The sequence below is a fragment of the Fulvivirga sp. AWR4_260 genome (assembly GCF_056158185.1).
The window spans coordinates 692,059-807,401 of sequence record NZ_JBSWSU010000015.1; the positions used below are offsets into that span (position 1 = coordinate 692,059).

The following is a 115,343-nucleotide window of genomic DNA, read 5'->3' on the forward strand; positions in this document are numbered from 1 at the left end:
GGGTAAAACCATGTCGGCTATTATTACGGTAGCTAATACACTTTATTCAGGTAAATGTAAACGTCCATTAATTGTAGTACCTAACCCCACCTATAAGAAATGGATAAGAGAAATTATAGGTTATAAGGATGATACTTCAGGGGAATTTATTCCTGGGGTAATGTCTCATACCGGAGTTACTTTGAATGAGTGGTACAACCTGGGTAAGGGCATTACAGGTAAGGTTAATTTGAAACAAGTTGTAAAAGAAAACTCCATCACAGTAATGACTTACGAGGGATTCAGTAAGATAGGCTTTTCTATGAAAGTAATGAAGTTGCTTTTTGATGAACTCAGTAAAATATTGGCTCAGGAAAATGATGATCGAAAATCACAAAGAGACCTTGAAATGAAGTATCAAAGTTATCGCGAGCTAATAGGGTTAGGCTTAAAAAATACCGTGGCTGATATAGATAGTCTAGGCTTTGATTATATCGTAATTGATGAAGCGCACAATTTCAAAAATGTATTTGATCAGGTGCCGGCCGATGAAGAAGGAGTAAAACGATATAAGATTACAGGAAGCCAAAGTGCCAGAGCCGTGAAGGCTTTTTTTCTCTGTAATTATATCCAAAGAATGTATGGTGGCAATGTGATGTTGTTAACCGCTACTCCTTTTACCAATAGCCCTTTAGAAATTTATTCTATGTTATCATTAGTGGGGTATGAGAGCATGTGTAAGATGGGGATTACATCCGTAGAACGGTTTATGGAGACCTTCGTTTTACAGTCACTTGAATATGTTAATTCCTATGACGATACTATAAAAGAAGCTCCTGTGGTGAAAAGCTTTAACAATAGGCTTGTGTTGCAGAGATTAATCCATAACCACATTGCTTATAAAACAGGAGAGGAAGCTGGAGTAAAACGTCCTTGTAAGGTAAACCTTCCCATGATTTATACTACTAATGAGAATGGAGACACTCAGAAATTACCTTCAGAACAACAAGTGGTGACTTACCTAAAAATGACTCAGCAGCAAATGGATAATCAGGCTGAAATCATTTCTTTGGCTAAAAATGGTAGTGCTATAAATGGAGATGTGATGCGAGCAATGGGTAGATCACTTGACAATGCCTTAAGTCCATTTTTATATAAGTTCAATAGGCCTCCTGAAGACTATAAAGATTATGTGGAAGGTAGCCCTAAAATTCATTATGTGATGGAGTGCGTAAAATCAGTGCGGTCATATCATGTTGAAAGAAATGAAGAGGTTTCAGGGCAAGTGATTTATATGAATAGGGGAAAGGATTACTTTCCACTGATCAAAGAATATCTTGAAGAAGAGATTGGATATGCCACTAGGGTGAAATTTCAATCGAAGGTTTTTGATGAGGTTGAAATTATATCTTCGGGAATATCAGCTGCTAGAAAAGAGGCCTTGAAAGACGCTTTTCTTGAAGGCAAAGTGAAGGTCATAATAGGTACCGCTACTATTAGGGAGGGAATTGATCTACAGAAGAAAGGGACAGTAATTTATAATTTATATCCAGATTGGAATCCCACTGATGTGAAACAGCTTGAAGGTAGGATTTGGAGACAAGGTAATGAGTTTGGTTATGTTCGTTCTGTTATGCCTTTAGTGGAGAATAGTATGGATGTATTTGTTTTTCAGAAGTTAGAGGAAAAGACTTCAAGGGTAAATGATATATGGTATAAAGGGGATAGGGGTAATGTCATAGATTTGGAATCTCTCGATCCAGAAGAAGTAAAGTTTGCCTTATTTACAAATATAGATGCACTTACCAAGCTAGAGATTGATAAGGAGAGGAAGGAGATAAAAAGAAAGCAGGCTATAGCCCTGAATAATGTAGAAGTGATAAAGAGATTTAAAGTCACTTATAGTGGCTATCTTACTACTCAGTCATTGTGCAGGGAGGGGCTGGCTAAAACCTTAGATCATTTTAAGGTTTACTTTTTTGAGTCTTCGAAAGCCTATGAAAATGCCTTGTGGTTTCATTCAAAAACTGAGGCAAAGAGAAAGACATTTATAGGGGGAGTCGAATTGCTCATTAAAGAGGTAGAGCAATTTTTAGAGTCGACATTACAGGAAGATAAGTTACTGCTACAGTTAGGAAGAAAATTAGTTAAGGTGAGTTATGACGTGAAGCAGGGGCTATTTGCACTTGAAAATCACTTGAATCGTTTTAGAGATTATTTGTATGAAGTAAGGAAAGCCGAAAAGAGCTTGCTCCAAGGTAAGGGGCTTACGTTAGATGATAACCTAGATGAAATCATTTCAGCTTTTGATAAAGAATTAACTAAAGCTACTGGAGAACTTCAAAGCACGGAAAGTCAAGAATACTTTGAAAAGAAAAAGCAGGAAGTGAAGTTTAAAAAGGAAAAGATGGCTATCTCGGGGAAAACGGCAAAGGAGCGAGCGAAGGATTTTAGTAGCTTGAACTACTTATTGTCTTATAAAGCTACAGACATGCCAGGGCAGTCGTGTGCATTACCTTTGAAAGAACGAGAACCAATCAAAAAAGCTGACCTTAATTTAATAAAGGTGAAAGCTAAGGCGCTTAAGTTAAAGCTCAGCTTACTTCAATTATAGCTGTTATTGGGTGCTATCGACCTTAATCAGGTAAATGCAATACTATACAGAAGTAACATTACAATAAAAAGTAATGGTTACAATAGATAATTATCATGAGCAGGTAACACCTGCTCTGATCCAAAAACTCCCCTCAGAATTAAAGCAAGCCCATGACAGTTTTGATGAAATGGCGGCTTATTACAAAGCAGATGCTGATATAAAAGAAACAGTGGATGTCTATATCAATGTTCTCAATAAGTTTCTTAGCTCACAAAAAAAGCAACCTTTATCACCGAATCCAAAGCAAGAAAAGTCGAGTGCTAAGAGACCAATTGCAACTTCAAAAACTAAAATTCAAAAGAGTGATGATTTTAAATTCTTCTACAAAGAAAGTAGGGATTACTATTTCATTAAACGGTTTTTAAGAATAATAGGGAAGGTAAAAGCACGGCATCATATAGGCTTATATGTAAAAGCTTTGCAAAGAGCCATTGTAGCTAAAGAAATTACAAAAAAGTCAAAGTATGCCACTCAAATTAAAAAGATCCAAGATAAGCTTTGCCGTCAATACAACGCTATGACACCAGATAGAGATGTCATTCTTTCTATTCCTGAGGCTTGGCATCAACAGCTTTTAGATATTATCTCAAAAGAGAGAGTGTATAAGTCAGTACTGCTCATGAAGCGATTTATTGGTTTAGAAGGGAGTGATGACAAAAAAAGAATAGGCACTTTACTTAAAGCCTTGAATTTGGCACTGGATAAAAAGCATGTTGTGCCAACGGATCCTTATTATAAATACTTGATTAGTATTCGGAAGAATTTAGAAGAAAGGCAAAATGGGAAAACTATTGAAATGGATGCCCTTGAATTGAATGGGATTCAACAAGTGGTAAATGATCACGAAATTAATGCGCTTGAGGGGTGTAACTGTAGAGGTCCAATAAGTAGTGTTGACTTTGCTAAGATGAAGTTTACCACACTTGGATTTCAAGGGAAATGGAAAAAGTTTCTAGGTGATCCTACTCCGGGTTTTACAGCATTAGTATATGGAAAACCTAAAAGTGGAAAGAGTACACTCTCAGCGATGATAGCCGGTTATTTGGCTAGTGAAAAAGGGAAGGTTTTATATGTGAGTAAAGAAGAGGGGAAGAATGGAATACTCCAAGAAAGGTTAATAAGGGTTGGGGCTACGGATCCTAACTTATTTATTGAAGATCATATCCCTTATGATCAATTGAAAAATTATGAATATTTGATTTTGGATTCAGTTCATAAATTAAACCTGGATGAGGATCAGCTGGACAAGCTACCTAAGAAATACCCTAATATAAAAGGATTCATATTTATTATGCACTCCACTAAAGGAGGAGATTTTAGAGGGAGTCAGACCTATGCCCATAATGTAGATGTTTTGATCCATGTACAAGAAGGAGGGATCGCCACACAGACAGGAAGGTTTGCGCAAGGTAATGAAATGAAAATCTTCAATTAGTCATGACGCTTATTGCATTAAAACTTTTGGGTAGATACTACTGGGTGGCATTACTCATAGTTATAGCGTTGTTGTATATGGCTTGGCGAAAGGAAAAAGAGCAGGCGGAAGATTATAAGTCTATGAAAGACCTTACAGAATTGAAGGTGGAAAAGTGGAGAGATGAGGCAGGGAAATATCATGCATTGTCGCAAGCAGCAGAAATACAGGCTAAGAATGCTAAAGAAGTTTTGCCTTCAGTATTGAGGGAAGAGCTAAAATCCACCGTAGGTAATATAAAAAGGAACTTAATAAGTCACGCGGCAGTCACTGCTAATACAAAAGGCTCAATCATAACAGATGTGCAGGATACAATAGTCATTGTTTCAGAAAAGCCGAAGTTAGCCAAATCCTTCTCCTATAAGGATAAGTATATTCAATTATCAGGCTATCAATTAAATGATAGCTTGGTTACAAACTATCAATTGCAACATCACTTTACATTAACATATTCATATAAGCGACCAGGTAAGCCTCCATTTAATTTATTTAGGAAGAAAAGAGCTGTAGCAGAAGTGAAATTTGATAATCCTGATACGCAAACAGACAGTATATATTCAGTGATTTTGAAGAGGTGACAAGAAAGAATTAATTCTGGATTGCTAGTGACTAATAGTTTTTATAATGTGTAATAGATTTTAGCAAAATTTTAGCAAATTTGAATAGTAAAGAATTGAGATAATGTAAAAAAGTGCCTTTAAATAAATAGGCCGCCTAACCTGGAGGCGGCCCTTCAACATTTATAACCGACTATTAATTGAAAAACTCAATCACATAATCCATAATTCAGATGTGCTCCCGGCCAAGGAACAACAGAGGTACTGGCGGAGCGTGGTGCGAACCGCAACTCCGCCTATATCTGATTAAAAGCTTTACTCATTATAAGTAAGTAGTTCGGAAAAGGGTAATAATTCGGAAAGCTAGTCTGTTATATCAGATTTTCAATACCTCGTATTGGGCATGTTAAACTATTAAGCTGTTTGCATGCCGTGTGCTTAAACTTATAAACTCAACAATAATTCAAATACCTAAATACCATTCATTTCACCTGCCTTTATTCAGTAAGTGTTCCTGATTTTGGCAGGTGTTAATTTGAAAAATTGATGACGCAAATAAATATAAAATTATCATGATGGGCGGGGGTACAGCGTACTTACTATAGGCCGTAAAAGTCCATAAGGATTGGTTTTTGTACACTACAGAATGCCACATATGCAAATTTATTGAGGTGTTTTTCGTTTTTAATTTTGCATTTTTGTGTGAAACCTAAATCTTTTTCAGTGGAATATTTAAATACTACAGTAAATCCTGATTCGTACGAATGTACCCTTACGGTAGATTGTGCCATCTTCGGTTTTCAGGACAACGAACTCAAGCTTTTACTAGTGAAAAGGTGCATAGAGCCCTATAAAGGACATTGGCTGCTGCCCGGTGGTATTATGGGGAAGGGGCAAACGCTAGAAGAGGCCGTAGAGAAAGTTTTGTTTAATCTTACAGGTATAGAAAACGTACATCAGCGTCAGGTAAAGGTATACAGTAACATTGAGCGGCATCCCGTAAAACGTGTGGTAACGGTAAGTTTCTACGCGCTCATTAAGCCAGAGAATCACCCCGCGATAGCTCGTGATTATGTAAGTGAGGTAGAGTGGTTTCCGGTATTGTCGTTACCCGATCAGCTAGGGTTTGATCATGACAAAATAGCCTTAGATGCCCTAAAAAAACTCCGAAAAAATTTACAAGACGAGTTGATTTTTGGTGAGCTTTTGCCCAAAAAGTTTACTCTTAAGGAGCTACAAGATCTTTATGAGTCTATTCTCAATGTATCGCTGGATAGAAGGAATTTCCGCAAAAAAATTATGCAAATGGAGCTGCTAGAAAAAACTAATGAAAAGAAAGTAGGAGTGAAAGGCGGCCCCGAACTGTATATGATTAAAGAATAAACAGATTATTTTTTAAGTTATTGATATATTGTACTAGAGGAGAACTGTAATTTTACTACCGTGTATTTATTACACAGATATAATGTATATTGCATCAAATTTTTATTTATGATATCAGAAGATAATAATTTAAAAGATAAAGTAGCTGTTATAACAGGGGGAAGTGGTGTTTTGGGAGGTGCTATGGCTAAGGCTTTAGCAGGTAGAGGCGCTAAGGTAGCAGTTTTAGGTAGAGATAAATCTAAAGCTCAGCAGGTCGTTTCTGAAATTGAGGAGGCAGGTGGTATAGCTATGGCGGTGGCTGCAAACGTTTTAGATAAAAGTAGTCTACTACAAGCCCATGAGCTTATCGCTGAAAAGTTGGGGCTCTGTGATATTTTGATTAATGGAGCCGGAGGTAATCACCCTGATGGCACTACGGATAAAACTCACCTTGATTATAAAGACATTAATGCCGATGCTGAATTAAAGACCTTTTTTGACCTAGATGGTGAAGGCATACAATATGTTTTTAATCTCAATTTTATAGGCACGCTGTTGCCCACTCAGGTTTTTGCGAAGCACATGGTAGGAAAAGAGGGGTGCAGTGTTATAAACATTTCTTCAATGAATGCTTTTAAACCACTGACAAAAATACCTGCGTACAGTGGCGCGAAGGCTGCAGTTAGTAATTTCACTCAATGGTTGGCCGTGCATTTTGCTAAAGTAAACATTAGGGTAAATGCCATAGCGCCAGGTTTCTTTTTAACAGCACAAAATGAAAAACTGCTTACCAATGCTGATGGTAGTTTAACGGATAGAGGTAATACAATTATAAGTCACACACCCATGGGGCGGTTTGGAGATCCTGATGATTTAACGGGTACTTTGCTATGGTTATGTAGCGATAGTTCAAAGTTTGTAACTGGTGTGGTGGTGCCTGTAGATGGTGGCTTTAGTGCATTTAGTGGGATATGATGATGGGGTTAGAACAAACATGGCGATGGTATGGATCTAACGACCCCGTGTCGTTAGCAGATATCAAAATGACTGGAGCTACAGGCATAGTTACGGCTTTGCACCACGTGCCTAATGGAGAGATTTGGACGGTAGAGGAGATCAAGAAGAGGAAAACAATCATCGAAGATGCCGGCTTAGTGTGGTCAGTAGTAGAAAGTATACCTGTACATGAAGACATAAAGAAGCGTACGGGTGATTTTAATAAATATATAGAGAATTATAAGCAGTCGATTATTAACCTCGGGGTCTGCGGAATAGATACTGTCTGTTATAATTTTATGCCTGTTTTGGATTGGACACGTACCGATCTTAATTATCAAATGCCTGATGGTTCTAGAGCCTTGCGTTTTGATGCTGTTGCTTTTGCAGCTTTTGAATTGTTCATCCTAAAAAGAAAAGGTGCTGCTCAATATTATAATAATGAGCAGATTAATAATGCCAGCCTCGCGTATAAATCCATGTCAGAGAAGGATATTGAACTGCTTACTAATAATATAATTGCAGGTTTACCAGGAGCTGAAGAGGGCTATACGTTAGCGCAGTTTCAAGAGGTGCTAGATGGATATGCTTCTATAGATGCCGATGCTTTGAAACAAAATTTGTATCTTTTTTTACATGCTATTGTGCCCACCGCAGAGAGTGCGGGAGTGCGTATGGCTATACACCCAGACGATCCTCCTTTTCCTATTTTAGGCTTGCCCCGAGTGGTAAGCACAGAGAAAGATGCTGCTGATTTATTGGCAGCGGTGGATAGCCCTAACAATGGTTTGTGTTTTTGCACAGGCTCTTATGGGGTGAGAGCAGATAATGATTTAGAAGGAATGGTGCAGCGTTTAGGAGGCCGCATTCATTTCATTCATCTGCGCAGTACTAAAAGAGATGAACTCGGAAATTTCTATGAGGCAGATCATCTGGATGGAGATGTAGACATGTATAAAGTAATGAAAGCGCTGGTAGAAGAACAGATGAAAAGAAAAGCGTCAGGCAGAACAGACTACCGAATGCCCATGCGTCCTGACCATGGCCATCAAATGCTCGATGACCTGCAGAAAGAAACAAATCCGGGCTATTCTGCCATTGGCAGACTGCGCGGATTGGCCGAATTGAGGGGTTTAGAGCTGGCTATAAGAAGGGATAAGTTGAAATAAAAACTATTCTGGCCTGTACGATAGTGCCCCCGTTATTGTACTGATATTGTCAGTTCTCTTGGGCATATTCGTTAAAATGCACCCTCAAAAAAATAACCCTTTATATAAAATTGAACATCAGGTTGCTAAAATATTATGCTTTAAGTATTGTTTGTTTACTGTTGGTTGTTAGGGCTTTAGGGCAAAAGGTGCCTCTTAGGTTCGAACGATTTTCTACCATAGATGGTCTTTCTCAAAGTACAGTAATTACTATGGCCCAAGACAAGCACGGCATTATGTGGTTTGGAACCCGAGATGGGCTTAACAGATATGACGGTCATAAATTTGAAGTTTATAGAAGTGAATTATCTGATTCGGCTACGCTAAGCTGTAATGATATTGTTGACCTTGATATTGATGGGCAGGGAGACTTGTGGATTGCTACCTATTTTGGACTGAATAGGTATGACTCTAAAAAAGAAAGGTTTCATAGGTATATGACTGATGCCAAAGATTCTTTTTCTATTTCTACCAATAATATTTGGTGTGTAAAAGCCATAGGAGAAGATGAAGTATGGGCAGGCACACCACAAGGATTGAACATCTACAACAAAAAGACAGGCCGTTTTGTAGTACTCAGGCATGATGAACAAAATCCATCGAGCTTAAATAGTAATAATATTCACTGTATTTTTAAAGATAGCAAGGGAGATGTTTGGGTGGGTACAGACCGGGGCATTAATAAGTTTGATAAAAAAGTAGATGGCCGCTGGCAGTTTGTTAATTATGATACAAACTTGGGCATATTAAATGTGCAAGTGATTTGCGAAGACTTGCAGCAAAATATCTGGTTTGGAACAAAGTATTCAGGGTTATTTGGTTTTACAGGTAAAAACGGAAATGTTAATCATATCACCGCAGATAGTAATGATGCTTCGTTACATTTATTAAACAACGATGTAAGGGGGCTGGCGTGCGATTTCTCTAACAATCTTTGGGTAGGGACTTATGGAGGGCTTACCAGAATAGATCATTCCAGAACATCATTAGTACATGCTACCCATTCACCGCTATTTGAAAATAGCTTGTCAAGAAATACTGTAAAATCTGTATTTACAGGCCGAAATGGTTCGGTTTGGATAGGGACTTACTACGGAGGTATAAATATGTGGCATGCCAATAATTTCAATTTCAACAAGCTACAGCAGTGGCCCAATGGTGAAGGGTTAAGTTATAATGTGGTGAGTGGTATAAAAGAAAATAATGATAAGTTATATATAGCCACAGAGGGGGGAGGAGTAAGTATCTGGGATAAAAGTACGCACACTTATGATTATATAGACCCGGTAAAGGAGGGGATGGCGAGCGATAATATTAAAAGTATATACATAAGAAATGAGAAAGTGTGGATGGGTACACTTGATCAGGGATTATATGTTTGGGATATCGCTACCAAAAAGTTAGTAGACCATATTTCTATGGAAAATGGGCTGATTAATAATACTATTTATTCTGTAATAGCATATAACGATAGCTTGGCGGTGGTCAGTTCGTTTGGCGGAGGTCTTAACATTTGTCATTTAAATACGGGCAAAGTAGAGCAGCTGTATGCCCTTAGCAAGTCACCAAATACACTTTCAGAAAACCTGATACGATTTATTTATAAAGATGCGGAGGGCAATCTCTGGCTTGGCACCCCGAATGGGTTAAACTATATTTCTGCAGAAGATCTACTGAAGAGAAATTATAAATTTAAACACTACTTTCTGGGAGGAGACGAACCTTTTGCAGCTATCTTAAGCATCTTTCAGGGCGGTGATGGCACCATTTGGGTAGGAACAAAAAATAGAGGCCTTTTTAAAAACTCAGGCAATGGTTTTGAACATGTAGATGTTTTTAAAAATTATAAAAATATAAGCCAGGCGATTCATAGTATTACCGAAGACAAAGATGGTAAAATCTGGTTGAGTTCAAATAATGGCATTGTGAGATACGATATGGCCTCGCAAGACATAAAGATGTACGTAGAGTCTGATGGTTTAGTGTCTAATGAATTTAATGACAATGCTGTTTTAACCAGTGTAGACGGAACGTTGTATTTCGGTGGCCCGGTAGGCATCAGTTATTTTAACCCTAATACCATTAAGCGAAATTCGTATGCTCCACAAGTGGTCATTACGAATTTGAAAATCTTTAATAAAATTATCAGGCCGGGAGATGACCGATCTGTGCTCCATGAAAGTATATCAGATACAGATATGCTTAAGCTCGATTATGATCAATCTAGTTTTGCATTTGAATTTGCCTTGCCTAATTATGTTAATCCAGAGAAAAACACCTTTGCTTATAGGCTGGTGGGCTATGATAACGAATGGGTGTATACTAATAGTAATACGGCCTCTTTTACTATTCAAAATGCAGGCAATTATGTGTTTGAAGTAAAAGGTGCAAATAATGATGGCGAGTGGAGTGGAGGTATTACTTCTGTTCACATAAAAGTGAATCCTGCTCCATGGAAATCAGGCTGGGCGTTTGTTTTATATGCTTTAGCCATTGTTAGTGCCTTGGTATTACTATTAAATATTATACAATCTAAATCAAAGCTAAAGCACGACCTAGAGCTTGAGCATAAATCTAAGCAGCAGCAAGAGCAGATCAATAGAATGAAGCTCGATTTCTTCACTAATATATCTCATGAATTTAGAACCCCATTAACACTTATTGTTGGGCCAATGCAGAAAATTCTTGAGGGCTATCAAGGAAGTAATAAGCTGTACGAACAACTGGTAGTAGTGCAGCAAAATGCCAATAAACTGCTGAAGTTGATTAATCAGCTGATGGATTTTAGAAAACTCGAAACAAAACAGAAGATTTTATCTGCTTCTAAAAGCAATATTGTACCATTTGTAAAGGATATTTTCGATTCTTTTCAGTCACTGGCTGATGATGGTAATTACACCTATACATTAGAAAGCAGCACGGAGATGATAGAGTTATTTTATGATACAGAGCAGTTAGAGAGTGTTTTTTATAACCTTATTTCTAATGCGTTTAAGTATACTCCTGAATCTGGTGAAGTAATAGTTGCTTTAAGTGTAGAAGAAAATGAGTGCGTAGTTACCATAAAGGACAATGGCATAGGTATAGATCATGAAAACCTTGAAAAAGTATTTGACTGGTTTTATCAGGTAGCGCCACAAAATAGTGATGCTAAAAAGGGTACCGGCATAGGTTTGGCTATGGCCAAGGAGATAGTGCAATTGCACAAAGGGGAGTTGGCAGTGAAAAGTCGAAAAGGTGAAACGGAGTTTACCGTAAGGTTGAAATTAGGTGTTGCGCACTTACAGCCCAATGAAATTATAGAAAAACCTCAAGTGCCACTTTCTGAAGATATAGGAGATGCTGCCATAGATGCTAAAGTGGGTAAATCACCTATAGAAGATACATTGAAGGTGAAAGATGTGGCGAAAAAAACGATTTTGGTAGTGGAGGATAGTGATGATGTTTTAGCATTCATCACATCGTTATTAGAGCAAGATTATAATGTTATAGAAGCGCGTAATGGCAAAGAGGGAATAAGACGAGCATTTATCGATCAGCCCGATTTGCTAATTAGCGATGTAATGATGCCAGAGGTGGATGGTATCCAGCTTTGTCATCGGCTTAAAAACGACATCAAAACCAGTCATATTCCAATTATATTATTAACAGCCAAAAACTCTGATGTATACAGGCACGAGGGACTTTCTTCTGGTGCCGATGATTATATCAGTAAACCATTTAATGTAAAGGAGCTGCAGCTTAAGGTGAGGAATATGCTCAACATGGTGGAGGCTCTGAAAAGTAGATTCAATGCTACGGAAATGGTTGTTCCTGAAGATATCACTTTATCATCAGCAGATGAAAAGCTTTTTAATAAGGCAGTGAAGATAGTTCAGGATAATGTTTCTAACGAAATGTTCGACATTGCGAATTTTTGTTCAGAGCTTGGAGTAAGCCGCACCATGCTATTTACGAAAATCAAAGCTTGGACTAACCTTACTCCTAATGAATTTATCATGTCCATGAGGATGAAACGGGCAGCGCAGTTGTTAGAGACCAATAAACTGACTGTTTCTCAAGTGTGCTATCAGGTAGGGTTTAAAAATCCTAAGTATTTCAGCAAGTGTTTTGTGAAGCATTTCGATATTACTCCATCAGCATATGCTAAGAAGTTTAGCTTAGATGCATCATGAGTATCAAAATGGGGGTAAAATAATACCATATTTATTTTGAACTATCCTTATGCCCCCTTTGAACTTTTAATTTGTGACATAGGCCTATTTTGAAAATAAAATACACACGGCCATGAGATTAAGATTATCCTGGAAAGAATTACTACTGGTACTTTTTATTTTAGGTATGTCCTTGATTCTTATCTATCTAAGTTAATTGCTCTTATGAATAAAACTCCTTTTTACGCGCTACTGTTATTACTTGCTTTTTGTATCTGCTGTTCGGTACCACTAAAGAAAAACCCACCAGATAAGTTACTTTCCAGACTTGAATATTTAAAGGCTTATCCTCTCGATTCTACCAGTATACCAAGAAGCGTAGAAGAAGATGGTTCTGTGAGAGGCGTAGGGTCTGGAGATTGGACCAGTGGCTTTTTTAGTGGATCGCTCATGTATGCTTATGAGCTTACTAACGATAGTAGTTTTTTAGAGAGAGGGGCAAAGTGGAGTGCGTTTATTAAAAAAGAGCGTTTCAATGCATCATCGCACGATATAGGTTTTCAAGTGAATTGCAGCTATGGACATCTCAATAAATTAAGGCCAGACCCGGGATATATATCCATTATTGAGCAAAGCGCCACTACGTTAGTTAGTAGGTTCGATGCTACTGTAGGCTGCATCAGGTCATGGGACTTTGGGGGCAACAGGTGGAAGTTTCCTGTGATTATTGATAACATGATGAATCTAGAATTACTATTTGAGGCTTACGAATATACACAAGATTCTACCTTTAAAAACGTGGCTATTTCACATGCTGATAAAACACTGGAAAATCATTATAGGGGAGATTATAGCTGTTTTCATGTTGTTGATTATGATCCTGATAATGGAGATTTAATTAAGAGAATAACATTTCAAGGTTATAAAGATGAGTCAGCTTGGGCGCGAGGGCAGTCTTGGGGCTTATATGGTTTTACTATGGCTTATCGCTACACACAAGATTCCGCGTATTTAAAACAAGCTCATTATATTGCTGATTTTCTAATGAACCATGCTAAAATGCCTGAAGATAAAATCCCTTATTGGGATTATGATGCCCCTATTACATCAAACACCCCTAAAGATGCTTCAGCGGCAGCAATTATGGCTTCTGCCTTGGTAGAGTTATACACATTTACTGATGATGAGCGGTATTTGATATTTGCCAAAAGCATACTTCAGTCTCTGAATTCAGAGGCTTACCTTCTCAAAGAGGAAGATGAAACCCCGTTTATTTTGGCGCACAGCACAGGTAATATGCCCAATAATGATGAAATAGATGTGCCAATTAATTATGCCGATTATTATTTTTTAGAGGCATTAGTAAGGTTAAAACACTTAGAGAGGTAATTGAAGAAGGAAATGAGGTTTTTTATAGTGCTCTGTAGCCTGTTGTGCATAAACTATTTTGTAGCAGGGCAAGAGACTAATAAATATAGAGAGTTACAAAATATTAATGAGGGCTGGACTTATCTCCAAAAACCTTTAGAAGAAGTGTTTAAGGTCGCGCGCGCAAAAGGCTGGGTAGATATTGATTTACCACATACTTGGAATGCAACAGATGTAGTAGATCAGGCGCCTGGCTATAGAAGAAATGCCAGCTGGTATAGAAAGGTACTAAAGCTTTTGCCAAAAGAAGGGAAACGTTATATGCTTTACTTTGAGGGTGCCAATATTACTACTGAAGTGTATGTAAACGGTCGGTTGGCGGGGGCTCATGTTGGTGGCTATGTGGGGTTTGAAATTGAAATTACACCCTATTTGCAGCAAGGCGAAAATGGCATTTTAATAAGGGTAGACAATAGTTATGATCCTCAGGTTATACCCTCTCAAAAGTCTGATTTTTTTATATATGGAGGTATTACAAGAGATGTTTGGCTCAAAGAAGTTAATGAAACTTATATAGACCAAGTGAGAATTTCAACGCCTTCGGTCTCTGAGAAGGCAGGAAAGGCAGAGATAAATGTCAGTTATAACGGAAATATTAAGGCTGATTATCAAATAAAAGCGTCACTAATTTCTCCTGATCAAGAGGAGGTGGCTGTAAAAACAGTGCGAGCACGAAAAGGAAAGGCTCAACTAAGTATTGACGTGGATCACCCGCAACTTTGGGATATTGATCAACCTCATCTTTATACCCTAAAAACTACTCTTGTAGCCAATGGTAAAGTGGTGGATCAAACATCTGATGATATTGGCTTTCGCTGGTTTGAGTTTCAAGATCATGGGCCTTTTTTACTCAATGGTAAAAGGGTGCTGCTTAGAGGTACACATAGGCACGAGGAGCATGCAGGTTACGGAGCTGCCATGTCTAATGCCATGCACAGAAAAGATATAGAAACCATAAAAGAGATGGGTGCCAATTTTGTAAGGTTAGCACATTACTCTCAAGATCCTGAAGTCTATAAGGCTTGCAATGAATTAGGGATTTTGGTGTGGGAAGAGTTACCGTGGTGCAGAGGAGGAGTAGGAGATGAACAATGGAAGATTAACACTAAAAGGTTGCTCAAAGAAATGATTAATCAGCACTATAATGATCCAAGTATAATCATTTGGTCATTGGGAAATGAAATATACTGGCTACCAGACAATGACTCCATAAGTACCACTGAGCATATGAATACATTTTTAACTGAGTTGAGTGATATTGCTCATGCAATGGATCCGGGGCGAAAAACAGCTATCAGGAAGTATTATGAGGGGGCGAGTATTGTTGATGTTTTTAGCCCTTCAATTTGGTCGGGCTGGTATTCGGGTAATTATAAGAACTACAAGCATGTTTTAGATAAGTCCATTCATGATTATCCACATTTTTTACATATGGAATATGGTGGTGCCAGTCATTCGGGAAGACATACAGAAAATCCCATTACTGGCGGTGGTAAGGTGAAGCCTAACGAGTGGGAAGAGCCTATAAATCAGGTTAATGCTGTTAATATTGCAAATAATGGTGATTGGAGTGAAAATTACATCGTCAATTTGTTTGATTGGTATCTGCATATATCAGAAAATCACCCCACGTTAACCGGAAATGCACAATGGGCTTTTAAAGATTTTGCTACTCCACTTCGTCCTGAAAATGATATACCATATGTAAACCAGAAAGGCCTTTTGGATCGTGCCGGAAAGCCTAAAGATGCATATTATGTATTTAAGAGTTATTGGAGCGATAAACCATTTGTATACATAGAATCTCATACTTGGAGAGAGCGATCAGGTCCGGAAGGGAAAAATAAATATGTAAAGGTCTATAGTAATCAGCCTAAAGTAGAGCTATGGCTCAATGGTGAGAGTTTGGGCGAAAAGGAAAGAAGTATAGAGCAGTACCCTGCTTGCGGCTTATATTGGAATGTGCAGTTCAAAGAAGGGCAAAATACTTTAAAGGCCACTGGTAAAGATCATGTTAATGTAATGTCTGCCAGAGATTCTATGTCGCTGACTTACTATTTTTCTCCATCGGGAGATCCTGATAAAATTGCTTTGACATATAAAAAAACAGAAGACGGCAATTATTTAATTACGGCAACGGCTATTGATAAATCAGGCAGAAGAAGTCTTCATTATGAGGAGAAGGTTTATTTTCAATGCTTAGAAGGCGGAGAAATGTTGAAAAACCAAGGCACACCCACTGGCAGTGAAGTTATAGCTATGGCTAATGGAGAAGCTTCTATAGTGGTAATGCCTGATCTGGAGGCTAAGAAAATGGTGATGAGTGTGCTCAATCAGAACTTTAAGGGTACTTATATTGTAATTCCCCTGCTGTAATTTCTCAATATAGTACCATGTGGGTAATGGTGCCGCTTTATATTAACCTTTTGACCATCAGGTTTTTTGGTTTTACCTTCCAGATAGCACCATTAAAACCCCGCAATATTATTATTTTGCATTTGTGAATTTGAATTTCTTAAGATTATAGAATTTAAATTAATAGCCTTATATTGCCTTCATCGAAATCGATTTCGGTACTTTTAAAAGAGTGGCTATTTAAATTTTCTTATAGAAATACATTTATGAAAAGGATTCTGTATTGGTCAATCACCATCGCTTTAGGAGGTTTTTTATTCGGGTTTGACACAGCTGTAATTTCAGGAGCGGAACAGTCGATTCAGAAATTATGGAACCTCAATGCTTTTGAGCACGGACTTACAGTGTCTATTGCGCTGATAGGAACCGTATTTGGAGCCTTATTTGGAGGTTACCCGTCTGATAAAATGGGTAGAAAGCAGACCTTAATATGGATAGCGCTTTTCTATTTGGTATCGGCACTTGGCTCTGCCATTGCTACTAATTGGTACTTGTTCTTGTTCTTTAGGTTTTTAGGAGGTTTAGGGGTAGGAGCCTCTTCAGTGGCAGCCCCTATGTATATTTCGGAAATATCACCTGCTGCACAAAGGGGAAAACTGGTTGCCTTATTTCAATTTAATATCGTGCTGGGTATTCTCATTGCTTATGTATCAAATTATTTTCTTTCAGGTGTAGAGGCACTTGGATGGAGATGGATGCTGGGGGTAGAAGCGCTACCTTCGCTAATTTTCTTTTTTATGCTATTAGGTGTGCCAGAGAGTCCTAGGTGGTTAATTATTAAAAAAGGCGATTTACAAAAAGCTATCCCCATTCTTCAGGTAATAGCACCCGATTCGCTCGAAAAAACTATTGAAGATATAAAGAACTCTGGGCACAACGATGAAAACACAACGCCATCAGCCCTTTTTTCTGCTCAGCATAAAGTACCTGTTACTTTGGCTATATTATTTGCCATGTTCAATCAATTATCTGGTATAAATGCAATTATCTATTATGCACCACGTGTGTTCGAAATGACTGGTTTAGGTACTGAATCATCGTTGCTTTCGTCTATGGGTATAGGAGTAGTTAACTTTCTGTTTACACTCATAGCAGTAAATTTTATTGATGTTTTAGGGCGCAAACAGTTGATGTATATTGGTTCAGTAGGATTAATTATTACCTTGGGATGGATCAGTTACACCTTTTATACCGAAAGTTTTACAGGGTATTTGGTCCCTGTTTTATTATTTGTTTACATTGGTTTTTTTGCTTTTTCACAAGGGGCTGTTATTTGGGTGTTTATTTCTGAGATATTTCCCAATAAAGTGAGGGCGAAAGGGCAAACGCTAGGGAGTTTTACGCACTGGATTATGGCAGCTATTATAGCCTTTACATTTCCTATTATCGCAGAAAAACTTGGTGGGGGGCATACTTTTTTAATTTTTACAGTAATGATGTGTCTTCAGTTGCTTTTTGTTTGGAAACTGATGCCAGAGACTAAAGGCAAGTCATTAGAACAGATTGAAGATCAGGTAGAATTATAAATATTAAGCTTATGGAAAGGCGTAATTACGTGTTATTTGTTTTGTTGTTATTGATGGCTTTTTCATGTGCCGCACCTAAAGAGGACAGCAAAGACAATCAAAAGAAAAAGGAGGTTAAAGTTGTTTCTGATGCATTTTACAAGGAGAAATATAGACCTCAGTTTCATTTTTCACCGCCCGCTCATTGGATGAACGATCCGAATGGAATGGTGTATTATGAAGGGGAGTATCATTTGTTTTATCAGCATTATCCTGAAAATACCGTTTGGGGCCCGATGCACTGGGGGCATGCTGTTTCTGAAGATATGCTACACTGGGAGCACTTGCCAATAGCTCTTTACCCTGATTCATTGGGATATATATTTAGTGGTAGCGCAGTAGTAGACTGGAATAACAGCACAGGTTTTGGTAAAGACGGTGTCCCGCCTTTGGTAGCTATGTATACTTACCATGATGCTGAGGGAGAGAAAAACGGTACAAATAATTTTCAGACACAAGGTATAGCTTATAGTAATGATAAAGGACGTACGTGGACTAAATATGAAGGTAATCCTGTTATTCCAAGTCCGGGTATTAGAGATTTTAGAGATCCAAAGGTGAGGTGGGATGAAAATTTAAATAAATGGATACTTGCTTTGGCGGTAAAGGATCATATCGCTTTTTATGATTCTGATGATATGAAAACATGGAATCACCTGAGTGATTTTGGCCAAGGTATAGGAGCGCATGGTGGTGTATGGGAATGCCCCGATTTATTTCCGATGCGCACGGGCAATAATAGTGTGAAGTGGGTGTTGTTTGTGAGTATTAATCCAGGGGCTTTGCAAGGAGGTTCTGGAACGCAATATTTTGTGGGTGATTTTGACGGGAAAACATTCACCCCTGACAAAGATGGATATGGCTGGATAGACTATGGGCCTGATAATTATGCTGGAGTTACCTGGTCAGATATTCCTGCTGAAGACGGCAGAAGATTGTTTTTGGGCTGGATGAGTAATTGGCAGTATGGGCAAGTAGTGCCAACTGAAAAGTGGCGCAGTGCCATGACTGTACCTCGCACTTTGACTTTAGAGGCTTATAAAACTTCATATTTATTGGCCTCACATCCAGTTGATGAGCTTAATTTACTAAGTGCTGAATGTGTAGAGTTTGACACAACAAACTTGCATTCATCGGTTAATCTAAAAGAGGGGCTTGAAGATGTTACTACCTATAAGTTAGAATTGGAATTGGATGAAGTAACGAGCCACTCTTTCTCATTAAACTTATCTAATGCAGAAGGACAAAAATTAGTATTTGGTTTTGATGGACAAAATGAATATTTTATTGATAGAAGTAAAGCTGGTGAGGCAGCTTTTTCTGAAGAGTTCTCGCGTGAGTATAAAGCTCCTAGGTTCGTAAACTCTAATAAAATGAGTTTAGAAATATATGTAGATGTGTCTTCCATAGAGGTATTTGCAGACGGAGGCGCTACTTGTATTACATCATTGTTTTTTCCAGATAGCCCTTTTATAGGATTAACTTTTGAGTCAGAAGGGGCCATTATTGAAAAGCTGAAACTGTGTGAGTTAAAATCAGTTTGGAATCAAAAATAACTTTATGAAGGTACTTAGTTTTGGTGAGGTTTTATTTGATATCATTGAAAATGAGCCGCATCTGGGAGGTGCTCCTTTAAATTTTGCAGCCCACTTTGTAAAGTGTGGCGGTGATGCTGCTATAATGTCGCGCTTGGGTAAAGACGTGCTTGGAGAACGCGCTGAAGCAGAAATAAAGCAATTGGGTGTAGATATAAAGCATTTGCAGTGGGATGGAGAGCACGCTACAGGTACAGTAGAAGTAACTTTAGAGAATGGTCAGCCTGAATATAATATTATCAATTCGGTGGCCTATGATTTTATCGAGTACCCTAGTGAACAAGTTCTTCCTGAATTTGATGTGTTATATTTTGGCTCTTTGATACAACGCAGCGAGGTATCTACATTGGCGCTTCATAGCTTGGTGGCAACCAACACCTTTAAACATATATTTTTTGATGTAAACCTAAGAAAGGACGGCTACAATAAAGAAATTATAGCTCGCTCTTTATTAATGTGTAATATTCTTAAGCTCAACGATGCTGAAGTTATGGTGCTGGCTGATTTATTATACGACAGGCCAATGAGTATGCAGCATTTTTGTTCGAGATTAACTTCTGAATATGATATTAAACTAGTGTTGATAACTGCAGGAGGAAAAGGAAGCTACTATTACGCTGAAGGAGCATTGGTCTTTGTGAGTGGCAATAAGGTAGAAGTGGCAGACACAATAGGAGCCGGAGATGCGTTTAGTGCGGGGTTTGTGTTTAAGTACTTACTAACTAATGACCCGAAGTCCGCTTCTAAAATGGCCAATAAAGTTGGTGCATATGTAGCTTCTCGCACCGGTGCTATTCCTGAATATGATGATTCTATAAAAGAATTGCTGGTAGAAAGTAAAGCATAAATATTAGAAAAGGCCGAAGCTATGATAGCTTGCGGCCTTTTACTGAACCAACTAAAACAAAAAGCTATTACTTTAATGTCTTACAATAATTTTTTCTTTCAAAAGTGATTCTCCTGTATTGATAATTAAAATGTAAATTCCTGGCTTCCAGTTGCTCACCTCTATTTTGGATGCTTGCCTAGATAAAGTGCCAGTTGCTATATAAGTACCTCTTTGATCAACCACATCATAATCAAACTCACTTTCAAATGCCGCCATAGTCACCTTTACATATGTGTCTGCAGGGTTAGGGTAAATGTTTATTGCTGTTGCAACTTTCCTTTTTACTATAATGACTTTTAGGGTTTCTGAAGTGCCGTCAAAGTCAACTTGCGTTAATCGGTAAAACGTAGTAGCCGATGGATTGAAGTCATTCCAAGTATAGGTGCTTACTTCTTGAATAGTACCGTTACCATTAATTTTGGATGCAAACTCCCAATGCATATTATCCGTACTTTTTTCTATTACAAAATAGTCATTATTTAGCTCCGATGCAGTTTTCCAATCTACCGTATTATAATTTCCATTTTCATAACCTTTAAACTGTATTAAAGTCACAGGTAAAGAGCTGACAGCGCTGCTTATCGTAAAACGGCCATATTTACTTGCGTCCGTAGCTTGTATATTATAATCTGCGGTGTTAAAGGTGCTATTCATGGCTTTATAATCTCCATTGAAGTTGGCATCATTAGCTAAATGAACATTAGGGTCGCTGGTAGAGACGGTGCCGATTTCTGAGGGAGAAAACATATAATTCATGTCAAAGTTGTAGCTGTTGTTTGCATCTCCAGAAGCTTCAATGTCAAAGTAATTGTTAGAAACACTATAATTGTTAGGGTCAGCCGGCCATACACCACTATAAAATGTCAAGGTTAATGCATCGGGGAGGTCTGACCCTGGAGTGAAATATATTTCTACCCGATCTAATCCGTTAACTTCAAAAGTATAAGTAACGCCAGTGCTGAATGGGCCATTGAGGACTACAGCAGCAGGTGTAGATAGGCTCGGGTTAGCGGTAAATTCAAATGCGCCAATATCAGGAGCTCCTTCGGTGGCATCTACAGGTCTGGCAGTGCCTGCTTTGTCATCAGTAATGGCAGATAAGTGTGTGCCTGTTCCACTTACTGTCCAGCTATTAGCGTTGCTGGCATTAGGTTGCAAATTGGTAGCGGAAGTAAAGCCAGGGTCTCCATATACAGATTTGAGATCGCTGGAGGTAGAGGTTTTCCATGCCGGCAAAGAAGCGCTCCCATTGGCAGCTAAGTTTGCTAATGAACCTACAAGGCCTACGTATCTATTGGTATAAGCGCTGTTGCTATTAATATGATAGGCATTGTGGTTTAAATATGCCAACTGTGAAATGTTAGATTCTATAAATACCCCCAGAGAAGAGGCTTTTCCTGCTAAAGAAGTCTTTCCTCCTAAGTCGTTTTTAATAATGTTGTTGGCCATGGAGGCACTGGTAGTGTTAGCTGCTATGGCTATACCTAAAGCTATAGATGTAGTAAAATCCATTGTTTCACCTGACATGTAAATGGAATTGTTGTATAGCATTATGCCACTCTGGTTGTATGCTTGGGTTAACCCCGCTTCACCTCCCAAGCCTAAAAATATAGCTGCCGGGTTGTTAAAGCCTGTATTAGCGGTAGAATTAGCCCCATTGCCAGAAATTTCATAAATCTCGTTATTTGAAATTTCAATGTTGCTATTAAGCAATCCACTGTTCACATTTATACCATGACCACTATAAGATGAAGTAGTGTTACCATTAAAGTTAATGTTGTGAATAGTATTTTTTTCAATCACTAAATTTTTTGAATTCTTATCTATTTTTATTCCGGTATCGGTATGCTGGTCTGTACTATTAAAGTTACCGATGTTATTCTCAGCCACCAGCCCGTTATCTACTCCTAGTAAATGGATGCCATCTTCCCTGATATTAGTATTAATGTCATTTCCAATAATATTGATGTTAGTAGCTAAACTATTGGTGGTATAACCTCCACCAGATCTGTCCACTCCATCAATATGGATGGCTTCTTTCACGGATTGAATGGCATTGTAGTTAATAGTAAGGTTGTCAAACCTCGCTTCTGATCTAAAGTGAGCGTTGGCTGTGCTGGCACCGTATAAGCCAGCAACTATTCCATATCCTTTAGTTTGGCTGTTTGTTGATAAGTTGGTGTGTGTTACGGATATATTACTGACTGTATTGGTTTCATTAGCGCCTGCAATAAACAATGGCATTACAAATGTGTCGGCATTGTTGTTAGAGATTATGGTCAAATCCTTAGTGGTTCCTCCGTTTGTATTAGAGCCATCAATGGTAATATTATTTACCGCTCGTAGTGTTAGTGTCCCTACATTGGCTGTAGTGAAATTGTTGCCAGTAACCGTTGGGGTTACTCCAGTACCGGGCTCTGGTTTTATGGTAAGGTTGTATGTGCCCATTCCTGTGTATGGCGTAGTGCTTCCATCACCAATGATTAAAGGGAAAGTTTCGAAATCAGTATTATAAGTCTCGTCTGAAAGGAAGAATTTCACATCAGCACTTTGCCCATAATTGTTGAGGTAATTAACAGCTGAAGTTAAGGTAGGGAAGTCTTCTCCATTTTTTAACCCAATAGCATATTCGCCATTTAAAGGTCCTTTGGCTGATGGCTCAGATGTTATTAGTACATTATCAATGGCCGCAGGAGGGTTGTCTACGTAACCATCATTGTCATTTACCCAGCTAAACACCAAAGTAGCTCCGTTGGTGGCATTTTGAATAAAGTTTAAATAAGTGGCATTTAGAGTGATGTTAATCCTTGTCCAATTGTCTATATCTGCCAGATAGCCTAATGAAATAGAATTGCCTCCATTTAGTGTAGCCTTTGAGGGTACTATGGTGTTATCGATGTCAGCTAAAATTAATTCCATCTGATCGTATGTGCCACCAGCTCTTTCTCCATCAGCATATCCATCGAATTGAATTCTTATTTCTTTATCAGTGACAACGGCAGGCCAGTTAGGTTTTACCCATGCGGTATGGTCCGAGGTGGTGTTGATATAAGTGTTGTTGCCATCTCCAGAAGATACGCCTAGTCCAAAGTTGCCTGTGGTTAGCGAACTATTGTTATTTAATAAAAACCACTCGTTGTCTGTTACCCCTGTAGTGATAGATTTCATCCATCCAGCTACAGAACCTTCAAAATTCTGGAATAATATTACTTTCTGAGCTTCTGCCTTTAAGGCTAAAAATATACATGCGATTATTAAAGCTAATCTTGCCATCGTAGTTCAGTAATTATCTTTTTATTTCTTCAAATATGTAGCTAAAACCGTTTTTAGGGAAAATATATGGATGAATGGCAGGGACTTTCCGATGAATAAATCCGTATCTGTGAAAAGGATAAAATATTCATTCTTTACTTAAATCTTACATTGCTTTATTCTTAAGATAGTATTTAATATATTGTTACTGATGAAATCGGAACTTACACCTGACTTTGCTGTTTTAATAGAGTCTCTGGATGAGGGCATTGCGCAGTTAGATAATGAGGGCAAGATAGTTTATTGCAATGCTAAGCTCGCTTCTATTGTTGGTATTGAAAAGCATTCTGCTATTGATACTTTTTTCTGGGATTATCTTCCTCCAGAAGAAATAGAGACATTTAAAATAGTTTTTTCTGAATGCACCAAATCGCTGCCTTCATATACCAAAACACTTTGGATCAATACCATACCCTGTAAGGTAAAGCTCAAAGTTCATAGAAATGAAGCGGATGAGCATGGTCAAATACTACTGCTTATCTACCCATTGGAAGAAGATGCCTTTTTCACTCGATCTGTTTTAGACAAGAGCAGGCTTTTTTCTTCTTCTCATACCATGGATGTTTCACTTTCTCAAAATGAAGATGATTTTATTCAGGTGATACTGAATACGATGACAGAGTCTGTGGTGGTGTACAATGCAGCCGGCACTCTGGTATATATGAATGAGGCAGGAAAGGACATGATCAACATGGCTTCAATCAATAATATTAAGGAGAATGTTAGGTTGTATTATAGCGATAAAGAAACATTAATACCGGAGAAAAGACACCCTAAATGGAAGATTTTAGGCGGTAATTTAATAGAAGAGCAAGAAATCTATGTACACAATGCTGTTGCTAATGTAGGGGCATTTATCAGCATTAAAGGGCAGCCCTTATATAATCAAACTGGCAATATTGTAGGGGGTATTATCATTGGTGTAGATATTTCAGAAAGGCGGGCTAGTGACTTTGAAATGCGCAAAAGTTCCGAATTACTGTCTCAGGCGCAAAAAATGGCGAGTATAGGGCATTGGGAGGTAGATTTGTTAGCCAATGAAGTGTTTTGGTCCGAGGAGACCAAGGCCATACATGAGGTGCCTCAAAGCTTTAAGCCTACTTTTGATGCTGCAGTACATTTTTATACAGTAGAGTCTCTTGCTGTTATTTCTAAAACTATAGAAGAGAGCGTAAAAACGGGAGAAAGCTGGGATTTGAAACTTACTATAAAAACCAGTAAGGGGAACCTTAAATATGTGAGAACTATAGGTAGAGTGGTGAAGGTAAATGGAGTAGCTACAAAAATTTATGGTGTATTTCAAGATGTTAGTAAGGACCAGCAAAAGGATGAGCAATTAATAGCATTTGTGGATGCTGCACCTGCGGCAATAGCCATGTTTGATAAAGATATTAGCTACATTGCTGCCAGTGAAACTTGGTATAAAACGTATAATCTTGAAGGCGTAGAGATCATAGGTAAGGGGCATTACGAAATATTTCCTGAAATAACTGGTGGTTGGAAAGAAATTCATCAACGAGCATTAAAAGGTGAGTTGTGTAAAGCTGAGGAAGATAGGTTTGATCGGTTAGATGGTAGTGTGCAATGGCTAAAATGGGAGGTAAGGCCATGGTATGCCATGTCTGGTGAGATAGGCGGTATTATTATGCTCACAGAAGATATAACGCTAGAGAAACAAGCCAAAGAGGAGCTGAGAATGGCTAAAGAGGCTGCAGAGGAGGCGTCTATTGCCAAAGAGGAGTTTTTGTCAACGATGAGCCATGAAATAAGAACGCCTATGAATGCGGTTATAGGTATGACTCACTTACTGTTACAAGAGGAAAAACTGCCGCATCAGGAAGAAAACCTAAGAACATTGCAGTTTTCCGCAGAAAATCTTTTAGTGCTCATCAACGATATTCTTGATTTTAATAAAATTACTGCTGGTAAAATTAATCTAGAAAATACTGCTTTTAATTTAAGAGAGCTTGCATATAACATTCGTAAATCTTTTGAATTTAAATCTCAAGAGAAATATTTAAGGTTGTCATTTATTTTTGATACCGATATACCCGAATATTTAATGGGTGATCCTACCCGTTTAAGCCAAATACTTACTAACTTAATAGGTAACGCAGTGAAATTTACCACTAAAGGTATGGTAAGGCTCACGGTACAGTTGGTGAAAGAAGATATGGAGTCTGTAACCATATATTTCTCTGTTAAAGATACGGGTATAGGTATACCTAAAGAATATCACAAAACAATATTCGAACGGTTTAATCAGGCAGGGAAAGAGACTACAAGAAAATTTGGAGGTACAGGATTAGGGCTTGCAATAACCAAAAAGCTGCTAGAATTATTTGGAAGTGACATATTGTTAAAAAGCGAACCCGGAAAAGGATCTGAATTTAAGTTTGAGATTACTTTCGATAAAGTTAAAAATATGCAGGAGATTAATAATAAGGTTAAATACGAGGAGGGGGATCATGAAACGGCTGGCATACAGGTGCTTTTGGTTGAGGATAATAAGGTGAATCAGATCGTAGCTTGTAAGTTTTTAGATAACTGGAATATTAGTGTAGATATAGCCGAAAATGGGCAAGAGGCTGTAGATAAGGTGCATAACGCTTCGTATGATTTGATATTAATGGATTTGCAAATGCCCGTGATGGATGGATATGAGGCCACCAAGGAAATAAGAAAAAATACTAGTTTTGACAGTTTGCCAATAGTGGCTCTTACTGCTGATGCTACTACTGATATCAAAAATAAGGTTCAGGAGGTAGGAATGACCGATTTTTTAACTAAACCTATAAACCCTCAGGAGCTATACAATAAAATAGTGCAGGTTACCGCACATAGGCAGGTAGACTCAAAAGAGCAAAGCCAAGAACAGCCAGAAGATAATGATGCTGCAACTCAAGATATGCTGGATTATGCTCTAATCAAGCAATTGTCTGATGGAGATAACAGCTTTTTTAAGAATCTAATTATCTCATTTAAAAATGAACTAGTGAAGTTCAACGAAGAGTATGAAGGTTTTATTAATGATAAAGATGCTGATCAGTTAAAGGCCTTAAGGCATAAAATGAAGCCCTCATTTGAACTTTTTTCTACCACTCATTTGGCGGATGCCCTAGATGAAGGTATTGATATTGTGGAAAAGGAAAAATTTGATGAGATAAATACTTCTGTGAAAAAGGTGAAAATGTTAGGGGATAGTGTTATCAATCAATTAGTTGAAAAGGAAAATACGTTGTAATACAGTATATGTCTTTGTAATTTGATATTTATAATTTAACATTAAGCTGTAATCAAATAGCTTGTATCTTGGCTCGTTATCTTCTTATTTGCGTTAGCATATTTTTGTCTTCATGCCATCTTTTTGCTCAGTCTAAAAATGATATTAAGGTTCAGTTAGTAGGACTTTATTCTGCTCAGGATTTTGAGTGGTCTATAGCGGCAAATGGTATGGACACTTCCCCCAATATTCTTTCAGAATTATCTTGGAAGAGCCTACATGCGGCAGGCGCAAAAGTAAATGTGCAAGTGCCTATATATCGTAATTTTTTGATTAGTACAAATGCATCATGGCAGGGGATATATTCTGGCGAGGTTACCGATAGAGATTATGAGGCTGATGACCGTCAAAGTATGGTTTATGATTTAACTGTAGATGCAGGAAGAGGATTTGTGTTGGATTTGAACCCAGCTGTAGGCTATTTATTTCAAAGTAATAAATTTTCTATTATCCCTCAGGTAGGTCTTGCTTATATCCGGCAAGATTTTTACTTGCAAGATAATGAGATAACAAATGGCTTAGAAACGCTAAAAAGTACCTATGAAACCAAGTGGGAAGGCTTGTTTGGTTCTGTTAATGTAGAATATGTGTATTCTGATTGGCAGTTTGAGTTATCATTTAAGTATAGTCAGCTTAACTATCATGCTAATGGTAACTGGAATTTGAGAGATGACTATATGCATCCTGTAAGTTATTCTCATAAAGCTAAAGGTTATGATGCTATGGCAGGTATTGGAGTGCACCGATTGTTAACTGAAAATTGGTCGGTTTTTGCAGCTTTTTCATACCAAAAAAGAAGTACAGGTAAAGGTGCTGACATGTTGTATACAAAGGCTGCCAGTACTCCAGTAACACAACTGAATGATGTCACTAATAAGGTGAAAAATATTGGCCTTGGGGTTTCTTATTCTTTTTAGGCTTATACCTCATACAATTCTATAGGTAAGTTATCTGGGTCGAAAAGAAAAGTGAATTTCTTCTGTGTATCTTCATCAATACGAGCATCCTCTACCTTTAATTTCAACTTACGCAGTAGGGTAATGCTTGCATCTACGTTATCTACTTCGAAGGCTAAATGTCGCAGGCCTGTGGCTTCTGGGCGAGATACTCTGGCAGGAGGAGAAGGGAAAGAGAACAGCTCTATGATGTAGCTCCCATTCAAATGTAGCTCTAATTTATACGAATCTCTTTCTTCTCTGTAAATCTCTTTTCCGGGGGTTAATCCCAATACTGAAGTGTAAAATTCTTTAGACCGCTCATAGTCAGAAGCAATAATGGCTATATGATGTACTTTGTTGATTTTTAACATCTACAATTCTGCTTTAGGTGTATTTCATTTTAAAAATACATGTTTCTGTAAAACATACTCAACACTTTGAGAAATACTGTGGCATGCACTGCTCGGATGTTTTTTGACCCGTTGTGCTATCTCTCTTTAAACTGGTGTTTTCTGTTTTTTTAAGTGCTGGATTACAACTTGCAATTCAGTGAATAAGATCTGGAAAGTCAAATTTAAAATCCAATGACATGTTTCGGTTCGTAAATATTAAAAAATGCTTCAGCAATGAAGTTTAAATTTAAAAACCAATTATATGAAAATGAACGCACTAAAAGTAATGGCAATATTATTCGTAGGTCTTTTTATGGCTTCTTGTAGCGATGATGATGATGACAGTGGAATGGTAACGCCAGAAGAAAAGACCGGTAGCTTTACAGCCGAAGACCAAATGGTAATGTCAGGCAATATGATTACCGTAAGTTCTATTACGGTTAATAAAAAAGGATGGGTAGTAGTACATGCTGCTAATGCCGAAGATGATGGTCCGATGGTGCCAGCTATTATATCTAAACCAGTTCAGGTAGAGGCAGGCACAACCCAAGATGTTGAAATTATGCTTAATGAAGATGCAGGTGTGGAAGATGGAGATAACTTATGGATAATGCTTCATACGGATGATGGAACTATAGGAGAATACGAGTTTGATGGGAGTAATGGATTAGATGCTCCAATAGTAGATGATAACGGAGCTCCTGTAATGTCTCCAATAGAAGTTAGTGTTGCTAGCGGTATGGTTATGGCTTCAAATCAACTGGTGGGTTTTGCTGATGAGATGTATACAGTAACTGCTACAGTAACTATGAACAAGTCGGGATGGTTAGTGGCGCATGCTCAAAATGAAGATATGACAGGCCCGGTGGTTCCAGCAATAATATCAATTCCAGCAATGGTGCAAGCAGGTGAGGAAACTGAGGTTACAATTAGCATTAAAAAAGAAGCTAATCTGCAGGCCGGTGATGTGATTTACTTGATGCTGCACAATGATAGTGGTACGATGGGTACATATGAATTTGATGGAGCAAATGGGTATGATTTACCTATATATTCTGCAGGCGGAAGTATTGAAATGGTATCGATAGAAGTGTATATGCGGGCATAAATTAGAGGTACTAAATAAAAAAAAGGAGGCCATTTGGCCTCCTTTATATTTAAGCGTTTGTCTTTTCATCATCTTCATCATCATCGGTTTCCGTCTCTTCCTCTTCCTCCGATTCTTCATTTTCTAATTCTTCATCTTCGTCTGTTTCCTCTTCTGTCTCGTCACTTTCCTCTTCGTCTACCTCTTCTTCGCTTTCTTCGTATTCTTCCTCATTTACATCATCCTCTTCACCGTCTGTTTCTTCATCTTCTTCCTCAGCATCCTCTTCATTAACATCCTCCTCTTCATTTACGTCTTCCTCATTTTCCTCTTCCTCCTCTGTTAATTCAGATGTATCTTCTACGTCTTCGCTGTCTAAGTCGGCTGCTTCTAAAGTGATTTCCTCATCTTCTTCCTCTTCTGGAGCTTCGTCCTCTTCAGACTCATCTTCATCCATGTCTAAGTACTCACCTTTGCCAAGTTCAGCTTCTACCTCTTCTTCGTTTTCTTCAGTCCCTTTATTAACAGCTCCTATTACTTCACCAGTGTTTTTGTCAATTAAGTCGTTGCCATCTTCCTCATATTCCTCCTCGTCATCGTATTGAAATCCTTCAATTTGGCTAACAGGCTTAAGGTTTGAAGGTATGTCATCAGCGTTGTAAGGGAATACCTCTACAAAATTGGTTAAAGTGATGCTAGGTATTTCATAAGGTACTAGCATGCTATCAAAGTGCTTTTCTATCCTTTCGTAAGCTTCTTTTATATTGTCAGCAGACACCAACAGGTAAGTGTTAATTTTTTTCTCCTTCTCGCTGTCAGCATCAAGGGCACTGTAAGATACTTTGCTTTTAAACCAGGTCTCTGAATCTTCATAATTGACTACCTCGGCAATGTTCGTTTTGCTAATGTTAGTCACAGCAAACTCTCCGGGCAATTCGCGGCCTATTAAATCGTGAACACGTGTTTCAGCGTCAGTATACGAAACAGCATCCATCAGGTACGCATCGGTAACCTGCTTTAATGAGCCTTCATCCGTTTCTCTTCCATACTTTACTTTACAGGAAAACCAGGTTTTCATAATTATTGAATTTTAATTTCATGAAGGCTGCAAAGATAATATCCTTATTAAGGAACCGAACTAAAAATTCAATAATATTATTTAGATCATGCTTTTATATCCACATCATTGATTTCTAGTTTATTAACATTTACTATGATCAAGATTGAAGTTGTTTTTGATATTAAACTATGATGATGTTGCAATAAATTCTGTGTTATTTCATTTATAAGTGAAAGGGTATATTTAAATAAGCATAAAATGATGTCTGTTTTGCGACTTGTATTAATTGTTTTTCTTACAGTATTTTGCTTTTCTTCTTTTGCACAAAGTATAGAGCCACCAGTGGCTAAAAAAGAGGAGCATCTTACTATTATTCATGGAGATACCTTAAAAGATAATTACTATTGGCTTCGGAAAAAGGGAGATTATGAGGTGATTAATTACCTCTCTGCAGAAAACGGTTATGTTCAGCGTATGACCAAAAGTGGAGATTGGATCAGAGAAAAGCTCTTTGAAGAAATGAAAGATCGTCTGCAAGAGGATGATCTCTCAGCTCCAACCAAAAAGGGTGATTACTTCTATTACAGCAGGTTTGAAAAGGGTAAAGATTATACTATCTACTGTAGGAAAAAAGGAAGCATGGATGCAGAGGAGGAGGAAGTGCTGCTGGATATCAATAAGCTGGCCGAAGGAATGGGGTATATCAATGTAACTACCTCTGTCAGTCCAGATCATCAATGGCTTGCTTACCAAGTAGATTATACAGGAGGACATAAGACCAGTGTTTATTTTAAAGATCTTAATACCGGAGAAGTGATTAATGATGAGCTTCATCGGGTAGGCTCTATGGTTTGGTTTAATGATAGCAAAACCATAGTCTATACAAAAAAGGATACCACTAATAGAGACTATGTATTACTCACACACAGGCGGGGAGATGACGTCAAAAATGATAAAGTACTTTTTGAGGAAAAAGATAAAACATTTAGTCTGACTGTAGGTAAAACCACCTCTAAAAAATATATTGTAATCATCTCTTCAGTGACATTATCTTCAGAGGTTAGGTATATGGAAGCTGATAATCCAGGTTCGCAGTTAAAGCTTTTCAGAGAGCGAAGAAATGATCAAAAATATTCTATTGATCATTTTCCGGGCGAAGAATCTTTCTACGTAATAAAAAATTTCCCAAATAAAAATTATGATATTGTCCGTACGCCAGAAAAACAGGTTTCTGAAGAAAATTGGAAGTCCTTCTTCCCTGTTAATGATACTATTCCTTTAACTGGCTTTTCTCTTTCACCAGATTTTATGGTAGTGAATCAGCTGGTTGATGGGCTTCCTTCCATTATGGTGATTAACCGTAAAACACAAGAGAACTATAGGCTGGAGTTTCCGGATCCTTCATATTTTGTTTCAGGAGGAATTGAGCTGGAGTATGGTCCTGATATCTTGATGTACAACTATTCATCGCAAAAGCAGCCCACAATAATGTATAAGTATAACCTGAGTACCAAAGAGAAAACCATTTATAAAGAATGGGAAGTGCCTGGTTATGATGCTGGTAATTATACTACAGCCCGTGTTTTTGCTGCCGCTGCTGATGGAACTGACATCCCAATTTCTTTAATATATAAGAAAGGTTTAAAGTTGAATGGCGAAAATCCAGTTTGGCTAACGGGCTATGGTTCTTATGGTATTTCAAATTTTCCTGCTTTCAGTTTGGCTAAGGTCGGCATGTTGGAGCGAGGTTTTGTTTTAGCCACTGCTCATGTAAGAGGTGGTGGAGAGTATGGCCATGATTGGTATGAAGCAGGTAAATTATACAATAAGAAAAACACATTTACCGATTTTATTGCATGTGCTGAGTTCCTGATTAATGAAGGTTATACTGATACTAGCAAGTTGGTCATTTCTGGCACTAGCGCTGGAGGCTTACTGATGGGGGCAGTGTTGAATATGCGCCCGGAATTATTTCATGCAGCCATTGTAAATGTCCCCTTTGTGGATGTGGTCAATACCATGTTAGATGAAACTATTCCACTTACCACCTTTGAGTATAACGAGTGGGGTAATCCAAATGAAAAAGGATACTTTGATTATATGATGTCATACTCCCCTTATGACAACATCAAGGCTCAGGATTACCCTATGATGCTGGTGCAAGGTGGCTATAATGATCTCAATGTAGCTTATTGGGAGCCTGCTAAATATGTGGCAAAGCTTCGGGCTACAAAAACTGATGACAACAGGCTTTATTTAAAAACTGCCATGAACGCAGGGCATGGACTGACTTCTGGTAGATACAACTGGTTGAAACAGAAGGCATTTGAGCAATCGTTTATGCTTAATGCTGTTGGCGTAGATGCGGGTTATGGGACTATCCGTGGTACGGTTACTGATCCTGAAGGCGAGCCTATGCCCTTTGTAAATGTTTTCATTAAAGGATCTACAACAGGTACTACCACAAATACAAATGGTGAGTATGCCCTGGACTTAAGAAGTGGTGATTATCAGATTGTATTTAGTCATGTGGCCTACACGAATACTATTAAAGATATCACTGTAAAAGGTGATGTAGACCTCGATGTTAAATTGTCGTCAGATGCTATTATGTTAAAAGATATAGTGGTGAATGATAGTTATGAGGATGCTGGTTATGAGATCATAAAAAAAGCAATGGCCAAACGAAAGGACTACCTTAAAGCGGTAGATGGCTTTTCTGCTGATGTATATATGAAGTCTTTTGATAGGCTGGATGAAATTCCTGAAAAGCTCCCGGCCTTCCTACCAAAAGAGGATTTGCCAGATAGTACAGACCTCGGGCTCATGTATCTAAGCGAATCCATCTCAGAATTGTATAAAAAACAACCTGATGAAGTAAAGGAGGTGATGATTTCCTCTAAAGTGGGTGGTTGGAGTCAGGGCTATAGCTGGAATCAGGCAGGGCAGATTGATTTCAACTATTATCAAAACCTTATAGATATTGGTGATTTGGCGGCCAGAGGAATTGTGAGTCCAATTGCGGCCAATGGTCCTATGTTTTATAAGTACAAATATCTGGGTGAAATAGAAAAGCAAGGAAGTAAAGTTAATAAGATAGAGGTAATACCCAGACGGAGAAATGATCCGGTGTTTGCTGGTAATATTTACATAGCTGAAGATACTTGGAATGTGGTAGGTGTGGATATGATACTGACCAATAGACAGATTGAATTTTATGACACACTACATATAGAGCAGGATTATGTCAAAATAGAAGATGACTTGTGGATGCCATTGTTGCTTAAAACTTATTCTAAAATTAAAATCTTCGGTTTTGCAGGCTCTACTAATAATATTATAAGTTATAAAAACTATGAGGTAAATCCGGATTTTCCTAAAAACCTCTTTAATAATGAGATTTTCAAAATAGAAAAAAATGCCAATAAAATGGACTCATCTTACTGGGTAGAACATAGGCCTGTGGTACTCACTGATGAAGAGATCAAATACTATTATAAAAGCGATAGTACAGAAAAGTTGCATCAATCTAAAGAGTATCTAGACTCCTTAGATAGAGAGAGGAACAAGGTGAAGTGGAGTGAGCTTCTTACGGGTGTAACCATACGCAATAGATATAAAAGTACGTTTTATAATTTCTCGGGTTTGTTAGACATGTTGCAGTTCAACACTGTTGAAGGATTGGTGGCTAATTTCAAGTGGAGGAGATATAAAGGAGAATGGTGGACTTTCGATAAGAAAAGTTATAACCTCAGTGGTACGCTCAGATATGGCTTTGCTAATCAAGTTTTTAATGCTACGGGTGCTTTTGATAAAACGCTGAATAAAATGACAATGGAGCGGATTTCCTTCTCCGGAGGTCAAACTGTGGCTCAGATTAATAACTTAGAACCTATTTCTCCTATTGTAAATGCTACATATTCACTTTTGGGTAGAGATAACTACATGAAGCTTTACCAGAAACAGTTTTTTGAAGCTGGCTATCAGAAGGAGGTGACCAACGGTGTTTTGCTAACGGGGCAGTTAGGGTATGAAAACCGAAAGCCTATGGTTAATCACTCAGACTATGCCTTTGTTTCGGAAAAGGAAGATAGAATGTATACTTCTAATAATCCATTGTCTCCATATTCTGATGAGCCACTTTTTTCAGAGCATCAGGCTTTAATATTTAATGCGCAGGCTCGTTTCAGTATTAAACAAAAGTATGCTACCCGACCAGACCGGAAGGTGATATATGGTTCTAAATACCCAACGTTTACATTAAACTATAAAAAAGGTATATCAGCTTTAGGTAGTGATGTAGACTTTGATTTTGCCAATATAGTTATAGGTGATAATCTGGATTTAGGGCTTTTGGGGGTGTCATCTTATGATGTCACTTTTGGAGGGTTCTTCAATAAGTCTACAGTGCCGTTTTTGGATTACAAACACTTTTTAGGTAATGAAACTATATTTTTAAATAAGCAAGAGTATTACGGACGAGATCGTTCGCCATTAAATGCCTTTCATATTCTAGATTATTATAGCAAGAGTACCACTAGCACCTATTGGGAAGGTCACTATGAGCATCACTTCAATGGCTTTTTGTTAAATAAATTACCGTTATTAAGAAAGATGAAGTTCCAAGCCTTGGGGGGTGTTAACCTGTTAAAAGCTGGTGATAGAGAATATACCGAGCTATACTTCGGAGTCGAAAATATCTTTAAAGTGATGCGGGTAGATTTTGCCACCGGTTATGATGATATAGATAAAATGAAAACCGGAGTCAGGGTTTGGATAGGTCTTTCTAATCTATAAAAGGGGAAAAGGGTGTATCTAATTATATATCGATACACCCTTTTATTTATCTCAGATAGAAAGAATAATATCCTTCTCGGCCTTGTCGGTTCACACCTTCAATAATTACGCGGCCTCTAATTTTCTCTAATATATCTACCAGCTTTTCAGGATCTTTTATGGCTACCCTGTTGATGTCTGTTATGATGAAATCTTCAGATATACCTATTCTTTTAATTAACCCATTTTGGATGTTAAATACTTTAACTCCATAATCCAGACCTATGAGATCTCTTTCCACTTTAGGTACAGACTCGAATTTAGCGCCTAACGATTCACTGGTGTAAATTTCACGCTTAAGTATACTTGTAGTGCCTTCTCTGTTGGTTAAAACTATTGGGGCCGACTTAGTCTTTGAGCCTCTTTTGTAGGTAAGCGTAATTTTTTCGCCTGGCGAGTGATAGCTCAGCTCTTCTTCGAACTGGCTTCTGCTATTTACAGGTATAGCATCAATAGCCGTAATAATGTCCCCCTCTTGTAAACCTGTTTTTGCGGCAGCTCCATCTTCTTGTACATAGCTTAGTAAAACCCCATTGAAACCATTATTGGGCTCAAACGGAATATCCATTTTCTTGGCTACAGTGGCGTTAAAGTCAGTGACTTCACCTCCAAAGAAAGCTTTTTGCACTTCTCCATATTCTATTAAATCGCCTACTATTTTTTTAACAATATCTACAGGTACAGCAAAACCATAACCTGCATAAGAGCCCGTCATAGAAAGTATGGCTGTATTAATGCCTACCAGTTGCCCGTTTTTATTCACTAATGCTCCACCACTATTACCTGGGTTAATAGCTGCGTCAGTTTGTATAAATGATTCAATGGGAAATTTACCTTGTAGTATGTTTATTTCTCTACCTTTTGCACTTACAATGCCGGCAGTAACAGTGGAGGTAAGGTTGAAGGGGTTTCCTACAGCGATCACCCACTCACCAACTTTTAGGTTTTTAGAGTTGCCCACGGGTATTGAGGGGAGATTTTTAGCATCTATTTTTAATACTGCTAAGTCTGTAGAAGGGTCGGTGCCAATAAGCTTGGCAGCATAAACATTTTTATTATAAACCACTTCTAGCTCATCAGCATTTTGAACCACGTGGTTGTTGGTTACAATATAACCATCGTTGGTGAAGATCACTCCAGAACCACTACTAATTTGTGTTTGTGTGCCTGGTGATCTATCAAAAAACCAATCGAGATAAGTGCGGCCATAAGCTCTTTCTGTTATGTTTTTTATATATACTACACTTTGGGTGCTAATTTCTGATGCAGACACAAAATCGGTGCTCATGTCAGCTATAGCGCTACTATTAGTCGAATAATTGGTGTGTTGTGGCCTCGAGCTGTTGCTGGCGAAGACTACATTACTATAATCAATAGAAGCCTCTGGCTGTTCAATGAGGCTGGTTTTTAATAAATCAAAGGTATAGGCGCCACCAATACCCGCAGTAAAGCTCAATAAAATAATATATAAGGTCTTTCGCATAATTCTGATTTAGGGTTTAAAATACAAAAATTGTGCAGGTATAAAGAACGTTACAATTCAATTGAAGTTTTATACTTTCTCTGTTAATAAATGTTAAAAATGATAAAATATGCACGCCTAATACACATAGTGGAAGTCTATTAGTTGCTTATATTTGTGAGATGGGAATACGATCGGTTTTAAGTAAGCCTTTTGCAAGTTACGTAGTAAAAGAGCAGAAGAAATGGTCTCAACAGCCAGGTAAATATCAGAAGTTAGTGTTTGAAGAGCTTATTTCTAAAGCTTCAAATACTGTTTTTGGTAAAGATCATGGCTTTAAGGATATTAAAACATACGATGATTTTAAAAAGCAAGTGCCTGTTAGGGATTATGAACAATTATCTCCATATGTAAAACAAATACTTGATGGTGGAGCGGACATATTGTGGCCAGGAAAACCAGAGTATTTTGCTAAAACTTCCGGCACTACATCAGGTACTAAGTACATTCCTATTACTAAAGACTCCATTCCTAATCATATTAATAGTGCTAGAAATGCCATCTTAAGTTATGTAGCAGAAACGGGGAAAGCTAAATTTCTAGACGGTAAACTCATATTTCTTTCAGGGAGTCCTGTTTTAAGTCAAAAGGCTGGCATTAATACAGGTAGATTGTCCGGCATAGTAAATCATCACGTACCGGGCTATTTAAGAACTAACCAAATGCCTTCATACGAAACTAACTGTATCGAAGACTGGGAAGAGAAGCTTGAAAAGATTATAGATGAGACTATAGATAAAGATATGAGTCTTATTTCAGGTATACCGCCTTGGGTACAAATGTATTTTAATCGCATTCAAGAGCGTACGGGTAAGCCTATAAAAGATGTTTTTCCAAATTTCGATATGTTCATTTATGGTGGGGTGAATTTTGAGCCGTATCGTAATAAGTTATTTGAATCAATAGGAAAGTCAGTACCATCCATTGAAACATATCCTGCTTCTGAGGGTTTTATTGCATATCAGGATAGCCAGTATGAAGAAGGCCTATTGTTATTGGCGCATTCAGGAATATTTTTTGAGTTTATACCCGTTGAAGAATTTTTTAATGATAACCCTACTCGCCTTACTATAGATGAAGTGGAACTAGGCGTGAACTACGCTATTATTTTGAGTAGTAACGCAGGGCTCTGGGGGTATAATATTGGAGATACGGTGAAGTTTGTATCTAAAAACCCTCATAGAATTTTGGTTACCGGAAGAATTAAGCATTTTATTTCTGCATTTGGAGAGCATGTAATTGGAGAGGAAGTAGAAAAGGCCATGAAATTTACCTTAGAGAAATATCCTGAAACTGAAATAGTAGAGTTTACAGTGGCTCCGCAGGTTACGCCTAAAGAAGGATTGCCATTGCATGAGTGGTTTGTTGAGTTTTCTAATCAGCCGGCTGATTTGGCAGCCTTTGAAAAAGAGTTAAATTTGCAATTGCAAAAATTAAATACTTATTATGATGATCTTTTGAGTGGAAACATCCTTAAAAACCTGGAAGTAATATCATTAAAAAGAAATTCATTTATAGAATATATGAAATCTCAAGGTAAACTTGGAGGGCAAAATAAAGTGCCTCGTTTATCTAACGATAGGAAAATAGCTGATGCATTAATTGAATATAAGCAATGATACGCTGCTGTGATGTAGGAGTAAATTTGCTTGAAATTAATGCTTGGTATAAAAATCGATTAAATTGTCTACAAAGAAAAATATAGCCATTCTTGGCTCTACAGGTTCTATAGGAACTCAAGCTTTAGAAGTAATTGAGGCTAACCCTGATAAGTTTCAGGCCGAAGTGCTTACAGCGCAAAATAATTGGGAATTGTTAGTGACTCAAGCACAGAAGTTTAAGCCGAATGCGGTGGTCATTGCTAATGATGATTATTATCAGCAAGTTTTTGATGCATTGGATCCTTTAGATGTCAAAGTTTATGCAGGTGAAAATGCACTTGCCTCTGTAGTTGATATGGACAGTATTCACTTGGTTTTAACAGCCCTTGTAGGATACAGTGGAGTAAAACCAACTATTAGAGCTATAGAAGCGGGTAAAAACATTGCACTTGCCAATAAGGAGACATTAGTAGTTGCTGGTGAATTAATTACTAAGATGGCTGCTGAAAAAGGCATAAATATCTATCCTGTAGACTCAGAACATTCGGCCATATTTCAGTGTATGGTGGGGGAGTTTCATAATCCTATTGAGAAAATTATTTTAACAGCTTCTGGCGGGCCATTTAGAGGTAGAGATCGTGCTTACTTAGAAACGGTTACTAAGGCTCAAGCTTTAAAGCACCCCAACTGGGATATGGGAGCTAAGGTCACTATTGACTCTGCTTCTTTAATGAATAAAGGCTTAGAGGTAATTGAAGCCAAGTGGCTTTTTGGGTTGCCTACCGAAAAAATAGAGGTAATTGTACATCCTCAGTCTATTGTGCACTCACTAGTGCAGTTTGAAGATGGTTCTATGAAAGCGCAAATGGGATTGCCAGATATGAAATTGCCAATACAGTTTGCTATGACTTATCCCGATAGAATTAAGTCAAATTTCCCTAGGTTTAACTTTATGGATTATCCGGAGCTCACCTTTGAGCAACCCGACATGCAGACTTTTCGTAATCTAGCATTAGCATTTCAGGCTATAGAAAAGGGAGGTAATATGCCATGTATTATGAATGCTGCAAATGAAATTGCCGTTTCGGAATTTTTAAAAGACAATATTGGTTTTCTACAAATGTCAGACATAGTAGAGAAATGTATGGAGAAAATTTCGTTTATTAGCAGTCCTTGTTTTGAGGATTATGTAAATACAGATAAGGAGACTAGAATAAAAGCTTTAGAATTAATAAAATAAATGGAAGGATTAGTAATGACTGCTCAGATTATTCTGAGCTTATCAATTTTAGTAGGGCTGCATGAAATGGGCCATTTGTTGGCTGCTAAGTTATTTGGAATGAGAGTAGAGCAGTTCTCAATTGGTTTTCCTCCAAAGCTATTCAGTTTTAAATATGGAGAAACCGAATATGCTTTAAGTGCAATTCCCTTGGGTGGATTTGTGAAAATATCAGGAATGATAGATGAGTCTATGGATGTAGAGGCTATGAAAGAAGAGCCTAAGCCATATGAGTTCAGGGCTAAGCCTGCTTGGCAGCGTTTAATTGTAATGCTTGGAGGTATTATAGTAAATGTTATTACTGGAGTAATCATTTTTATATGCCTTACTTATACTTATGGTGAGCTTTACATTTCTAATAACGCTGTTAATGAAAAGGGTGGAGGTATTACTGCTCTTGAGTTAGGAGAGGAATTAGGATTTCAGGATGGCGATAAAATCGTAAAAATCAATGGGCATGAAGTTGATGATTTTTCAGAAGTACTCAATCCTAATGTGTTCATGGGATCTGGCTCTTACTATACGGTGCTGAGAAATGGTGAAGAGGTAAAACTTCCTGTACCTGATAACTTCATTGATAAGATGAATACTAAGGAGTCACAGGCTCAATTTATATTGCCAAACGTACCACCTTTAGTTAATGAGGTGCAAGATGGATCTTTAGCTTCTCGCATAGGACTAGAAAAAGGTGACAAAATATTAGAAGTAGATGGTACTCCGGTAGCTACAAGGGAAGAGGTTCATGACTTAGTAACCTCTTACAAAGGAGATAGCCTGAGGTTCAAAATTTCAAGAGGAGGAGAACCTATAGCGTATAAAGAATACTTTAAGAATGATACCATTATCGGAATTAGCTTTATGAGTCCTTTAGATCTTTACGGAGATCAAGTTGATTATAGCTTAGGCGAATCTATGACTAAAGGAACCAAAAAGGCTTTCGGAATAGTGTTTTTACAGATAAAAGCTTTCGGTAAGATGTTTAGTGGAGACCTTTCGGTACGTAAATCTTTAACAGGGCCAATTGGTATTGCAAAAGCTTACGGTGGCGACTGGCAATGGGAGAGGTTCTGGAGTATGACAGGTTTATTGTCTATGGTATTAGCATTTATGAATTTATTACCAATACCTGCTTTAGATGGTGGTCATGTAATGTTCTTAACTTATGAAATGATTTCAGGAAGAAAACCTTCAGACAAAGTGCTAGAAAATGCCCAAAAGGTGGGGATGGCTTTCTTACTGTTACTTATGGTATTCATATTTGCTAATGATATTTACAAACTGTTTGTATAGTCGGTAAAACCTGCAATAAGAAATATTAAGCTGCCTGATAGGGCAGCTTTTTTTGTTTTAGAATAAATCGGCTATAGAAAATAAAAGGCTGCAACGCTGCAGCCTTTTCAAAACTTGAAATGATGAAATGATAACTATTACTTTTAATTTAGTAATTATTTCGCATCATTTAGTAACTCTAAAGCAATATAATCTCGAATTAATCAGTCAGTAACCTTTGAGTAATATAGACTATCAGCTTTGTGTTACTTATATTGTACAGAAAGTATTACAAGGTTGTCAATGTTTGCTCCTCCTGAGAGTGCTAGATCAAATTTTAGGCTAGTTTCCCAATCAAAAACTTCTTTTTTTTCAGGTAGGCATGAGTATACAAAATCTCTAGAATCTCTTAAAATGCTGCCATCCTCCTTCGGTAATGCGAAAGTAACTCGTAATCTCATAAGGCTTGTTGATTTATGATTGTAAAATAGGTGGCTTTTTTAAAATTTATCTCAGGGTTTTCCCTGTATTATGAAAATACTAAATACTCTTAGGATTTATTTTAGAATTATAAATGTAGTGTAGCAGACAAATGACATCTTTAGTAACTCTTGGGCGTAGTAACAAAATTAATTTTGCTAGTATTGTTTAATCATTAATAATATTCCACATGAAGTTATCAAAATACGTAGCGGTTTACCTTTTCTTGTTGTTAACAGCAATATCTTGCTCCGAGCCTACTATGGTGGAGCATATGGAGAACGCACATATGAAATCTGCATTTTTAGAGAAAAAGGCTGTGCAGTTTGATTTCGATTTAATTTTTGGAGGTAAACAAAGGTTGCTAGGTAAGATAACGCTCCTAACTCATTCAGGGGAAGGTAGAATTGATTATAGTAATGGCAATGTGGTGATTTTTAATGGCAATAAAGTTTACTGTTCTCCTGCTTTAAAGGATAACCTTAAAGGTGTAAGGTTTGATGCTTACACTTGGGCATATTTCTTTCTTTTTCCTTATAAAATGAGTGATGAAGGTACTGTGTGGCAAATGCAAGATGCGGTTGAAATGAGCGGAGAGAAGTTTGATAAAGGTCGATTATCGTTTAAAGGAGAGATAGGTGACGCACCGGATGATTGGTACTTGGTATATTCTAATCCTGAAAACCATCTTTTAGGAGGGTTGACCTATATTGTAACTAGCGGTAAAACACTTGAAGAAGCCGAGAAAGATCCACATGCTATCCGATATTTTGATTATGAGAATGTAGATGGTATACCAATATCAACTAACTGGAAATTTTATAATTGGGATAGCTCAAATAACACATTTGCTGATCAGCTAGGAGAGGCCAAATTGAGTGATATTCAATTTGTAGTGCCTGAAGATAGTTTTTTTGAGCCTACTGATAATTTAATTGATGTTATGAATTAAAAGGAGGTAAACCCCCTCTTAAAAATACCTTACGCTCGGTTCTAACCTTTCTCTGATGCCCATTTAATGGCATTGGAGAAAATTACTTTAAACTCTTCTGTGGTGAATAGTTTTGCATCATGGCCAAAGAGGAAATATACATTTCTAGCTTTTTTTGTTTCGTTGATCCATGCCACAGGGTGAGCACCCATCTTAATGTCAGATGGTGGATCATAGCTCTCTTCATCTACATTAGCCAAAACATGTACATTTGGTCGGGGGCTTTTATTGAAGGTATACCATTCATCATCAGGTAGGTCAAATTCATGTGGGAGCCCCGAAGTAATAGGGTGACCGTTATCTTCAATATGTACAGTGCCTGTAGCTTTTGCCGCTATGTAATTTTTGAATCTAATGCCTCCCATGAATTCTGAAAACCAATTCCACATAGGGTAACCATCAAATTCACCTAGCAAAGTAGCGTGGTGAAAGCCTATCCAGCCGCCTTTGCCGTTTTCGATATAATCTATAAAAGCTGCTTCTGCAATACTGCTCCAGGTGTAAGGCGGATAGTTTAATTGGATGAATAAATTATATTGTTTAAGATAATCAGCTGTAATAGGCGCTGTATTGTTGATTACATTATATTTAAAATCATGAGATTGAGAATAATTGTTTAGCCATTTTAGGGCTTCTGTTACAAAGCCTTCGTGTTGGCCTCCTCTCTCAGTAAGTACCAAAGCTTTGATGTGACCTTGAGAGTAAATTTGCAAGCATGACAGTAACATCAATACTATCGTTAGGGGTACGATAAATTGTTTCATAAAATAAAAATTATAGTTGGGTAATTGATTACTTAGTATGACATGGCGGTAATGGCCTGAAGGAACCATGCCGAATGAGGTATCCATTGTTCACTCCATCTCCATTCATTGCCATTGTCTTGTGTTTTGAAGTCTAAGCCAGAGCCATCTTCATCTTTAGCGGTAATGCCATTAGAAATTCCTCCTTTTTCGGTACCATGACCGTACATTGATTTCATATAAGGGACATTGTTTTTTCCGTAGCCATACATCATGCACATATTATATGGGTTGGCGCCTAGTATCCAATCAATCATTTTATAGGCTTGTTGATTGCTGGCGTTGGGAGATACTAGTTTATTGCCTTCTATAATGGCTGTAGCCAAAGAGCCTAGACGTGCATCTTCACCTTGCCACCACCACCCGCTTTCGTTTTTATGAGGGATAAAAAAGCTATTGTAAGTCTCATTATATGGAGCGATAGTTTGTCTTGGGTAGCCAAATGGGTTGGGCACTTCTGTGTTTATTTTAATTTGATAGTCAATAGCGATTTTTAAAGTGGATAGGGCCTGTGAACGATACGGTTGTTCAGGTTCCATTTCAAGGTATCTGACTAGAGCCAGCAAGGGGAGGCCTGCATCAGAAGCATGCCAGAAAGGCCTGTTGTTGTCGTCTGCTATAAAATAGCCTGTAGGTGTAAGTCTACGGGTTAGGTTTTGTGAGCGTACACGTGCTGCATCACGATAAGTGTTTTTGCCTGTAGCCATCCACAGTTCTGTGGCTGCCAATAATGCACAGTAGTCATCTATAATATTATCTTTTCCATCATCAGCATATTTGGTGCTGTTAGCTTGGGCATGAGCAAATGCTCGTTCTGCCGCCATTAAATACTGCTGATAAGTATATTCTCTTTCTCTTTTTAACCTAGAAACACGCGCTAAAGCAGCTATGGCCATACCTGCACCTTCTCGCCAGGCACATTGGTAGTCCGCAGTAGTTTTGCTGTCGGCTAATAAGCCTACCACTCGCCTTTCATTTGGATCTTGTTTGAAGTAGCTAAATACTGTCATGTAAAAGTAGCCTTCTGCTGATAACGATCGCATGATATAGTCAGCGCCATATAATGCCTCATCAATAAAGTCATCGTATATGTTTAACTCTGACAGTAATTCACTGCGCTTGTCAATAGTGTTGGTCAGCGACCATGTAACCAACGGTATTTGCTGTGGAACCATAAAATTAGTATAGGCTAAGTGCGAGAAGTACTTACTTACATCGCCACTGGCATCGCACCAGCCGCCACGTAGATCTACCGTTTTTTCGCTGTTAAAAAGCTTGATGTGGCTGTCAGCTTCTAGCTCTTCGGGCGAGTCTGCCCTTTGGTTTTTAAAGAAATTTAAAATAGCAGGTAATGTTGTTTTGGCTAATCCGTTGGGTTGAATCGTGATTGGGTACGAAAAAATGGTAGTGTCTTGTGAACTGATTTTTATTTTGAAACGACCTTCTTGCTGAAAATTGGAGAAATCAAGAGTACTGTAGTAGGAGTTTTTACTCCAATCTGGTATTTGCTCACTGGCATTAATGACATTACTATAAATTTTGAGACTGTCATCTTTAACAATGTAAAAGCTGTCTGCGAAGACACTTTCCGAAGTTTCTAGTATGGCAGATTTAGGAGCGCTGGCATTGTTGATTACCTGATTGGTTAATATTCTTGGTAGCTGAGCCTGAGATTTGTTTCCTACTATGAATAACAGGAAGAGAGAGTACGGTAAAAAGGATAATTTTTTTAGCATTATATATAGGGTTTAGGTAGTTGGGTAAAAAAAAGAGGCACCGTACGATGCCTCTTGTATGTTGTGTAATAATAAGATAGTCTTTAATTGGACGCTGTTATTATAAAAGTACCGTTGCAATAGAGTGAGGTAAGCTTTTCATGTCAGCCGCTTTACCATTGCACCATAATTTGTAAGACATTTCAGCGTCAGTAGTATTTAGCACTACTACTACAATTTGCCCGTCTGGGTTAACAAAAGCGGTAGTTTCTAATACATCTCTAGAAGAGGAGCTTACAATTCTTTTAGCACCTGGCTTTAAGAATTTAGAGAAATGACCTATGTAATAGTAGCTATTAGTGTATATAAGCTCGCCTTTAGGTAAATCAGCATGAATAGGAGCGAAACAGAAGTTTCCAACATGGTTAGGTCCACCTTTTTCGTCAAGGAGAATATTCCAGTCAGTCCAGGCTACAGTACCTGCGTTAAAATCATTTACCATAGAATGCGCATAGCGCTCTCCTAATCTCCACTCACCAGTTTTGTTGTAATCAAACTTTTCAACACACCCTTCAGTAAAAATTAAATGTTTGTCAGGAAATGCTTCTTGTACCAGTTCTAAGTTTTGGAATTGCATCTTGCTTCCAGTCCATGTTTCGTACCAGTGAAAGCCTACACCCCAAACATATTTAGCAGCTTCAGGATCATTTAAAGTGGTAGATGCTCTTTGGTAGATTAAATCTCTGTTATGATCCCAGATGATTAATTTCTTATCGCCCAAGCCTTCTTTTTCTAAAGTTGGGCCTAAAAAGTTTTTAACGAAATCACGCTCGTCTTCAGCAGTATAAATACATGACTCCCAAGTTTGAACAGCCATTGGCTCGTTTTGAACAGATAATCCCCAAACAGGAATACCTTCAGCTTCATATGCTTTAATAAACTTAGCGTAGTGGTTGGCCCATGATTGTCTGTATTTATCTAGTAATTTACCACCCTTTAATCTATTGTTAGTGTCTTTCATCCATGCAGGCGGACTCCAAGGGCTTACAAACATGTCTAGTTTACCACCTGCCGCTTCAATGGCCTTTTTTATCAAAGGAATTCTATACTGCTTGTCGTGCTCTATAGTAAATGAATTTAACGAAGAGTCGTTTTCATCAACATAATCATAGCTTGCTGAAGAGAAATCACAGCTGGCAATGTGCGTTCTTGAAAAGGTATAATTAATACCTTTATCTTCATCAAAATAGGCTGTAAGCAGTTCTTGCTGCTTAGCTTCAGGAAGTTTGGCGAAAGTTTCTGCCGCAGCATCAGTAAAAGCTGCTCCTATCCCCACAAATGTTTGAAATGTGTGTTTAGGATCAATAAATATGCTAGGTTGAGTTTCTTTTGGCTGTTTAAATGTAGTGAAGCTAATGTTTTCGCTTTTGGTAAGACGGCTGTCAGTCCCTTCGGCAGTAACATAAACTACACCACTTTCTATATTATATTCTTTTTGCGCCTCTTCTTTTTGTGGGGTTTCTTTAGCCACAGGAGCTTTTTCTTCTTTATGCTGTTCTGTGTTTGTTTGGCAAGCCCATGCTAAGCACGAACATGCTGCTAATCCCAAAATCGCTTTTCTCATTTATTTAAGGTTTGTTTTAATTAATATACATTGATCCAGTCTATAAGTGCCTGGCCTTTTATTATAGCTAATTTAATTTCATTTTCTCCTTTATTGAAAATGTATGTCGATAAAATGTAATTATTTAGGTCTTTATTTTTAATGGTGATACTTTCTGCTTTGCCATTTACTTCTATCAGAATGGTAGCTTCTTCACTCAATGCTTTTGCGTGTAAGCTTAAATTATAAGCTGAGTTTAGGTCGCTGTTTACTTGGTATTTGGTCCATTCTGTGGCGGATAAATTTATGCCTTGGGTGGAGGTTCTTTGAGTGTTGTCGTTTTCAATTACTTCTACCGAAACAGCCTCTAAAGTACGGTAATTGTTAGATTTAAAAGCAGCATTTTTTACATAATAAGAGTTGTTTATTCCATCTTGTGCATAATTTTCAGCTTCAATTTTTAATGGTACACGGCACATCATTGCATTTACTACATCAGGGTAATATATGCAGTTTTCAAGTTTAATATTTTCCTCTAGCTCTTTGAAGATTCTTATAGCCTCTTCTTTGGTTGGCTTGCCTTCTCCTCTGGAGTAAGCTGCTACCTTATCCCAACCGTTTGGGGGTAGTATAGAGTAAGGTGTGTTTTTTGTATCCATTTTTTTCCATGGCCAAAAAGACCAGCCTATATTATTAGCTTCAAAATATTGAGCCGTTCCAAAATATATAGCATTTCCTTTTTCTCCAGTTTCACCTACCCATATAGGTACATTTAACTCTTTTTGTTTTTCTAGGTAGTAATTAACATCCTTAAGGTAATCGGGTTTGTCCCAGCAGTAATAATGAAACTGGTAAAAGATGTTACTGTCCAAAGGCTCATCAAAAAGAGACCAGTTGTTAGCCCAGTTATAGCCCTCAACTGTAATCATATGTTTGGTGTCTATTTTTCTAATAGCTTTGATCAGTTTTTCATATAAAGGCACTAAATCTTCTTTGTATTGGTTCGCAGCTCCTGTGTTTTCTGGTAATGGTTCGTTGAGTAAATCGTAAGCTGCCACGGTAGGTTCGTTTTTATACCTTTCAGCTATTTTTTCCCAAAGCTTTATGGTTAACTTCTGATTTTTAGCTTCAGAAAATAGCTCAGGAATATCTTGAGGGCTATCATCAATGTTTTGGCCTGTTTGACCACCAGGAGCACCATGTAAGTCTATTATTACATAAATGTTATATTTTTTGCACCAGCTAATTAGATTATCTAGCAAAAGAAATCCCTCGTCAATAAATTTATTTTTTTTGCCTTCAGTTACAAATAATCTCGAATTTAATGCTGGCCTTACTGAATTGTACCCCAACTCACTTATTCTGGCAATATCAGCCTCAGTAATATAATTGGCTCTATAAGCTTTCCAGAATTGGTTGGCAGCATCTTCTCCAATCATTTCACTAATCAGATGTTCGATCCTACGAGGGCGATCGCCATTTTTGCCGAATTTCCACATGTAGCCTTCAGGAAGCATCCAGTTTCCAAGGCCTACGCCTTTTAGGAATATTTTGTCTCCTTTTTCATTTACAATGTCGTGTCCCTGTGTGTGTAAAAATAACTGTGCCGATAGTGGCATAAATGATATGTAAAATAATATCAGTAAAGAGATTTTTTTGCTGAGGGTTTTTAGTAGCATAGTTTATTAACTTGAATGTTATTTTAAATTATGAATTGTTTATAAGGATGCAAAATAGATTAACGGTTTAGTCGCTTAGTAGTCAATGTGTACAAGAGCGCTGCTGCGTTAAAATTGGTTGCAAATGGCCTCGAATAGAGACACTATTTTACAACCGGAAGGATAGCAATTTTTTACGATAATTAGGTGCACAATCATACACATTGAAGGGCGTTAATGTGCAAATTATCGATTTCATTTAGATAGTTTCTTAAATTATGACGTTCTTTATCTAATAATCACGTAGTGATTTTACCAATTAATTATTCAATTTAAACCAACATTTATGTTTTACAACTTTAAACCCCTAAAAATGGTGGCATTTATGTGTGCGAGCACAATGGCCATTTTATCATGTACTAGTAATGAGAAAGAAGTGGGACCCGACACTTCTGTTAGTCTTGATGCTGCTAACAATGCTAGCTTAGTAAAGGCTAGGGTGGCAGTAAATGATGTAGTTAGTTTTGTAGGTAGTAACGGTGCTTATGTGTCTTCAGAAAACGGTGAAGATGTAATGCACTGTGATAGAGATGCAGCCCAAGAATGGGAGGAATTTACTATTGTAGATGCTGGTAATGGTTTAGTGGCATTGAGAAGTATGGGTAAATATGTATCATCAGAAAATGGTGAGCAGCCGATAACTTGTAATAGAACTGCTGTTGATGACTGGGAGAGATTTGCATTAGTAGAAAATGCTGATGGTACTGTTTCTTTCAGAGGTAATAATGGTTTTTACCTTAGCTCAGAAAATGGTGAGCAAGCAATGACTTGTACACGTACTTCTATTGGCGGATGGGAGAAGTTTGCAGTAATCAATCACACATCAGACGATGATAGCAATGATGATACTGATGACGACACTGATGATAGTGGAGAGTGGAGAGTAGCTAATTTAACTAATTATACTTCTTACCCAGACCCTGATAGTGATGAGTGTAAATACTATAATGGATGTACTTGGGCTGGATACTTCGCTTTTGTTAATGGCCAGCAGCCTGAGACTTGGGTGGAAACACATAATATTATAGCAGTACACTCTAAAGATGCTGATCAATATGCTCTAAAAACATTGCGCTTAAGACAAGGTAACTTGCAAATTGATGCAGTAGTTTATGATATGTGTGCAGACTCTGACTGTAATGGCTGTTGTACTCAAAATAGCAGCGAAACAGGTTTCTTAATTGATGTAGAGAAATATACTATGCAACGCTTTGGTTCTGGTAGTGGCATTGTAGAATGGAAATGTCTAGACTGTAATTAATAAAAAAAGCCACTCGTGAGAGTGGCTTTTTTCGTTTATTTAATAACTATATTCTGGCGAAGAGAGTCTGATGAGCTTTTTGTTTACAAATTCAAGAATACCCTCTTTTCCTTGATCTCGTCCGTATCCTGAGTTTTTAGTGCCCCCAAAAGGCAGTTCGGGAGATATACCAGTAAGGTGGTTGATGTACACCATACCACTGTTTATTTGTCTGGCTACTTTTACTGCACGTTCTTCGTTGTTTGAAAATATGCTTCCTCCAAGGCCAAATTTTGTGGCGTTGGCGAGTTCTATGGCTTCAGATTCATCTTTTACGCTATATAACATGAATACTGGCCCAAATATTTCTTCATGGTAAGCATCCATTTCAGGCGTTATGCCTGTGATAAGCGTTGGTTCCATAAAGTTTCCTTTACCATCTATTTTTCTTCCTCCAGCTTCAATGTTAGCTCCTTGTTCTGCTGCCTTTTGCACTTGTTTTACCACATCTTTCAGTGCTTGTTCACTACTCAAAGGTGCCAATGATGTGGTGCTGTCTAAAGGATCTCCTACTTTTAATTGATCAAATATTGCTTTGGCCTTCTCTTTGAATTGCTCAAATATTTTTTCGTGTACAATAATCCTTTTAGGTGAGGTACAAACTTGTCCGGCATTCCACATGCGGCCTTTTACAGCTGCCTTAGCCGCTTTTTCAATGTCAGCATCATCAAGAACTATAAACGGATCGCTGCCTCCGAGTTCTAATGTTGATTTTTTAATATATTTACCTGCTGCTGCAGCTATGCTAGATCCGGCAGGCTCACTGCCCGTTAAAGTAACTCCTTTTATTTTATCGTGACTTACCAGTTCGGTTGTAGCTGACCCTGGAATAATTAAATTATTATAAACGTATTCTGGAGCTCCTGCATCTTTAATCAATTTTTCCATTTCAATGGCACATTGTGGTACAATAGAAGCATGTTTTAATACCATGGTGTTTCCGGCCATTAATGTTGGCGCCATCGATCTTACTACCTGGTAGAAGGGGAAATTCCACGGCTGTACACTTAATATCACTCCTAGTGGCTCATAACTGATAAATGCGCTGCCTTTTTCTGTTTCTATTTTTTCATCAGCAAGGAATTCTGCTCCATTTTTGGCGTAGAACTTAAATATTGCACTACAAATTTCAAGTTCAGCCTCGCTTTCGCGTTTAAGTTTTCCCATCTCCTGAGAGGCTAATTTTGCTAGTGCATCCTTTCGTTCAATGATTAACTCAGCAGCTTTATTTAGTATTTCACTCCTCTTCTCAAAAGAGGTGGTTTTCCAAGTTTGAAAAGCTTTGTCAGCTTTGTTTATAATGTCTTCAACCTCCTTGGCTTGCATAATATTGAATTCCTTCAATATTTCTCCTGTAGCAGGGTTAAATGATTTTATCTTGGATTCTTTTATCTCTAATTCCATAGCATTTACTGTTTTAGTGGTTATTGGTTTCTAAGAAACCTGCAACAGTCTGTTGCTACTTAAAAAACAGGTGCTATGGGCTATAGTTCATAATTTTTTCAATAATTGTAAGGGCTACATTTTATTGATAAGTGTTATAAACCAATGGTTTACGTTTGAATAGGTGTAACCTATTATAGATCAGTGAAGTAAGCTGTATGCTTCGTCTAGTGTAGTTACTTCCTGAGTAATATATTTCGCATTAGCGCTGGCCTGATTTTTTCTGAATTGTGCCTGTGCAAATACCGAGTCAACTACTCGTATTGTTTGTGCAGCTCCTTGGCTATAAAGCCATTCTTGAATCTGTTTTACCCTCTCTGCATCGTCAGTTTTCATTACCTTGAACTTTGATATATCATTGATTATGGTAAATCCAGCTTGTAGTTTGGCTGTTTCTTCATGTAGTATGGCCATAGCTTGTGGAATTTCACCTTCTTTTACTACGCCATCTAAAACAATGAGTAAATAGTTCTTTTCTGTATTAGCTTTTATTTGAAACATAAGATAATCTAATTAAAGTGAGAGTACTGTTAATGATGATTTATAATTAAAGGTAATCGGTTAAGCATCATTATTTTACGCTTTTTGTTTCATGAGAGGTAGTGTTGTCTGTTTATTAATATCATTTCTAATAATGACATTAATTTTTAACTTAGTAATGTTCTAATAATGTTTTAAATGAGTTATTTAGTTGTTTCCCAATGGTGCGTAGGGGTGTTGTTCACCTTATTTGGTTTGTTGAAGGTTATGGACCTTCGCGGGTTTAAAAGGCGAATAGAAGATTATGATTTTGGATGGGCTAGTAATGCGGCTTTTTTTATTGCAGCGGTAGAGCTGTTATTAGGTGTGGCGCTGCTGCTAGGAGTGCAACTGCAAACAATGGCTATGATTGCTTTAATACTAACTACAGTATTGACCATTATTTTTGGTTACGGCTATTTTTTTAAAGGTGTTGATGATTGCGGATGTGCTGGTACTTATTTTAAAATTCACCCGGTTATTTCATTTCTTAAAAATCTACTTTTAATTGCTTTGTGCATAGTAATTTATTTGAATAGTTGATAATGAAAAAAAAACCGGTGATAAAAACAAGAGTCATATGCACCGGCTTTTTGTAAAATATTTTATCCCTTATTCTTTAATAAAGGTTTGTGATTTTTTCTGTTGACCTGCTTCTAGTAGTAATATAAATGTTCCTTTTGGTAAGGCATTGATATCAATTTCGGTTTTTACATCCTTAATAGCAATAGTTTTTATGGTTTTTCCATCTATGCTAAGTATTTCGGCTTTGGCATTTTCCGTTAACTGACTTTCATTTATAGTTAATGTAATTTTACCTGTTGAGCTAGGGTTTGGAAACACTACTAATTCGTCTTTCAATTTATTTTCTTGGTGTGCTACCTTAGCATTTGTAGCATTAGAAGAGAATACTACCGTGTAATCTTCAACTTCTCCATAATTGAAAGTGCCACAGCTACTTGGGCTGTTATTATATCTCATCGCTATTCTCATTCTCGTGCTGGCTACTGACACTGAAGATGGAATACTTATAGTGCCACTAACAGCAGAGCTACTTGTTGTTGAATATATTTGTTCATTGCTATCCGTAAAATCTCCATCTTGGTTAAAGTCTATCCATATAGCCCAAGATTCTGAGTATGAAGAACCAGCAAAACCAGGTGTAAGGCTTACTGCGTAAGAAGAGCCAGGGTTCAATGATATTACGGTAGAGGTGTAGTCACCATAACCTCCATCATTGTTAGAGGTATTATTAGTGGCGCCTACACTAATTGAACGTATGTACTCGTAATTAGTGCTATTGCCTGCAGCGTCACAGTATTCTACTGGTTGAGAAGAAAGTGTTCTAAATGTGTATGTAGATGAATAATTAGAATTTTCATCTTGGCAATTAGATCTTACTTGAAAGTCATAGCTTGTGTCTTCGGCTAAGCCTGTTATTGTTCTGCTGTTGGTAGTACTTGTACCGCTTATCCAGTTGCCAGAAGAAGCCACCTTGTATCTGTAGGTATATGATGCTGCTTGAGAGGCATTTGACCATGAAAGGCCAGCCGCTGAAGTAGTGATGTTAGATGCACTTAAATTTGTAGGAGTACCACAAGATGGTGCGTCTCCGTCAGAGCCTTTAGCTACTTCTATTAGAAACTCTAAAGCTAATTTAGTGAATTTAGCTGCGTGCAAAGAATTGGGTACAGGTGCCTTGTCATAAGTGTCACTAGAGCTGTGTATGTATGGGTTGCTATCATTAAAAGTAGCTTCGATAGGGAAGGCCGCATTGTAACCTTCTCCTTCCCAACTTGCATGATCAGAACATCCGTAGTTACACTGAGAGGTACCATAAGTAATGGCATGCGTGCCGCTGGCATTATAATGGTCAACCAGTTCCATTAAAAATGAAGTAAGCTGAGGTGTGGTGTAACTATCATTAACAAAGTAAATGTCATTTGATGATCCTTTGTAGTTGGTCATGTCAAATTGAGTATAAGCTATTACATTTACATTTCTGTCTTTATAATCTTCAGCGATTTCTGCTGAACCAACAAGACCAACTTCCTCAGCTGCATATGCCATGATTTCAATGGTTCTTTGAGGTTTAAAGTCCATTTCCATTAAAACTCTCAATGCTTCAGTAATAGTAGCTATCCCTGAAGCATCATCGTCTGCGCCAGGAGCATTTGAATTTCCTCTAGGGTTGATAGAATCGATATGCCCACCAATGATAACATATTCATCGGGATAGGTAGTACCTTGAATGGTAATGATAGCCGATGGCATGTTAGTGTAATAATGATCTACTAGCCTTACAGAAACATCACTTCTACCTGCGGCATAACTTTGCCATTTGGTGGCAATGTCTTGTACTGATTGTGCTGCAGAGCTATAAGTATGATATCGAGATCCATAATCAACTAAGTCAAGTATGGTGCTTTCAATTTCAAAATTGTCTACTAGGTCCAAGCTTTGATTTACAAAATCATCTTGATCGATAGTGTAAGTTACAGCTGCTTGCGCTATTGCCTGTGCATTTTTAATCTTGCTTTTTCTTAAGATTGAAGCTTCGGCTTTTTTAAGAGTAGGCATGAAAATGTATCCAGGTCCATGTGTTAATACATTGTGATGTAGGTACTCTGCTGCTTCTTTGTGCATATAAACTGCACTTTCACCATCAGCGCTTGAGTAAATTGTTATTTTGTCAGGAAATAACTTTGATAATGTTTTAGCATCCTCTGAAAGAATAGTAGCATAAAATGCTTCAGGAGTGCTTTTTTCTGTTTGTGACCACGAATTGTGGCTAATCATGCATAAGGCCACCGCCCATGCTACGAAGAGTTTCTTCATGATAGTTTAGTTTAGGTTTTTTGGTTAAACTTTAAAACTACTTCTGAAGTGTTCCCAATGCAAGGTAAAATATTTGATTACCTTACATGTATCAATATTCATTTTTCTTTATCTATTGATGGTTTTAAGGTGTTGTTGGTCAGGGTATTAGTTTTTCTGTTTTTATGACTGTGCAAGAGGCTGCATGAGCTTTTGAAACCACTGTGTTGCCGGAAAAATGAATAAAAGTCAGCGAAGAGGTCACTAATGAGTCAGGTTTTAACTTTGCTCAGTTGTAAAATCCTTACATTCAGCCTAAAATGTGGTTAGCTTTTGTATGCAGCTTATCATGGTTATATGATGTCCACTAATTCTACCTCATAAATTAGCGGAGAATACGGGTTTACATTGGCAAAAATAACTTGGTCTCTAAGTAATGCAGGGCGTAAGCTAGGAGGTAATACCTGTAGGCTTTCTTTAAACCCTATGTCACTGGTAAGGATAAGTATAGATTTACCACCTTTTTTCATTTTATATATGCCTCGTTCTAAGCCTTCTACGGCTTGGCCTGTGTTTAGTTGAAAGGTTACAGGTCGGTCTGCCGGAGTTTGTTCAATGACTTCTCCATTAATATATTTTCTTGTGAATTTTATGGCTACAGCATTATTAGCATTTGGGGTGCGGCCTGTGCCTGCTTTTATTTCGCGGTAATAAAGGCCATTATTTAAGTTTTCGTCATCTTCTAGGCCTTCATTCTTTAAGTATGTTTTGATTTGTGCAATCTCAGATTTTCTTATTTCTGCAGGTGTTTTTATGCTATCAAGTTCTATTTCTATCTTAAATATAGTGTTGGCAGGGAAGAGTTCAGATTCATAATTAGCATATGCCAGTGCACTGGGTAGATATAACCTGTATTTCTCGCCTTCTTTCATTAGTTCTAATCCATATTCTATACCTTGTGGTAAAATGCTTTGGTAATTGTGTAAAAGGAGCACGGGGATAGAATCAGATGATTTGGCTAGAGTCTTACCATCTAAAGTAGTCATGTTATAAAAGATAGAAGCTATATCATCGGGCTGGATACTGCGGCCTTTTTCATTAGCTTCTAAAATTTCATAATAAACTCCACTAGGGGTTTTGTAAGCGTTAATGTTATTGGCTGTTAAATAATTTTCTATTTGGTTGGTATCTTCCTGTATTTGCTTGTCAACATCACTGTCTGACATGCAGGAAAATATAAAGCAGGGTATGCTATATATAAAAAGAATAAATGCAGCGCTTCTCATAGCAGATTATGTGTAAAACTTTATTATGAGACCCTAATAATACGAAATAGGTTGCAATCTGTTATGCTGTTGAAAGTGAAGGAATTAATTGGTGTATATAATTTTTAATATAAACTATAATAGTAAACAAACTCTATACCTATAATACTGTTTTATTAATTAATTTTATTGGCCAAAATAGTTTTAAAAAAATCTGATATGCTGAAAATAATATTTGTCTTACTAAGTGTCTGCTTAAGTGTAGGGCAGTCTTTTTCTCAAACTAAATCATTATTATATAAGATAACAGGAAAGGGGATTCAGGCTCCTTCTTATATCTATGGGTCTATTCATATTATTTGTTCAGAAGATTTAATAGTGAGGCCTGAAGTGAAGCAGGCTTTTGATGCATGCAATCATGTGTTGATGGAATTGGATATGGATGATCCTACTTTTATGATGAAAATGCAACAAGCATCTGTAAATACGGATGGCACTAAGCTGACAGATCATTTAAACGAGGATGAGGAAAAACTTATTAATGACTTTTTGATGGCTAATTATGGGATGGGCTTGGGAGCATTTAATGCATTGAAACCGTTTTTGGTTGCTTCTTTAGTAATGGCTAAAATGGTTGATTGTGCTCAGCCTGCTTCTTATGAAATGACTTTTGTAAATATGGCTAAAGAAAAAAAGATAGAAGTTAGCGGTTTGGAATCAGTACAAGAACAAATCAATATTTTTGATGCTATACCTATAAAGGAACAAATTAAGATCACAACGGAAGTGCTTCAGGATACAGCACAAAGCAAGGCATACCTCAGAAAAATGATTTCTACTTATAAATTGAATGATGCAGAGGCTCTTTTTAAAGTGATACAGGAAGACCCGCAATATGAAAATTCCATGGATGTATTACTTGATGATAGAAATGAAAAGTGGATACCTGATATTATAAAGTATATTCACGAACAACCTACATTTATAGTAGTTGGCGGTGCGCATTTAGGTGGAGATAAAAGTGTGTTAGCGCTTTTAAAACGTGCGGGTTATACTTTAGAAGCCGTTAATTAATCTGTTTTAAACGGAGAGAATATGCTTTTAATTTTTTCTTGATAGAAATAAATAGGATCATTAGAATTAGAGAAACTGCTCCATAGCTCATACGGGATAGTGTCATAAACTACAAGGCTATCCTTGCTCTCTTTTACAATTAAGAAGCCCACTTCACCATTGCATGAGTAGTAATATGCCGCATTGGGAACTCGGTAGTCAGAAAGTTTTAAGCGCTCTTTAACTCTAAATGTAGAGCGAGTTATAGTTTCAATGGCTTGTTGCTTATTTGTGAAATGCGCGGTGTCTAATTTCTGGCAGTCGGTGTTTTCAGGTCCTTTAGAGAAATTGTGTTGCACTTCTTGTGCTGAACAGTAGGCTGAAATCGATAATGATAGTGCAATCAAAAGTATTTTCATACTTTATATAATCAATTATGGTAGTAATTGTTTCAGCTGCTTAAAATCCTCATTGCTAAAGGCTACTAAAAATATCTTTTCTAAAGTTGAGGTTTTTGTTAGAAAGCTATTGATGGATTCAATGGCTATTTGAGCTGCTCTTTCAAATGGAAAACCATAAACACCTGTACTGATAGAAGGAAAAGCAATACTTTTGAATTGGTGGTCTTTGGCAATTAATAGGCTGTTTATGTAGCAATTGGCCAATAATTGATCTTCGTTGTAGTCTCCACCTTGCCAAACTGGTCCTACTGTAGAGATTACATGCTTTGCTGGTAAATTAAAACCCGGGCTAAGTTTGGCTTCTCCGGTATTGCAGCCATTAAGCTTTTTGTTAAATTGAAGTAATTCAGGCCCTGCCGCCTTATGTATAGCGCCATCCACTCCACCACCGCCTAGTAATGAATTGTTAGCAGCATTTACAATGGCGTCTACTACAAGAGTAGTTATATCTGCATGAATTACTTCAATAATGGTCTTCATTAGAACCAGCTAGCACCTAAGTTTCTGAATGGCCAAGGAATGCCTGCAAGCATCACTATAAGACCTAGGATGAAGAATGTAACAATGGCCTTAAAACGTTTCTTGTCTTCGGTTAGCCTTTTGGCTTTGCTATAACCTATGGTGATTAAAGCTACTGCTATAATCATCATGCTGATGTGTTCTACAAGATAGAAACGGAGTACAGAGTCTCCCATGGCAGCACCAGAGAACATTACTTTAGGGCTAATAAAGTATAAGATAAGGCCCAAGAGTAATTGTATATGGGTGAAAATTAATGCTACTAAAGCAAGTTTTCTGTCCTTCTCGGTGAAAGGAGTATTTCCACTTGTTTTGCCTATTGCATTGGCAATAGAAACTAATATAAATATTAAAACTAACCACCTAAGGCCGGAATGCGCGTGTACGAGTATATTCATAGCTATAAAATAATAAAACCGGACCAAAGGTAGTCCGGTTTTAAGTGTAAGACAATATTTCTTAAGACTTTCGTCATATACTATTTCATTGATTCTGCCATTTCAATTGCATCATACGCATTGATCACTCCTCCGGAAATAGAAAGCTCTTTAAAGTCAATCAATTCACTGTCAGAACCGGGCTTCAATACTTTTAGGTCATCAAATTTTCTTGAAGACTTCATAATAATTTCTTTTACCTGAACGGCCGTTAAGTTAGGGAAGTAAGACATGATTAAAGCTGCTACACCAGAGGTGTTTGGTGCTGCCATACTTGTACCATTGTATGATTCGTACGTGTTGTTTGGTGTAGTGGAATAAATATCAACACCAGGTGCAAATACATTAACGGTTTTCTTTCCATAGTTAGAAAATGAACCAACAAGCTCTTCATTATCTTCTGCAGAAGAAGCACCTATTTCCATCCAGTCTTGAGCCTGAGTATTGTCAAGATAAATTTTAGTAGGGAAGTTATCAGCGGTGTCTACGTCTTTAGAGCTGTTGCCGGCAGCGTGGATTAATAATACTCCTTTGCTTTCTGCGTACTTTACAGCTTTGTCAACAGCTTCTTTTTGCGGAGAGTATGATTTTCCAAAGCTCATGTTGATGATTTGCGCTCCGTTATCTACAGCATAGATAATGGCATTGGCCACATCTTTATCTCTTTCATCACCATCAGGTACAGCTCTTACTACCATTATTTTTACATTTTCTGCTATACCTTTAATTCCAAGGTTGTTATCTCTGTTGGCAGCTATAATTCCAGCTACGTGCGTGCCATGGCTAGGGTCATGACCTTTAACGTCATTGTTTCCATAACCTTTTTCATAAGAGTCTGAATAATCATCACCTACCACTGTGCGAGGGTTGAAATCAGTATTTAATGCATATTTAACCTGATTTTCAAAGTGCTCAACTGCCCCAGTTAATTCTTCACCAATAGCATCGAAATCTGCATCTTCGCCAGCATTTTGCAAAATCATCCCTACAATGTTTCTGGCTACTAAAAGCGTAGAATCTTGAGTGTCAAGATCTCTTAAATCGTCCATAGACACTTTTTCTACATTAAAATATGCTTTAAGAAGTGTGTTAAATCTTGATATGTTTTGTTGTAATTGGCTGTAGAAAGTATACTGCTCTTCTGCTTTTTCATAAGTGCTTTCAAAGTCTTCTTTTACTTTTAACCATTTTTTATACTCTTCACGGTTTTTCTTCTTCACTTTCTTTTCTTCCTTGTCACCGTATTTAGCTTTTAAATCAGCGTATATTCTGGTTAGCTCATAAGTGTCTTGCTCTACGTTGCCATCTTTTCCGCCAATGAAATTCCATCCGTAACGGTCATCTATGTAGCCGTTCTTGTCATCATCGATGCCATTGCCTTCTATCTCATCAGTATTTACCCATATTTTTCCCTGAAGATCTTCATGGTCAATGTCTACTCCAGAATCAATAACAGCTACGGTAACTGTGGTAGATTTTTTGTTTTTTAAAATTGTGTTGTAAGCTTTTTCAACACTAGATCCTTCAAAGTGATCTGCAGCAGGGTCTAAAATAAACCAATCTTTAGGTGGGTTTTCAGTGCTGTCTTGTACAGCATCCTGAGCGTATGCCGCTCCTGAAAATATACTGCCGGCTAGTATGGTTCCGGCTAAAATTCCTCTAATACCTTGTTTCATAATTTTGTTCTACCTTGGAATTATATTCTTTTAAAAAAGTTTGCCAATATACGCTAATCACACCAGAAATGGCTCATATTTTATACTATTGGTATTTGTAAATCTACCATAGCCAACCAAAAAATCGTTTGTTTTGGTTCCCTTATGAGGCTCTTCTTCCTTTATGATGGCGGATGTGCAAGAAGCGTATCAAAAGTGTAACTATTTATTTCACCATCTGTTTAACAAAGTAGTGGGTGTTGGTTAGCCTTCACCTTATCATCATTAATAAACTAAGCCTCACTCAGATGTTATTGCAAGAAGTAGAATTAGCAGAGAAATATTGGAAAGTAAGAAAAACCACCGAACAGATTTGTAAGCCCTTACATGCTGAAGATTATGTGGTGCAGCCAATAGTGGATGTTAGTCCTCCAAAATGGCATTTGGGGCACACTACTTGGTTTTTTGAGACTTTTATTTTAAAGCAGTTTGCTGATAATTACAAAGTGTTTAATGATGGATATGGCTTTGTTTTTAATAGCTATTATGAAAGTGTAGGGAAGAGGGTAATAAGAACTGATAGAGGTAATTTAACTCGGCCTACAGTGGATGAGGTGATGGCTTATCGCTCATATGTTGATGAAGCAATGGATGACTTTCTTAAAGGTGATTGTCCATCTGCAGTAGATGAGCTGATGATGTTAGGGCTGCAGCACGAGCAGCAGCATCAGGAGTTATTGATGTATGATATTAAATACATACTAGGTAATAATCCGCTGTTTCCTGTTTATATCGATGGTAAAGTAGAAGAGACGAAAAAAAGTAAACCACTTTCTTTTTTAAGTGTGGATGAAGGTGTTTACGATATCGGTCATAATACAGACGGCTTCTGCTTTGATAATGAACTAGGAGCTCATAAGGTCTATTTGCATGGTTATGAAATAGCTGATAGGTTGGTGACCAATGAAGAGTATTTGGAGTTTATGGAAGATGGAGGTTATACCAATTTCAAACATTGGCTTTCAGAAGGCTGGGCTTGGGTTAATGAGCATAAGATTGTTTCTCCTTTTCATTGGCACAAAATAGATGATGAGTGGTGTCAGTATTCATTGCGTGGAGGACTTAAGCCACTAGATTTACATGCACCTGTTGCCCATGTTAGTTTTTTTGAAGCTGATGCTTTTGCTAAGTGGAAAGGGATGCGTTTACCCACGGAGTTTGAATGGGAGACAGCAGCTAAAATTTTTGAAGAACCTAGAAGTCAGGGTAATAGTAATTTTTTAGAGACTGATTGCCTTGAACCTATGGCTGCAGGTGATAATAATCAGTTTCTTGGCGATGTGTGGGAGTGGACCAACAGCGCTTATTTGCCATACCCTTACTACGAAACTGCAGAAGGAGCGGTAGGCGAGTATAATGGCAAGTTTATGGTTAATCAAATGGTGTTGCGAGGAGGATCGTGCGTTTCCCCTGGCAATCATATTAGAAATACTTACAGAAATTTCTTTCACCCCAATTTAAGATGGCTGTTTTCAGGTTTTAGATTGGCTAAAAATATTTAATTCAACTTTTACTCATTCCTCATGAACAAACAATTTGCCCAAGACGTAATTGAAGGGCTTAATGCTACTCCAAAAACACTTTCGTCAAAGTATTTTTATGATGAAAAAGGAGATGCTATTTTTCAGCAAATAATGAATCTCGATGAATATTATTTAACCCGAAGTGAATATTCAATCTTTGATCTGCATAAAGATCAAATGTTGAAGATTTTTAATGCAGGGGTTGAGTCTTTTAACCTTATTGAGTTTGGTGCTGGAGATGGATATAAGACCAAGGTGCTGTTAAAGGAGTTTTTAAAAAAGGAGACAGACTTTAAATATATGCCTATAGACATTTCTGGGCATGTGCTAGATGAACTCGAGGGGGCTCTTAAAAAGGATTTACCAGAGTTAAAGGTAAAACCATTGCAAAATGATTATTTTAAAGCGCTTAGCGAACTAGATAATAGTAAAACAAGAAAGGTAGTACTCTTTTTGGGGTCTAATATTGGTAATTTTTCTGAAGAACAAGCAGTACAGTTTCTAACCGAGCTTAATCAAGTATTACGAAAAGGAGATTTGGTGATGATTGGCTTTGACCTAAAGAAAGATCCTAATGTGATACTGAATGCCTATAATGATAAAAATGGAGTAACCAGAAGTTTTAACCTCAACTTGTTGAACAGAATCAATGAAGAGCTGAATGGTAATTTTGATATCAGCAAATTTCAACATTTTCCTACTTATGATCCTCTAAGCGGCACCACAGCCAGTTATTTAATTAGTAAAGAAAAGCAAAGAGTGGAGATTCTCGATCAGTCAATAGAGTTTGAAGCTTGGGAAGCAATACACATGGAAGTTTCACAGAAATATGACTCTTTAGACATCGAAAGCATGGCATCGCAGGCCGATTTTACGGTGGTGAACAACTTCTATGATAGCAATAAATATTTTGTTAATTCTATATGGAAAAAATAGTAATGCCGTGAGGTTGTATATTTGAATCTTATGATTACATTTGTGCCCCATTTCAAGCACTACCACACTATGCGCACGTGGCGGAATTGGTAGACGCGCCAGGTTGAGGGCCTGGTGGCCATTGCGGCCGTGGAGGTTCGATTCCTCTCGTGCGCACACTTTTTTCTCGAAAAAGTGTTTTTCTGTAGTTAAATTTAAAAATCTAGGAATTTAAATCGTTTGCAGTTTGTTGATGCCGTATATTTGCATGAGAAACGTTATTTTTTTCTTAAATATATAGGAGTATGAAGAAGACTGGGATTATATTTTTTTTTCTGATAACAATGAGTGCGCTAGGATATGCGCAAGAGCATGATTTTGGTCCTGAGGCGAAGAATAAAAAACCTTGGGATGCAAAAAATACAGAATCGGTAATCTATTTTGCATCTGGCGAAAAAGAGGTAGGACCAAGTAGGAAACATTTGGTAGGGGTGAAGCCAGATAAGCTAGAGAAAGTGGTTGTTAAAAATCGCAAAGAAAGGCAATTTGGGCCAGCGGCAAAAAACAATAGAAGATAATACAAAGAGAGGCGTTAATTTCAATTAACGCCTCTCTTTTTTTATTGAGCTCTAAAGTAATGTGTTATAATATTGTCAGAAAGAGGCTTTTCAATATAAGCTATTACATCATCAAACTCAGTAGCCCTATCTCTTTCCTTTTTGCGGATAGATGTAGTAAACATCATGATCTTCGAAGCACCTTTGTAAATGCTACTTTCATACCAGCTAAGAAATTCAAAACCATTCATTAGTGGCATGTTGATGTCTAAAAGCACATATTTAGGCAAATCTTCCGGGTGACTTTTAAAGTAGTTTATAGCCTCCATACCATTAAGAACAGTAATTATTTCTATGTCAGAAATGATTGACTTTATGGCTTGCTCAGCAACGTAATTGCTTATTTCATCATCATCTATAATTAATACATTAGAAGTCGTTCTCATATCTGATAGGTTTAGTTGTATAGATATAATAAAGGACGTGATATTTTTCGTTCCATATTATACATATATCTACGTATTTTTAATTTATTTATAGATTTTACCACTACCTATTTAGGTCAAATATGAGAAAACGCAATTGATTTGCTTAGTTGGGCAAGTAAATGGTGAATATTGATCCTTCACCTTCTTTGCTGCTCACTTCTATTTTCCCTCCATATTTTTCCACTATAGATCTGGTAATGTGTAAGCCTATTCCTTTGCCGTTAACATCGAGATGAAACCTCTGAAACAGCCCAAATAACTTGTTTCCATAGCTATCTAGGTCTATCCCTCTACCATTATCCTGTACTTCTATGCAGGTGAAATCACTTTCTTTGTAGCACCTGATGTTAATAGTTGGGTCTGCGTCATTTTTTCTATACTTAATAGCATTGGTTATTAAGTTTTGCAGTATGTTTTGAAAATGAACAGGCGGGAAGTTAACTACATCACAGTCTGTAGTGTCTAGGTTAATTTTTGTGTTGGTAGTACTTATCTTCTCATCTATTCCCTGCATAACCTCTTCAATGGCTTCGCCTATATTCAGTATTTCACATTTTATGTTTAGGCTTTTCTTTACCGCAATGACTTCATTTAAGGTTACAATAGTTTTTTTCATTCGGAAAACAACATTTTTTAATCTTTCGAAAACCTTATCGCCATCTTCTTTAATATAACTTTCTTTTTCGATAATTCGAATTAATGAATCAAGATTTGTGATTGGTGCTTTTAAATCATGTGAAGCAAGAAAGGCAAATTGTTCTAATTCTATGTTACTTCTTTCTAGCTCCTCAGCTTTTATTTTAAGCTGTTGTTCTATTTTTTTAAGTTCATTAACATCAATAAAAACAAACACAACACCTTTTACCTCCTTTTTAGAGGTAATGTAAGGCAATGCTCGCATTAGGTAAACTTCACCTTTTGTTGTTACTACTTCTTTTTCTATAGGGCTAAAGTCAGAAAGTAATTTTTCCGCTACTGGTATAAGATTAAAATCTTTAAAAGCACTGCTAAAATCACCAACATGACGACCTATGTCGTTATTGTTGATTTTTACAAGGTTAGAGATGGCATTGGTAAACCGTTTGATATTAAGATCATTGTCAAGAAAAAGGGTGGCAATGTGAGTACTTTGTAAGAAGTTTTTGAGGTCATCATTTAGTTCTGTCATTTCAATGAGCTTATTTTCAAACTCATTGTTTACCGTGTAAAGTTCTTCATTAACGCTTTGAAGCTCTTCATTACTGCTTTGAAGCTCTTCATTGGCCGCCATAAGTTCTTCATTAGTGGCTTGAAGCTCTTCGTTTGAAGTTTCTAACTGTTCAATTGTGCACTGAAGATATTCTTTAGTTTCCTTTAAATCTTCTTCTAGTCTTCTAATATGCAAATCTTTTTCTTTGCTGAGGTCAGAGGCAAATTCATCATCTTCCATGGCAGCAGGGAAGACGTTGGTTGAAACCTCTGGCAGGCTAATGATTACATAGTTATTTTTAGTGCTGGGTTCAAGGTATGGCTTTGCTATTATTTTTAAAAAGCTTTTTTCTTGATCAATGAATTCAATTATAGGAGAAACATATTTTTTCTTCTGGTTTTTAACCTTCGAAATAGCATTGCTTACAGCTACATAGAGCTGCTCATCAATCATTTTCAAAATATTAAGCGTTAGTTGCTTTTTGGGTAGTTTGATGAACTTGTCAATTTCTCCAGAAACGTGTACTACATCTAAGTTTTCATTAACCAGTACAGTAGGTGGAACTAAGTCATCTAACAAGGCATCTTTGAAGTTAGAGAGTATCTTAGAATCATTTACTGTTTTAGTAATTGATTTGGGTTGCAATGGCTCAGTAGTAGGCCTGCTGTTTTGTTCAAAAGGACTTAGTCGATGTACATCTACAATACGTGTTGTCATTCTATTTTTGTAGATTTTGTACTTTTTGCTTACCTCTTCAAATGCATTAGTAAGCATACCCGGAGTTTCGCTACTGCCCAAGAATAAATAACTGTTCTCGTTTAGCGAGAAGTGTATGTATGATAGTATTTTCTCTTGTAATTCTGATTCTATGTAGATAAGTAGATTTCTACAGCATGCTAAGTCAATATTGTTAAATGGAGGGTCTTTAGAAATGTCGTGCTTGGCGAATATTACCATTTGGCGTAAGTCCTTTTTTACTTGATAAGCATCGTTTATTTTGTTGAAATACTTGCTTAGCAGTTGTGGAGGAACCTCGTCTTTGATGGTTTCTGGGTAAATGCCCTTGCTAGCTTTGTCAATTGCCCTTTGGTCAATGTCAGTGGCAAATATTTTTATTCCTGCACTTTTACGTTGTTTATGAAACTGTTCTTTCAATAGCATGGCCACAGAATATACCTCTTGCCCTGTGGAGCAGCCAGCTATCCAGACCCTGATATCTTTATCTTTGTGAACATTTTTCACTAATTCATAAAGCACATTTTTGTCTAACTCTTCAAATGCCTGATTGTCTCTGAAAAAACCTGTTACGCCAATTAAAATGTCATTGCCTAATAATTCTATTTCTTCAGGGTAAGCCTTTAAGTGTTTTAGGTAAAGGTCTTTGTTTAAGATGTTTCTAATGCTCATTCTGCGCTCTATCCTTCTTACGACAGTACCTTTTTTGTACATTCTGAAGTCTAGTTTGGTGCGCTGATGAAGTAGCGTTAAAATTTGGTGTAGTTCATCGCCTTTTTCATTGTCATACTGCGAGCCTAAGTCGTATGATTGTAACTCCTGTCTTTTGACATACGGATGTTTTACATAGTTAATGATAGCTTCGGGCATGCGTGCAGGGTGCAGTATGTAGTCAACCAAGCCGGTGGCTATTGCGCTTTTAGGCATGTTATCGAAAGCAGCGCTGCTTGGGTCTTGTGCTATTACCATGCCTCCGTTTTCTTTGATAGACTCTATGCCCAAGGTGCCATCGCTACCTGTTCCGGAAAGAATTACCGCTATAGCTCTTTCTTTCTGATCTTCAGCCAATGACTTTAGAAATATATTTATAGGTAGATTAAGTGCTTTTGGGTTGCCTCTGTCTTCTAAGTGCAGTACACCATCTTTTATTATAATATTTTTATCTGGCGGAATTGTGTATATACAATTGGGTTCCACCTTCATTTTGTCTGTTACCTTAGATATTTTAACAGAAGTGTGTTTAGCCAGTAGCTCTGGCATTAGCGACTTGTAGTCTGATGATAGGTGCTGCACCAGAATAAAACTTAACTCTGGGTTGGCGGGTACTTTATCAAAAAAAGCATTGATAGGCTCTAGGCCTCCAGCAGAAGCACCTATGCATACAATGTTTAATGTTGATGTGTTCTTGTCGGTTTTAGAATCCTTTTTTATCTCTTTAATGGTTTTGCTGGTTGTATTATTTTTTGCCATTATAAGTTGCTTAAGGTTAGATCGATTCCTCGTTGTTGTTGGTTAGTTTGTTTAAGTCATCTAATGTTTTAGATAAAATGTCGTTTACATTTTCAGTATTGCCATTTCTCTCTAAAAAGGTTTGTATTCTTTGAAGAGCCTCTATGTTTTTATTTACTCTTGTATGAATTTTATTGCTTATTCTTTCTATTCTCTTTTTAGACCATTTTCTATGATGTTGAAATGCATTTTCTACAGATTCGGGTAGTTTGTTTAAATTTGATTTAAGAACTAAGCCTGAGGCTCCGTTTAAAATGGTTTCTGCGGCTATTTCTTCCCCTACTGTGCCGGTAACAAATATGAATGGTGTTTCTGGACATGAATCAATAGCTACACTAAGAGCTTCATACCCATTGAACTCTGGTAAGTTATAATCTGATAGAATTAAATGGGGCATAAAATAATGAATGTGATTGCTGAAATCATTTCGGTTATCAGCTATTACATGCTCAACCAAATACCCATGGTTTAAGAGCTCATCTATCATTAATTCAGCATCTTCTAATGAATCTTCCAGAACTAATACTTTCAAATATTTCTTTTCCTTGAAGTTGTGGATGCTCATATGTTTGAGTTTAATGTAGTATTTAAGTCTAGCCAGAAAGATTTTATTTGTTCTATAGCTTCATTAAACATAGAGTATTTAACAGGTTTTACTACATATCCATTGGCACCTAGATCATAAGCTGTATTTACATCTTCTTTTTCGTTAGAAGATGATAAGATTATAATAGGGATTAACTTTAAAATAGGGTGGTCCTTTATGGATTTTAAAACTTGTAAACCATCAATTTTGGGAAGTTTTAGGTCTAGTAAGATCAATTTCGGTAAAGGATCGTTCTGAGATATTTTTTCTTCATCAAAAAAGTAATCGAGAGCTTCCTGTCCGTCAGTTATTAATTTTATATTTCTTGATACGCCATGTTCTTCAAGGCAATCAATAGTTAGCTCTGCATCAGCGGGGTTGTCTTCAATATAAACTAGGTCAGCGGTCAGGGTGTTAGTTAGGTTCATCGTGGTCATGGTTAAAGGAGAAGAGAAAGGTAGCGCCAACTCCAAGGGTAGCGTCAGCCCAGATGTCACCTCCATGTTTTTCAATTATCTTCTTGGTAATGGCTAAGCCTACGCCCGTTCCTTCAAAATCAGCATCATTGTGTAGCCTTTGGAAAACACCAAACAATTTTTTCTTGTGCCTCATGTCAAACCCCACACCATTATCTTTTACAAAATAAGTAATTTGCCGGTTATCTTTAAAATACCCTACCTCTATTTCAATATTATTTTTTTTACTTGAATATTTGATAGCATTGGAGAGTAGGTTGGTAGCTACTTGCCTAATCATGGTTTCGTCTCCATAAGCATTAGGGAGGTCAGCTATTTTGAAATTTATATTTAATGGGGTGTGCCATGTTTCTATCAGGTTATGATATGAATGCGAGAAAATGGCCGTCATATTTATAGGCTTATTAGATACATGTTCGCGGCTTACCCTAGAGAAGGCCAAGATGTCATCTATAAGTCTATCCATTTGGTTTGTGTTTTTGACAATGATGTCAATGATGCGAAGGGTTTCACTATCAACAAATTCCTGGCTTTTTTTCATTAGCTTGTTACTAAAGCCAATAATGGCTCTTAAAGGAGCTCTTAAATCATGACTTACAGAATAGCTAAATGCTTGTAGGTCATTGTTACTCTGCATGAGCTGAATATTGAGCTCTTTTATCTTTATTTCATTCTTTTTGATATAGGTAATGTCTTGTTGTAGACCTATCATATCAGTAGCAACGCCTTGGGCATTGTAAACAAAGTAACTGTTGTAGTATATGTGCTGTTTTTTCTTAGTTTGTGGGTTAATGATCGTGTACTCTGTAGAGAATGAAGACTTATTGTTTAATGAGCTTTTAAACTTTCTCAGAAAACCAAATCGCTCTTTTGAATTTAATTCTTTTAAGAAGTCCTCAGCGCAGTATTCGGTAGTAGTAATGCCAAAAAGCAAAGAGAAATTTTCAGAGACGAGGCATTTTCCTGTAAGAAGGTTAATTTCAAAATAGCCCATTTGCCCTGTTTGTTGAGCTAATTCTAAGTTTTTGAGGTACTCTTTTCTTTGTTTTTCTCTATTTATTCGTTTTGTTATGTCTCTTAAAGATACTGCTAGCTCAGCATCTGACTTTTCGTCTCTAATTGTAGAAACGGAAATTTCTATAGGAAACCTGTCTCCTAGGTGATTAATCCCGTTTAATTCAGAGGTTTTGGTAAGAGACGGGCTGGTATTACTTTTAGCGCTGCCTATATTGATGATGCTGTTGAAGTCAGGGATATACTTACCTATGTTGTGGTGTGTTATTTCTTCATGAGGTTGAGCAAATAGTTTTTTTGCTAGTCGGTTGCTGAAGTTAATATCACCTTCATTATTTATAATAAGCATAGGGTCGGGTGTAGATTCTAGCAGTAGTTTAAAGCGCTTTCCTGCTTTAATAATTATGTTCTCGTGCTCTTTTTTGCTGGTAAGATCTTGAGTGATGTTAACATACCCTGTTAGGTTGCCCGCTGTATCTTTAAGGCTGCTTACTACAGTGTTTCCCCAGAATATAATCCCATTTTTTTTAACCTTCCAACCTTCATATTTTGAGCTGCCCAACTCCTTGGCCTCAAGTAGTATTTTTTCTGGTTTTCCTGCTGCTACATCTGCAGGTGTGAAAAAAGCGGAGAATGATTGGTGTAGTACGTCTTTTTCTGTGTATCCCGTAATCTTCTCAGCGCCTTTGTTCCAAACTAGTACACAGCCTTCTAAATCTAGCTTTATAATGGCATAGTCTTTTATGTCTGTTACTAGCTGGTGGTAGGAGGCTTCGGACTGTTGAATAGCCTTAAGAAGTTTTTCGTTTATCGCTTCTTTTGATTGAATGTGAAAGGCAGTGATAACTATAAGTGCACCCGATAGTAAGCTGATGAAGCCTAGGCTTGAGATGAAGGCAATGGAGGCATCTATTGATTTGTTGTTAATAGTATAGCCAATAAAAAAGCTAATGAGTAATGGGAGTAATACTACCAAGGGCAGTAGTATTCTGGTCATTCTTCCGCTTAAAGACTTACTTCGTATTAAGCCCATAATGCCAAAATTAGGATCTAGAGAGATGATGCCTACAAAAAGAGAGATGCTCATAAAGGCAGTAATAGCAGACATACCTATGCCTGACTTGGGCTGGTAGCTATAAAAATTACTGGCCAAGCCTGCATACCCAAATAGAGCTACCCACGGTATGATCATGCCAATAATGCACAAAGTGTGAGCTATTAACCTATTGTTTTTGAGCTTTAGGGAAGACATGAAAAGGGCTATGGCAGCCAAAGAAACTGTAATTAGCGTTCTGGGAGAGGGTCTTCCTGGGTGCAGGAAGTGCTTGCGGCTACTTAAATTTTCTTTAAATAGTAGTAAGTCAATTTGAGTGATTTTAGGAACTAAGTATTCGGCTATTAGCCATATGCATAGCGTCAGGGTGCCCAATGTTATCAGTCGGGAAGTGGTTAGGTAGCTGCGTTTGCGCTTAATAGTATGAAATTCTGATATGCAAACAGATGCACCTAAAAAGCCTATCATTAATGCTGTGAGTGGTGTGCTGGCAGGTAATGAAGGTCGGAGGTTAGTTAAAAAGGGTATGTCTAGCAGCCAGCCAGTAAATACATTTAAAGCGCAAGCAATAGTAATAAATCCACATAAGAGAGAAATGTTGAGCGGGATCATGTTGTGAGGCTTTTTCAATAAAAATAAGCAGAAAGTTTTTCTGCAATATACTTACGGTGTATTAATTATGATTAAAGTTATTTAATTGATTGGTTTTTAGGATATTGTTGTGTTTTCTCTGTTAGGAGGTGTGGTTCAAAAATTGTTTTGTTTTAAGTAAGGCATATGACGAATGCGCTTATATTTTGCTGAGAAATGATTATATTCATATAAATGATAAAGTGAGCTTTTGGGCGAAGTTTTAAGTGATGAACTAGGAAACGGGTTAAGTGTATATGTCTCTTATATCAGACAAGTTGAGTTTTGAAGTTGATAGGCTACGGTTAATTTCTGATAATACCACTAATATTATAATTTTCTCTGATGTTGAAGGAAGAATTACTTGGGTGAATAAAACCTTTACCAAAGTTACCGGATATACCATGCCTGAATCAGAAGGAAAAAAGCCAGGGGATTTGCTGCAAGGAGAAGAAACTAGTGAAGATACTATACTTTTCATGCGGCAAAAAATTGCTGAGCAGGTCAGGTTTAAGACCGATGTGATTAACTACACCAAACAGGGCGCGAAGTATTGGGTGGAAATAGAAATTATTCCGCTAAAAAATGCTGAAGGCGATTTGGAAGGTTTTATGTCGGTTCAAAGTGATATTTCACCAGTGAAAACCATTATTGGAGAAATGTTAAGTGCCAAGGGGATATTAAAAACGGTTTTGGATACTACTCCGTTGTATGTCTCTGTTAAAGACAAGAAGGGGAGGTTCATTTTTTACAATAAGAGGTATCACCAAGAGTTTGCCCGTGCCGAAGGTTATTTCGATTTGCAAAAGCATGTAAAGCTCGAGAAACATGAAAAACAGATTTTCGAGACGGGAGAAAAGATTTTTTATGAAGATACGCTTACTGTAAATGGAAAAGAGCATCAGTTTTTAATTATCACTTTTCCATTAAAAGATTCTGGAGGAGATATTTATGCCTTAGGGAGGTTAGCCATAGATATTAGTGAAAAGAAAAAGGCGCAGGATATTTTGCGTGGGCAAGAGCAGTTGTATTATTCTACTGTGCAATCTATAAATGATGCCGTAATTACAATAGATAAAAACTTCAAGATCCTCTATCTCAATCCTAGTGCGGAGCAACTGACCGGGTATTCATTGAGCGATGCCGTAGATCATGAGTATTACCATATCATAAAAATAAAGGAGCTCCATAGCGAAGCAGCTGTGAATATTTTGCATAATCCACTGTATAAAGATGGTGATTTACGTGAAGGTAAATATCGTTTGATTTCTAGGTTTGGAGATGAAACACCCATTGGAGATGAAAGTCTTACTCAGATGATAGACAGTGATGGGCAGTTTAGAGGCATAGTGCTTTTTTTTAAAGATATATCTGATAAGGTGGAGCGCGAACGACTTGAAAAGGAGATTGAAATTAGCAGGATAGCTGCGCTAATAGAGGGGCAAGAGGTGGAGAGAAAGAGAATTGCCAGGGAGCTACACGATGGATTGGGGCAAATGTTGAATCTAGTTAAAATGAAGGTTTTTCTGGCGCAAGAAACAGTAAATGACAGTTTGAATAAACTTATAGATGAGGCCATACAGGAAACTACCCGTATTTCTAATGACTTAACGCCCTCCAAATTACGTGATTTTGACTTGGCCACCGGAATCAATTCTTTAGTAAGGCAATTGAATAATATTTATGATGTACAAATTACTTTTTACTCCTGGGTGCGTAGCAGCATAGGGGAAAGTAAAAAAGTGAATATGTATAGGGTGGCTCAAGAGGCTATAAATAATGCTTTAAAGCATGCTAAGGCTAGTTTTATATCGGTATCACTTATAGAGCATGGCGATAGAATAAGCCTTACAGTTGAAGATAATGGTGCGGGCATGCAAAAAGAAGATGAGATTTACCTTGATGCCCTTCGTATTAAGCCTGATGTGATACATCATGGTTTGCAAAATATGCAGCAGCGAGCAAAGATAATGGGAGGGCATTTTTCAATAGAGTCGGGAGCGGGGCTCGGTACTTTAATAATTGTAGATATTCCAAATGATGAAATATGACGAAGTACAAAGTAGTACTAGCAGATGATCATGAGCTTTTTAGGGAAGGCATTAAAACTTTTTTGACAAAAATTGATAATGTGGAGTTAGCTGGTGAAGCCAAAAATGGTGCTGGTATTATTTCACTTTATCAAAAGATCCGACCAGATGTGGTGCTTATGGATATTTCACTGCCAGATATCAATGGAATAGAGGCTACCCGACAGATTTTAAATGTTGATGAAAACGCCAAGATCATTATACTTTCTATGTATGACGATGAGGAGTATATTGGGGGCTGTCTAGATGCGGGGGTAAAAGGATATGTGGTGAAAAGTGAATCAGCAATGGAGCTTAGGAGTGCCATAGAAATGGTGCTTGGAGGTAGCAGTTATTTTAGTCACATGGCGCAGGAGGTAGTGATCAGGCGTTTTAAAAAAATGCGTAGCGAAAATGGACGTGATGACAGCGAACCACACATTACAAAGCGAGAATTAGAAATATTAAAACTGATAGCTAAAGGGCATACCAGCAATGAAATCGCTGAGCAGTTATTTATTAGTATTAGAACTGTAGAAACTCACCGTAGCAATATCATGCGAAAATTGGAGGTGAAAAATGTAGTGGAGCTGATAAAAAGAATAATGGAAATGAAGCTAATTACTTAACTACGTAGTTCTTCTTATATCATATACCATATATTTGGTATGAGTAAATACCATTAATTGAGGATGGATTTTAATCATAGCTTTAACTAATTTAATTAGAGATAAAATAAGGATATGATGATTGAAACTCAAAATGATGGAAGCAAAGCATCTGTCCCACAACTTTTCTCTAATCTTCTTGAAAGTCAAGTTTTTGGAGTGGCTATCGTTGATGAAGATAGAAATATTATTCATAAGAATAGCTGTTTGCAAAATATCTTCTCTATTAAGGAAGATGTTAAAACTTTGGATGACCTGTTCATTAAAGATTTGGAAGAGGATTGGGTGGAAAAATTGACTTTGTTTATGGATAAGGCAGCTAGGGGCCGTTCCGGTGCTTTTAATGCTGAAACAGTCAATGGCTGGATTAAGTTGAACATCTCTTGTAGAACATATGAAGGCGCTCCTATATTCATATGTATAGTAGATAAGGTGCTAACGCCAGATCATAGGCCTAACTCGGCCAAGGATTCTATTGCTTTTGGTAAGCTGATAACGGACAATACTTTTGAGTTGATTTTCAGGTGTGATGGTGCGGGTAGAATTGTGTATTTCAACCGTATGTTTGTAGAGTCATTGGTATTTCCTACGCTCTGGTCTGCTAGAAAAAAGAATTTGCAACAAATTCTTATTGATGATTTTGAGAGCATTAAAGATGAATTTCAATCGGGAGTTAATGCGATAAAAAAACAGGTTTGGTTAAAAAAGGAAGACGGAGGGGTGTTAAGAGGATTAGCCAAGATTAGCAGTTATAAGGCTTCCTCAGGAGAACTTTTTTATAGTTGGGTAATACTAGACTTGTCTCGTCACACAGAATATGAACACTACCTCAAATCTGCTAATAATGAGCTGAAAGAAGTGAAATTTCAACTAGAACAGTTCCTTTATAGCACATCGCATGATTTAAGGTCTCCTCTCACTAATATTTTGGGCTTAGTCAATTTGATAAAAACCGAATCTCAAAACGATAATATTAAGGAATACGTGTCAAAAATTGAAGAGAGCGCTAATGGTCTTAATTCCATGATAACCAATATTGCATATCTCACCAGGGTGAACTATTATGCTAGTAATTGCGAGAAAATATCACTGAAGAAGTTGCTTAAGCACGTAATTGATGAATTTCATTCATTGGACAATCATTTTGAAATAAGGTTTAATGTCTGTGTTGAAGATGATGCCTTGCTTTTTTCCGATGAAGAAAAAATAAGGATTGTGTTGGATCAGCTCATTCGTAATGCCATTATGTTTAGAGACCTAAATAAGGAGGTTTTAATAGTGGAGATAAAAGTAGTGAGTAAAAATGGAAGGGTGCAAATTTCTATTTTGGATAATGGCATTGGTATAGAGGAAGAACATATGAAATACGTATTTAATCTCTTTTATAAAGGGACTCCAAAGTCTCCCGGGTCAGGGTTAGGGTTGTTTATTGTTAAAGAAGCAATTGATAGCTTGAAAGGAATTATATCGATAGGTTCTCAGGTAGGTGTGGGCTCTTGGGTAACCTTAGAAGTGCCAAGTCATGAGAAAAAACATAATGCAATCATCAAGTCAATATTAAAGCACGATACACAAGGTGCCGCGTAAATATGGTTATTAATGAATTAATATGCTGTAGTAAATGTCTGATTGTTAATAAATAAGAGTTGATGTTGATTATACCATCACGATAATAAATAGTAGTAGTAAAAGGTGGCGGAGGCAAGAATGGAAACATTCTTGCCTTCATTTTATAGTGAGCCAGGGGGTTAGTGTCAATTATTTGAAAATCGCTTGGTTTATTTATTATTATTCCTCGTTATTTGCATAATATTTATGATGTAAAAAGGATGGTTCGCATTGCTAAGTATTTGATGGTTAGTGTATTGTTGGGTGTTTTGTTTGAAGCTTGCAATAAGCCTACTAGTGAGGATGGAAGGGAGCATCAAAATACCATAAAAGGAGAGATTTTCGACCACGTTGATACGCCTGCCGTTCCTATTGGGGGAGAAGAGCTTTTTAATAAGTATATAGCCGATCACTTGGAATATCCCATTGCCGCGAAGGAGAAAGGCATAGAGGGGCGGGTTTATGTAGAGATAGTGGTGGATGTTAATGGAGGCATAGGAAATATAAATGTCATTAAATCAGACAGTGAGCTGCTAAATGAGAAAGCTCTTGAAGTAGTAGAGCAAAGTGGTGCGGCTATTAAATGGGCGGCAGCACAGCATAATGGTGAAAAAGTAAATCAAAGATTAGTATTGCCCCTAAATTTTAGTTTAAATTAATACTTTACCAAATAAGTGTAAAATATACATATATAGTGCGTTATCGCACTTTTTCCTCTCTTTTTAATAATTTAATACTAGTAAAGTACTTTTTTTATATCTATAAGAGTAAAAAATACGTTAACTTTAATTAGTAGCGAAATCGCGCTTGTAAAGCATTTAAATCGATTGAAACTGTTAGTTCTAAATGATTAAACTCATTTTCAATTTATTTTGTCTTTGAAACCGGACTTTTACTGTATGTGAGTATGGTAATTTACTCTGCCATTAAATTGTAGAATTTAGTGCTTAGAGACATTTAAAATATAAATAACGTTTAATAAATGCATTTTGCACAGTACTTTGTAATTTAGCATGAGATTTATAAATGTAGGAGGGTTTTGAAAAAATAGGGTGAAAAAATACCCTGAAAATAAATGATCCTTATCATTTTTAGTTTTATAAGTCGTTTCTAATACCTTACTTAGCTTTTTTAACGAAAACTTACATAATAAATGGGCGTAACATTAAAGGACATAGCTTTTACTCTAGGGCTCTCACCTTCTACTGTTTCAAGGGCGTTGAATGATCATCCGGATATTAATGAGCAAACACGTAAGTCAGTAAAACAGTTGGCCAAAAAGATGAACTATCAGGTTAACAAAATGGCGAGTGGGTTGCGTACCAGAAAAACTTATGCAATTGGCGTTATTGTACCTAAAATAGCAAGTCATTTTTTCTCTTCAGTGCTCAGTGGTATTCAAAAAGTGGCCGGAAGCAATGATTATCAAGTGTATATATGCCAAACGAATGAATCTACTAAACAGGAAATAAAGTATATATCTTCATTACTTGCGGGTAGTGTTGATGGTATATTGGTTTCATTAGCAAAAGGGACTAAAAACCTTAAGCATATAAAGCAGGTAATAGACAGCAACATGCCATTGGTGCTTTTTGATAGAACTAGTGATCAGTTTAAAGTGCCAAAAATTGAAGCAGAAGATTTTAAAGGTGCTTATAGAGCGGTAAGTCATCTAATAGAAATTGGATGCAAGAAAATTGCTCATTTAGCAGGGCCCGATAATTTGGGGGCTAGCCATAATCGTATGTTAGGGTATAGGCAGGCATTGATAGATCATAAAATTCCGATAGATGAGAGTTTAATCATTCCTTGTGATTTTGATCCAGAAAAAGGTAGGGAGGCTGTAAGAGAGCTGATAAAAGGGCCAAAAGACATTGATGGTATTTTTAGTGTTAATGATGAAATAGGCGTTGAATCTATACTAGCATTACAAGCTATGGATATTAAGGTGCCTGATCAGGTTGCGGTAGTTGGATTTGGCGATTTTCCTATCTGTGAAATTGTTATGCCTCATTTAAGTTCTGTAATGCATAACCCTTATCGAATTGGTTATGAAGCAGCAGAATGTTTGTTTGATCAAATTAACTCATCTCAGAAAGGGAAGAATTTCAGACATATAATTCCTTCTCAATTGGTTATCAGAGACTCTTCAAGAAAGATAAAATAAGAGAGACTTAACTGCTCTAAAATAATAGTTTAAAGGCTGTAGGGCTCATCATTGTTAGTTATGGTGATAGGCTCTACAGCCTTTTGTGTTTTTAGACAAAAAAGTTTTAAACAAAAATGGCCTAGCCCTGTTCCTTAAGTTTGTACTAAATTCTATTTATAATATTATTACCCTAAATAAATTGATTTTTCATTGGGTCACATTTTCCTTCAGATTAGAATTAATTAATTACAATGTGAAAATATGAATCAAAATAGCTTTTATTTTGCATCATATCTTACATGTCTTATGAAGATGAAAAGTTCTTATTTATAAAAATTTACATGAAAAGAGTATTGTTTCTTGTCTGTATGTGTGTTTCTACTTTCACTTTGGCTCAAGTAAATTGTGAGGTAGACTTTGCAGGTACAGGTAGTACTAATTATAGTCAGGTATGTGCGGCAGGTAGTAATGCAGGAAATTTAAGCCTTGGAGTAAATTACTTACTTGATGATGGAGATGTATTTACATTTGATACTCCATCAGAGATTACAATTAATGGTAATTTAAATATAAAAGCTTCTGGAAATGGTAAAATCATTATTCCTGAGGGAGTTACTGTTAATGTTCTTAATAATGTCAATCTTGATGCCGGTGATGGCGGATGTCAAAATGCCGAATTTTGTAGTCTTCAATTTGTAGTATATGGCACCCTGAATATTGCAAAGAATATAGAGAACCATGTTTCTACCACGGTTTGGTCAGGCTCGGGCACGGTTCAGGTGAATAAAAATCTTAATAACACCAATAACGGCTGCATGGAATGTGGTGCATCTTGTCCTGCTTTTCCATCGGCCGGAGGAGCAAAGTGCAATGATGACGGTAGCTGTGGCACAAACTTTTGTAGTAATGGAAATTATGGCAATGATGATCCTATAACAATGATTGCCGATGCGGGCCCCGATCAAGTGCTATGTGGTGAGTCGGAAGCTAAATTGGAGGCCAGTGAAGATGGAGGCCCAGGGCAATGGACAACAGAAAATACCTCTATTACTATAGAGTCACCAAACGATCCTCATTCTATTATTACAGGACTTAGGCCAGGTGAATATGCTCTAACTTGGACCAATGCCTATGGTAGTGATGACGTGAATATCACTATTGTATCTATCCCTGAAAAACCAACAATAGATTTTGAAATAGGTACTTTGTGTATTTATTCCTTAACAGCTTCTGAGGCTCCTAATGGAGGCTCTTATATTTGGTATAGAGACGGAGTCGAAATTAATCGATCAGGAAGAACGATAACAGCTTATGCTAGTGGTAAGTATACCGTAGAAATTGAGGATGGAAATGAACCTCATTGTATAAGTAATCCTAGTGATGCCCTTCAAGTTAATGCGTTAACTCGGCCTTCAAAACCTGTTATTACATACAATACTTTGTCAGCCTGCGAAGGTAATAATATAATATTAACAATTGAGGAGGTGCCAAAATCGACATATAGGTGGGAAAAGGATGGTAAGGCAATGCTCGAACTGCAAAATAGTAATACTGTTACTTTAAGTAGTATTGAAGAATCGGGAAGCTATACAGTTATTGTAGTTAATGACATCAGTTGTTGGAGTCCTGAAAGTGATCCTGTAGGTGTTACTATTTCAACTAAGCCGTCAAGGGCGGAGACAGAAGCTGATAAAACTATTTGTGATGCTAACACTACCTCTATTAATGCAGTAGAGCCCCGAGTTGGCACAGGAAAGTGGTCTATAGTATCCGGAGAAGGTCAGATATCGAATGAATATAGTAATGCTACTTTTATAACAGGTTTGTTGAAAAACTCAGAGACTGTTGTACGCTGGACGGTAACCAATGGAGCTTGTGTTGATACTGACGATTTGAAAATTACTTCATCCGTTTCTCCATTAAGTACTGACGCGGGTGATGATCAAGTTTTGTGTAATGCTAGCAACAGCCGGTTAAATGCTGAGGAGCCATTGTATGGAACGGGTAAGTGGGAAATAATTTCGGGCAATGCTTCTATCTCTGATGTTTCAGATCCTAAATCTATTATTAATTCAATTATGCCAGGTACTGAGCTAGTATTAAGCTGGCGAGTAACTACTGCTTGCGGCTTTAGTGAATCTCAGGTTAAAATCACTTCTCTACTTCCGGCTGATGAAGCTAATGCGGGTGAAGATATATTTTTATGTGATAATTACTCCACTCAGTTAGCCGCAACTGGTGTGGGCGGACATTGGGAAGTGCTTTCAGGAAGTGGAACGCTTAATGATAGTCATAAGCCAAATGCTACCGTGGAAGGGTTATCGTTAGGCGAGAATAAACTGCAGTGGGTTATTGATGGTGAGGCGTGTGACTCCTCTGTAGACGAAATAATTATTTATGTCAGTCCCAAACCTTCAACTGCCAATGCTGGAGCAGATCAGGTCATTTGTAATGGGCAGGAAACGGTGCAATTATCTGCCTCAGTGCCTAGTCAAGGGAGTAGAGGCAAGTGGAGTTTTATTGAGGGCGGAGGAAATATTGAGGATGAAAATGCAGCTAGTACAAGTGTAAATGCCTTACGAAATGGAATTAATGTATTAAGATGGACCGTGTCCAACAGTGGGAGTTGTGAGCCTTCATATGATGATGTGGTCATTGAATTTTATGAAACACCTGGCGTGACCAGTAGTGAAGAGGTGATTTGTGCAGGAGAAGCAGCCAAGCTAGAAGCGTATGGAGGTAGTAACTATGTGTGGTCCCCTGCCGAAACGTTAGAAGAAGCTAGTTCAGACAGGCCTGTAGCGAAGCCAATAAATGACACTAATTATTCCGTGAAAATAATGAGAGGAAGTTGCGAGCCCAAGACGTTTACAGTGAGTGTTCAGGTAATTCCATTACCTAATATTAATGTAAATAGTGATGCTACTATTCAGCTTGGTAGTTCTATCCAACTTCAGGCATCAGGAGCTGAACATTATTCGTGGAGTCCCGCTGGTAGTTTAAATAATGCACAAATTAGTAATCCCGTGGCTACCCCTGAAAATACAACTACTTACACCGTAACCGGAAATAATGGCTCGGCATGTGAAGGAGAGGCTAAAGTCACTATAAATGTAGAAGATTACTATGAGGTCTTTGTCCCTCAAATGTTTACTCCCAATAATGATGAGCATAACGATATTTTATTAGTTAATACAATTGGTATAAGCGAATTAGAATTTAAAGTGTACAATAGAAGAGGGAAAGAAGTATTTGCTTCTAGCAATACAGAAATTGGCTGGGACGGCACCGTAGATGGAAAAGAACAAATGGCAGATACATATGTTTATTTCGTTCGGGCTGTTACAATAAGAGGTGAGGTAATATCTAAAAAAGGGTCTGTACAGTTAGTTAGATAGAAGTGAGGTATTTAAAGGTTGTAGTTATTTTCGTAATAGGAGTGATATGCGCTAGATCAAAATCTTACGCACAAGACCCGTTTTTTTCTCAGTTTTATAATTCACCACTTACGTTAAATCCTGCTCTCACAGGAATTTCTTATGGTAATATACGAGCAGGTATTAATTATAAAGACTATCTGAACGATTTTGCTGAGATACAAACCTATGCTTTGTCGGTAGATATGTCTTTAATGGAGGCTGATCGTAACCCCGATTTTGCAGGTGTAGGGCTCGTTGTACTACAAGATAAGGCGGGAAATAAAGCGTCTAACACCAGAGCCATGTTATCATACGCTTATCATAATGCCATAGGTGCTAACGGCAACAGTTATTTGGTGCTGGGGCTTCAGGCAGGACTAGATGCGATCAACTTAGATTATTCACAACTATCTACACAGAGTCAATGGGTAGATTTTCAGGGCTACAACCCTGAGTTATCTAATGGAGAAGCGGTAGAGGTTGATAGTAAAGCAGTATTTGACATGCAAGCAGGTCTTCTTTTTTACTCATTTCTTAAAAATAACAATACTGTTTTCGGAGGGGTTTCTGCTGCACACATGACGGCTCCTGATAGAAGTTTATTAGGGCAGCGAGCCGTCTTGGAAAGGAAGTATATTGTTCATGGAGGTGCAAAAATAGCAACAACTCAAAATATAAATATCGTGCCTACGGCTATGTTTTTTACTCAAGGAAACAGCAAAGTGATTAGTGCAGGCGTATCAGCCGAATATACAGTGAATGAGAATAATGCAGAATATGGTCAGGATGGTGTATTGCTGTCTTTAGGTGGCTGGATTCGAAATACGGATACCATTACTTTAGGAATGGGTTTTGAGTATGGTACTTTAAATGCAGGGCTAAGTTATGATTTAATTACTTCTTCACTTGGAGCTCAAACTAGAAATGGAGGCCTTGAAATAAGCTTAGCCTATGCGTTTAAAAAGAAATTTAAAGCTAGGACAAAAACTTTTACAAACCCTACACCAAGATTATGATAAGAGTACAACTGATATGCATTTTTGTACTTCTTTTGGGTGTTGGAAGGGGTAATGCGCAGCATATAAAACATTTTAGGGATTTAGATACTGAGCCTAGTGTAAAAGAACTGCGAGAGGTGGCTCAACAGCTGATGGCTGATAATAATTATTATGCTGCCATTCACAGTTTGGAGCAAATAGTTCAACAAGACCCAGATATTAACTATAGAAAAATGTTAGCAGATGCATATTACAATGTAGGCTGCTATGCTGATGCCCAAAAATACTATTTGGAGTATATTAATGCGGAGAGTGATAGTAGCTTTCCTGTTGTTGATTACAATTTAGGTGTTATTAATGTAGGGCTTGAGCAATATGATAGCGCTCAGTATTGGTTTACAAAATGTAAGCAATCTAGCTCTGATAGTTTGTTGTCAGCGAAAGCCGATAGGCAAATTCAACTATGCGAGCAGGCTGAAACATTGAAAGGAGTAGCAAAGAATACGGAAATAGCGCTAAATTCAGAGGATAGCGTAGTGGGTATTTATAGTCTTAATGGCTATAGTATTTACACTAAAACTAAGAAATTGTATGTTCCTCGTAAGCAAAAGTTAAAGCAGGGGGTAATACTCTTGAGTGATACTACAGTAGTTACTCGGCTATACACTAAGCAAGAGGGGCTGTTCTATGAACTCGGTTTTAACTTCTCTGATGATATTAACCTAGGAGCACCTTCTTTGAATAGTGATGGTACTACCCTGTATTTTACCGCTTGTAACAAACAAGGTGATTGTAAGATTTATGAGTCCAATAAGGTAGATGGAGAATGGCATACTCCTGTGGCGCTGAACGAGAAAATCAATGTGCCAGAGTATTCATCTAAATACCCATCAGTGGTAGCCTTAGAAAATGGGGGCAGCCTTTTGTTTTATAGCTCTAATAGGCCCGGAGGTTTTGGGGGAATGGATATTTGGTATGCGCAGCTTTCAGAAGAAACTTATGACAGTGCCATTAATCTTGGCTCAGGAATTAATACAGATGAAGATGAGATAACACCATTTTTTGATATGAGCTCCGGAAGTTTATTCTTTAGTTCTAAAGGGCATGTGTCAAAAGGTGGTTTCGATGTGTTTATGGCTAAACCCACATGGAGTTATGGCTATGGTAGGGTATATAATATCGGACAACCATTAAACTCAGGGATGGACGATTTTTACTTTTCGTTAGTAGATGGTGATCCTGAAGGTTACCTCACGTCTAATAGGGGAGGCTGCATGGATAGAACTTATAATATCCACTTTGAGGTGCCTTTTGCGTATAATCGTCTTCCTCAATATTTGGAAGAGGTCAATAGCTTTTCTATTAACGATACCCCCTTGGAATTAATTAATGAGCACTTTCAATACAGTCTTTTAGAGCTAAAAGGCCCCACCGTAGATTTTATGGTGGCTGATGATGCGGTGATCTCAGGGCATATTTTTGATGCAGAGGAAGATAAATCGGGGCATAAAGTCATGCTTTTGGATGAAGCTGGAAGCGTTATTGATGTGGCTGTTACTGATAAAAACGGAGATTTCGAATTTAGAAAATTGCCAAATGGGGGCGCTTATACACTTGTATTATCAGAAGAGGATGCAGGAATGAATGCGAGCTTAAAGGTAAGTACTAATGATGAACAACATTCTTTTTCAAGAAATGAGCATGAAGAGGTGTTTAACTATAGAAAGTTAACAGAATATGAATCAGAATATTTTTATATATCAGAAAGTGATGCAGCAATTAATGGTAATATAGGTCAATTTGATGGGGCATCGGGGCATAAAGTTTACTTGGTGGATGATAATGGTAAGGTAGTTGATATTGCTGAAGTAGATGAAAATGGCGATTTTAAATTCAGGCGATTGCCTGAAGCAGGCAATTATGCTATGGTGCTAGAGGCGGAAGATAGTAATATGAACATTGCTTTTTCAATGTTTGATAGCGATGGGGAAATTACTAATCATGTAAATAAAGATTTGCAAGCAGCTGCATTTCATTATAGAAAATTAGAAGATTATAATGATAGGTATTTTGTGTTAGAAGAGGAGGACGAACAGATTCAAGGTAACCTGTTTTTAACGGGTGAAGAAACTCGCAAGTTAAAGCACAAAATACTATTAAAAGATGTAAATGGACGTACCGTAGCTCATGCCTATACAGATGCTGACGGCAATTTTATTTTCAGAAAACTGCCAGCTGCAGGTAAATACTATTTCGAGCTGTCAGAGAATGATGCTGCAATGGAGGTAGATGTTGTAGTTTTAAATGGTAATAATCATTTAACCCAAAGAATTGGTTCTACAACCAGAAATAAAGTATTTAGATATACTAAACCACAGGAAAGACGAGTTATGGTGGCTCAAGAGCCTGATAAAACAGACACTTTTACGGAAGATTCTGTGAGAGTTACTAACGGTACGGCAATGGTAAATAATGCAGTAGCAACCACATCACAAACTAATGAACTGCATCTGGAAGAAGATAAAAATGAAATAAAAGATGAAGATACAAGAGGCAGTGCTTTTGATAATTGTGGTATATATTGCTTTATTGCGGTTGCTGTGATCTTTATCTTTATTATGTACTTGAGGCGAAAGAGAAAAAAAGAAAACAACAGTTGATAGAATAAATAAAAGTTGAATATCTTAAAGAACATAAAGTCTGTAGTTGGTAGCACTAGGCTATTGATTGTAATGATGCTATTTATAGTGTTTATTACCAATAGCTTGCAGGCTTTTGCTCCTGATATTAACGCTAAGGTTAAAGCTATTTTTTTATATAATTTTTCAAAATATATTGAGTGGCCATCTAATATGGCTACGGGCACTTTTAAAATTGGTGTGCTGGGAGATTACCCTGCTCTTATGGGGGAGCTTAATCAAATGGCGGCCCAAAAAACACGAGGTGCGCAAAAGTTTGAAATAATAACTTTTAATTCAGTAGAGGAGCTTCGGCAATGTCATATGCTATATATCACTCATAGGCAAAGTAACTTACTAACAGAGGTGATGAAAAAGCCTAAGCTAGTTAATACTTTGATAGTTGCAGATCAGGATGGAGCTATTAATAGAGGAGCTATAATCAATTTTTTTTATGAAAATAATAAGCAGAAATTTGAGGTGAGCTTGTCGCGCCTTAATAGTCAAGGATTGAAGATTAGTGATCAATTACAAGTCTTAGCCAAAGTGGTGAAATAATATGAGAAAATATATTTACATATTGCTCCTATTTATTACAACGCAATCATTTGCGCAGACTAACCCTTTGAGTGCTGCTCTGGACTTATATAAAGGAGGGCAGTTAAATGAGGCTAAGCGTACTATTGATTCTGCCTTTATTGCCAATGGTTATTACTCTCAAAATGCTGTAGCTCATTATATCAGAGGGTTTATTTATAAAGATTTGTATAAGCAAAATGCTGGAAGTGAGGCCTCGTATGTGTTGCGTGATACGTCCGCTAGTTCTTTTTATTCGGTATTAAGGTTAGATAAAGACAAAACTTATGCAAAAGAGGTAAATCAGAACCTTAAGTATATTGCTACTACCTATTATAATGATGCCATGTCTTCAATAGCAGCTGGCATATTAAATAATGCAGAGCAGTTTTACCATCATTATAATGTAATTATACAGCAGGTTGGCGAAGTTGGATTTAACCAGAAGCAAAGTAATCGACAATTTTATTTAGCATTAGGTGCAGCTTATTCTAAAATGGATGGTGTCGACTCGGCCTTTGTTAAAGCTGTTGAGTCTTTTAAAGTAGTGTTGGCATCCGATAGCTTAGATAAACAAGCTAATTATAACCTTGGTGTTTTGTATTATAATGAAGCGGTAAATAGGATATTAGGCTTGGGATTTGACGAAGACCTTACTTCTTTTGATGATTTTGAAGATAGAACGATTGAATTGTTTAAAAGTGCTCTTCCTTATATGAAAACGGCTTATAAAGTAGATCCTAAAGATGAAAATGTATTAGAAGGGTTAAGTGGTATTTACTTTAGCTTGAGGGAATTTGAATTATCATCAAAGTATAAAAAAGAACTAACTGCACTGCAAAATTAGAGTGCCGTTAGTTCTTTTAAAATATTAGTTTTTCTTTTTATTCTTCTTAAAGATGTTTCCTATTTTATCTAATAGGTTCTTCTTTTCTTCTTTTTCTTCTCCGAACTCAACGGTTCTTTGATCTTTTTCTTTTTTTCCAAAGAGCCATTCCATAAACTGTTTGTCATCTTTTTCTGCATCGCAGTTTATCCATCTTTCTATTTGTGAGGGCAGGGGTTCAAACTTAGCAAAGCCAATACTCTTTAATTTGGGGTCTCCATGTAACTTATCAAAAAACTTGGCTACAATGGGTAAAGCCATGCTGGCACCAGAGCCCAGGCCGGTGCTTTTAAAATGTACGGCTGGGTTATCTGCTCCTACCCAAGTGCCTACCACTATATCTGGGTTGTAGCCAATAAACCAACCATCAGTATTGTCTTGAGTGGTGCCGGTTTTTCCCGCCAGTTCATTGCTCATTTTATATTTACTGCGGTATCTTATGCCTGTGCCCTCGTTTACTACTGCTTGCAATAGGTTGTTCATAATCTTACAGGTAGCTTCAGAAATTACAGGCTTCTCTGTTTTTTCTGTTTTAAAAAGCTCTATAGGTTCTCCTCTACTATCTGTTATGGTAGTAATGTATCGTGGTTTGACCTGATATCCTCCATTGGCAAATGTGGCGTAGGCCGTTACCATTTCTATTAGTGAAATATCCGCTGTGCCTAATGCTATTGAAGGCACCTCTGGTAACTCCGATTTTATGCCTGCTCTATGTGCTAGGTTGATGGTTTTTTCTATACCTACCTCTTCTAGCACTCTTACTGTTACTGTGTTTACAGAGTAGGCTAGCGCACCTTTAAATGTATATTTTTTGTCATACTCATCGCTGCTAGCATTTCCTGGTGACCAGTTATCCATGTCTGTGTAGGTACTTCTTTCTCCTGATATGAAATTACATGGTTTCATGCCATCTTCCAGTGCAGAAGCAAATACAAAGGGTTTAAAGGTAGAGCCTACTTGGCGTTTGGTATTTTCATTTACATGGTCATATTTAAAAAAGCTGTAGTCTATGCCTCCAACCCAAGCTAAAATGTCTCCATTTTTAGGGTTCATGGCCATAGTGCCACTTTGGAGTAAAGACAAGGTGTATTTTATCGAATCTATAGGAGACATTTTCACCTCTTCATCACCCTTCCATTTAAATATTTTCATGGGTACTGCCTCTTTCATTTTATTTAAAATGGCAGTTTCGCTTAATCCTGATTTTTTAAGGTGTTTATATCTGCTAGACCGGTGTATGGCACTAGTAAGTAGATTTTTATTGGCTTTCCAGGGGTTGCCAGCATTCCAATGCTTTTCAAACACGCTTTGAAGATCCACCATATGATTTTTCATAGCGCTTTCGGCATATTTTTGCATGCGCGAATCAATGGTAGTATAAACCTTTAAGCCATCGGTGTACAGGTTGTAATTGCTGCCATCCTTTTTAGTGTGTGCTTCACACCATTTTTCCAAATCTTTGCGAAGGTACTCTCGGAAATAGGTGGCTATACCGCTGTTATGTGTTATTTTGGTGTAATTGATATCTAGCGGTTGGTTTTTTAAAAGCCCGTAATCATCAGCAGACAAATAACCATACTTTACCATTTGCGACATTACCACATTTCTTCGTTGTAACGATTTTTCTGGGTATAGCCTAGGATTGTAAGAGTAATTGGCTTTAAGCATACCTACCAAAACAGCGGCTTCTTTTACTTTAAGTTGACTAGCATGTTTATTGAAGAATCTTCGACTTGCCATTTCTATCCCATACACATTATCACCAAAGGGTACAGTATTTAAATACATGGTTATTAACTGTTCTTTAGTGTATATTTTTTCTAATCGAGTAGCTACTATAGCCTCGCCAACTTTGTTAGCAGGTATGGTAAAAACACCGTGAGATTTTCTAGGGAATACGTTTTTTGCCAATTGCTGTGTGATAGTACTTCCTCCTCCGCTACTTCTATCAAGTAGTAAAATGGTTTTGAATAATACACGGCCTAAGCTTCTGTAGTCTACACCATCGTGCTCAAAAAAGCGAGCATCTTCGGTGGCTACCAAAGCATTAATTACATTTTTAGAAATGTCATCATACTGTGTTGATGTACGTTCTTGAATATAAAACCGGCCTATTAATACACTATCAGCACTGTAAACTTCTGTGGCTACATTGTTTTCTATTTTAGAAAGAACCTCTTTGTCGGGCAGTGTGCCAAATACACCTTGCTGAACGGCAAGAAAAAATGCTCCTGCCGCAAAACACGCCAGAAGCATTAGTATGAAAGTGTATTTCAGTATTGTTTTTAAAAAGCTCTTTTTTTTCTTCTTTGGTTTTTTCCTCCCAGCAGGTCTTTTCGCTTTCGCCATATTTAATTAATAATGAATAATATTACACTCAGGGTTAGCTTGTTTAAAATCTTCGATTCTTCCGCTCGAAATACGCGTGTTATAACATTTTACTGTTTTTAACTGTAGATGAGAAATCTCATCCAGTTTTTTTACATTGGTGTTAGAGCAGTCTAGGTATTGAAGATTTCTTAAATTATCTAATGAGCTCAATTTCTTGATTTGCGTTCCAGCACAATTGATTTCTTCTAATGAAGTTAGGTCTTCTAAAGGGCTCAGGTTACTTACCGGAGTATTAGAAATGTCTAGCTTTTCAAGTTTCTTTAAACTCTTTAAAGCACTTAAATCGCTTATAGGTCCTTTGCTTAACTGCAAGGTTTTAAGCTCATGCATATCAGAAATTACACTTATGTCTGAGACACCCGTTCCTGAAATTTTCAGGCTTTCTAGCCTAATGAAATTACTTAGCGGAGTAATGTTAGACACAGGCTGCTCAATAATTTCAATTTGCTTCAGCTCAATTAATTTGTGTAGTTGAGCTGTAGATGGAGTAGCGGCTAATGTAGTTTGTGTCGCTAATATACTTCTCCATGTTTCTGATAGGTCGGCCCACCAGCTTTGTAAGTAATCGCTCTCAAAAATAATGAGGCAGTCAGGGTGAGTTTCTAAAATTTTTTTGGCTTGTAGCGCTGTAATGTTGGTATAGTCTACCTCTAGCCTTTTTAATCTTTTTAGAGATTTTAGCGTGTCAATATTACTGAAATTAGTTCTGTTTGCTTTTAATATGGAAAGCCCTTCCATGCTATTAATAATGCCAAAATCTTCAATTTTGGTATTTGAAACATCAAGATATTCTATATTTCTTAAGCCACTGAGCGGAGACAGGTCAGCAGTAGCAGTATTGGAAATAATCACGGTGTGCAATTTTCTTAACTGGCTAAGTGGCTCTATATTTTCAATATATATATTGTTATCTATATTGATAGAATCAATGGCAGTAATTTTAGCTAAATCTTCTTTAGATGGGGTGTTTCCATCGATGGCTACAAATTGTTCAATTACATTTTGCCAAGCTACAGGTAGCTCAGCCCACCAGTGTTTTAGGTTGTCGGATTCAAAAACAACAAGCACGCCTTTGTTGGCTGACATGAAATCGTTAGCATCTTCTTTGGATATGTTGGAGCTGTCGCAATATATTTTCTCTAAAGACTTGCAACTGCTTAAAGGCGATAAATCATCGATAGTGGTAAAATTAATAGACAATACCTTTAGGCTTTTTAATGTAGCTAAAGGCTGTAGAGAATATACCGGAGTGCTATCTGCCTTTAAAACTTCTAGTGCATTCATTGCTTTTAAAGGGCTTAGCGCATCAATTCTGGTACTGTTAATGTTCAGCTCTTTAAGATTGGCTAATGGCTCTATTACATTCAGGTTTAGAATTTGAGTGCCCGCCATGTTGAGCTTTTGAAGGTTACTTGCTTTGCCAATAGAGGTGAAGTCTAAAATTTGGGTTCTGCTTATGTTTAATTGCTCAAGTTTGTTTAACCTACTTATGGTGTTGGCATCTTCTAATGGAGTATTTTGTGCCTCTAAGTATTTTAACGAACTGGCGTACTTTAAAGGTTCTAAGCTTTTTACTTGGGTGTATGATAAGTCTAATTCTTCAATATTAGTGAGGTTTCTGATAGGCTTTAGGTCTTCAATATTGGTTTTTGATAGGTTTAAGCGTCTCAGTTGGGTTAATTGAGATAGAGGCTCTATGTCCACTATGTATCTATTGCCCGAAATATCTAATTCATCTATTTGTGATATATTTTTTATATCACTATCAGTAGCTGTTTGGGTAATGCCAGCTTTTCTTTTAAAAATAGCCTTCCACTCGTATGATAGCTCTTTCCACCATTTTGCTAAGGCTTCTTTTTGACTAAACTGATTGGTGTAGAAGCTTACTATTTTAAGGTCTTGCTCTTCTGGGTCTAGGTTTACTTCAATAAATCTTTTTTTGGTGTTATTCACAGAGTCATTTTCTATGGTAGTACCTTTAAGATTTCTGGTCATGGTCACCTTAAAGAAAAGGTCGCCTTGGTCATTAACATAATGACTAATGTCTTCAATGTTGAAGTCGAATTTTACGGTTTTGAAAAAGAAGTCTATGTCTTTAAGATATGCCTGCACATCTTTATTGGTAATTACATCTCTTTCTTCGTCAAGGTCATCTTCTACTTGCACATTGGCATCTCTAAATATTTTAGTGTAGCTCTGGCTAACAATCACGTCTTTGTCTCTGGCTGAGGTAGATTTGTCGCCAAGGGTATTTAAGAAATACTCAAGAAAATTAACTATTTCAGTTACTTTTTGCTCATACTGCTCCATTTGCTGGTCGTCAGTTTTTTGTTGAGCAAAAGAAATATTGGAAAATCCTGACATGATAAATGCCAGGGCAAGAATGCTAAAGGGTTTACTTATCTTCATAATAGATATACTTTTTCAGTAGGTCTTTATCTTTATTGGCCACCTTTACAAGGTTAGACATGAGCCATCCGGTGTTATACCCGGGCCTGTGAAAATTAGATAATTCGAAATACCAACCATCGAGCTGAAAAAAGTGGAATTTTACATCCTGAATAGTTTTAAACTGTAGTGTGCCTGTTTTTATTTCATACAAAAATAGGCTTAAATAATCGGGTTTGTAGTTTTTTGAAGTAAATTGATTTACGGTAGACTTATCTCTGAAGGCCTTGCGTAAATTCATGAAATCAAGTTCATGACTCATGGGGTGCAGGAATTTATCATGCTGAGTAGTGTCTTTGTGCATATACTCTTTTAAAAAGTCTGCATATACTTTAGATATTACCCATTTGTATCCTAAACCCTCTTGTTCCAGCTCCATAAATAAAATAACGTTTTCATTTTTTCCTTTATAGGAAAAAGAAGTATGAACTTCTGAAAACCATTTACCTCCGTGGAAGTCTAAAAACTTAGGACTTTCTTTGCTTGTTACGTCAGTGATAAACTGAGTTTTAACCTCTTTTTTTACTCCTGAATTACTGGCATCAAATAAAATGCTTATATACTTCTGGCGCAGCTTTTGGTCGCGGTATAGTTTGTCTTTTTGGTAATATCTATCTCCCTTTTCGTCTTCCTCCCCGTTAAACCTTCTAAAAAATTGATTAACCTGTTTGGTTTCTGCATATAGCTTGCTTTCATCATCCATGTCACCCACAAGCTGAGCTTGTGAGTGCATAGAAATGAATATTAATACTATCGCAAAGAAAAACTTTGAAATATAGTGTTGTCTCATGCTGTAGTTTCAGTAACTCTAATGTCTCCAAGAAGAACGTCCCAGAATTCAATTACTCTACCTGATATTTGTGTTTTCTTTCTTTCTACATAAATAGTGATGTCCTTTTTAGTAGTGTCTTTATACTCTAAACCGTCATCTGAAGTACCTTCAAATCTTTGATATACAGTAACAACACCTACATACTTACCATCGGGTTGTCTCTCTAAATCACTGATATAATGAATGTCATACCATTTGATTTTTACTCTGTCATAGTTTAAGGCCATTAACCTTTCAAAATATTTTCTTATCACAAAGTAGCTGATATCAGTTTTGCTTAAAGAAGAAACGCCAATTTCGCTGTCTGCGGCAAATAGTTCTTCGGCTCTATCCATTACTCTATTGGCTTCAGAAAATGGAGTTTCTTTATTACCAATAATGCTGATATACTTACTTAAATCTCTTACTTTTTCCAGAGCCAATGAATCTATGGCTTGCTTTCTTTTAGGGCTGATTTCGTCATTTTGAGCATACAACCCCACTGACAAGAGCATGAAAACTGCACTTAAAATTATTTTATACCTATTCATAATTTGCTTTTTCGTTTAATAAGATATTTTACTTTACCAATTCTACTTCGGTGATTTTACCTGAGCTATTTACTTTCAGCTCACTAATGCGGTCAGCATCTTTTTTCTGATCTTTCAGGTAATTGAGGTAATCTTTGATAGTAGTAGGTCTATCGTAGTCTTTCTGGCCGTTTTCTTCGCTAATCACTATAAGTACGGGTGTTTCAGGTGAAGAAAACATAGCTAAAGCCTCGTTAATAGATCCATTGGCAGCACTTGCACTTGAAGCATTAGCAATGGCATCAAAATAATTCGCTAGTCTATTTTCAGGTCTGTTGGCTCTAGCTTCTGCTTCAGCTCTGGCTCTTTCTCTCTCTACTGCTAGCCTTGCTTCTTCAGCCTTGCGTCTCTCTTCTTCTTCGCGTCTGGCTTTTGCTTCTTGTTCCATTTTTGCTCTTTCGGCATCCGGATCTGATACATCAGAAGCTTGTTTTTTACTTTTACAGCTAGCGCCAAAAATTAACAATAGCGTAACGGCCATCATCAATGTGTATCTCGAAGTTTGAAATATCTTTTTCGAAATTGTTTGTATCATAAGTAGTTTATTATAAAAAGTTCTAGAGTTTTTCATTACAGTAGTAAATAGTGTGCCAAAAATCTTGTAAACCCACCATTATGCTTATGCAATTATAAAGTTTCTCCTGTGTATATAAACTTAATAGTGTGGAATTTATTATACAACAGATAAAAAGGAAGAGGGTTCTGAAAAGAACCCTCCTTTTATTTCAAGGTTATGATTTTGTGTGACTTAGTTTACTTTTACCACTAAGTATTTAGACGAGTTCCAGAATTTATCTGGGTTGGTAATTATAAGTTGTTCTATTTCTTCTTTATCGTTTTTAGCTAATTTATAAGAGTCTATTGGGTGACTAGTTACTAGTTCTAATTTTTTAGCGAAAACAGGAATGCTGTTGGTCTTGGTGATGTCAATTTTACTAAACGCATTGTTATTGGCATTAGCTTTTAACTTTTCAGTAGATCCTAACCCTAATATTCCTCCATCTTCTTCTATTACGTCTTCATTCTCTAAATCTTTTTTAGTACCAATGGCCACGTATGCAGTATTTAAAGAGGTAGTTTGCGCATCAATAGTAGCAGTTTGTGCTGCAATCAACTGTCTCTGCTGAGTACTTTTGGTAGATAGTGTATCTACAGTGTGTGTTAAATGCTCAACATTTTGTGTAAGTTGCTCTTTTTCAATGTTTAACTGCTCTAAGTTTTCTTTCATAGTAGAAATTTCAGAGTCTTTTTGTTTAATTCTTTTGTTTAAAGAAGCTACCATTTGTTTAAACTCTTTGCCGCTTGAGCTTAACTGATCTTGTAGTTCACCCATTTTTTCTTTATTCTCGGCCATTAAATGGTTAATTGCCTGAATATCTTTCACTACTGATGTCTTTTTGTCTGAGTCGTTGTACTCCACATTGTCAGAAGTGCTAACATTAATGTTATTTTCTCTTGCTTTAATTTCTTCGAGGTTACTTTCGATCTCATTAAAGGTTTTCATATAGCTTTCTAACTCAGCATTTAGCTGTTCTTTTTGCGTTGACAAATGCTGGTTTTCTGCAGATAACTGATCTACTTTCTTTTGATTACAAGCTACAAATGCTGGAGCAATTAATAATACTGCTATATATTTCTTTATTTGTTTCATCGCTATGTTGATTAAGTTATTGTTGATAATTTTCAATTTGAACACTGTTGAGGAAGTGCCAACCTTTGTTTTATATGTAATGATTTAATATTTTTTCCCTTACAGCCTTTCTTAAAGTAGACGATACTCTTAAGAAAGTGTCGTTGTCTTTTACTATGTATTCGTAAATACCATTGTTGAAAAGCTCTATTGTTACTTTTTGATCATTTTGACCAGACACCACAACTACTTTGCAGTCATAGCAATAGTCTTTTATCGTTTTAAGCATTACTAAGCCAGGGAAGGGGATTTCTCCTGAGTCATCTTCCAGATAATAATCCAAAAGCACTACATCTAAGTCTTGCGAAATATTTTCTAGAAAATCTATCGCTGAGCTGTAAATACTTATGTTAAAATCTAAGTTAGAGTCTGACGTAGTGAGTTGGTTCTCAATATATTTTTTCTGAGCTTCAGCAAAATATATATCATCCTCCACTATGGCTATATTAATTTCTTTGAGTATTTCCATTCACATTTTTCATTCTATTTAGTAGAAGTTTATTGTTGAATATCAATATGCCAAAGTTGTTCCAATTTGTTAACTACCTGTAAATCAAAGAGTTAAATAAAATGAGGTGTGGAATTTTTTTTCAAATTGACGACTTTTGTTAAAATGAAAATATTATTAACCCTGAGATAAGCTTTTGAGGAGGGAAACGATCGTTGTCAATAAAAAAGGCTCCTTTTGTTGAGGAGCCCTGGGTGTTAATCTTCTTCTATTTCTTCATCAATGCCTTTTTCGTTTTTAAGGACTCTATAAATGGTGGAGTAACCTATATCTAACTCTTTGGCTGCTTCTTTAATGTTATTTTCGTGTTTTTTAAGGTATAGTTTAATTATCCTGTTGGTATGTTCTTTTAAAGTCATACCAGTTAGCGGTGGATTGTACAGTTCTTCGTTATTACTGAAGTTAATATCGTCTTCTGTAATTTCTCCATTATTGGACATGACTACAGCCAGTTCTATGAGAGATTTTAGTTCGCGTACGTTGCCGGGAAAGCTATATTTCAATAGTTTCTTTTGTGCTTGGTTGCTTAGTATTGGTGCTTCCTGGTTATTTTCTTTGCAAAAATGGTTGATGAAATATTTTGCTAATAATATAATATCAGTATCTCTACTTCTTAGCGGAGGCATTTCTATGGTTAGCCCAAAGAGTCGAAAATAAAGATCTTCTCTGAAATTACCTTTTTTTACCTCTTGCAATAAGTTTTTGTGTGTAGCCACTATTATTCTACAATCAGTCTTAATGGTCTTGTTGCTGCCTACCCTATTAATTTCTTTTTCTTGTAGTGCTCTCAGAAGTTTGGCTTGTAATGTAAGGTCCATCTCACCAATCTCGTCTAAGAACAGTGTACCCTTGTCAGCTTCTTCAAAGCGTCCTATTCTGCGAAAGTTAGCTCCAGTAAAAGCACCTTTTTCATGTCCAAATAGTTCACTCTCTATTAGCTCTTTGGGTATTGCAGCAACGTTTACTGGTACAAAAGCCTCATTTTTACGTGCCGAATTATAGTGTATAGCTTTTGCTGCAAGCTCTTTACCTGTGCCTGTTTCTCCTGTTATGGTTACACTTATATTATTGCCAATAGCTTTTTCTATCAGGTTATAAACCTTTTTTATACTGGGGCTACTGCCAATAATGCTATTTTCAAATTTGTATTTTTTTTCTACCTCTTTTTGTAAGGTGTCAACTTTTCTTTTTAGCGTGCTTTGCTTGCGGATGTTATTAACAGCATTAAGCAGCTTGTCTCTTATATCTTTACTTTTTACTATATAATCATAGGCGCCAAGATTCAGTAAGTTAACTGCAGTTTCTATCTTTTCTTGTTCAGAAATAATAATCACTTCAATAGAAGGGTCGTACTCTTTGATTTTTTTGAGTACATCTTCGCCTTCCGCATCTGGTAGCCTGTAATCTAAAGTTACTACATCGGGTTTTTTACTTAGTGCTTGAAACAGAGACTGGGCTGAGTCGAATTTTTTTATTTCATAATCTGGGTTTAATGATAAATTGTGAAAGAGTAGTTCTCTGTACCACTCATCATCTTCTAAAACATAAACCGAAAATTTTAACATTCAATATTATAAATTAAGCCTACTATAAAATTATGAATTTATTGTTGTTAAGCAGTGTCTAAGCGATTGTCGCTTAAGATCATATTGCTCAAATTAGTATAAAGATCATTATCTTTTTTAAGAAAACCCATGGCACCAAATTTTTTAAATTCCTCTTCAAAATTTGCCCATTCGTATTTTTGAGACATTACGATAACTTCTATCTTATTGTTGTACGATTCTATTTTTTCTAATACATCGTACCCAGTAAGTGTAATGTCATTATTTTCATCTAGGTAAAAATCAAGAATTACGAAATCAGGATTTTCAGTGATGTGTTCCATGCAATTGCCCCCGTTAGCAAAGCTGCTGACTTCGGCATGGAAATTATTTTCTTTAGCTATTTTCTGGATGTAAGTTGATACTAATTTATTGAAGTATTCATCATCATCTACCACAAAAAATTTAAATACCTTCTGAGCTTTTAATTCATCTAATAGGCTTGTGGCAATGCTTGGTTGGGCGTTCGATGTTTCTTTCATACTAATTACAATTAACTGTTTGGCTCGCTTTGTTCTAGTTTTTGAATTTCAGCTTCAACTATAGGCTTTAATTGCATGTATATTTTATGGGTTTCTTCTATTAACCCTTTTATCTTATTATAGTTTTGGTCAGTGTCAGCATTTGTTTCTGCTTCTTTTAAAATGCTGACAAGTACATTCAGCCCTAAATGTCTGCAAGGAGGAATCATTTTATGTGCTTTACTTTTTATGCGATTCCAATCTTTAGTTTCAAGAGCATTTTCTAGGTCGGCTTTGTCTTTGGTGAAATTGTTAATAAAAATCTCCAGCATGTTTACCACAAATGATGGATCTCCGTTACCAAGTTCATATAGATCATCAAAATCAATGATTTTTTCATTTTGTAGCTCAGGTGACTTATCGTTAGTGTTATTTTCGAGAGGTGCATTGGTTACTTCACCGCCTTGGTTTAAATACTCTACTAATTTGTTATACAAGTCTGTTTGAGTAAAGGGCTTGAGTAAATAATCATTCATGCCTGCATCTATACATTCATCGCATTCTGCTGTTGAGCTGCCAGCCGTTAAAGCAATAATAGGAGTTCTTTGATTTCTTCCTCGCTCATGCTTACGGATAATCTGAGTGGCTTCTAATCCACTGATTTCAGGCATTTGCACATCCATCAATATTAGATCAAAGCTTTTGGCTTTGTATTCATCTACTGCTTGCTGCCCCGAATTTATTAAAGCTCCTTCGATACCCCATTTTTCAAATATTACCTTAATGAGCTCTAAGTTATATTCTTGGTCATCTACCGCCATTATTTTTTTACCTCTTAGCTTATCAAATGATAGCTTCGGTTTTTTTACTATCTCAGGCAAATCGGCTTTGCTGCCAATCTCATAATTAAGGGTAATAAAAAAGGTGGTGCCTTTGCCTTCTTCACTATGTAGCGAAACATTGCCATGGTGCTGTTTTACCAGCTTTTTAACTATGGCAAGCCCTAGGCCCGTGCCGCCATATTTACGCGTAGTACTGCTGTCTACCTGAGCAAAGTCTTTAAATACAGAGTGTAGTTTAGCTTTAGGTATGCCTATGCCTGTATCTTTTACAATTAGCTTTACACGCACTTCTTGCTCTGTTAGTTTATCGGCAATTAATTCAATTGTGATGCCTCCTTGGTCAGTGAATTTGATAGAGTTACTTATCAAGTTGATCAGGATTTGTTCAAACCTTACAGGGTCTCCCTTCAGTACCTCAGGAAGTTTTGGGTCTAATTTGGCATCTATAGAAAGTCCTTTTTTCCTTACATCAGTTTTAAAGGTTTCTATTACATTATCAACACATTGGCTTAGTTTAAACCCAATAGATTCTAAATTTAGCTTGCCTGCATCTAGTTTGGTGAAGTCTAATATGTCATTAATCAGACTTAAGAGATGGTCGCCAGAATGTTTGATGCTGCTAAGGTATTTCGATTGGGTATTGTCTAGTTCGCTGCCTTCAAGCTGTTCTGTAAATCCAAGAATGGAGTTTAAGGGAGTTCTTATCTCATGGCTCATATTAGACAGAAATTCCTCTTTTACCTTGGCCAGTGCCTCTGCTTTATCTTTAGCTTCTTTTAGCTTTTCTTTGTTTTTCTGGTTTCTCGAAATGTCATTAAATATAATGAACAATAGTATGGCAAAAGTTGTAAGCGCTATTATCCATGTTACAGTGATGGTTTTTATAGCTTTGTCAGTAGCTTGCTGCGCTGCTTCGGCTCGGTTCTGAGCATTGATTTTTTCCTTTTGTTCAAACCTGTCAGCCAAAGTTCGGATACGCTGCATCAAGGCCACATCTTCAAGGGTTAATGATAGCTCTTGCTGCCTTACAGCTTGTTGGTTTCTGTTTTCTTCCTTACCTATTTTATTAATAATACTGCCTATTTCTTGAGAGTTGAGGTCATTGTTAGAGGTAGAAGGCAGGTTGAGATTATGAGCGCTGCTAGTGTCAGTAACATTTGTATGTTTTTTTATGCTACTGTTAGCAGGTGCATTGTGTGTTATAATTTTAGATTCTTCATTAGCTTCTTGTTCATCGTTTTTTCCAAAAATCCTCTGAAATAGTGTTTTTCTTCTCGGCCCGGGGTTGTTTTCGGGCATTTCTACCTTTTGGATAATGTCATCGTTAAGGCTGTAATAATATTGTGCATCTCTATCAATAAGTGAGGGGACAGAATCAGGACGTCTTAATTTAGCAATATTGTCGAGTACTTTTTGTAATACTTTATTGGTTGACCTATCCTTTTTTATGTCAATGAGCTGCTTCATTACCGTGTATTTTTTGCCAATAAGCACTTCAATGGAATCGGCCAGCTTTATCTGATCCTTGTTTTTGGTCAGTGCATAAAACTGTTGCATTTTGGGGTCAAACGTGGTAATAGATTGGTAAAAAGGCGTTAAACTTTCTGTCTCTTGAGTAATGGTATAGGTTCTTACACTATTTTCGGCAGTAGTAAGGTCAGATAGAATGTCTTTTAATGTAGTTAACTTATGGTTAGGGCGTGATTCCTTTTTTATAGACACTATAAGTTGAGTGAGAGTACTTTGCCCTACAAGTCCTATTAATGACAGAGCCACTAGTGCTAATACAAAAGTTAGTATGATTTTACCTTTCATAAATATTTGGGATAATCAAAGCAGTAATAGTATAACTGTTTTAGGATAACACAAATTATGAACAAATGTGTTTTATAACAGAGAAAAAAAAGTAGGGTGAGGGAGGAGAATAAAATAGCAGGGGTAGAAAACCCCTGCTTATATTGGTTAGCCTAAGTTGGCCAGACTTTCTTCTAAAACTTTAATTTTAGCTTCAGCATCTTCTTTCTTCTTCTTTTCATTAGCTACCACTTGTTCTGGTGCTCCACTTACGAAGCGTTCATTGCTAAGCTTTTTATTTACAGAAGCTAAAAATCCTTTGGTGTATTCTAGTTCTTTTTGAATTTCTTCTTTTTCCTTTTCTACGTCAATGTTGCCTTCCATAGGAATGAAGAATTCGTCACCTTTTATAACAAAACTTATAGCTCCATCTACCTTTTCAGTTACTTCTTCCAAATTACTCAAATTGGCCAGTTTACTGATAATGAAGTTGAAATCTTCAAACCTTGCAAAATCTTCTGTTTTGATTTTTAATTCAAGGCTTTCTTTTGGAGAAATCTGCTTGGTGTTACGTGTATTTCTAATGTTAGTAACAATCTCAAAAGCTAAAGCAGCATTGTCTAATAACTGTTCGTTTATAGCTCCTGCTTTTGGCCACTCTGCTACTATTAAGCAATCTTTTTCATCTCTTGTTCTAAGCTCGTGCCATAGCTCTTCTGTTATAAATGGCATGAAAGGATGAAGTATTTTTACGATTTGCTCGTAGAAAATAATAGTTTGCTCTAAAGTTTTAGCATCAATTGGCTGACCATATTCTGGTTTGATCATTTCTAGGTACCATGAACAGAAATCATCCCAGATGAGCTTATAAACAGACATCAGAGCATCAGAAATTCTGAATTTCGTGAATAAATCTTCTACCTCTATTAATGTTTGGTTATAGCGAGACTCAAACCATGCAATAGCGGTTTCATTGTGAGAGCCATCTAAGTTGGCATCTACTTCCCATCCTTTTACCAAGCGGAACGCATTCCAAACCTTATTGGTGAAGTTACGGCCCTGCTCACATAGCTTTATGTCAAATAACAAGTCATTACCAGCTGGTGAACTAAACAACATTCCGGTTCTAACGCCATCAGCACCGTAATCTTTCATAAGTTCTAGCGGGTCAGGAGAGTTGCCTAAAGATTTAGACATTTTTCTGCCTTGCTTATCTCTTACAATACCTGTTAAATAAACATTTTTGAAAGGCTTTTGGCCTTTGTATTCATATCCCGCAATGATCATTCTTGCCACCCAGAAGAATAGTATTTCAGGTGCAGTTACTAAGTCATTGGTAGGGTAGTAGTAGTTGATGTCAGGGTTCTCAGGGTTTTTAAATCCATCAAAAACAGAAATGGGCCATAGCCATGAAGAAAACCAAGTGTCTAATACATCTTCGTCTTGCCTCAACTGGTCAGCAGTAATGCTAGCATCTTTTTGCTGCGCCTTTTCCAAAGCTTCTTCTATGGACTTTGCTACTACATACTCTCCGTTAGGTAAATAATACGCAGGTATTTGATGCCCCCACCATAACTGTCTGGAAATACACCAGTCACGCACATTTTCCATCCAATGGCGGTAAGTGTTTTTGAATTTAGGAGGAATCAATTGAACCTCGTCATTCATAACATTTTCAAGAGCAGGAACAGTAATATCTTCCATTTTTAAGAACCATTGCATAGAAAGCTTAGGTTCAATAACTGCATCAGTTCTTTCAGAGAAGCCTACATTATTAGTGTAATCTTCAACTTTAGCAAGTTGACCTATTGCATCAAGTTCTTTTGCTATTTTCTTTCTTACTACAAACCTATCTTCACCTACAAATAATTGAGCTTTTTCATTAAGCGTACCATCATCATTAAGAATGTCGATAGACTCTAAGTTATGTTTTATCCCTAATTCGTAGTCATTGATGTCGTGCGCAGGAGTTACTTTTAAGCAACCTGTACCGAAGTCCATAGCCACATATTCATCTTCTATGATAGGAATAGAACGGTTGATCAAAGGAACTAAAGCCCTCTTGCCTTTTAAGTGCGTATACCTTTCATCGTTAGGGTTGATACATATAGCAGTATCGCCTAAGATGGTTTCAGGCCTTGTAGTAGCTATAGTTATAAAAGTATCTTCACCTTCTATTTTATAGTTTAAGTGGTATAGTTTAGACTGTACTTCTTTGTGGATCACCTCATCGTCAGATAAAGCAGTTTTACCTTGAGGATCCCAGTTAACCATTCTTACCCCTCTATAAATTAACCCTTTTTTATGCAGGTCAATAAATACTTCTATTACGGCTTCAGAAAGTGATTCTTCCATGGTGAAACGCGTACGGTCCCAATCACATGAAGCACCTAACTTCTTAAGTTGATCTAATATAATGCCACCATACTTCTCTTTCCATTCCCAAGCATATTTTAGAAATTCTTCTCTGGTTAAGTCTTTCTTATTAATGCCTTTTTCTTTTAACATGGCCACAACCTTAGCCTCAGTAGCTATAGAAGCGTGGTCTGTACCAGGCACCCAGCATGCCTCTTTGCCTTCCATACGTGCTTTTCTTATTAACACATCTTGTATAGTGTTATTAAGCATATGCCCCATGTGCAATACTCCGGTGACGTTGGGAGGAGGGATGACTATGGTGTACGGTTCTTTATCAGGGTTAGGTTCTGAATGAAAAAAGCCCTGGTCCATCCAGTATTTGTACCACTTGTCTTCTACTACCGTGGGATCATACTTCGTTGAAAGTGACATGTTTCTATTTCTAATTTTTGATTAAGTCCGCAAAAATAGCAAAATGAAACAGCATTTAACGAATTAAATAAGGGAATATAGCGGTGTGGCTTTATAGATTACCATTACACTTAATTTGTTGCTTATTTTTTAATAGATTACAATAGCAGTAAGTTTTAACAAACTTTGACTACTTCCGTTAGAAAAGAACTTAAACAAACAAAATATTATGAAAAGAACAGGTTTACTACTAGCAGCTATATTTATGATGTTATTTACTACAGCTACCATGGCTCAGAAAAAGATGAAGAGCCCACCAGCCACTGCTAAAGGAACTATAGATGGAGTAAATATTGAAGTAAAATACCATCAGCCATCAGCCAAAGGTAGAAAAATAATGGGGGGACTTGTGCCCTACGATAAAGTATGGAGAACAGGAGCTAACAACGCTACCACTATATCATTTGATAAAGACGTGACTATCGAAGGAAAAGATTTGGCTAAGGGCTCGTATGCGTTATTTACTATTCCTGATTCAAAAAATTGGACTATTATTTTTAATAAAAATAATAACCAGTGGGGAGCTTATAACTACGATGCTACTGCTGATGTGCTAAGAGTAAAGACTAAAGCTGAGGCTACTGACAAAATGATAGAAACTTTTGTTATAGAAATAAAGGGGGATAACGTGGAGCTTTCGTGGGAAAATACAAGGGTGCCATTTGAAGTGAAAAGTAAGTAAATAAAATAGTTTTAATATTTTAGGCTGAGACCATTGGCTCAGCTTTTTTTTGCTTATTTTCAACCCGTTTTATTAAAATTAAAATGAAAGAAAAAATCATCATTGGTAGAAGTGATAAAATAGATCTGCCTGACCTTCATTTATTTGAGCTAGAGGCCAAGGTAGATACAGGAGCATATACTTCAGCCATACATTATCATCATGCAGAGGTGGTAGAGAAAGATGGCAAGCAAATGCTGCACTTTACACTTTTGGATCCCTCTCACCCAGATTATAACGGCAAGAGTTTTTATTTCGAAAATTATGAACAGAGAGAAATCAAAAATTCTTTTGGTGATTCGGAAGTTAGATTTATTATAACTACCAATATTGAAGTATTCGGTAAGTCTATACCAGCAGAGTTCTCATTAAGTAATAGGGGCAACTTAAAGTTTCCTATTTTATTAGGAAGAAAACTGCTGAAAAATGGCTTCATAGTAGATGTATCACATTCAAATTTATCATACAAACAGAAAAATAGGAAAGCACGAAAAGGATGAAAATAGGTATTTTATCAAGAAATAGTGAATTGTATTCAACCAAAAGACTAGCTGAGGCATGTAAAGTTCGAGGTCATGAATATGAAATAATAGACCATACTAAGTGTACTATTGTGATGGAGCAGAATAAACCTGCTGTTATTTATAATGGTAAAAATGTAGAAGATCTTAGTGCTATTATACCACGGATAGGTGCTTCCGTAACTTTTTATGGATCGGCAGTGGTTCGCCAGTTTGAAATGATGAAGGTGTTTACAGCAGTGGAGTCTCAGGCTTTAATTCGCTCTAGAGATAAGCTGAGAAGCTTGCAAATATTATCAAGAGCCGGTCTTGGTTTGCCCAAAACGGTATTTACCAATTACTCTAGAGATACAGAATCTATTTTAAATGCAGTAGGCGGAGCACCGGTAATTATCAAGTTACTAGAGGGTACTCAAGGTCTTGGAGTGGTGTTGGCAGAGAATAAAAAAGCAGCCACTTCAGTAATAGAGGCTTTTCATGGGCTTAAAGCTAGGGTTATAGTACAAGAGTTTATTAAAGAAGCAGGAGGAGCAGACATTCGTGCCTTTGTGGTAGATGGTGAAGTTGTGGGCGCAATGAAGCGCCAAGCTAAAGAGGGGGAGTTTAGGTCTAACCTTCATAGAGGAGGTTCTTCTAGTGTTATTAAACTTTCTAGAAAAGAAAAAACGGCTGCTGTTACTGCTGCCAAAAAAATGGGACTTGGTGTTGCTGGTGTAGATATGCTGCAATCTAGCAGAGGGCCACTTATTTTGGAAGTGAACTCTTCTCCTGGTTTAGAAGGTATAGAAAATGCTACTGGGCTTGATATTGCAGGTCGAATAATAGAATACCTTGAGCGCAATAGCGATAAAAAGGGTAAAATTCAAAAAGATAAGGTGAATGCCTGATATTATTATAGATGGACATAAAATTGCTCCTGGAGAGGAGCAACAAATTAATGCGTTGATAGCAAGACTACCCACGCGAACTCCTATTAACATTCCAGTTTTTGTTAGCCGAGCCAAGGAGCCAGGACCAAAGCTATTGGTGATGGCCGGTGTGCATGGTGATGAAACCAACGGTATTGAAATTTTAAGAAGGATAATAAGCCATAAATACCACAGGCCTACTAAAGGAACTGTGATAGCCATACCGGTATTTAATGTTTATGGCTTTATTAACCATTCCAGAGGGTTGCCTGATGGAAAAGACTTAAACCGTTCATTCCCTGGTTCTAAAAATGGATCTTTAGCAAGTAGAGTTGCCAATTTCATGACTAGTGAGATTTTACCTCAAGTAGATTTTGGCCTTGATTTCCATACAGGTGGTGCCAGTCATAATAATTACCCTCAGATCAGAGGTGTTTTTAATTCAGATGAATTATTGAATGTGGCAAAAGCCTTTGGCGCTCCATTTATTATAGAATCTCCGTATAGAGATAAGTCTCTAAGGAAAACTGCAGCCAAAGCAGGCAAATCTATTTTGGTTTATGAAGGCGGAGAGACTTTAAGGTTAAGGAAGTCCGTTATTGATACAGGTGTAGATGGTTTTTTACGGGTGATGAAGCATATGGGGATGAGAGATGATGCTCCCGAAATAGATCGTGAATCTATTTTTATTAAAAACTCATCGTGGGTAAGGGCAAAGTATGCAGGGCTGCATCATGCCAACGTTCGTAATGGTAACAAAGTAGAAAAAAATCAGGTCTTAGGGCTTATTACGGATCCCTATGGCCAGTTTGAAAAGCAAATAAAATCCCCAATGAATGGTTATGTAATAGGCATCAATAACTATCCTGTATTAAATATGGGTGATGCCATTATGCATATTGGTAGTGAATAGAATGAATGAACCTATGATTTCTGAGCTAAGTGAGCAATATCAAAAGCTTGAGGTTATTGTAAAAGATAACTTTACAAAAGTAATTTTTGCCGATGTGTCGGCTCAAATTACCTTTATTTCTGCTATTAAGGAGGCTCAGGAGACGTTTTTTAAGGCTGAGGTAGAGGGTAGTGAAAATAAAGTAATTCTTAGGGCCGCACAGCAATATAAAAAAGATCTATTTAACCTTGTAGATGCACGGTTTGCTCAGCCAAGAGAAGTGAACTACGATGCTGATTTTATGCCTTACCACAATGAACTAGAGGCATATGTTAAAACAATGCCTGTAGTTTTAAAAAGGGCTCAGGAGAGAGAAAGGTTTAAAGTGCAGCCCGGAGATAAGATGGGCTTAAAGGTGAAAAAACAGTTTAAACAGCTGTTTTATTTCATTAATAAAATGCCTGTAAGAACGGGTAATAGATTGAGAAAGGTGTTTAAAAAATCACCTTCTATAGTTAAGCCATGGTACCACAAAGTGCCTATGCAGGCTTTGGTTAACTATTATTTTAAAGAAAAACTTCCTCAGGGGTTAATTCCGCTCATGAGCCAAGTTTACTTAAGCATTAGTGCCTCTTCAAAGGCAGCTTGGAAAGTAGACGAAAATATAGATGATTATCTTAAATCTATTTCTTCAGAAGAGGTGCTTAGCCTATCGAAGGCCAAGTCTTTTCACAAAGAATTAACCGATTACATTGATGAGTTACAGTCTTATGAAAATAAGATTGTAGAGTTTGTGCAAGAGGTGTTCAAAAATACTTTTTTGGCTTTCGAAAGAAGCTATCTTAAAGTTGATACCATTGAGCTGTCTTCTAAAAAGTTTTCAAAAAACGTTCTAGCCAAAGAACATCAATTATTATTTAAAGCTTATAAGGCTGAGAAGGAGGGGTGGAATAACACATTAAAGGCGCTGTCTGATGATTGGCAGATAGATTTAGAACTATACTTAATAGTTTATGCCTCTATTCAGCAATATGGCAGTGCAAAAGCCAAACTGCATCAAAGAGTAGAAGAGGCAATAATTTCTCAGCTCAATGTGCTGAGTGATTTATTGGTGAAAAGTAAAGAACGAGTAGCTCAATACTCAGAAAGTGATCCTCAACTGAAAGACGTATTGCAGAATGAACTGGACTTTATTAGAAATCAGTTTTCGAGCAATAATTTAAGCAGCACTAATGAAACGATTTTAGCTCAGGATTTGCCCGCTATAATCAATGATATAGAAACAAGAATAGATAAACTCATAAGAGCTGTTTCTGAAAAAAGAGGAATTGTTAAAGGAGCTAGTTATGATGAGCCTATAAAAGCCTCTTCCATCAGCTATATTTCTCCATATGAACTGATACAGTTTGAGTCCTGGGAGCAACTGATAAAGGTGATTAGAGCGGTTAAAATAATGATCACCGAAAGTCTCAGTCATGCTCAGACGGAAGTGTTGGGGCTTGGTCAAATTGCTGAATTTAATATTGAATCAGCCATTTCATTATTCCAGAATGAAAGCAAAGGAGATCATCCGAAGGTTATCGCTATAGATGGTATTACCAGAACTATAGAAAAGGTAGAGGCTATAAAAACAATATTTTTACAGTTAGATGATAAAATAGAAGAGCAGCTTTTGCCCGGGTTGCGCGAGTTTAACAGGTCGCTCATCAAGTTTACTGATAATGAGAATATTTATGATATCAGGATCAGGATTACTAAGGCTAAAGCATTAAAAAGAAGCAAGGAGGTAAAAGAACAGGTTATTTATAAGGCCAAGAATCTTTTGCCTACCATGGTAAAATGGCTGGAAACAAAATATCAAACTGGTCAAAGTCAGATCAATGATATTTTTAAGAAATACGGTATTACCAAAAAAACAGAATCTATATCTGCAGAGCTCGCTGATTTTTTTGCTGAAACTGAAAAATCTATTGATAGACTTCCCTTTGTTTATCAGCGATTATTTAAGTCCACTCCTCTGACTGATGCTGCATTTTTTGAAGGTAGGAGGGAGGAGCTGCAACAGTTAAATACTGCGTATAATAATTGGATGAAAAGTAGGTATGCTACTACTGCGCTTATTGGAGAGAAGGGCAGCGGAACTACTACGGCCATCAATTTCTTTTTAGATGATCTTACCACTAGTAGCACCATTATAAGGTTTGAGCTTGATGAGCTCACTACTTTAGAAAAATTGCTGGAGCGATTTGAAGAGAAACTAGGACAATCATTTAATGACTTTAATGAACTGGGCGTATTTCTCAATGAGAATAGACGTATAATTATAATTGAAGGGCTTCAAAAATTATATTTAAAGAAAATTAAAGGTTTTACCACAGTAAAGGCTCTGTTAGATTTGATTTCCCAAACCAACAAAAAAGTATTTTGGATATTGGTTTGCGCAAAGTTTGCCTGGGATTACCTTCAGAAAACTATAAATATTGCGGAGCACTTTAGCTATGTTGTCAATTTGAATGAATTTGATAACGAAACCATTATTAATATTATCAATAAGAGGCATCGTGTTAGTGGGTACAATGTGAATTTTGAACCTTCGGCCGCTGATTTAAACAATAAAAAATTTAATAAACAGAGTAAAGAAGATCAGCAAGCATTTTTGAGAAGCAGGTATTTTGCCGAGCTGAATAAAATCGCAAAAAGTAATGTGAGCCTAGCATTGGTTTATTGGCTCAGGTCTACAAAAGAAATTGAAGGCAACACTATTCATATAGGATCTTTAAAGGAGATAGATTTTTCATTTATGAAAGCTTTAGCGCCTTTAAAAGTATTTGCCTTGGCAGATATTTTAGTTCATGATGGTTTAACGCTAGAAAATTACTTGCAAGTGACAGGTTATAGTGCTGGTAAGGCTAAAGCTATCATTATTCCTCTGTTTGAAGATGGTATTTTGAGCATGAATAAAGAACAATATTATATTAATCCATTGCTTTACAGACAAACAGTGTTGTTGCTAAAGTCTAAAAACATCATACATTAAGGTGAGAGCTATATTAAGTTGCATATTAATACTAATTATTAATGCTGGCATTTATGCCCAAGATAGCACAGAGCATAATGCTAAGGATACTCTTATAGTAGTAAATGCCGATACTGCTGTTGCAAAAGTCAAAAATGTGGATAGCGTTTTTGAAGAGCAAGCAAAGAATATTGAAAAACAGCTACAAGAAGATGCTAAAAACAGTAGTGAACAGTGGTTTAAGGTATTCTCTTTCGGTCATATCTTTTGGGCGCTTGTAGTTCTAGTAGGAGGGTATTTTAGTATTAGGTTTATTGGTTCGGTCCTAGAGAGGATGGCTGAAAAAAGTACCAATCATAGAATAACACTGAAGGGTGTTATCCCTATCATCAAAATTTCGGGGTGGATTCTCATTCTGGTAATAATTATAGCGGGTATTTTTCAGCCTCCGGTAAGTATGGTGACAGCCATAACAGCTTCCGTAGGTATTGCTGTAGGTTTAGCAGCACAAGATATACTTAAAAATATCTTTGGCGGTATTATGATCTTATTCGATAGGCCTTTTCAGGTGGGCGATAAAATTGAGATAGGTGAATTTTATGGAGAGGTGTTAGAAATTGGTTTAAGGTCTACCCGTATAGTTACTGCTGATGACTCTCTGGTTACTGTGCCTAATAGTGAGTTGATGAATAAGTCAGTTTCTAATTCAAATAGTGGAGAGGCGGATTGTCAGGTAGTGGCTGAGATTTATTTGCCCATAACCATAGATACTGAAAAGGCTCGGCAGATAGCCATAGAGGCAGCTCAGGTATCTAGGTTCATTTACTTGAATAAGCCAATAGTGGTTTTGTTTTTTAATGATGTGAAGGAGAGACGATCTTATTTTAAAATGAGGCTAAAGGCTTATGTGTCAGATATTAGAAATGAGTTCGCTTTTAAAAGTGATATGACAGAAAAGGTAATGAAAGCTTTCTTAGAAGAAGGTTTGATTGCACCTGACGATTTGAAATAATGAAAAAGCAAGAGCCTTTCTCATTCGAAAAACGTCTTCACAGCTTTAAATATGCATTTAATGGTATTGTTTTGCTTTTTAAAGAAGAGCATAATGCACGGATTCATGCTGTAGCCGCAATTATGGTTGTTATTCTTGCGGTTTTATTAAATGTCAGTAGACTCGAATGGATAGTGCTTGTATTCACCATAGGGTGGGTGTTGGCTATGGAGGCAGTGAACTCTGCTATTGAAAATTTAGCAGATTATGTGTCGCCAGAAAGGCAAAATTTAATAATGAAGGTTAAGGACCTTGCCGCAGCGGCAGTGCTCATTAGTGCTATTGCAGCCACCGTAATAGGTGGCTTTATTTTTATTCCTAAACTTCTCCCTGTTTTGGTTTAAAATAAGGTAGCCAATTGTTTTTCTTGCCACCCTTTTAGTTTTAGCATCTGAGCTTTGTCTATATCATAAACATCCTTTCTAAAGTTGATCAAACCCCTTTGGTCTATAAATGCGGTGCGGTATACGAAATACACCGGTAAAGACTCAGTGAGCGTTACATTTACAGGCTGCTCTTTATTCATGTGCTCTTTAATTTTTTTACTGTCCCACTTTTGATCCTGTAAAAGGTATTCAGCTAGCTTGGCCGGCTCATTTAACCTTACACATCCATGACTAAATGCTCTTGCACTTCTACTAAATAAGTAATGAGATGGCGTATCGTGCAAGTAAATATTGCGCTCGTTAGTTAAAGGGAATTTAACCTTACCTAGTGCATTGCCAGAGCCGGGCTTTTGTACTATACGCACTTGATTAATATTCTCTACACTGTCCCAGTTATAAGCCATTGGGTCTATAGGTTCATCATTTGCATTCCACCCTTCATAAAGTTGATAACCATTTCTGGTCAAGTAGTCGGGATCATTTTTTATCTTGGGTAACATTTCGTTTTGAATGATTTTTTTCGGGATAGTCCATGTTGGACTGAAAACCAAATAATTTAGCCTGTCATTCATTACTGGGGTAGCATGATCAGTTTCTCCTGTAATTACCCGCATTTGCAATGGTATCTTTTCATCTTTATATACGTAAAGCATGTATTCAGGAATATTTACATAGATGTAATGCGACCCAAGCTGATCTGGCATCCATCTTATTCTTTCTAGGTTCAATTTAATTTCTTCTATTCTGTCATTGACAGATATGTTCATTTGTCTAATGGTTCCTTTCCCTACTATTCCATCTATTTCTAAGCCATGCCTGTCTTGAAATCTCTTCACTGCATTTTCTAAGTCGCTGGTAAATATTAATGAATCTGCTCCCACCGCATTAGATTCTAAGTCTTGGCTAATATATAAGCGTTCTCTTAATAATGGCACCACGTTGCTGCTGTCTCCAAGCCTTATATTGGCATCTTCTGGCAGTACAGGCCAACCTTCGTTTAGTGCAATGGCCTTATATCTCTCCAAAGCCTTTTTTAAGCCGCTATAATTTTCGTTTTGTGGAGTTACAGAGTCAATAGCATCTTTAATTTTAAGCGAACATAGCCTTTTGGCCACGCTTTCGGGAAGTGAACTGTTGTTCCATTTTTTGTCTATTTCAATGGGTTCTGTTCTTCCATTGGCTAAGTGGTAGCCATAAGACACATAGGCACTTGTATAGCGGATGTCTAACTGTATTAACTGAAGAACGTTTAGGTGCTGCTGGCCAAATACCTCTTGTTGAAAGTTGATCAATTTAGAAATATCATAATCTTCAGAATTTAAGCCATTAGCAGAGGCATTTAATAGTTCACTGATTAATACCTTGGTTTGAGGCCTTACATTGTGAGTTGTGGCCCAAAACAACCGATTATCATTCAAATGATAGAAACTGTCGATTTCGGCTTTAATTTGTTGTTGATGCATTTTATCTTTAACATAATGCCCTACTTGTAGGGTGTCAAGAAAATTAGAAATATAATGCTGTATCTCTTCTGTTGAAAGATCTAGCTTAGCACCTAAATAAGGCTGCACGTTGTAGGTAAAGGTGTCTAAAGGATCATGAACAGAGGCGGGGTCAACGCTAACGGAAGGATCTGATGGCTGCACTCTATTGTTACACTGCATTAAAAGTGCAGAGGCAAAAATAAAAAAGACTAAATAATATTTATTCATGCCCAATGTAGTGTAAATTTTGTGCCATATATTTAATATACACTGAAGGCTCATTTATAAGTTCCTCATCAGTCGGTTTTTGTGGATTTAAATACACAAGATGAGAAATTTTTTAAGGGAATGAATTTTTTTTAAACAATGTTCGTTCGGCATCAGGAAGACTTATAATAATTATTCATTGAAAAAACTTTACTGTTAATGATTAAAAAATGTTCTTTAGTTTTAGTTGCGCTTTTAACTTTCTCTAACATTTTTGCCACTACCCCCATTGCTGAAAAAAGCAAAGTTCTTTCAGAGTACATTCAATCCAGTTATTCTTTAATAAGTTTTAAAGGAGAAAAACCCGGATATGATTTATTTAAGAAGGGCATGGTAGGTTTTTTAAACTTAAAAAAACAGCACAAGCTTTCAGATGACAACATTTTAACACTTATCGATTTTCGTTTATCATCTAACAAAAAACGAATGTGGGTAATAGACTTATCAGAGCACAAGGTGCTTTATCACAGTTTGGTAGCCCATGGTAGAAACACAGGAAATGAATTTGCAAAGAAATTCTCTAACGTCCCCAATTCAAACACTAGCAGTTTGGGTTTTTATGTTACGGGAGAGACTTACTCTGGTAAACACGGCTTATCGCTAAGATTAGACGGTGTGGAAAAAGGGTTTAATGACAATGCACGTGAAAGAGCTATTGTAGTTCATGGAGCTGATTATGTTAATCCTTCTTTTACTAATATCTATGGTAGGATAGGCCGAAGTTTTGGTTGCCCCTCTATACCGATGAAAGGACATGAGGAGGTGATAAATAAGCTGGCAAATAGAACCTGTATGTTTATTTTTTATCCTGAAAAGGAGTACTTACAAAATTCAAGCTTAATAAATGAAGAAGGAGCTTATGATGTATTACTAAGCTCCAACTTAATTTAATTTTTTGTTTTGCCTTAAATAGATGGAGGGGCCTGCATTAAGGCCTCCCATAATGTTTTGTCACGGTTATAAATGTCTTTTCTGAATTGGATAGTGTTATTTTTACTGAATGCTGTCCAGTACATAATATGCACCATGATGTTTTCCTTTAAGATTACGGTTACATTCTTGGCGGTTTTTATGGTTAAGTCTATCTTATCTTTATTCCAAGTAGCATCGTTCTGAAGTACATAGTAAGCCATTTGTTTAGGTTGGCTAAGCCTTATGCAGCCCGAGCTTAAAGCCCTGTCAGTATTTCCAAATAACTCACGATGATTAGTGTCGTGCATGTAAACATTGTAGGGGTTAGGGAAAATGAATTTTACAATGCCCAAAGCATTGTTTTCTCCGGGGTCTTGTCGTAATTGATATGGGAAATTTCTTGCGGTCATTTTACTCCACTCAATACTAGCAGGATCTATTATTTTTTCTCCATCCACCACATTAATGTTTAATTTTTTAAGATAGTTGGAGTTCTTTTTTAGCGCTGGCAGTATATCTTGGCTTAAAATAGTAGGAGGTACCGTCCAATAAGGGTTTAATACCAAATATCTCATTTTTTCGCTAAATACCGGAGTTTTGCGGTATGGCTTGCCTACCACTACATTCATAGTAAGTGTAGTGTCATTATTCTTAATGGCAGTAAGCTGGAAGTCAGCAATGTTTACCATTATGTAGTGGTTGCCCAATTCTTGAGGTAGCCATCTGCATCTTTCTAAATTGGCTTTAATGGTAGTTACCTTTTGCTCAGGAGAAAGGTTTAGCATATTGATGGTTTCATTGCCAATAACGCCATCAGCGGCTAAACCATTAGCAGTTTGGAATTTCTTTATTGCAGCTATTATATCGTCATCGTATTTTAACGAATCTTCAGCATTAGAAGTGAAGGTTGCTCCAAGGGCTATTAATCTACTTTTGATCGCAGGTATTCTTTCATCACTTTTGCCTTCTTTAATGGCTTCACCATTAGTGATGCTTACCCATTTAGCATTGCTGTCATAGTTTTTATAGTATTTTAAGGCCGTTTTTAAATGCTTGTAAATACTGAATTTAGGCTTGATTTGATTGATGTTGTAAGCCACTAAATTTTCTGCTAAAGATTGCGTGAGCATATCTTTAAAGTTGCTTTCTTTTTTGTTTATTCTCCACTCGGCATCTAAAGTTTCAGGATTGACCTTGCCATTCAATAAATGTGATGTGAGCAGGAAATAAGCATCTGTTAAAACTATGTCAGTGAAAGGGGTAACTTCTTTTTTGTTTTGATAATGCTCTACTAAATAGCTGAGGTGGTAGTCTTCTGGGTTAAGGCCATCATCTTCGGTAAGTTTAATTTGTGCTATTAGCTCTTCTATATTATCATAATCTTCCCAGGCTGGTTCAAAACCGCGATCTAAATAAAATTCTGGGAGAGTTTTACTACAATGAATAATTTCATTATCAACCTTAAATGTTTTAGATTCTACCCATCTCCTTATCAACTCATCAGGCTCAATAGGGGTGTTGCTCAATAAATTTGCTTGTAGGGTAAGGCAGCAAAGTAGGCTAAGGAAGTATTTCATAAATGTGATTATAACCAGTCTTTTCTTTTAAAATATATAACCATGCAAATGGTGACCACAATCATAACGGTCCATGTAGCATAATACCCATAATGCCATTGCAGTTCAGGCATGTTATTGAAATTCATACCGTAAATACCAGCTATAAATGTCAAAGGAATGAATATGGTGGAGATGATGGTTAGCACCTTCATTACTTCATTCATTTTATTGCTTATGCTGGTCATGTACATGTCCATGAGCCCTGTAGTCAGGTCTCGATAAGTCTCTGTAGTTTCGATCACATGTATGGTATGATCATAAACATCAGAAAAGAAAGTTAATGTATCGGGTTTTATGAAACTGTATTCGCCTTTTAGAATTTTACTGATAGATTCACGTAGTGGATAAATTGATTTTCTTATAAAAATCAATTCCTTTTTTAGCCTTTGAATTTGAGCCAATGTCTTTTTGTTAGGCTCTTCGTAAACTTCGTCTTCTAGCTCTTCAATTTTTTCGCCTATTTGCTCTAATACAATATAGTAACTATCTACAATGGTGTCTATGAGTCTATAAAAGAGGTAGTCAGCTCCTTTTTTGCGAGCTCTAATTACATTGGTATTGCTATTTTGCCTAAGTCTAACTCTTAGATTATCAAACAAGTCTCCTTCTTTTTCTTGAAAAGACAGTAAGTAGTTGTCTCCCAGAACAAAGCTCATTTGTTCATAATTAATTTCATCGTTGGTCATAGAGTGCAATGTTTTCAGCGTGAAGAACATGTGACTGCTATACTCGTCAGACTTTGGTCTCTGGTCGGGGTTTAGGATATCTTCTAGCAAAAGGGGGTGTAGGTCGTACTTTTCGCCAATGGCTTCGATAAGGCTTACATTATGCAAACCATCTATATTTAGCCAGTTGACTTTATTTTCCTCTGTTTTATTGAGGATTTCAGGAAGCTCTTTACTACTAAATTCTATGATTTCATCTTCATTGTATGAGATTAGGTCTACCTCTGACTTAGTAGTCATCTGACTTCCGGTATAAATTAATGTGCCAGGAGGTAAGCCTGCTTTTGCTTTGGAGTTGTGTATGCCTATAAGTTTAGACAAGCGCGAAAACTTAGGGATATTCATTAAGCTGATTTCTTTTCTTTGTAAACAATAGTTCGGTGTGGGTAAGGAATACTTATTCCTGCCAGATCAAACCTTTCTTTAACAGATTTATTCATGTCACATTTCATTATAAAACCTTCACCGGGCGTATTAGCCCATAAATAAGCACGTATATTAACCGAGCTATCTCCAAAACCAATTACTCTAACAACAACTTTAGGAATATCATTAGAAAGGTCTTCTTCTGTGCGGTTATCTATTAAGTTAGCATGAGCCTCTGCTTCTTCTCTTATAATATTTATGGCCATGTCCATATTAGATTCATAGCTGATCCCTATTTCGAAGAAAACACAGGTTTTGGTTTCTGCTAAGGTAGAATTTACGATAGTTTGATTACTAATAATAGAGTTAGGTATAACTATTCGTCTGTTTTCATAATTATTGATGACAGTATGCCGGAGGGTTATATCCTCTACAGTACCTGTATAAGTATTACTTACATTAATAATGTCTCCGACTCTAAAAGGTTTGAAAATAACTATAAAAATGCCACTTATAATATTGGAGAAAGCACTTTGGGAAGCGAAACCCACTATGGCAGCTACTACACCGGCACTTGCAAATAAGGTTACTCCATAACTTTTTAGTTCAGGAATAGTAAAAAAAATGAGAATAATAGCCAGTATGTATATAATGAAGCTTAATGCATTTTTAAGGAAATTATATTTGGTAGGGTCTACATTAAGTTTGGTAGATGCATTTTTAACAAAGCTATTGAGTATGTTTCTTAAAAAGTAAGAAAACACCGCTGCCATAACTAATATGGCCAACGGAATTATCATGTATTTGAAATACCAGAGTTGTAAGTTCATTTAACCAGCAAACTTAGAGAAAAATTGAATTGTACGTGCTACTGCTGTTTTAGTATCTTCTGGCAATGCGTTGTGTTCGTAGGGGTGAGCTCCTCCAAATACATGGTTAGCATTGTCAATCAATAATAATTCGGAGTGAGGACAACTCTCATGTAGCATAAGCGCACTCGTGTGCGGTACAGTTTCGTCATTGGTGCCGTGGATAATTAAAAATGCCTTTTTAAGATTTTTAGCAGCATTGGGTATACTCA

82 protein-coding genes and 1 tRNA gene (2 of these 83 only partly in view) are annotated in these 115,343 nt (G+C 37.0%); 45 read left to right on the top strand and 38 right to left on the bottom strand.

Translation table 11 applies throughout. The features are described from left to right. The 12 genes from ACXACQ_RS09510 to ACXACQ_RS09565 form a co-directional block, all read left to right on the top strand. Positions 1 to 2,593, top strand: partial view of an SNF2-related protein gene (locus tag ACXACQ_RS09510; RefSeq protein ID WP_474975705.1) — the 3' portion only. 1,712 nt of this gene lie to the left of the window's left edge; the window shows 2,593 of its 4,305 coding nt (coding positions 1,713–4,305); its start codon lies beyond the left edge, outside the window; it ends in the stop codon at positions 2,591 to 2,593. A 73-nt stretch (positions 2,594 to 2,666) separates the two neighbouring features. After that, on the top strand, positions 2,667 to 4,070 hold the full coding sequence (locus tag ACXACQ_RS09515; RefSeq protein WP_474975706.1) for a P-loop NTPase family protein: 1,404 nt from the start codon (positions 2,667 to 2,669) through the stop codon (positions 4,068 to 4,070). A 2-nt stretch (positions 4,071 to 4,072) separates the two neighbouring features. Beyond that, positions 4,073 to 4,687, top strand: coding sequence for a DUF6549 family protein (locus ACXACQ_RS09520; protein WP_474975707.1), 615 nt, complete (start codon positions 4,073 to 4,075; stop codon positions 4,685 to 4,687). Between the two features lie 702 nt (positions 4,688 to 5,389). After that, positions 5,390 to 6,049 (top strand): NUDIX hydrolase, encoded by a 660-nt coding sequence (locus ACXACQ_RS09525; protein WP_474975708.1) that lies wholly within the window; start codon positions 5,390 to 5,392, stop codon positions 6,047 to 6,049. Between the two features lie 108 nt (positions 6,050 to 6,157). Further along, a complete protein-coding gene (locus ACXACQ_RS09530; RefSeq protein WP_474975709.1) occupies positions 6,158 to 7,006 on the top strand; it encodes an SDR family oxidoreductase in 849 nt (282 codons plus the stop codon). A 2-nt stretch (positions 7,007 to 7,008) separates the two neighbouring features. Beyond that, positions 7,009 to 8,196: a mannonate dehydratase gene (uxuA, locus tag ACXACQ_RS09535; protein WP_474978469.1), complete on the top strand. Its 1,188-nt coding sequence runs from the start codon at positions 7,009 to 7,011 to the stop codon at positions 8,194 to 8,196. Positions 8,197 to 8,306: 110 nt separating this feature from the next. Beyond that, the gene (locus ACXACQ_RS09540; protein ID WP_474975710.1) at positions 8,307 to 12,410 is read left to right on the top strand and encodes a two-component regulator propeller domain-containing protein; all 4,104 of its coding nucleotides are present in this window, start codon (positions 8,307 to 8,309) and stop codon (positions 12,408 to 12,410) included. Positions 12,411 to 12,614: 204 nt separating this feature from the next. Next, positions 12,615 to 13,778 carry a glycoside hydrolase family 88 protein gene (locus ACXACQ_RS09545; protein ID WP_474975711.1) on the top strand — a complete coding sequence of 388 codons (1,164 nt, stop codon included), beginning with the start codon at positions 12,615 to 12,617 and terminating at the stop codon, positions 13,776 to 13,778. Further along, entirely contained in the window at positions 13,779 to 16,193 is a 2,415-nt protein-coding gene (locus ACXACQ_RS09550; RefSeq protein ID WP_474975712.1) for a glycoside hydrolase family 2 protein, read from the top strand. A 245-nt stretch (positions 16,194 to 16,438) separates the two neighbouring features. Beyond that, positions 16,439 to 17,758, top strand: a complete 1,320-nt coding sequence (locus tag ACXACQ_RS09555) for a sugar porter family MFS transporter (protein ID WP_474975713.1) — start codon at positions 16,439 to 16,441, stop codon at positions 17,756 to 17,758. An 11-nt stretch (positions 17,759 to 17,769) separates the two neighbouring features. After that, positions 17,770 to 19,353 carry a glycoside hydrolase family 32 protein gene (locus tag ACXACQ_RS09560; RefSeq protein ID WP_474975714.1) on the top strand — a complete coding sequence of 528 codons (1,584 nt, stop codon included), beginning with the start codon at positions 17,770 to 17,772 and terminating at the stop codon, positions 19,351 to 19,353. Between the two features lie 4 nt (positions 19,354 to 19,357). Continuing rightward, positions 19,358 to 20,239: a carbohydrate kinase family protein gene (locus ACXACQ_RS09565; protein WP_474975715.1), complete on the top strand. Its 882-nt coding sequence runs from the start codon at positions 19,358 to 19,360 to the stop codon at positions 20,237 to 20,239. Between the two features lie 72 nt (positions 20,240 to 20,311). Here the strand turns inward: ACXACQ_RS09565 and ACXACQ_RS09570 are convergent, their stop codons facing one another. After that, complete coding sequence (locus ACXACQ_RS09570; protein WP_474975716.1) at positions 20,312 to 23,554, bottom strand: T9SS type A sorting domain-containing protein; 3,243 nt, start codon at positions 23,552 to 23,554, stop codon at positions 20,312 to 20,314. Between the two features lie 190 nt (positions 23,555 to 23,744). On the opposite strand from ACXACQ_RS09570, the gene ACXACQ_RS09575 reads away from it, so the two are divergent. Then, positions 23,745 to 26,837 (top strand): ATP-binding protein, encoded by a 3,093-nt coding sequence (locus ACXACQ_RS09575; RefSeq protein ID WP_474975717.1) that lies wholly within the window; start codon positions 23,745 to 23,747, stop codon positions 26,835 to 26,837. A gap of 68 nt (positions 26,838 to 26,905) precedes the next feature. Further along, complete coding sequence (locus ACXACQ_RS09580) at positions 26,906 to 27,793, top strand: omptin family outer membrane protease (protein ID WP_474975718.1); 888 nt, start codon at positions 26,906 to 26,908, stop codon at positions 27,791 to 27,793. Positions 27,794 to 27,795: 2 nt separating this feature from the next. Here the strand turns inward: ACXACQ_RS09580 and gloA2 are convergent, their stop codons facing one another. Further along, a complete protein-coding gene (gene gloA2, locus ACXACQ_RS09585; protein ID WP_474975719.1) occupies positions 27,796 to 28,185 on the bottom strand; it encodes an SMU1112c/YaeR family gloxylase I-like metalloprotein in 390 nt (129 codons plus the stop codon). Between the two features lie 283 nt (positions 28,186 to 28,468). On the opposite strand from gloA2, the gene ACXACQ_RS09590 reads away from it, so the two are divergent. Next, entirely contained in the window at positions 28,469 to 29,314 is an 846-nt protein-coding gene (locus tag ACXACQ_RS09590; protein WP_474975720.1) for a DUF7282 domain-containing protein, read from the top strand. Positions 29,315 to 29,363: 49 nt separating this feature from the next. On the opposite strand, the gene ACXACQ_RS09595 is transcribed toward ACXACQ_RS09590, so the two are convergent. After that, positions 29,364 to 30,371: a DUF4494 domain-containing protein gene (locus ACXACQ_RS09595; RefSeq protein ID WP_474975721.1), complete on the bottom strand. Its 1,008-nt coding sequence runs from the start codon at positions 30,369 to 30,371 to the stop codon at positions 29,364 to 29,366. A 240-nt stretch (positions 30,372 to 30,611) separates the two neighbouring features. On the opposite strand from ACXACQ_RS09595, the gene ACXACQ_RS09600 reads away from it, so the two are divergent. Continuing rightward, entirely contained in the window at positions 30,612 to 35,150 is a 4,539-nt protein-coding gene (locus ACXACQ_RS09600) for a DUF5686 family protein (RefSeq protein ID WP_474975722.1), read from the top strand. A 46-nt stretch (positions 35,151 to 35,196) separates the two neighbouring features. Here ACXACQ_RS09600 and ACXACQ_RS09605 read toward each other — a convergent pair whose 3' ends face one another. Further along, positions 35,197 to 36,672 carry a S1C family serine protease gene (locus ACXACQ_RS09605; protein WP_474975723.1) on the bottom strand — a complete coding sequence of 492 codons (1,476 nt, stop codon included), beginning with the start codon at positions 36,670 to 36,672 and terminating at the stop codon, positions 35,197 to 35,199. Positions 36,673 to 36,833: 161 nt separating this feature from the next. Between ACXACQ_RS09605 and ACXACQ_RS09610 the strand changes: the two genes are divergently transcribed. The 3 genes from ACXACQ_RS09610 to rseP all read left to right on the top strand — a co-directional run bounded on the left by ACXACQ_RS09610 (position 36,834) and on the right by rseP (position 40,881). Beyond that, on the top strand, positions 36,834 to 38,330 hold the full coding sequence (locus tag ACXACQ_RS09610) for a GH3 auxin-responsive promoter family protein (protein ID WP_474975724.1): 1,497 nt from the start codon (positions 36,834 to 36,836) through the stop codon (positions 38,328 to 38,330). 64 nt (positions 38,331 to 38,394) lie between these two features. Then, the gene (locus tag ACXACQ_RS09615; protein ID WP_474975725.1) at positions 38,395 to 39,552 is read left to right on the top strand and encodes a 1-deoxy-D-xylulose-5-phosphate reductoisomerase; all 1,158 of its coding nucleotides are present in this window, start codon (positions 38,395 to 38,397) and stop codon (positions 39,550 to 39,552) included. After that, a complete protein-coding gene (gene rseP, locus ACXACQ_RS09620) occupies positions 39,553 to 40,881 on the top strand; it encodes an RIP metalloprotease RseP (protein ID WP_474975726.1) in 1,329 nt (442 codons plus the stop codon). Between the two features lie 245 nt (positions 40,882 to 41,126). Here rseP and ACXACQ_RS09625 read toward each other — a convergent pair whose 3' ends face one another. After that, a complete protein-coding gene (locus ACXACQ_RS09625; RefSeq protein ID WP_474975727.1) occupies positions 41,127 to 41,321 on the bottom strand; it encodes a hypothetical protein in 195 nt (64 codons plus the stop codon). A gap of 209 nt (positions 41,322 to 41,530) precedes the next feature. On the opposite strand from ACXACQ_RS09625, the gene ACXACQ_RS09630 reads away from it, so the two are divergent. Then, a complete protein-coding gene (locus tag ACXACQ_RS09630) occupies positions 41,531 to 42,292 on the top strand; it encodes a hypothetical protein (protein ID WP_474975728.1) in 762 nt (253 codons plus the stop codon). Between the two features lie 41 nt (positions 42,293 to 42,333). Here the strand turns inward: ACXACQ_RS09630 and ACXACQ_RS09635 are convergent, their stop codons facing one another. The 4 genes from ACXACQ_RS09635 to ACXACQ_RS09650 form a co-directional block, all read right to left on the bottom strand. Continuing rightward, the gene (locus ACXACQ_RS09635) at positions 42,334 to 43,095 is read right to left on the bottom strand and encodes a ThuA domain-containing protein (protein WP_474975729.1); all 762 of its coding nucleotides are present in this window, start codon (positions 43,093 to 43,095) and stop codon (positions 42,334 to 42,336) included. 32 nt (positions 43,096 to 43,127) lie between these two features. Beyond that, entirely contained in the window at positions 43,128 to 44,870 is a 1,743-nt protein-coding gene (locus ACXACQ_RS09640; protein ID WP_474975730.1) for a glycoside hydrolase family 9 protein, read from the bottom strand. A 100-nt stretch (positions 44,871 to 44,970) separates the two neighbouring features. Beyond that, complete coding sequence (locus ACXACQ_RS09645; RefSeq protein WP_474975731.1) at positions 44,971 to 46,473, bottom strand: glycoside hydrolase family 30 protein; 1,503 nt, start codon at positions 46,471 to 46,473, stop codon at positions 44,971 to 44,973. A 20-nt stretch (positions 46,474 to 46,493) separates the two neighbouring features. Then, entirely contained in the window at positions 46,494 to 48,071 is a 1,578-nt protein-coding gene (locus ACXACQ_RS09650; protein WP_474975732.1) for a cellulase family glycosylhydrolase, read from the bottom strand. 412 nt (positions 48,072 to 48,483) lie between these two features. Between ACXACQ_RS09650 and ACXACQ_RS09655 the strand changes: the two genes are divergently transcribed. Further along, complete coding sequence (locus ACXACQ_RS09655) at positions 48,484 to 49,431, top strand: hypothetical protein (RefSeq protein ID WP_474975733.1); 948 nt, start codon at positions 48,484 to 48,486, stop codon at positions 49,429 to 49,431. 39 nt (positions 49,432 to 49,470) lie between these two features. Here the strand turns inward: ACXACQ_RS09655 and ACXACQ_RS09660 are convergent, their stop codons facing one another. Both ACXACQ_RS09660 and ACXACQ_RS09665 read right to left on the bottom strand, forming a co-directional pair. Next, entirely contained in the window at positions 49,471 to 50,874 is a 1,404-nt protein-coding gene (locus tag ACXACQ_RS09660) for an NAD-dependent succinate-semialdehyde dehydrogenase (protein WP_474975734.1), read from the bottom strand. 180 nt (positions 50,875 to 51,054) lie between these two features. Next, the gene (locus tag ACXACQ_RS09665) at positions 51,055 to 51,414 is read right to left on the bottom strand and encodes a hypothetical protein (protein ID WP_474975735.1); all 360 of its coding nucleotides are present in this window, start codon (positions 51,412 to 51,414) and stop codon (positions 51,055 to 51,057) included. Positions 51,415 to 51,591: 177 nt separating this feature from the next. On the opposite strand from ACXACQ_RS09665, the gene ACXACQ_RS09670 reads away from it, so the two are divergent. After that, positions 51,592 to 51,975, top strand: a complete 384-nt coding sequence (locus ACXACQ_RS09670; protein ID WP_474975736.1) for a MauE/DoxX family redox-associated membrane protein — start codon at positions 51,592 to 51,594, stop codon at positions 51,973 to 51,975. Between the two features lie 69 nt (positions 51,976 to 52,044). On the opposite strand, the gene ACXACQ_RS09675 is transcribed toward ACXACQ_RS09670, so the two are convergent. Together ACXACQ_RS09675 and ACXACQ_RS09680 are read right to left on the bottom strand one after the other, a co-directional pair. Then, entirely contained in the window at positions 52,045 to 54,270 is a 2,226-nt protein-coding gene (locus ACXACQ_RS09675; protein WP_474975737.1) for a M20/M25/M40 family metallo-hydrolase, read from the bottom strand. Between the two features lie 332 nt (positions 54,271 to 54,602). Further along, on the bottom strand, positions 54,603 to 55,475 hold the full coding sequence (locus ACXACQ_RS09680) for an FKBP-type peptidyl-prolyl cis-trans isomerase (protein WP_474975738.1): 873 nt from the start codon (positions 55,473 to 55,475) through the stop codon (positions 54,603 to 54,605). Positions 55,476 to 55,733: 258 nt separating this feature from the next. Between ACXACQ_RS09680 and ACXACQ_RS09685 the strand changes: the two genes are divergently transcribed. Beyond that, the gene (locus ACXACQ_RS09685; protein WP_474975739.1) at positions 55,734 to 56,588 is read left to right on the top strand and encodes a TraB/GumN family protein; all 855 of its coding nucleotides are present in this window, start codon (positions 55,734 to 55,736) and stop codon (positions 56,586 to 56,588) included. Here ACXACQ_RS09685 and ACXACQ_RS09690 read toward each other — a convergent pair. The 4 genes from ACXACQ_RS09690 to ACXACQ_RS09705 form a co-directional block, all read right to left on the bottom strand. Beyond that, positions 56,585 to 56,986: a hypothetical protein gene (locus tag ACXACQ_RS09690; RefSeq protein ID WP_474975740.1), complete on the bottom strand. Its 402-nt coding sequence runs from the start codon at positions 56,984 to 56,986 to the stop codon at positions 56,585 to 56,587. The genes ACXACQ_RS09685 and ACXACQ_RS09690 overlap by 4 nt on opposite strands. A 15-nt stretch (positions 56,987 to 57,001) precedes the next feature. Continuing rightward, the gene (locus ACXACQ_RS09695) at positions 57,002 to 57,508 is read right to left on the bottom strand and encodes an O-acetyl-ADP-ribose deacetylase (protein WP_474975741.1); all 507 of its coding nucleotides are present in this window, start codon (positions 57,506 to 57,508) and stop codon (positions 57,002 to 57,004) included. Next, positions 57,508 to 57,945 carry a cytochrome B gene (locus ACXACQ_RS09700; protein WP_474975742.1) on the bottom strand — a complete coding sequence of 146 codons (438 nt, stop codon included), beginning with the start codon at positions 57,943 to 57,945 and terminating at the stop codon, positions 57,508 to 57,510. The genes ACXACQ_RS09695 and ACXACQ_RS09700 overlap by 1 nt, the downstream gene beginning before the upstream one ends. An 80-nt stretch (positions 57,946 to 58,025) precedes the next feature. Then, positions 58,026 to 59,660, bottom strand: coding sequence for a S8 family peptidase (locus tag ACXACQ_RS09705; RefSeq protein ID WP_474975743.1), 1,635 nt, complete (start codon positions 59,658 to 59,660; stop codon positions 58,026 to 58,028). 287 nt (positions 59,661 to 59,947) lie between these two features. Between ACXACQ_RS09705 and egtB the strand changes: the two genes are divergently transcribed. The 4 genes from egtB (at position 59,948) to ACXACQ_RS09725 (ending at position 62,715) form a co-directional block, all read left to right on the top strand. Further along, positions 59,948 to 61,201, top strand: a complete 1,254-nt coding sequence (egtB, locus tag ACXACQ_RS09710; protein ID WP_474975744.1) for an ergothioneine biosynthesis protein EgtB — start codon at positions 59,948 to 59,950, stop codon at positions 61,199 to 61,201. Between the two features lie 21 nt (positions 61,202 to 61,222). Beyond that, positions 61,223 to 62,158 carry an L-histidine N(alpha)-methyltransferase gene (gene egtD, locus ACXACQ_RS09715; protein WP_474975745.1) on the top strand — a complete coding sequence of 312 codons (936 nt, stop codon included), beginning with the start codon at positions 61,223 to 61,225 and terminating at the stop codon, positions 62,156 to 62,158. Positions 62,159 to 62,229: 71 nt separating this feature from the next. Beyond that, positions 62,230 to 62,314, top strand: a tRNA-Leu gene (locus tag ACXACQ_RS09720). Positions 62,315 to 62,481: 167 nt separating this feature from the next. Beyond that, on the top strand, positions 62,482 to 62,715 hold the full coding sequence (locus tag ACXACQ_RS09725) for a hypothetical protein (protein ID WP_474975746.1): 234 nt from the start codon (positions 62,482 to 62,484) through the stop codon (positions 62,713 to 62,715). A gap of 41 nt (positions 62,716 to 62,756) precedes the next feature. On the opposite strand, the gene ACXACQ_RS09730 is transcribed toward ACXACQ_RS09725, so the two are convergent. The 5 genes from ACXACQ_RS09730 to ACXACQ_RS09750 all read right to left on the bottom strand — a co-directional run bounded on the left by ACXACQ_RS09730 (position 62,757) and on the right by ACXACQ_RS09750 (position 70,357). Then, positions 62,757 to 63,140: a response regulator gene (locus ACXACQ_RS09730; protein ID WP_474975747.1), complete on the bottom strand. Its 384-nt coding sequence runs from the start codon at positions 63,138 to 63,140 to the stop codon at positions 62,757 to 62,759. A 145-nt stretch (positions 63,141 to 63,285) separates the two neighbouring features. Beyond that, the gene (locus ACXACQ_RS09735; protein WP_474975748.1) at positions 63,286 to 66,576 is read right to left on the bottom strand and encodes a CheR family methyltransferase; all 3,291 of its coding nucleotides are present in this window, start codon (positions 66,574 to 66,576) and stop codon (positions 63,286 to 63,288) included. A gap of 16 nt (positions 66,577 to 66,592) precedes the next feature. Further along, positions 66,593 to 67,180, bottom strand: a complete 588-nt coding sequence (locus ACXACQ_RS09740; protein WP_474975749.1) for a response regulator — start codon at positions 67,178 to 67,180, stop codon at positions 66,593 to 66,595. Continuing rightward, entirely contained in the window at positions 67,177 to 67,629 is a 453-nt protein-coding gene (locus tag ACXACQ_RS09745) for a response regulator (protein ID WP_474975750.1), read from the bottom strand. The genes ACXACQ_RS09740 and ACXACQ_RS09745 overlap by 4 nt, the downstream gene beginning before the upstream one ends. Then, positions 67,616 to 70,357, bottom strand: coding sequence for a PAS domain-containing sensor histidine kinase (locus ACXACQ_RS09750; RefSeq protein WP_474975751.1), 2,742 nt, complete (start codon positions 70,355 to 70,357; stop codon positions 67,616 to 67,618). The genes ACXACQ_RS09745 and ACXACQ_RS09750 overlap by 14 nt, the downstream gene beginning before the upstream one ends. Before the next feature lie 275 nt (positions 70,358 to 70,632). Here ACXACQ_RS09750 and ACXACQ_RS09755 point away from each other — a divergent pair, with 275 nt between their 5' ends. The 10 genes from ACXACQ_RS09755 to ACXACQ_RS09800 all read left to right on the top strand — a co-directional run bounded on the left by ACXACQ_RS09755 (position 70,633) and on the right by ACXACQ_RS09800 (position 85,387). Continuing rightward, positions 70,633 to 72,426 carry a sensor histidine kinase gene (locus ACXACQ_RS09755; RefSeq protein ID WP_474975752.1) on the top strand — a complete coding sequence of 598 codons (1,794 nt, stop codon included), beginning with the start codon at positions 70,633 to 70,635 and terminating at the stop codon, positions 72,424 to 72,426. Next, positions 72,423 to 73,073 carry a response regulator gene (locus ACXACQ_RS09760; protein WP_474975753.1) on the top strand — a complete coding sequence of 217 codons (651 nt, stop codon included), beginning with the start codon at positions 72,423 to 72,425 and terminating at the stop codon, positions 73,071 to 73,073. Before ACXACQ_RS09755 ends, ACXACQ_RS09760 begins: the two co-directional genes overlap by 4 nt. 114 nt (positions 73,074 to 73,187) lie before the next feature. Continuing rightward, positions 73,188 to 74,699: a sensor histidine kinase gene (locus tag ACXACQ_RS09765; protein ID WP_474975754.1), complete on the top strand. Its 1,512-nt coding sequence runs from the start codon at positions 73,188 to 73,190 to the stop codon at positions 74,697 to 74,699. A gap of 215 nt (positions 74,700 to 74,914) precedes the next feature. Further along, on the top strand, positions 74,915 to 75,379 hold the full coding sequence (locus ACXACQ_RS09770) for an energy transducer TonB (protein ID WP_474975755.1): 465 nt from the start codon (positions 74,915 to 74,917) through the stop codon (positions 75,377 to 75,379). Between the two features lie 494 nt (positions 75,380 to 75,873). Continuing rightward, on the top strand, positions 75,874 to 76,887 hold the full coding sequence (locus ACXACQ_RS09775; protein ID WP_474975756.1) for a LacI family DNA-binding transcriptional regulator: 1,014 nt from the start codon (positions 75,874 to 75,876) through the stop codon (positions 76,885 to 76,887). A 323-nt stretch (positions 76,888 to 77,210) separates the two neighbouring features. Then, positions 77,211 to 80,267, top strand: a complete 3,057-nt coding sequence (locus tag ACXACQ_RS09780; protein WP_474975757.1) for an Ig-like domain-containing protein — start codon at positions 77,211 to 77,213, stop codon at positions 80,265 to 80,267. Between the two features lie 2 nt (positions 80,268 to 80,269). Continuing rightward, a complete protein-coding gene (locus ACXACQ_RS09785) occupies positions 80,270 to 81,304 on the top strand; it encodes a PorP/SprF family type IX secretion system membrane protein (RefSeq protein WP_474975758.1) in 1,035 nt (344 codons plus the stop codon). Further along, positions 81,301 to 83,946, top strand: a complete 2,646-nt coding sequence (locus tag ACXACQ_RS09790; protein ID WP_474975759.1) for a hypothetical protein — start codon at positions 81,301 to 81,303, stop codon at positions 83,944 to 83,946. The genes ACXACQ_RS09785 and ACXACQ_RS09790 overlap by 4 nt, the downstream gene beginning before the upstream one ends. Positions 83,947 to 83,961: 15 nt before the next feature. Next, positions 83,962 to 84,522: a YfiR family protein gene (locus ACXACQ_RS09795; protein WP_474975760.1), complete on the top strand. Its 561-nt coding sequence runs from the start codon at positions 83,962 to 83,964 to the stop codon at positions 84,520 to 84,522. Between the two features lies 1 nt (position 84,523). After that, a complete protein-coding gene (locus ACXACQ_RS09800) occupies positions 84,524 to 85,387 on the top strand; it encodes a tetratricopeptide repeat protein (RefSeq protein ID WP_474975761.1) in 864 nt (287 codons plus the stop codon). Between the two features lie 24 nt (positions 85,388 to 85,411). On the opposite strand, the gene ACXACQ_RS09805 is transcribed toward ACXACQ_RS09800, so the two are convergent. The 11 genes from ACXACQ_RS09805 to ACXACQ_RS09855 form a co-directional block, all read right to left on the bottom strand. Continuing rightward, positions 85,412 to 87,775, bottom strand: coding sequence for a penicillin-binding protein 1A (locus ACXACQ_RS09805; protein WP_474975762.1), 2,364 nt, complete (start codon positions 87,773 to 87,775; stop codon positions 85,412 to 85,414). 6 nt (positions 87,776 to 87,781) lie between these two features. Beyond that, a complete protein-coding gene (locus ACXACQ_RS09810) occupies positions 87,782 to 90,226 on the bottom strand; it encodes a leucine-rich repeat domain-containing protein (RefSeq protein WP_474975763.1) in 2,445 nt (814 codons plus the stop codon). Then, on the bottom strand, positions 90,213 to 90,998 hold the full coding sequence (locus ACXACQ_RS09815) for a hypothetical protein (RefSeq protein WP_474975764.1): 786 nt from the start codon (positions 90,996 to 90,998) through the stop codon (positions 90,213 to 90,215). Before ACXACQ_RS09815 ends, ACXACQ_RS09810 begins: the two co-directional genes overlap by 14 nt. Positions 90,999 to 91,051: 53 nt before the next feature. After that, entirely contained in the window at positions 91,052 to 91,627 is a 576-nt protein-coding gene (locus ACXACQ_RS09820; protein ID WP_474975765.1) for a hypothetical protein, read from the bottom strand. 28 nt (positions 91,628 to 91,655) lie between these two features. Next, positions 91,656 to 92,201, bottom strand: a complete 546-nt coding sequence (locus ACXACQ_RS09825) for a nucleoid-structuring protein H-NS (protein WP_474975766.1) — start codon at positions 92,199 to 92,201, stop codon at positions 91,656 to 91,658. 213 nt (positions 92,202 to 92,414) lie between these two features. Next, positions 92,415 to 93,317, bottom strand: a complete 903-nt coding sequence (locus ACXACQ_RS09830; protein WP_474975767.1) for a Cbp1 family collagen-binding glycoprotein adhesin — start codon at positions 93,315 to 93,317, stop codon at positions 92,415 to 92,417. A gap of 70 nt (positions 93,318 to 93,387) precedes the next feature. Continuing rightward, positions 93,388 to 93,825 (bottom strand): response regulator, encoded by a 438-nt coding sequence (locus ACXACQ_RS09835; RefSeq protein WP_474975768.1) that lies wholly within the window; start codon positions 93,823 to 93,825, stop codon positions 93,388 to 93,390. 236 nt (positions 93,826 to 94,061) lie between these two features. Beyond that, the gene (locus ACXACQ_RS09840) at positions 94,062 to 95,429 is read right to left on the bottom strand and encodes a sigma-54-dependent transcriptional regulator (protein ID WP_474975769.1); all 1,368 of its coding nucleotides are present in this window, start codon (positions 95,427 to 95,429) and stop codon (positions 94,062 to 94,064) included. Between the two features lie 47 nt (positions 95,430 to 95,476). Beyond that, positions 95,477 to 95,950, bottom strand: a complete 474-nt coding sequence (locus ACXACQ_RS09845; RefSeq protein WP_474975770.1) for a response regulator — start codon at positions 95,948 to 95,950, stop codon at positions 95,477 to 95,479. An 11-nt stretch (positions 95,951 to 95,961) separates the two neighbouring features. Continuing rightward, entirely contained in the window at positions 95,962 to 98,586 is a 2,625-nt protein-coding gene (locus ACXACQ_RS09850; RefSeq protein ID WP_474975771.1) for an ATP-binding protein, read from the bottom strand. A 147-nt stretch (positions 98,587 to 98,733) separates the two neighbouring features. Continuing rightward, the gene (locus tag ACXACQ_RS09855) at positions 98,734 to 101,355 is read right to left on the bottom strand and encodes a valine--tRNA ligase (protein ID WP_474975772.1); all 2,622 of its coding nucleotides are present in this window, start codon (positions 101,353 to 101,355) and stop codon (positions 98,734 to 98,736) included. Positions 101,356 to 101,563: 208 nt separating this feature from the next. On the opposite strand from ACXACQ_RS09855, the gene ACXACQ_RS09860 reads away from it, so the two are divergent. The 7 genes from ACXACQ_RS09860 to ACXACQ_RS09890 all read left to right on the top strand — a co-directional run bounded on the left by ACXACQ_RS09860 (position 101,564) and on the right by ACXACQ_RS09890 (position 108,847). Next, positions 101,564 to 102,076, top strand: coding sequence for a DUF2911 domain-containing protein (locus ACXACQ_RS09860; protein WP_474975773.1), 513 nt, complete (start codon positions 101,564 to 101,566; stop codon positions 102,074 to 102,076). Positions 102,077 to 102,159: 83 nt separating this feature from the next. Beyond that, entirely contained in the window at positions 102,160 to 102,615 is a 456-nt protein-coding gene (locus tag ACXACQ_RS09865; RefSeq protein ID WP_474975774.1) for an ATP-dependent zinc protease family protein, read from the top strand. Further along, complete coding sequence (gene rimK, locus ACXACQ_RS09870) at positions 102,612 to 103,523, top strand: 30S ribosomal protein S6--L-glutamate ligase (protein ID WP_474975775.1); 912 nt, start codon at positions 102,612 to 102,614, stop codon at positions 103,521 to 103,523. Before ACXACQ_RS09865 ends, rimK begins: the two co-directional genes overlap by 4 nt. Further along, on the top strand, positions 103,516 to 104,457 hold the full coding sequence (locus ACXACQ_RS09875; RefSeq protein ID WP_474975776.1) for a succinylglutamate desuccinylase/aspartoacylase family protein: 942 nt from the start codon (positions 103,516 to 103,518) through the stop codon (positions 104,455 to 104,457). Before rimK ends, ACXACQ_RS09875 begins: the two co-directional genes overlap by 8 nt. Further along, positions 104,429 to 107,473: a P-loop NTPase family protein gene (locus ACXACQ_RS09880; protein ID WP_474975777.1), complete on the top strand. Its 3,045-nt coding sequence runs from the start codon at positions 104,429 to 104,431 to the stop codon at positions 107,471 to 107,473. Before ACXACQ_RS09875 ends, ACXACQ_RS09880 begins: the two co-directional genes overlap by 29 nt. A 1-nt stretch (position 107,474) precedes the next feature. Then, the gene (locus ACXACQ_RS09885; protein ID WP_474975778.1) at positions 107,475 to 108,464 is read left to right on the top strand and encodes a mechanosensitive ion channel family protein; all 990 of its coding nucleotides are present in this window, start codon (positions 107,475 to 107,477) and stop codon (positions 108,462 to 108,464) included. Next, complete coding sequence (locus ACXACQ_RS09890; protein WP_474975779.1) at positions 108,464 to 108,847, top strand: diacylglycerol kinase family protein; 384 nt, start codon at positions 108,464 to 108,466, stop codon at positions 108,845 to 108,847. Before ACXACQ_RS09885 ends, ACXACQ_RS09890 begins: the two co-directional genes overlap by 1 nt. On the opposite strand, the gene ACXACQ_RS09895 is transcribed toward ACXACQ_RS09890, so the two are convergent. Further along, positions 108,844 to 110,601, bottom strand: a complete 1,758-nt coding sequence (locus ACXACQ_RS09895) for a L,D-transpeptidase family protein (RefSeq protein WP_474975780.1) — start codon at positions 110,599 to 110,601, stop codon at positions 108,844 to 108,846. The genes ACXACQ_RS09890 and ACXACQ_RS09895 overlap by 4 nt on opposite strands. Before the next feature lie 198 nt (positions 110,602 to 110,799). Here ACXACQ_RS09895 and ACXACQ_RS09900 point away from each other — a divergent pair, with 198 nt between their 5' ends. After that, positions 110,800 to 111,531, top strand: coding sequence for a murein L,D-transpeptidase catalytic domain family protein (locus ACXACQ_RS09900; protein ID WP_474975781.1), 732 nt, complete (start codon positions 110,800 to 110,802; stop codon positions 111,529 to 111,531). A gap of 14 nt (positions 111,532 to 111,545) precedes the next feature. On the opposite strand, the gene ACXACQ_RS09905 is transcribed toward ACXACQ_RS09900, so the two are convergent. The 4 genes in view from ACXACQ_RS09905 to ACXACQ_RS09920 are tightly spaced (at most 23 nt apart) and all read right to left on the bottom strand, a layout consistent with a single transcriptional unit that may run on beyond the window. Further along, positions 111,546 to 113,129 carry a L,D-transpeptidase family protein gene (locus ACXACQ_RS09905; protein WP_474975782.1) on the bottom strand — a complete coding sequence of 528 codons (1,584 nt, stop codon included), beginning with the start codon at positions 113,127 to 113,129 and terminating at the stop codon, positions 111,546 to 111,548. 8 nt (positions 113,130 to 113,137) lie between these two features. Then, positions 113,138 to 114,217, bottom strand: coding sequence for a magnesium/cobalt transporter CorA (corA, locus tag ACXACQ_RS09910; RefSeq protein ID WP_474975783.1), 1,080 nt, complete (start codon positions 114,215 to 114,217; stop codon positions 113,138 to 113,140). 23 nt (positions 114,218 to 114,240) lie between these two features. Further along, positions 114,241 to 115,092, bottom strand: coding sequence for a mechanosensitive ion channel family protein (locus ACXACQ_RS09915; protein ID WP_474975784.1), 852 nt, complete (start codon positions 115,090 to 115,092; stop codon positions 114,241 to 114,243). Next, positions 115,093 to 115,343, bottom strand: partial view of an alpha/beta hydrolase family protein gene (locus ACXACQ_RS09920; RefSeq protein WP_474975785.1) — the 3' end only. The gene runs 619 nt beyond the window's last position; 251 of the gene's 870 nt are visible here — the last part of the coding sequence; the start codon falls outside the window, past its right edge; its stop codon occupies positions 115,093 to 115,095. It abuts the gene before it with no gap.

Excerpts from the sequence above, each read along its gene's own strand:
- ACXACQ_RS09725 (WP_474975746.1), top strand. The coding sequence starts at position 62,482 with ATGAGTGCGCTAGGATATGCGCAAGAGCATGATTTTGGTCCTGAGGCG.
- ACXACQ_RS09655 (WP_474975733.1), top strand. The coding sequence starts at position 48,484 with ATGGTGGCATTTATGTGTGCGAGCACAATGGCCATTTTATCATGTACT.
- ACXACQ_RS09750 (WP_474975751.1), bottom strand. The coding sequence starts at position 70,357 with ATGATCCCGCTCAACATTTCTCTCTTATGTGGATTTATTACTATTGCT.
- ACXACQ_RS09895 (WP_474975780.1), bottom strand. The coding sequence starts at position 110,601 with ATGAATAAATATTATTTAGTCTTTTTTATTTTTGCCTCTGCACTTTTA.
- ACXACQ_RS09860 (WP_474975773.1), top strand. The coding sequence starts at position 101,564 with ATGAAAAGAACAGGTTTACTACTAGCAGCTATATTTATGATGTTATTT.
- ACXACQ_RS09640 (WP_474975730.1), bottom strand. The coding sequence starts at position 44,870 with ATGCTAAAAAAATTATCCTTTTTACCGTACTCTCTCTTCCTGTTATTC.
- ACXACQ_RS09630 (WP_474975728.1), top strand. The coding sequence starts at position 41,531 with ATGAAGTTATCAAAATACGTAGCGGTTTACCTTTTCTTGTTGTTAACA.
- ACXACQ_RS09755 (WP_474975752.1), top strand. The coding sequence starts at position 70,633 with ATGTCTCTTATATCAGACAAGTTGAGTTTTGAAGTTGATAGGCTACGG.
- ACXACQ_RS09830 (WP_474975767.1), bottom strand. The coding sequence starts at position 93,317 with ATGAAACAAATAAAGAAATATATAGCAGTATTATTAATTGCTCCAGCA.
- ACXACQ_RS09670 (WP_474975736.1), top strand. The coding sequence starts at position 51,592 with ATGAGTTATTTAGTTGTTTCCCAATGGTGCGTAGGGGTGTTGTTCACC.
- ACXACQ_RS09855 (WP_474975772.1), bottom strand. The coding sequence starts at position 101,355 with ATGTCACTTTCAACGAAGTATGATCCCACGGTAGTAGAAGACAAGTGG.
- ACXACQ_RS09825 (WP_474975766.1), bottom strand. The coding sequence starts at position 92,201 with ATGATACAAACAATTTCGAAAAAGATATTTCAAACTTCGAGATACACA.
- ACXACQ_RS09590 (WP_474975720.1), top strand. The coding sequence starts at position 28,469 with ATGAAAATGAACGCACTAAAAGTAATGGCAATATTATTCGTAGGTCTT.
- ACXACQ_RS09595 (WP_474975721.1), bottom strand. The coding sequence starts at position 30,371 with ATGAAAACCTGGTTTTCCTGTAAAGTAAAGTATGGAAGAGAAACGGAT.
- ACXACQ_RS09875 (WP_474975776.1), top strand. The coding sequence starts at position 103,516 with ATGCCTGATATTATTATAGATGGACATAAAATTGCTCCTGGAGAGGAG.
- ACXACQ_RS09560 (WP_474975714.1), top strand. The coding sequence starts at position 17,770 with ATGGAAAGGCGTAATTACGTGTTATTTGTTTTGTTGTTATTGATGGCT.
- ACXACQ_RS09765 (WP_474975754.1), top strand. The coding sequence starts at position 73,188 with ATGATGATTGAAACTCAAAATGATGGAAGCAAAGCATCTGTCCCACAA.
- ACXACQ_RS09520 (WP_474975707.1), top strand. The coding sequence starts at position 4,073 with ATGACGCTTATTGCATTAAAACTTTTGGGTAGATACTACTGGGTGGCA.
- ACXACQ_RS09850 (WP_474975771.1), bottom strand. The coding sequence starts at position 98,586 with ATGAAAGGTAAAATCATACTAACTTTTGTATTAGCACTAGTGGCTCTG.
- ACXACQ_RS09730 (WP_474975747.1), bottom strand. The coding sequence starts at position 63,140 with ATGAGAACGACTTCTAATGTATTAATTATAGATGATGATGAAATAAGC.
- ACXACQ_RS09815 (WP_474975764.1), bottom strand. The coding sequence starts at position 90,998 with ATGCACTCACAAGCTCAGCTTGTGGGTGACATGGATGATGAAAGCAAG.
- ACXACQ_RS09515 (WP_474975706.1), top strand. The coding sequence starts at position 2,667 with ATGGTTACAATAGATAATTATCATGAGCAGGTAACACCTGCTCTGATC.
- ACXACQ_RS09605 (WP_474975723.1), bottom strand. The coding sequence starts at position 36,672 with ATGCGAAAGACCTTATATATTATTTTATTGAGCTTTACTGCGGGTATT.
- ACXACQ_RS09740 (WP_474975749.1), bottom strand. The coding sequence starts at position 67,180 with ATGAGCATCCACAACTTCAAGGAAAAGAAATATTTGAAAGTATTAGTT.
- ACXACQ_RS09810 (WP_474975763.1), bottom strand. The coding sequence starts at position 90,226 with ATGAAGATAAGTAAACCCTTTAGCATTCTTGCCCTGGCATTTATCATG.
- ACXACQ_RS09680 (WP_474975738.1), bottom strand. The coding sequence starts at position 55,475 with ATGTCAGACAGTGATGTTGACAAGCAAATACAGGAAGATACCAACCAA.
- ACXACQ_RS09570 (WP_474975716.1), bottom strand. The coding sequence starts at position 23,554 with ATGGCAAGATTAGCTTTAATAATCGCATGTATATTTTTAGCCTTAAAG.
- ACXACQ_RS09775 (WP_474975756.1), top strand. The coding sequence starts at position 75,874 with ATGGGCGTAACATTAAAGGACATAGCTTTTACTCTAGGGCTCTCACCT.
- rimK (WP_474975775.1), top strand. The coding sequence starts at position 102,612 with ATGAAAATAGGTATTTTATCAAGAAATAGTGAATTGTATTCAACCAAA.
- ACXACQ_RS09735 (WP_474975748.1), bottom strand. The coding sequence starts at position 66,576 with ATGGCAAAAAATAATACAACCAGCAAAACCATTAAAGAGATAAAAAAG.
- ACXACQ_RS09685 (WP_474975739.1), top strand. The coding sequence starts at position 55,734 with ATGCTGAAAATAATATTTGTCTTACTAAGTGTCTGCTTAAGTGTAGGG.
- rseP (WP_474975726.1), top strand. The coding sequence starts at position 39,553 with ATGGAAGGATTAGTAATGACTGCTCAGATTATTCTGAGCTTATCAATT.
- ACXACQ_RS09900 (WP_474975781.1), top strand. The coding sequence starts at position 110,800 with ATGATTAAAAAATGTTCTTTAGTTTTAGTTGCGCTTTTAACTTTCTCT.
- ACXACQ_RS09865 (WP_474975774.1), top strand. The coding sequence starts at position 102,160 with ATGAAAGAAAAAATCATCATTGGTAGAAGTGATAAAATAGATCTGCCT.
- ACXACQ_RS09890 (WP_474975779.1), top strand. The coding sequence starts at position 108,464 with ATGAAAAAGCAAGAGCCTTTCTCATTCGAAAAACGTCTTCACAGCTTT.
- ACXACQ_RS09880 (WP_474975777.1), top strand. The coding sequence starts at position 104,429 with ATGCCATTATGCATATTGGTAGTGAATAGAATGAATGAACCTATGATT.
- ACXACQ_RS09530 (WP_474975709.1), top strand. The coding sequence starts at position 6,158 with ATGATATCAGAAGATAATAATTTAAAAGATAAAGTAGCTGTTATAACA.
- ACXACQ_RS09745 (WP_474975750.1), bottom strand. The coding sequence starts at position 67,629 with ATGAACCTAACTAACACCCTGACCGCTGACCTAGTTTATATTGAAGAC.
- ACXACQ_RS09915 (WP_474975784.1), bottom strand. The coding sequence starts at position 115,092 with ATGAACTTACAACTCTGGTATTTCAAATACATGATAATTCCGTTGGCC.
- egtB (WP_474975744.1), top strand. The coding sequence starts at position 59,948 with ATGTTATTGCAAGAAGTAGAATTAGCAGAGAAATATTGGAAAGTAAGA.
- ACXACQ_RS09600 (WP_474975722.1), top strand. The coding sequence starts at position 30,612 with ATGATGTCTGTTTTGCGACTTGTATTAATTGTTTTTCTTACAGTATTT.
- ACXACQ_RS09820 (WP_474975765.1), bottom strand. The coding sequence starts at position 91,627 with ATGAATAGGTATAAAATAATTTTAAGTGCAGTTTTCATGCTCTTGTCA.
- uxuA (WP_474978469.1), top strand. The coding sequence starts at position 7,009 with ATGGGGTTAGAACAAACATGGCGATGGTATGGATCTAACGACCCCGTG.
- ACXACQ_RS09625 (WP_474975727.1), bottom strand. The coding sequence starts at position 41,321 with ATGAGATTACGAGTTACTTTCGCATTACCGAAGGAGGATGGCAGCATT.
- ACXACQ_RS09635 (WP_474975729.1), bottom strand. The coding sequence starts at position 43,095 with ATGAAACAATTTATCGTACCCCTAACGATAGTATTGATGTTACTGTCA.
- ACXACQ_RS09650 (WP_474975732.1), bottom strand. The coding sequence starts at position 48,071 with ATGCCACTATCGGCACAGTTATTTTTACACACACAGGGACACGACATT.
- ACXACQ_RS09805 (WP_474975762.1), bottom strand. The coding sequence starts at position 87,775 with ATGGCGAAAGCGAAAAGACCTGCTGGGAGGAAAAAACCAAAGAAGAAA.
- ACXACQ_RS09545 (WP_474975711.1), top strand. The coding sequence starts at position 12,615 with ATGAATAAAACTCCTTTTTACGCGCTACTGTTATTACTTGCTTTTTGT.
- ACXACQ_RS09690 (WP_474975740.1), bottom strand. The coding sequence starts at position 56,986 with ATGAAAATACTTTTGATTGCACTATCATTATCGATTTCAGCCTACTGT.
- ACXACQ_RS09705 (WP_474975743.1), bottom strand. The coding sequence starts at position 59,660 with ATGAAACAAGGTATTAGAGGAATTTTAGCCGGAACCATACTAGCCGGC.
- egtD (WP_474975745.1), top strand. The coding sequence starts at position 61,223 with ATGAACAAACAATTTGCCCAAGACGTAATTGAAGGGCTTAATGCTACT.
- ACXACQ_RS09645 (WP_474975731.1), bottom strand. The coding sequence starts at position 46,473 with ATGAGAAAAGCGATTTTGGGATTAGCAGCATGTTCGTGCTTAGCATGG.
- ACXACQ_RS09660 (WP_474975734.1), bottom strand. The coding sequence starts at position 50,874 with ATGGAATTAGAGATAAAAGAATCCAAGATAAAATCATTTAACCCTGCT.
- ACXACQ_RS09700 (WP_474975742.1), bottom strand. The coding sequence starts at position 57,945 with ATGAATATACTCGTACACGCGCATTCCGGCCTTAGGTGGTTAGTTTTA.
- ACXACQ_RS09760 (WP_474975753.1), top strand. The coding sequence starts at position 72,423 with ATGACGAAGTACAAAGTAGTACTAGCAGATGATCATGAGCTTTTTAGG.
- gloA2 (WP_474975719.1), bottom strand. The coding sequence starts at position 28,185 with ATGTTAAAAATCAACAAAGTACATCATATAGCCATTATTGCTTCTGAC.
- ACXACQ_RS09675 (WP_474975737.1), bottom strand. The coding sequence starts at position 54,270 with ATGAAGAAACTCTTCGTAGCATGGGCGGTGGCCTTATGCATGATTAGC.
- ACXACQ_RS09840 (WP_474975769.1), bottom strand. The coding sequence starts at position 95,429 with ATGTTAAAATTTTCGGTTTATGTTTTAGAAGATGATGAGTGGTACAGA.
- ACXACQ_RS09800 (WP_474975761.1), top strand. The coding sequence starts at position 84,524 with ATGAGAAAATATATTTACATATTGCTCCTATTTATTACAACGCAATCA.
- ACXACQ_RS09845 (WP_474975770.1), bottom strand. The coding sequence starts at position 95,950 with ATGAAAGAAACATCGAACGCCCAACCAAGCATTGCCACAAGCCTATTA.
- ACXACQ_RS09610 (WP_474975724.1), top strand. The coding sequence starts at position 36,834 with ATGGGAATACGATCGGTTTTAAGTAAGCCTTTTGCAAGTTACGTAGTA.
- ACXACQ_RS09905 (WP_474975782.1), bottom strand. The coding sequence starts at position 113,129 with ATGAAATACTTCCTTAGCCTACTTTGCTGCCTTACCCTACAAGCAAAT.
- ACXACQ_RS09835 (WP_474975768.1), bottom strand. The coding sequence starts at position 93,825 with ATGGAAATACTCAAAGAAATTAATATAGCCATAGTGGAGGATGATATA.
- ACXACQ_RS09575 (WP_474975717.1), top strand. The coding sequence starts at position 23,745 with ATGAAATCGGAACTTACACCTGACTTTGCTGTTTTAATAGAGTCTCTG.
- ACXACQ_RS09665 (WP_474975735.1), bottom strand. The coding sequence starts at position 51,414 with ATGTTTCAAATAAAAGCTAATACAGAAAAGAACTATTTACTCATTGTT.
- ACXACQ_RS09695 (WP_474975741.1), bottom strand. The coding sequence starts at position 57,508 with ATGAAGACCATTATTGAAGTAATTCATGCAGATATAACTACTCTTGTA.
- ACXACQ_RS09565 (WP_474975715.1), top strand. The coding sequence starts at position 19,358 with ATGAAGGTACTTAGTTTTGGTGAGGTTTTATTTGATATCATTGAAAAT.
- ACXACQ_RS09555 (WP_474975713.1), top strand. The coding sequence starts at position 16,439 with ATGAAAAGGATTCTGTATTGGTCAATCACCATCGCTTTAGGAGGTTTT.
- ACXACQ_RS09790 (WP_474975759.1), top strand. The coding sequence starts at position 81,301 with ATGATAAGAGTACAACTGATATGCATTTTTGTACTTCTTTTGGGTGTT.
- ACXACQ_RS09780 (WP_474975757.1), top strand. The coding sequence starts at position 77,211 with ATGAAAAGAGTATTGTTTCTTGTCTGTATGTGTGTTTCTACTTTCACT.